General features: G+C 53.2%; 97 protein-coding genes and 5 pseudogenes (1 of these 102 running past the window's edge). 29 read left to right on the plus strand and 73 right to left on the minus strand.

From position 1 onward, the window contains the following. Window positions 1-45: 45 nt before the first annotated feature. The 10 genes from ACFSW5_RS20705 to ACFSW5_RS20750 all read right to left on the minus strand — a co-directional run bounded on the left by ACFSW5_RS20705 (window position 46) and on the right by ACFSW5_RS20750 (window position 13,016). Window positions 46-603, minus strand: coding sequence for an AAA family ATPase (locus tag ACFSW5_RS20705; RefSeq protein ID WP_379277364.1), 558 nt, complete (start codon window positions 601-603; stop codon window positions 46-48). 31 nt (window positions 604-634) lie between these two features. Beyond that, window positions 635-1,354, minus strand: coding sequence for a hypothetical protein (locus ACFSW5_RS20710; protein WP_379277367.1), 720 nt, complete (start codon window positions 1,352-1,354; stop codon window positions 635-637). Window positions 1,355-1,415: 61 nt separating this feature from the next. Further along, window positions 1,416-2,807, minus strand: coding sequence for a hypothetical protein (locus tag ACFSW5_RS20715; RefSeq protein WP_379277369.1), 1,392 nt, complete (start codon window positions 2,805-2,807; stop codon window positions 1,416-1,418). A 49-nt stretch (window positions 2,808-2,856) separates the two neighbouring features. Then, on the minus strand, window positions 2,857-3,651 hold the full coding sequence (locus ACFSW5_RS20720) for an ABC transporter permease (protein ID WP_379277371.1): 795 nt from the start codon (window positions 3,649-3,651) through the stop codon (window positions 2,857-2,859). Window positions 3,652-3,668: 17 nt separating this feature from the next. Further along, the gene (locus ACFSW5_RS20725; RefSeq protein WP_379277373.1) at window positions 3,669-4,496 is read right to left on the minus strand and encodes an ABC transporter permease; all 828 of its coding nucleotides are present in this window, start codon (window positions 4,494-4,496) and stop codon (window positions 3,669-3,671) included. Further along, window positions 4,474-5,490 (minus strand): ABC transporter ATP-binding protein, encoded by a 1,017-nt coding sequence (locus ACFSW5_RS20730; protein WP_379277375.1) that lies wholly within the window; start codon window positions 5,488-5,490, stop codon window positions 4,474-4,476. Before ACFSW5_RS20730 ends, ACFSW5_RS20725 begins: the two co-directional genes overlap by 23 nt. A 351-nt stretch (window positions 5,491-5,841) precedes the next feature. Beyond that, on the minus strand, window positions 5,842-7,938 hold the full coding sequence (locus ACFSW5_RS20735; protein WP_379277378.1) for a glycoside hydrolase family 36 protein: 2,097 nt from the start codon (window positions 7,936-7,938) through the stop codon (window positions 5,842-5,844). 112 nt (window positions 7,939-8,050) lie between these two features. Next, entirely contained in the window at window positions 8,051-9,367 is a 1,317-nt protein-coding gene (locus ACFSW5_RS20740) for an extracellular solute-binding protein (RefSeq protein WP_379277381.1), read from the minus strand. Between the two features lie 138 nt (window positions 9,368-9,505). Next, window positions 9,506-11,179, minus strand: a complete 1,674-nt coding sequence (locus ACFSW5_RS20745) for a response regulator (protein WP_379277383.1) — start codon at window positions 11,177-11,179, stop codon at window positions 9,506-9,508. After that, window positions 11,157-13,016, minus strand: a complete 1,860-nt coding sequence (locus tag ACFSW5_RS20750; RefSeq protein ID WP_379277385.1) for a sensor histidine kinase — start codon at window positions 13,014-13,016, stop codon at window positions 11,157-11,159. Before ACFSW5_RS20750 ends, ACFSW5_RS20745 begins: the two co-directional genes overlap by 23 nt. A gap of 175 nt (window positions 13,017-13,191) precedes the next feature. On the opposite strand from ACFSW5_RS20750, the gene ACFSW5_RS20755 reads away from it, so the two are divergent. Continuing rightward, on the plus strand, window positions 13,192-14,082 hold the full coding sequence (locus ACFSW5_RS20755) for a carbohydrate ABC transporter permease (protein WP_379277388.1): 891 nt from the start codon (window positions 13,192-13,194) through the stop codon (window positions 14,080-14,082). Next, on the plus strand, window positions 14,082-14,918 hold the full coding sequence (locus ACFSW5_RS20760; protein ID WP_379277390.1) for a carbohydrate ABC transporter permease: 837 nt from the start codon (window positions 14,082-14,084) through the stop codon (window positions 14,916-14,918). Before ACFSW5_RS20755 ends, ACFSW5_RS20760 begins: the two co-directional genes overlap by 1 nt. A 901-nt stretch (window positions 14,919-15,819) precedes the next feature. On the opposite strand, the gene ACFSW5_RS20765 is transcribed toward ACFSW5_RS20760, so the two are convergent. The 5 genes from ACFSW5_RS20765 to ACFSW5_RS20785 form a co-directional block, all read right to left on the minus strand. Then, window positions 15,820-16,329: a hypothetical protein gene (locus ACFSW5_RS20765; RefSeq protein WP_379277392.1), complete on the minus strand. Its 510-nt coding sequence runs from the start codon at window positions 16,327-16,329 to the stop codon at window positions 15,820-15,822. Between the two features lie 121 nt (window positions 16,330-16,450). After that, entirely contained in the window at window positions 16,451-16,906 is a 456-nt protein-coding gene (locus ACFSW5_RS20770) for a GNAT family N-acetyltransferase (protein WP_379277395.1), read from the minus strand. A gap of 222 nt (window positions 16,907-17,128) precedes the next feature. Further along, entirely contained in the window at window positions 17,129-20,725 is a 3,597-nt protein-coding gene (locus tag ACFSW5_RS20775; protein ID WP_379277397.1) for a glycosyl hydrolase family 18 protein, read from the minus strand. 450 nt (window positions 20,726-21,175) lie between these two features. Next, window positions 21,176-22,648: an RICIN domain-containing protein gene (locus ACFSW5_RS20780; protein ID WP_379277399.1), complete on the minus strand. Its 1,473-nt coding sequence runs from the start codon at window positions 22,646-22,648 to the stop codon at window positions 21,176-21,178. A 188-nt stretch (window positions 22,649-22,836) separates the two neighbouring features. Beyond that, window positions 22,837-24,291, minus strand: a complete 1,455-nt coding sequence (locus tag ACFSW5_RS20785; RefSeq protein WP_379277401.1) for an esterase-like activity of phytase family protein — start codon at window positions 24,289-24,291, stop codon at window positions 22,837-22,839. A 255-nt stretch (window positions 24,292-24,546) separates the two neighbouring features. Here ACFSW5_RS20785 and ACFSW5_RS20790 point away from each other — a divergent pair, with 255 nt between their 5' ends. Next, the gene (locus tag ACFSW5_RS20790; protein ID WP_379277403.1) at window positions 24,547-25,704 is read left to right on the plus strand and encodes an RCC1 domain-containing protein; all 1,158 of its coding nucleotides are present in this window, start codon (window positions 24,547-24,549) and stop codon (window positions 25,702-25,704) included. A 73-nt stretch (window positions 25,705-25,777) separates the two neighbouring features. On the opposite strand, the gene ACFSW5_RS20795 is transcribed toward ACFSW5_RS20790, so the two are convergent. Continuing rightward, window positions 25,778-31,183 (minus strand): S-layer homology domain-containing protein, encoded by a 5,406-nt coding sequence (locus ACFSW5_RS20795; protein ID WP_379277405.1) that lies wholly within the window; start codon window positions 31,181-31,183, stop codon window positions 25,778-25,780. 228 nt (window positions 31,184-31,411) lie between these two features. On the opposite strand from ACFSW5_RS20795, the gene ACFSW5_RS20800 reads away from it, so the two are divergent. From ACFSW5_RS20800 to ACFSW5_RS20815, 4 genes are all read left to right on the plus strand, one after another. Further along, window positions 31,412-32,074 (plus strand): YitT family protein, encoded by a 663-nt coding sequence (locus ACFSW5_RS20800; RefSeq protein ID WP_379277407.1) that lies wholly within the window; start codon window positions 31,412-31,414, stop codon window positions 32,072-32,074. Between the two features lie 120 nt (window positions 32,075-32,194). After that, window positions 32,195-32,569 carry a hypothetical protein gene (locus tag ACFSW5_RS20805; protein ID WP_379277409.1) on the plus strand — a complete coding sequence of 125 codons (375 nt, stop codon included), beginning with the start codon at window positions 32,195-32,197 and terminating at the stop codon, window positions 32,567-32,569. A gap of 85 nt (window positions 32,570-32,654) precedes the next feature. Next, window positions 32,655-33,959 carry an MFS transporter gene (locus ACFSW5_RS20810; protein ID WP_379277412.1) on the plus strand — a complete coding sequence of 435 codons (1,305 nt, stop codon included), beginning with the start codon at window positions 32,655-32,657 and terminating at the stop codon, window positions 33,957-33,959. Between the two features lie 97 nt (window positions 33,960-34,056). After that, window positions 34,057-34,920 carry a phosphosulfolactate synthase gene (locus tag ACFSW5_RS20815; protein ID WP_379277817.1) on the plus strand — a complete coding sequence of 288 codons (864 nt, stop codon included), beginning with the start codon at window positions 34,057-34,059 and terminating at the stop codon, window positions 34,918-34,920. A gap of 81 nt (window positions 34,921-35,001) precedes the next feature. On the opposite strand, the gene ACFSW5_RS20820 is transcribed toward ACFSW5_RS20815, so the two are convergent. Further along, entirely contained in the window at window positions 35,002-35,181 is a 180-nt protein-coding gene (locus ACFSW5_RS20820) for a GapA-binding peptide SR1P (RefSeq protein ID WP_379277414.1), read from the minus strand. Between the two features lie 330 nt (window positions 35,182-35,511). Between ACFSW5_RS20820 and ACFSW5_RS20825 the strand changes: the two genes are divergently transcribed. After that, window positions 35,512-36,705, plus strand: coding sequence for an oxalate decarboxylase family bicupin (locus tag ACFSW5_RS20825; protein WP_379277416.1), 1,194 nt, complete (start codon window positions 35,512-35,514; stop codon window positions 36,703-36,705). A gap of 97 nt (window positions 36,706-36,802) precedes the next feature. On the opposite strand, the gene ACFSW5_RS20830 is transcribed toward ACFSW5_RS20825, so the two are convergent. The 7 genes from ACFSW5_RS20830 to ACFSW5_RS20860 all read right to left on the minus strand — a co-directional run bounded on the left by ACFSW5_RS20830 (window position 36,803) and on the right by ACFSW5_RS20860 (window position 44,965). Then, on the minus strand, window positions 36,803-37,663 hold the full coding sequence (locus ACFSW5_RS20830; protein ID WP_379277418.1) for a M15 family metallopeptidase: 861 nt from the start codon (window positions 37,661-37,663) through the stop codon (window positions 36,803-36,805). A 97-nt stretch (window positions 37,664-37,760) separates the two neighbouring features. Then, window positions 37,761-38,861 carry a sensor histidine kinase gene (locus ACFSW5_RS20835; RefSeq protein WP_379277420.1) on the minus strand — a complete coding sequence of 367 codons (1,101 nt, stop codon included), beginning with the start codon at window positions 38,859-38,861 and terminating at the stop codon, window positions 37,761-37,763. Next, the gene (locus ACFSW5_RS20840) at window positions 38,854-39,543 is read right to left on the minus strand and encodes a response regulator transcription factor (RefSeq protein WP_379277422.1); all 690 of its coding nucleotides are present in this window, start codon (window positions 39,541-39,543) and stop codon (window positions 38,854-38,856) included. The genes ACFSW5_RS20835 and ACFSW5_RS20840 overlap by 8 nt, the downstream gene beginning before the upstream one ends. Window positions 39,544-39,727: 184 nt before the next feature. Next, window positions 39,728-40,132 carry a VOC family protein gene (locus ACFSW5_RS20845; RefSeq protein ID WP_379277424.1) on the minus strand — a complete coding sequence of 135 codons (405 nt, stop codon included), beginning with the start codon at window positions 40,130-40,132 and terminating at the stop codon, window positions 39,728-39,730. Between the two features lie 174 nt (window positions 40,133-40,306). Beyond that, a complete protein-coding gene (gene cysI / locus ACFSW5_RS20850) occupies window positions 40,307-42,034 on the minus strand; it encodes an assimilatory sulfite reductase (NADPH) hemoprotein subunit (protein WP_379277426.1) in 1,728 nt (575 codons plus the stop codon). A 73-nt stretch (window positions 42,035-42,107) separates the two neighbouring features. After that, on the minus strand, window positions 42,108-43,967 hold the full coding sequence (locus tag ACFSW5_RS20855; RefSeq protein ID WP_379277821.1) for an assimilatory sulfite reductase (NADPH) flavoprotein subunit: 1,860 nt from the start codon (window positions 43,965-43,967) through the stop codon (window positions 42,108-42,110). Window positions 43,968-44,581: 614 nt separating this feature from the next. Beyond that, window positions 44,582-44,965 carry a MerR family transcriptional regulator gene (locus ACFSW5_RS20860; protein WP_379277429.1) on the minus strand — a complete coding sequence of 128 codons (384 nt, stop codon included), beginning with the start codon at window positions 44,963-44,965 and terminating at the stop codon, window positions 44,582-44,584. Window positions 44,966-45,121: 156 nt separating this feature from the next. On the opposite strand from ACFSW5_RS20860, the gene ACFSW5_RS20865 reads away from it, so the two are divergent. Further along, window positions 45,122-46,048, plus strand: a complete 927-nt coding sequence (locus tag ACFSW5_RS20865) for an aldo/keto reductase (protein WP_379277431.1) — start codon at window positions 45,122-45,124, stop codon at window positions 46,046-46,048. Window positions 46,049-46,106: 58 nt separating this feature from the next. On the opposite strand, the gene ACFSW5_RS20870 is transcribed toward ACFSW5_RS20865, so the two are convergent. After that, entirely contained in the window at window positions 46,107-46,385 is a 279-nt protein-coding gene (locus ACFSW5_RS20870) for a winged helix-turn-helix transcriptional regulator (RefSeq protein ID WP_379277823.1), read from the minus strand. Between the two features lie 101 nt (window positions 46,386-46,486). Between ACFSW5_RS20870 and ACFSW5_RS20875 the strand changes: the two genes are divergently transcribed. Next, window positions 46,487-46,681, plus strand: coding sequence for a GNAT family N-acetyltransferase (locus tag ACFSW5_RS20875; protein ID WP_379277433.1), 195 nt, complete (start codon window positions 46,487-46,489; stop codon window positions 46,679-46,681). Window positions 46,682-46,735: 54 nt separating this feature from the next. On the opposite strand, the gene fosB is transcribed toward ACFSW5_RS20875, so the two are convergent. From fosB to ACFSW5_RS20890, 3 genes are all read right to left on the minus strand, one after another. Then, complete coding sequence (fosB, locus tag ACFSW5_RS20880) at window positions 46,736-47,158, minus strand: metallothiol transferase FosB (protein WP_379277435.1); 423 nt, start codon at window positions 47,156-47,158, stop codon at window positions 46,736-46,738. A gap of 64 nt (window positions 47,159-47,222) precedes the next feature. After that, complete coding sequence (locus tag ACFSW5_RS20885) at window positions 47,223-50,957, minus strand: alpha-L-arabinofuranosidase C-terminal domain-containing protein (protein ID WP_379277437.1); 3,735 nt, start codon at window positions 50,955-50,957, stop codon at window positions 47,223-47,225. A 159-nt stretch (window positions 50,958-51,116) separates the two neighbouring features. Next, the gene (locus ACFSW5_RS20890) at window positions 51,117-51,614 is read right to left on the minus strand and encodes a VanZ family protein (RefSeq protein WP_379277439.1); all 498 of its coding nucleotides are present in this window, start codon (window positions 51,612-51,614) and stop codon (window positions 51,117-51,119) included. A gap of 256 nt (window positions 51,615-51,870) precedes the next feature. On the opposite strand from ACFSW5_RS20890, the gene ACFSW5_RS20895 reads away from it, so the two are divergent. Beyond that, window positions 51,871-52,851 carry a glycoside hydrolase family 43 protein gene (locus ACFSW5_RS20895; protein WP_379277441.1) on the plus strand — a complete coding sequence of 327 codons (981 nt, stop codon included), beginning with the start codon at window positions 51,871-51,873 and terminating at the stop codon, window positions 52,849-52,851. 121 nt (window positions 52,852-52,972) lie between these two features. Here the strand turns inward: ACFSW5_RS20895 and ACFSW5_RS20900 are convergent, their stop codons facing one another. Together ACFSW5_RS20900 and ACFSW5_RS20905 are read right to left on the minus strand one after the other, a co-directional pair. Beyond that, window positions 52,973-53,842 carry an RNA polymerase sigma-70 factor gene (locus tag ACFSW5_RS20900; RefSeq protein WP_379277443.1) on the minus strand — a complete coding sequence of 290 codons (870 nt, stop codon included), beginning with the start codon at window positions 53,840-53,842 and terminating at the stop codon, window positions 52,973-52,975. Then, window positions 53,839-55,119, minus strand: coding sequence for a phytoene desaturase family protein (locus tag ACFSW5_RS20905; protein WP_379277446.1), 1,281 nt, complete (start codon window positions 55,117-55,119; stop codon window positions 53,839-53,841). The genes ACFSW5_RS20900 and ACFSW5_RS20905 overlap by 4 nt, the downstream gene beginning before the upstream one ends. A 201-nt stretch (window positions 55,120-55,320) precedes the next feature. Between ACFSW5_RS20905 and ACFSW5_RS20910 the strand changes: the two genes are divergently transcribed. Further along, complete coding sequence (locus ACFSW5_RS20910) at window positions 55,321-55,734, plus strand: thiol-disulfide oxidoreductase DCC family protein (protein WP_379277448.1); 414 nt, start codon at window positions 55,321-55,323, stop codon at window positions 55,732-55,734. Window positions 55,735-55,812: 78 nt separating this feature from the next. After that, the gene (locus tag ACFSW5_RS20915; protein WP_379277450.1) at window positions 55,813-56,241 is read left to right on the plus strand and encodes a hypothetical protein; all 429 of its coding nucleotides are present in this window, start codon (window positions 55,813-55,815) and stop codon (window positions 56,239-56,241) included. A 210-nt stretch (window positions 56,242-56,451) separates the two neighbouring features. On the opposite strand, the gene pdxR is transcribed toward ACFSW5_RS20915, so the two are convergent. Then, entirely contained in the window at window positions 56,452-57,894 is a 1,443-nt protein-coding gene (pdxR, locus tag ACFSW5_RS20920; protein WP_379277453.1) for a MocR-like pyridoxine biosynthesis transcription factor PdxR, read from the minus strand. 130 nt (window positions 57,895-58,024) lie between these two features. On the opposite strand from pdxR, the gene ACFSW5_RS20925 reads away from it, so the two are divergent. Then, window positions 58,025-58,657: a LysE/ArgO family amino acid transporter gene (locus tag ACFSW5_RS20925; protein ID WP_379277455.1), complete on the plus strand. Its 633-nt coding sequence runs from the start codon at window positions 58,025-58,027 to the stop codon at window positions 58,655-58,657. Window positions 58,658-58,741: 84 nt separating this feature from the next. Here the strand turns inward: ACFSW5_RS20925 and ACFSW5_RS20930 are convergent, their stop codons facing one another. Then, on the minus strand, window positions 58,742-59,248 hold the full coding sequence (locus ACFSW5_RS20930) for a tellurite resistance TerB family protein (protein WP_379277458.1): 507 nt from the start codon (window positions 59,246-59,248) through the stop codon (window positions 58,742-58,744). Between the two features lie 190 nt (window positions 59,249-59,438). On the opposite strand from ACFSW5_RS20930, the gene ACFSW5_RS20935 reads away from it, so the two are divergent. The 3 genes from ACFSW5_RS20935 to ACFSW5_RS20945 are packed head-to-tail and all read left to right on the plus strand — an operon-like array spanning window position 59,439 to window position 61,305. Next, a complete protein-coding gene (locus tag ACFSW5_RS20935; RefSeq protein ID WP_379277461.1) occupies window positions 59,439-60,203 on the plus strand; it encodes a hypothetical protein in 765 nt (254 codons plus the stop codon). Window positions 60,204-60,206: 3 nt separating this feature from the next. Next, window positions 60,207-60,593 carry a GntR family transcriptional regulator gene (locus tag ACFSW5_RS20940; protein WP_379277463.1) on the plus strand — a complete coding sequence of 129 codons (387 nt, stop codon included), beginning with the start codon at window positions 60,207-60,209 and terminating at the stop codon, window positions 60,591-60,593. Between the two features lie 7 nt (window positions 60,594-60,600). After that, the gene (locus ACFSW5_RS20945; RefSeq protein ID WP_379277465.1) at window positions 60,601-61,305 is read left to right on the plus strand and encodes an ABC transporter ATP-binding protein; all 705 of its coding nucleotides are present in this window, start codon (window positions 60,601-60,603) and stop codon (window positions 61,303-61,305) included. 67 nt (window positions 61,306-61,372) lie between these two features. On the opposite strand, the gene ACFSW5_RS20950 is transcribed toward ACFSW5_RS20945, so the two are convergent. Beyond that, the gene (locus ACFSW5_RS20950; RefSeq protein ID WP_379277468.1) at window positions 61,373-62,776 is read right to left on the minus strand and encodes an MATE family efflux transporter; all 1,404 of its coding nucleotides are present in this window, start codon (window positions 62,774-62,776) and stop codon (window positions 61,373-61,375) included. Window positions 62,777-63,314: 538 nt separating this feature from the next. Between ACFSW5_RS20950 and ACFSW5_RS20955 the strand changes: the two genes are divergently transcribed. Continuing rightward, a complete protein-coding gene (locus ACFSW5_RS20955; RefSeq protein WP_379277470.1) occupies window positions 63,315-63,971 on the plus strand; it encodes a transcriptional regulator in 657 nt (218 codons plus the stop codon). A gap of 184 nt (window positions 63,972-64,155) precedes the next feature. Here the strand turns inward: ACFSW5_RS20955 and ACFSW5_RS20960 are convergent, their stop codons facing one another. The 6 genes from ACFSW5_RS20960 to ACFSW5_RS20985 form a co-directional block, all read right to left on the minus strand. After that, entirely contained in the window at window positions 64,156-64,419 is a 264-nt protein-coding gene (locus ACFSW5_RS20960) for an HPr family phosphocarrier protein (RefSeq protein WP_379277472.1), read from the minus strand. A 26-nt stretch (window positions 64,420-64,445) separates the two neighbouring features. Beyond that, window positions 64,446-66,170: a phosphoenolpyruvate--protein phosphotransferase gene (gene ptsP / locus ACFSW5_RS20965; protein WP_379277475.1), complete on the minus strand. Its 1,725-nt coding sequence runs from the start codon at window positions 66,168-66,170 to the stop codon at window positions 64,446-64,448. 26 nt (window positions 66,171-66,196) lie between these two features. Continuing rightward, on the minus strand, window positions 66,197-67,354 hold the full coding sequence (locus ACFSW5_RS20970; protein ID WP_379277477.1) for a mannitol-1-phosphate 5-dehydrogenase: 1,158 nt from the start codon (window positions 67,352-67,354) through the stop codon (window positions 66,197-66,199). Window position 67,355: 1 nt separating this feature from the next. Beyond that, complete coding sequence (locus ACFSW5_RS20975) at window positions 67,356-67,790, minus strand: PTS sugar transporter subunit IIA (RefSeq protein ID WP_379277479.1); 435 nt, start codon at window positions 67,788-67,790, stop codon at window positions 67,356-67,358. Then, complete coding sequence (locus ACFSW5_RS20980; RefSeq protein ID WP_379277481.1) at window positions 67,768-69,852, minus strand: BglG family transcription antiterminator; 2,085 nt, start codon at window positions 69,850-69,852, stop codon at window positions 67,768-67,770. The genes ACFSW5_RS20975 and ACFSW5_RS20980 overlap by 23 nt, the downstream gene beginning before the upstream one ends. Before the next feature lie 86 nt (window positions 69,853-69,938). Beyond that, window positions 69,939-71,378 carry a PTS mannitol transporter subunit IICB gene (locus ACFSW5_RS20985; RefSeq protein WP_379277484.1) on the minus strand — a complete coding sequence of 480 codons (1,440 nt, stop codon included), beginning with the start codon at window positions 71,376-71,378 and terminating at the stop codon, window positions 69,939-69,941. Between the two features lie 247 nt (window positions 71,379-71,625). On the opposite strand from ACFSW5_RS20985, the gene ACFSW5_RS20990 reads away from it, so the two are divergent. Together ACFSW5_RS20990 and ACFSW5_RS20995 are read left to right on the plus strand one after the other, a co-directional pair. Further along, window positions 71,626-72,408 carry a TetR/AcrR family transcriptional regulator gene (locus tag ACFSW5_RS20990; RefSeq protein ID WP_379277486.1) on the plus strand — a complete coding sequence of 261 codons (783 nt, stop codon included), beginning with the start codon at window positions 71,626-71,628 and terminating at the stop codon, window positions 72,406-72,408. Between the two features lie 120 nt (window positions 72,409-72,528). Further along, the gene (locus ACFSW5_RS20995) at window positions 72,529-73,473 is read left to right on the plus strand and encodes an alpha/beta fold hydrolase (RefSeq protein ID WP_379277489.1); all 945 of its coding nucleotides are present in this window, start codon (window positions 72,529-72,531) and stop codon (window positions 73,471-73,473) included. Here the strand turns inward: ACFSW5_RS20995 and ACFSW5_RS21000 are convergent. Continuing rightward, a pseudogene (locus tag ACFSW5_RS21000) lies at window positions 73,470-73,673 on the minus strand (VOC family protein); the annotation flags it as partial. The gene ACFSW5_RS20995 and the pseudogene ACFSW5_RS21000 sit on opposite strands and share 4 nt — an antisense overlap. Window positions 73,674-73,693: 20 nt before the next feature. Then, window positions 73,694-75,034, minus strand: coding sequence for an aminotransferase-like domain-containing protein (locus tag ACFSW5_RS21005; protein WP_379277492.1), 1,341 nt, complete (start codon window positions 75,032-75,034; stop codon window positions 73,694-73,696). An 87-nt stretch (window positions 75,035-75,121) separates the two neighbouring features. Here ACFSW5_RS21005 and ACFSW5_RS21010 point away from each other — a divergent pair, with 87 nt between their 5' ends. Further along, entirely contained in the window at window positions 75,122-76,159 is a 1,038-nt protein-coding gene (locus ACFSW5_RS21010; RefSeq protein WP_379277494.1) for a DMT family transporter, read from the plus strand. A gap of 52 nt (window positions 76,160-76,211) precedes the next feature. Continuing rightward, complete coding sequence (locus ACFSW5_RS21015; protein ID WP_379277497.1) at window positions 76,212-76,844, plus strand: nitroreductase family protein; 633 nt, start codon at window positions 76,212-76,214, stop codon at window positions 76,842-76,844. 191 nt (window positions 76,845-77,035) lie between these two features. Here ACFSW5_RS21015 and ACFSW5_RS21020 read toward each other — a convergent pair whose 3' ends face one another. The 4 genes and pseudogenes from ACFSW5_RS21020 to ACFSW5_RS21035 form a co-directional block, all read right to left on the minus strand. Then, a complete protein-coding gene (locus ACFSW5_RS21020) occupies window positions 77,036-77,959 on the minus strand; it encodes a helix-turn-helix transcriptional regulator (RefSeq protein WP_379277499.1) in 924 nt (307 codons plus the stop codon). A 96-nt stretch (window positions 77,960-78,055) separates the two neighbouring features. Continuing rightward, window positions 78,056-79,045, minus strand: coding sequence for an acyltransferase family protein (locus ACFSW5_RS21025; RefSeq protein WP_379277501.1), 990 nt, complete (start codon window positions 79,043-79,045; stop codon window positions 78,056-78,058). A gap of 213 nt (window positions 79,046-79,258) precedes the next feature. Continuing rightward, a pseudogene (locus tag ACFSW5_RS21030) lies at window positions 79,259-80,409 on the minus strand (MFS transporter). Window positions 80,410-80,454: 45 nt separating this feature from the next. Continuing rightward, window positions 80,455-81,000 carry a PadR family transcriptional regulator gene (locus ACFSW5_RS21035; protein WP_379277504.1) on the minus strand — a complete coding sequence of 182 codons (546 nt, stop codon included), beginning with the start codon at window positions 80,998-81,000 and terminating at the stop codon, window positions 80,455-80,457. Window positions 81,001-81,203: 203 nt separating this feature from the next. On the opposite strand from ACFSW5_RS21035, the pseudogene ACFSW5_RS21040 reads away from it, so the two are divergent. From ACFSW5_RS21040 to ACFSW5_RS21050, 3 genes and pseudogenes are all read left to right on the plus strand, one after another. Continuing rightward, a pseudogene (locus ACFSW5_RS21040) lies at window positions 81,204-81,332 on the plus strand (HTH domain-containing protein); the annotation flags it as partial. Window positions 81,333-81,339: 7 nt separating this feature from the next. Then, a complete protein-coding gene (locus tag ACFSW5_RS21045) occupies window positions 81,340-81,588 on the plus strand; it encodes an SDR family oxidoreductase (RefSeq protein ID WP_379277825.1) in 249 nt (82 codons plus the stop codon). A gap of 107 nt (window positions 81,589-81,695) precedes the next feature. Continuing rightward, on the plus strand, window positions 81,696-81,953 hold the full coding sequence (locus ACFSW5_RS21050) for a hypothetical protein (protein WP_379277506.1): 258 nt from the start codon (window positions 81,696-81,698) through the stop codon (window positions 81,951-81,953). Between the two features lie 99 nt (window positions 81,954-82,052). On the opposite strand, the gene gtfA is transcribed toward ACFSW5_RS21050, so the two are convergent. From gtfA to ACFSW5_RS21085, 7 genes are all read right to left on the minus strand, one after another. Beyond that, window positions 82,053-83,522, minus strand: coding sequence for a sucrose phosphorylase (gene gtfA, locus ACFSW5_RS21055; protein ID WP_379277511.1), 1,470 nt, complete (start codon window positions 83,520-83,522; stop codon window positions 82,053-82,055). A gap of 15 nt (window positions 83,523-83,537) precedes the next feature. After that, window positions 83,538-84,506 (minus strand): carbohydrate kinase family protein, encoded by a 969-nt coding sequence (locus tag ACFSW5_RS21060; RefSeq protein ID WP_379277827.1) that lies wholly within the window; start codon window positions 84,504-84,506, stop codon window positions 83,538-83,540. Window positions 84,507-84,523: 17 nt separating this feature from the next. After that, window positions 84,524-85,354 (minus strand): carbohydrate ABC transporter permease, encoded by an 831-nt coding sequence (locus tag ACFSW5_RS21065; RefSeq protein WP_379277514.1) that lies wholly within the window; start codon window positions 85,352-85,354, stop codon window positions 84,524-84,526. Beyond that, the gene (locus tag ACFSW5_RS21070) at window positions 85,354-86,235 is read right to left on the minus strand and encodes a carbohydrate ABC transporter permease (protein ID WP_379277517.1); all 882 of its coding nucleotides are present in this window, start codon (window positions 86,233-86,235) and stop codon (window positions 85,354-85,356) included. The genes ACFSW5_RS21065 and ACFSW5_RS21070 overlap by 1 nt, the downstream gene beginning before the upstream one ends. A gap of 116 nt (window positions 86,236-86,351) precedes the next feature. Further along, window positions 86,352-87,692 (minus strand): ABC transporter substrate-binding protein, encoded by a 1,341-nt coding sequence (locus ACFSW5_RS21075; RefSeq protein WP_379277520.1) that lies wholly within the window; start codon window positions 87,690-87,692, stop codon window positions 86,352-86,354. A gap of 139 nt (window positions 87,693-87,831) precedes the next feature. After that, the gene (locus ACFSW5_RS21080; RefSeq protein ID WP_379277522.1) at window positions 87,832-88,806 is read right to left on the minus strand and encodes a LacI family DNA-binding transcriptional regulator; all 975 of its coding nucleotides are present in this window, start codon (window positions 88,804-88,806) and stop codon (window positions 87,832-87,834) included. Between the two features lie 84 nt (window positions 88,807-88,890). After that, window positions 88,891-89,931: an AraC family transcriptional regulator gene (locus tag ACFSW5_RS21085; protein WP_379277525.1), complete on the minus strand. Its 1,041-nt coding sequence runs from the start codon at window positions 89,929-89,931 to the stop codon at window positions 88,891-88,893. A 191-nt stretch (window positions 89,932-90,122) separates the two neighbouring features. Here ACFSW5_RS21085 and ACFSW5_RS21090 point away from each other — a divergent pair, with 191 nt between their 5' ends. Then, window positions 90,123-90,698 carry an NAD(P)H-dependent oxidoreductase gene (locus tag ACFSW5_RS21090; protein WP_379277532.1) on the plus strand — a complete coding sequence of 192 codons (576 nt, stop codon included), beginning with the start codon at window positions 90,123-90,125 and terminating at the stop codon, window positions 90,696-90,698. Here the strand turns inward: ACFSW5_RS21090 and ACFSW5_RS21095 are convergent. Beyond that, window positions 90,695-91,879 carry an MFS transporter gene (locus tag ACFSW5_RS21095; protein ID WP_379277537.1) on the minus strand — a complete coding sequence of 395 codons (1,185 nt, stop codon included), beginning with the start codon at window positions 91,877-91,879 and terminating at the stop codon, window positions 90,695-90,697. The two genes, ACFSW5_RS21090 and ACFSW5_RS21095, sit on opposite strands and share 4 nt — an antisense overlap. 134 nt (window positions 91,880-92,013) lie before the next feature. Further along, window positions 92,014-92,595, minus strand: a complete 582-nt coding sequence (locus ACFSW5_RS21100) for a TetR/AcrR family transcriptional regulator (RefSeq protein ID WP_379277540.1) — start codon at window positions 92,593-92,595, stop codon at window positions 92,014-92,016. 273 nt (window positions 92,596-92,868) lie between these two features. On the opposite strand from ACFSW5_RS21100, the gene ACFSW5_RS21105 reads away from it, so the two are divergent. Then, window positions 92,869-93,240 carry a MerR family transcriptional regulator gene (locus ACFSW5_RS21105; RefSeq protein WP_379277542.1) on the plus strand — a complete coding sequence of 124 codons (372 nt, stop codon included), beginning with the start codon at window positions 92,869-92,871 and terminating at the stop codon, window positions 93,238-93,240. Window positions 93,241-93,247: 7 nt separating this feature from the next. On the opposite strand, the gene trxA is transcribed toward ACFSW5_RS21105, so the two are convergent. The 11 genes and pseudogenes from trxA to ACFSW5_RS21160 form a co-directional block, all read right to left on the minus strand. Continuing rightward, entirely contained in the window at window positions 93,248-93,562 is a 315-nt protein-coding gene (gene trxA / locus ACFSW5_RS21110; RefSeq protein ID WP_379277546.1) for a thioredoxin, read from the minus strand. A 258-nt stretch (window positions 93,563-93,820) separates the two neighbouring features. Next, window positions 93,821-95,638 carry a sugar-binding protein gene (locus tag ACFSW5_RS21115; protein WP_379277550.1) on the minus strand — a complete coding sequence of 606 codons (1,818 nt, stop codon included), beginning with the start codon at window positions 95,636-95,638 and terminating at the stop codon, window positions 93,821-93,823. A gap of 51 nt (window positions 95,639-95,689) precedes the next feature. Continuing rightward, window positions 95,690-95,788, minus strand: a pseudogene (locus ACFSW5_RS21120) (carbohydrate ABC transporter permease); the annotation flags it as partial. A 65-nt stretch (window positions 95,789-95,853) separates the two neighbouring features. Then, window positions 95,854-97,347 carry an alpha-N-arabinofuranosidase gene (locus ACFSW5_RS21125; RefSeq protein ID WP_379277553.1) on the minus strand — a complete coding sequence of 498 codons (1,494 nt, stop codon included), beginning with the start codon at window positions 97,345-97,347 and terminating at the stop codon, window positions 95,854-95,856. Window positions 97,348-97,377: 30 nt separating this feature from the next. Next, complete coding sequence (locus ACFSW5_RS21130; protein WP_379277555.1) at window positions 97,378-98,982, minus strand: response regulator transcription factor; 1,605 nt, start codon at window positions 98,980-98,982, stop codon at window positions 97,378-97,380. After that, a complete protein-coding gene (locus tag ACFSW5_RS21135; protein ID WP_379277558.1) occupies window positions 98,975-100,720 on the minus strand; it encodes a sensor histidine kinase in 1,746 nt (581 codons plus the stop codon). Before ACFSW5_RS21135 ends, ACFSW5_RS21130 begins: the two co-directional genes overlap by 8 nt. 68 nt (window positions 100,721-100,788) lie before the next feature. Continuing rightward, the gene (locus ACFSW5_RS21140) at window positions 100,789-101,667 is read right to left on the minus strand and encodes a carbohydrate ABC transporter permease (RefSeq protein WP_379277561.1); all 879 of its coding nucleotides are present in this window, start codon (window positions 101,665-101,667) and stop codon (window positions 100,789-100,791) included. Between the two features lie 15 nt (window positions 101,668-101,682). Next, the gene (locus ACFSW5_RS21145) at window positions 101,683-102,582 is read right to left on the minus strand and encodes an ABC transporter permease (protein WP_379277564.1); all 900 of its coding nucleotides are present in this window, start codon (window positions 102,580-102,582) and stop codon (window positions 101,683-101,685) included. Between the two features lie 73 nt (window positions 102,583-102,655). Beyond that, a complete protein-coding gene (locus tag ACFSW5_RS21150; protein WP_379277567.1) occupies window positions 102,656-104,395 on the minus strand; it encodes an extracellular solute-binding protein in 1,740 nt (579 codons plus the stop codon). Window positions 104,396-104,695: 300 nt separating this feature from the next. Further along, the gene (locus ACFSW5_RS21155; protein WP_379277575.1) at window positions 104,696-104,854 is read right to left on the minus strand and encodes a hypothetical protein; all 159 of its coding nucleotides are present in this window, start codon (window positions 104,852-104,854) and stop codon (window positions 104,696-104,698) included. Between the two features lie 113 nt (window positions 104,855-104,967). After that, window positions 104,968-105,066, minus strand: a pseudogene (locus ACFSW5_RS21160) (DNA-binding response regulator); the annotation flags it as partial. A 52-nt stretch (window positions 105,067-105,118) separates the two neighbouring features. Here ACFSW5_RS21160 and ACFSW5_RS21165 point away from each other — a divergent pair. Beyond that, window positions 105,119-106,273: an MFS transporter gene (locus ACFSW5_RS21165; RefSeq protein WP_379277829.1), complete on the plus strand. Its 1,155-nt coding sequence runs from the start codon at window positions 105,119-105,121 to the stop codon at window positions 106,271-106,273. 453 nt (window positions 106,274-106,726) lie between these two features. Here the strand turns inward: ACFSW5_RS21165 and ACFSW5_RS21170 are convergent, their stop codons facing one another. The 5 genes from ACFSW5_RS21170 to ACFSW5_RS21190 all read right to left on the minus strand — a co-directional run bounded on the left by ACFSW5_RS21170 (window position 106,727) and on the right by ACFSW5_RS21190 (window position 111,693). Continuing rightward, a complete protein-coding gene (locus ACFSW5_RS21170; RefSeq protein WP_379277832.1) occupies window positions 106,727-109,051 on the minus strand; it encodes an ABC transporter permease in 2,325 nt (774 codons plus the stop codon). Between the two features lie 2 nt (window positions 109,052-109,053). Further along, a complete protein-coding gene (locus ACFSW5_RS21175; RefSeq protein WP_379277577.1) occupies window positions 109,054-109,758 on the minus strand; it encodes an ABC transporter ATP-binding protein in 705 nt (234 codons plus the stop codon). 332 nt (window positions 109,759-110,090) lie between these two features. After that, window positions 110,091-110,510: a hypothetical protein gene (locus ACFSW5_RS21180; RefSeq protein ID WP_379277579.1), complete on the minus strand. Its 420-nt coding sequence runs from the start codon at window positions 110,508-110,510 to the stop codon at window positions 110,091-110,093. Next, window positions 110,494-110,967, minus strand: coding sequence for a MerR family transcriptional regulator (locus tag ACFSW5_RS21185; protein WP_379277582.1), 474 nt, complete (start codon window positions 110,965-110,967; stop codon window positions 110,494-110,496). The genes ACFSW5_RS21180 and ACFSW5_RS21185 overlap by 17 nt, the downstream gene beginning before the upstream one ends. Before the next feature lie 153 nt (window positions 110,968-111,120). Further along, the gene (locus ACFSW5_RS21190; RefSeq protein ID WP_379277585.1) at window positions 111,121-111,693 is read right to left on the minus strand and encodes a TetR/AcrR family transcriptional regulator; all 573 of its coding nucleotides are present in this window, start codon (window positions 111,691-111,693) and stop codon (window positions 111,121-111,123) included. Window positions 111,694-111,861: 168 nt separating this feature from the next. Here ACFSW5_RS21190 and ACFSW5_RS21195 point away from each other — a divergent pair, with 168 nt between their 5' ends. Further along, window positions 111,862-113,085 (plus strand): MFS transporter, encoded by a 1,224-nt coding sequence (locus ACFSW5_RS21195; RefSeq protein WP_379277587.1) that lies wholly within the window; start codon window positions 111,862-111,864, stop codon window positions 113,083-113,085. A 518-nt stretch (window positions 113,086-113,603) separates the two neighbouring features. Here the strand turns inward: ACFSW5_RS21195 and ACFSW5_RS21200 are convergent. The 3 genes from ACFSW5_RS21200 to ACFSW5_RS21210 all read right to left on the minus strand — a co-directional run. Further along, window positions 113,604-114,254 (minus strand): hypothetical protein, encoded by a 651-nt coding sequence (locus ACFSW5_RS21200; protein WP_379277589.1) that lies wholly within the window; start codon window positions 114,252-114,254, stop codon window positions 113,604-113,606. After that, window positions 114,251-114,742, minus strand: a complete 492-nt coding sequence (locus ACFSW5_RS21205; RefSeq protein WP_379277591.1) for a very short patch repair endonuclease — start codon at window positions 114,740-114,742, stop codon at window positions 114,251-114,253. Before ACFSW5_RS21205 ends, ACFSW5_RS21200 begins: the two co-directional genes overlap by 4 nt. A gap of 570 nt (window positions 114,743-115,312) precedes the next feature. Then, a protein-coding gene (locus ACFSW5_RS21210; RefSeq protein ID WP_379277594.1) for a NotI family restriction endonuclease crosses the window boundary here: on the minus strand, window positions 115,313-115,343 show its final stretch. Its footprint extends 797 nt past the window's final position; the window shows 31 of its 828 coding nt (coding positions 798-828); its start codon lies beyond the right edge, outside the window; its stop codon occupies window positions 115,313-115,315.

The following is a 115,343-nucleotide window of genomic DNA, read 5'->3' on the forward strand; positions in this document are numbered from 1 at the left end:
TCGACAAAAGTGTCTCTAAACCCTTGTGAGATAAGGATTTTTTGATTATTCAGCAAGCCCTAAATAAAGAACATTGTCATTGTTTTTTAACGAACGAAAATATTCGCAAATGCTTTCAACGAATTCTTTCGAATCTTCGCTAATAAAAACCTCGTCTCTTTCTTTTCTCGTTCCTTGGCTTCTTCTTCCCTCCAGTCTTTCGGTCACGACCTCGGGAGGCGGATTTAAAACGATCGTATACGGATTAAAACCGGAATTATTCACAATAAAATTCAGCTTTTCGCTGTTTTCCGAACTAAACCAGTTCAATTTTTTATAAGTATGGATGTAGGCTGCCGAATCGTAAATTCCCCGAGACGTTATAATCACTTTTTCGGGATTGCCCGCCGCCAATGAATTCGCGTGACTCGTTAAGTAAATTCGATGGTAAAGACGAATCAAGCATCTTTCAAAATTCGATAATTTTTTAATATTCGGAAATTCGGTCAAAAAATCGATATCAAAATCGTTTTCAAAAAAAATGTCGTGCTTCGCTTTCAGCTTGTTAATCAGCGTCGTTTTTCCCGAACCGTGCGGTCCTGAAACAAAAATCGGATAGTTCATTTCCATTCCCCCTATTATCGTCAACATACGATTAAGATAGCGCATTCAATATAGCCGTTTTTTCAACCTGAGGATTTGCCGGGCAACCCGATTTGGTTACAAACTCATATTTTCGTTCTCTTGACGGCTTCATAAACGCATTCGCGGATGAATAAATATCTTCGCCTACTTGCACCAGCTTGCCGATCAATAAATCTTCGTCTTCCAATATAGACTCGCGTTGCGATGAATATCCGTTATATTCGATTTCAAATTGGTATTGGAAACGGTCGTTGGCTTCGCAAATCGTGACGGCCAACGAATAAATTCTTCCGTCATGGTTATTCATCAGAAAGTCTTTAATCCGATTTTTGGTCATCGTGCCTACATATCGAACGTGGGGTTGTTCTAATATGTGCCGTATACGGTTCTTTTCGTATTGAAACGTTTCGACATTGGCATAAACGGGCATTCTTCCATATTCTAGAAGCTGGTGTTTTTTGATTTTCAACATCAGTTGTCCGTCATAGTTGAAAACCGAGTATTCGGTATTATTCTCGATATCCATAAAAAAGTGCGTGTTCATGGTGCTGACGGTTTGAACGGGATCAATAATATATTGTTCATTTCCATATAATGCGTTTTCGATTTCCGTCAAATAGTCTCGGAGTTCCAGATTTTTATGATGAAACTCAAACTTGATTTCATATTCATTCCCGGACAGCTCTCTCCCGGACTTCCTTTTTTGAGAAAAGCCTCTGTTGCCGATCATGGTCTCACCTCGCGCACGGAATGGTTTTAGTTTTTTTGTCAGGAACAAGAACGAATAAGCATCACCTCATTTCAGAGTCCGTTCCGGTTAGCTCCAATAAATAATGATTGCTGCTTACGGACCGCTCCGTTTTTTGTTCGACAAAAACAATCATTCTAAGCTTTCTAACACGATTTAAGGCCGGCATATCCTTTTCGTTTATTTTAAAAATAACGGTATAACCATGAGTGCCGGGTATATATTCATAAAGATGTTTGTCGATGTATTCAATTTTGGAACCGTGAAACGTCCTTCGGATACCGCCTGTATTGATATGGATAATATCTCCCCGAATCGAAAGACGAGTCTTTACTTCGACAATGACGAATAGATCTCGCTTCCATTTCATCGTTAGACGGATCTCCGGCGTGTTTCCGGATGAATTTTTTTCGATTCCCCGCAAAGGACTTTCTTTACTTTTGTTGGAGTAAGTGACGGCCGGAGCGTTCAAATCAATAACGGTCGGCTTTATAGGAAAAGATATTTTCTCTAATGAATCTACAGTCAATACATCGGTCGTCTCGTCCGGAGTAACCCATGTGTTGAAATTCCAATAGAAAAGCTGAGGATACCTCGAGTACCGCATCTCCGCATCCTTGAACAACGTCTCGCCCGTTAAATCGCGGATAAAATCGTTTGTAAATGAGACCGCGTCAAAAGCGTTGTATTTCGCCGTAAGCGCTTTAAATAATTCGCCGTTAAAGTTTTCGTTCTCTCTTAATTCTATAATTTCTATACATTCAATCAGCTTAATACAAGGCGTTTTGGCAAAGCCCACAATGTAATCGTTGAACAGATTAATGCATGAAATTAGGACCGAAAACGTCGCATTGGGAACGAAACAATATGGAAACTCCACGGCATGCTCCAAAATCTCCCCGAAATGGATTTGCCCGGAGTCATACATTTTCTCTTTCGTGACGATCTCGGAGTTTTCCGGATGTTCCCCGATATCGCTTGGATAAGCTCTAACGATGAAATATTTGTGCAAGTCAATTTCGATGGTGTCTTTGATTAACGTGGAGTATTCGTGGGCGTTAGGGGAAACGATTTCGAGAAATCCATTCTGGACCAGCTTTTCGATATATTTGCTCGGCTCTTCGACAAAGAGGTCGATATCGTTGCTTTTTCTAATGAGTCCTTCGTGCTTGATCAAATAATAGGTTGAAAATCCTTTAATGATCAAAGGTTTAACTCCCGTTTTGTTATAAAAGTCTTTTAGAAACCGTTCCTTGTCCTTATGCAGGTCAACGATGCGCTCGGAATCGTGTTTGAATCGAGCGGCCGTATCGGAGCTGTTTCCAAAGTGAAACAAATAGTTTTCTAAACGGTGTTTTCGTACAAATTGCGCATCTATTGCTCCGTCAATCGATAACCTCTCGAATATAGTTTGGAGTAATTGATATCTTTCCACGGAATCAGCCCCTATGTTTAGCATATTTAACCATTCAAAACGCGACGGGCTACCCTCCTGCTCCTTGGTACTTGTTTACGCCAAGCATCCAAATCCGGTATCCGGCCCAATAACAAAACGGACCTACCGCTGGAACAAGCCACATCGTCCATGCCGGCAGCAACGGCGTTTCATGTGACAATAAAAAGGCAACGGGATAAAAATTAATAAAGGCAAAAGGAATGACAAACGTTAAAACAATTTGAATCAATGTTCCGAATACGGGTAAAGGATAGGATATAAATTCTTTGATCCGGAAAAACAGCGTAAATAAAAAGCCCGTTCTAACCCAAACAAAGGACGTTGAGCCAATAATGCTCATGAATCCGGCTTGAATCATCGCGCCGCCGATAATGGCCGCTATCAAATAGAAAACCCGAGCCCATGTCCATTCGAGATCCAAAGACGATACGGCCCACAGCAAAACCGTGCACGATATGACGATATGCGCCAAATACCCAAGATTAAATCCTCTGCAAACCAGGTAAAGATAAGGATTTACAGGTTTGATTAACAACGAATCAAAAGTTCCGCTTTTGACCTGTTCCTCCAGTCCCCGCATTTGGACAAAAGAAAAAGAAGCCCCCAGCGCATAAGTAAATAACCCAATACTGTACAATAGCGCGATCTCCGGCCAAGTCCAGCCGGCAATGGCATTAAATTTGCGTATAAACAACCAAATAACGAGATAATCGCCAGCATAGCTAATAATCTGAGCAAAAGCCGCAAGGATGAAGTCGGCTCGGTAGATCATTTTTTCTTTCGTAAGCAGCGTTATTAGCTTGAAGAATAGTCCCCATGTCATATGATCAGCCTCTCATTTTATCCGCCCTGAACTATCAATCGCCGAATCGCCTTGCGCCATAGCCTATTAACGATTACAAGCAAGAGGGCTATCCATAACAATCCTTTGGCAAAAACAAGCGGCACTTCGGCCGCCGGGATCGTCCCCAGGTAAACGGCGGCCGGAAAGTATCCTAAATATTGAAAGGGCAACATCCCCGCTATAGCCTTCAACGAATCCGGGAAATACCATAAGGGCAAAAACGACCCGGAAAATATCGTCATTAAACCGCCCATCATCCAATTCAACGCGAAATGATTCAACAGCCAGAAAGCGATTAACGAGATCAGATACCCTAACAAAAACGAAATGGCGACAGCCATCCCCAAGGCCAGAATAAAAGCGCTTGCATGAAAGCCGGAAGAAGGCGGTACGATGCCGAAACAAAACCAGGCGAGGAGAACGGATGGAATAACCGTAAAAACGAATTGGTACAGCGCGTTTCCCAATCCGTTCGACAATAAAAAAAAGGGATAAGTCAAAGGCTTTACCAATTCGGACGCGATCGAGCCGGATTTGAGGCTTTCGTCGACCTTGCCGCTTACCCCATGCAGCAAAAGCGAAAACAACAGGGTATTGATGATGCTGTACGTCACCATCTGATCAGCGGCGATTCCGTCCGCTTGGCCGTTGCCAAGAACGGATTTCCAAATCTCGGATTGAATGAGAATGGCAACAAAGTTTCCAAAAAGCCGAAGCCAAACTTCGGAACGGTACGATAATTGATTTATAAACGCTTTCAATCCGAACATCACGTAAACCTTCAAACGCTTCGCCCCTCTTTCATCCCGTCTGACGTTCCGCAAGCTCATCCTCTGCAAGCCGACTGTAAAGCTTACGGATCACGGAATCGATATCCGCGCCCTCAACGGAAACGTCTTCAATCGGATATTGGGCTGCCACTCGGCTAATGAAATCAAATACGGACGAATGAGGGCTGTTATGCTCAAAGAGGAACGTCTTGCGCAATCCTTCGTCCTGAACCAAGACGGCTTCCGGCATCTCCAGCATGCCCGGCTCCTCTCGGAAATCGATAACGATCCGCCGTTCGTTTCCGAGCTTATGGCGAAGGCTTGCTACGGATCCGTCGTAAACCAAGCTCCCCTTATTTACGACGATCATTCGGTTACAGATTTCTTCGATATCTTTCATGTCGTGAGTAGTCAGAACGATCGAAACCTCTTTTTCGCGGTTTACGGTTCGCAGAAATTTCCGGATTTGATCCTTTGCCATGACATCCAATCCGATCGTAGGTTCATCCAGAAACAAGATTTGAGGTTCGTGCAGGAGGGACATCGCAATTTCAACCCGCATTCTTTGTCCCAAGCTTAATTGCCTGACCGGCTTATCCATAAACGATGACAAAGAAAGGAGCTCTTTGCAAAACTCCACATTTTCCCGATATTTCGCTTCCGGAAGCTTATAAACATATTTGTGCAATTCAAATGAATCCGTGACCGGCAGGTCCCACCACAATTGGCTCCTCTGCCCGAATACTACGCCGATGTGCCGGGCGTTCGTCTTCCTCTCCTTATGTGGGGTAACGCCGAATACTTTTATTTCGCCGAAGGTTGGCACTAATATGCCTGTCATCATTTTGATCATCGTCGATTTGCCAGCGCCGTTCGGCCCCAAGTAACCTACCGCTTCCCCCTTCGATATCGAAAAGGAAATATCGCGGACCGCCGTTTCCTCTATATACTGTCTCGTAAACAAACTTCTTATGGAACCGAGAACACCGGGAAACCGTTTATACTGTCGATACGTTTTCGTTACGCCGCTAACGGTAATAACATCCATTAAACCACTCCATAGTTTGCCATTTTGTTTTGATAATTGATTTACATATTTAACCTTTACATAAAAATAATACTTTTTTGACCAGCCGGAAAACTACCTCAAAAATTAGATCTAAATTCATATAAAAATTGGATATTATCCAATTTTTATATGAATTTACAAAGCGATGTTTCTCATCCTTTGCTTCGAAACCCGCCATCCTTATCTCCTGCCGGAAATAAACGCCTGCAGGACGTTTGCATCCTGACAAACAAAACGGAGCAATAGCTCATGGCCATTGCTCCGTTCTCATAAACACTATGCTGAACCGGCTATTAAGCCGGCCGTACAATACCCGTCGTTCGCAGGGGCTTACAGCTGCACTTCAAACAAGCGCGCCGTGCGCCGCTGCGGCAGGCGCACGGTCAGCGCCGAGCGGGCCGCGTCCCAGCCGCATTCGGCGCCAAGGCCGCCGGCCGGATAGGCGCAGCGCACGGACCGCGGCGCCGTGCCGTTCAGACCGCGGATCGGCAGCGCCGCCTCGTCCTCCTCCCCGTCCAGCCGCCATACCGCCACGTACAGGCGGCTGCCCGCACGCAGGCCGAGGCTCATCCAGCCGTCCTGCTGCTTCGGCAGACCGAGCGGCCAGAACGGCATCGATTGCGGGATATCGGCGCGGATCGACTTGTAATAATCGAGCGCCTCCTTCACCAGCTCCCGGCGGCGCGGACTCAGCTCGGCCAGATGGCCGCTTTGGTGTATACGCAGCAGAAGCGCATTCACCATGTTGAAGACGACCTCCTCGTCGTCCCCTTCGCGGAGCGGGTACGACCAGATCGCCGACTGCTCCGGCGTCAGCGCGGACGGCGAGCTGGCCGCAATGCCGGCGTACCGTACATAATCCTCCTGGTCGCTTGTCGACTGGATGCTGTGGCGGCTTAGCATCGCGTAGTCCATCCGCATGCCGCCGCTCGAGCAGTTCTCGATGACCAGGTCCGGATACCGCGCAAATACGCCGTCCAGCCAGGCCAGATAAGCCCGGTTATGCTGCAGCAGCCCGTCGCCGAAGCTGTCCGCGTCCGTCTCCGTGCCGATCCCGGCGTTGATGTTGTAGTCCATCTTGATATACCCGACGCCGTAATCTTCAACCAGACGCCGGATCACCCCGTCGGCGTGGGCAATGACCTTCGGGCTGCGGAAATCAAGCTGGTAACGGCTCCGGTCCTTCACCCGCTTCCCGTGCCGCATGAAGAACCAGCTGTCGTCCGTCTCCTTCAGCTTCGGGCTCTTCACGCCCATCACCTCAAGCTCCAGCCACAAGCCGGGAATCATCCCTTTGCCGCGGATATAGTCCAGCACGTATTTGATGCCTTCCGGGAACCGCTTGGACGAAGGCAGCCATTCCCCGACGCCGTCCCACCATTCGCCCGGCGCGTACCAGCCCGCGTCGATGCAGAAATATTCGCAGCCCGCCTCGGCGGCCGCATCGATCAAAGGCAGCAGCCGCTCCGTCGTCGGATTCCCCCAGAGGCAATTCATATAATCGTTAAAAATAATCCGAAGCAGCCGGTTGTCTTCGTTCGGACGGCGAATGACGCGCCTGTAGCCGGTCAATTGGCCGACAACCTCCTCGAAGCCGCCCTCCGCGGCTCCGATCGCCGCAGGAACCGAAACGAATTCCTCGCCGGGCTTAAGCTCCTTCCACCAATGGTTATCGTGCTCGGTCGGCCCGCTGACGAGCAGCGTCAGCCGGTCGTACTGGTCGATGATCTCCCAATGCCACGAGCCGTTATGCTCGATTTGCCAGATCAGGCTCGTTCCCGCTTCCCGGTTCTCCAGCACGGCCATCGGGATATGCTCGGCGGAAGACCAGGAGCCCGTATTGCTGCACGATATCCGTTTCGAGCTTCGGTCCTTCATATGGGAGAAGCCAAGCTCCGGCAGCGAATAATCCCGCCATTGCAGCTCGCTTTGCCAGCCGCTGTGCGGAATGAATACCCGCATCTTCTCGTCGCGGTCAAGCGAGCCTTCCTTGTCCAGCCCCGTCAACGCAAACGACGAGACGTATTCGACCTGCACCGCCTCCGGTCCTTCGTTGCGAAGCTGCGTCCAGCAGCGGACGACCTGCAAGCCGTCGTAAAACTGCAGATGGCTTACCGCCTTAAGCCCCGTCACGGGATCGGCCAGACCGATTTCAAGCTTGCGTCCCCATTCGTTCCGCACGTCGAGATAGCCTTCATAGACCATGCGGAGTCCCGGATAAGTCGCCCGGTGCGTCCGCCCGTGATATTCCTCGCGGTCTTCGCCCGTCAATTGAAGCTCCATAAGCCGGAAGCCGTGTCTTTGCTCCTCCGCAACGGCGCTTTCGTCAAACGGCCGCGGTCCAAAATGAAGCAGCCGCGCATCCCCGGCGTCCGTTATTTCCAGCGTCACATAAAGCCCGTTCTCCGCCACGTCGATTCTTCTCATCCCAATATCCCCTCTCTCTCCCTTTCAAAATAAAAGCCCGCTTGAACGCCCGTTACGGACGCCAAGCGAGCGGTACCGGTCGGGCCGGCCGGCTAAGCCGGCAGCCTTTCCGTTATTGTGCCGATCCGAACTGGATCCAAGCTTTTTGAATTTCGTCGATGGCTTGCTCTTTCGTTTTGCTGCCGCCGATGTAAGCTTGCATCAGCTCGCCGAATTTTTGATGGAACGTATCCAGCGAGTAGTTGACCGAAAGGTCGCCGGCCGGCTCCGTCTTCACAATCTCTTCCATTTGCTTCGGCATATCGAGCTCCGGCATTTTGGCATCCTTGATCGGCGGAATGACTTTCGCGACGTCGGAGAACCACGATTTGCCGTAGTCCGACGTGTACAGCCAGTTGAAGAACTCGATCGTTTCTTTCGCCACCGCCGAATCTTTGTTGATGCGCAGCGCCTGGTCCGGCCCTACGACGATCTTGCTTTGCTCCGCTTTTTCGCTGACCGGATAACCGGCGATGCCGATTTGAATGTCCGGCGTAATCTTCTTGATCGCTTCCTCGTCCCATGCGCCTTTGCCTGTCATGAACGCCGCTTTGCCAAGGGCGAAGTCGCTCACCTGCGCGTTGCTGTCGCGTTCCAGCGGCTTGTCGGTGCCGTGCTGAACCGTCATGTCGATGAATTTGAAGAAGTTGTCGTTCAGCGCCGGGTGATCGGCGAACGTCGTTTCGCCAGCGATAAACTTGTCGACCAGCTCCTTCGGCGTAATGCCTGCGTCTTCGGCAGCCGCGTTGATGAAGTTTTGGAAAATATGTTTCCATACCCACCATTCTTTATACGCGTTGGCAAACGGCGTAATGCCTTTGGCCTCGAGCTTGGCGACGGCGTCTTCCATTTGCGAGAGCGTCTTCGGCACTTCGGTAATGCCCGCTTCTTCCAGCAGCTTTTTGTTATACACCATCACCATCAGGTTGTTTTTGACCGGGAAGCCAAGCACCTTGCCGTCGGAGGACGTCATAGCCGATTTAACCGTATCGGTCATCGCCGCGGCAAGCGGCTCGTTCGTCAAATCCGCGCTGTATTCCGCAAACGTGTCGATGTCTCCTCCGGCCGTCGTTTGGAATACGTCGGGCGTACTGCCCGCGCCGATTCTCGATTTCAGCACCGTATTGTAGTCGGCTTGCATGATTTCCAGATTAATCGTAACGTTTGGCTTCACTTTTTTATATTCGGCGATATAAGCGTTGAATGCCTCCGTATACTCCGGCGAACCCGTAAACATGTTAATCGTAACTTTTTTGTCGCCGCCTCCGGCATCGGCGCCTCCGGCTTCGCCGCCGCTGTTCGCGTTATTGCCGCCGCAAGCCGCGAGCAGTCCGGATGCCATAACCAGGCTGAGCACGACCGAAGCTATCTTTTTCTTCGATTTCAACATGATGCTGCCCCTCTTTTCCGCTTAATGTATTTGCTTTCTCGTTGTCATTGTAATGAAAATGTAAGCGGATCAAAATGCAGTTATGTGGCATTTTTGGGGTAAAAAAGTGTAGTCTCGCCGGGCGGTCGCCCCCCGTTCTCATTTTTCCCCGCTTAACGCCTTGGACCGCTCCGCCCTGTATTCCGTCGGGGACAGATTAAAATAATTGCGGAAAGCTTTGCTGAAATAGTTTTTGTCCTTAAAGCCCAGCATTTCGGAAATCTCCTGGATTTTCAGCGCCGGATCGTCCAGCAGCGCCTTCGCTTTCTCCATCCGCACCTTCTGCACGTATTCGTGGATGCCGAACCCGAATTGCTGCTTGAACAGCTTCATCAAATATTCCCGGCTTAAATAATATTTCTCCGTGAACATCGAAATTTTGATGTCCTCGTAATAATGGCTGTCGATATACGCTTTAATGTCGCCGATGTTGAACGGTTTGGTCGCGGATGCCGCTTCGCTTACGGCCGAGCAATAGTCGTCCGCGATCCGGTTCAGCAGGGCGGCATAACTGTCAAAGCCGGCGTAATCGGACGGAACGACCGGTTCGCTCGACCCTTGGGCGCCGGCGAGCGGCAAGTCGATACGAGCCACGCCCAGCTCCAGCGCCAGATCGTTCAGCATAATGACGAACTCCCGCAGCATGCGATCGGCTTCCTCCAGGGTAAACTTGCCGGAGACGCTCCGCTGCCTCAGCACGTCGCCCACGATATGTTTAACCTGGCGGTAGTTCCCGCCTTCCATGCTGCTCCGAATGGCCGGGATAAAGCCGGTCAGGCTGTACGGCTTGCTTTCTTTCGCCGCGGACTCGCTCTCCTCCGGCATCTCCGCGGGCGTGGCCACCGTCCCCGAGCGCAAGCGAAGCAGGTCGAGCCCGGCCACGGCCGCCCTGGCGCTGTCGTAGGAATCCGCCAGCGACATGACGCCTTTGCCTACCGTGCCGAATCCGGCCACCGATTCGATCGCAAACAGCTCGAGCAGGGCGGACAACGCTTTACCCGTCTCGTGAAAAGCGTGAAAAGCCATCTCTTCCTTGCCGCCGGATTCCGCCCGCAGCACCGCAATCATCTCGCCCTCCCGCTTCGGATGGGCAAAGCTGAACGAACGGAGGCCCGGTCCTTCCATTTCGTTGAGCACGTTGGCCGCCGCATAATACAGCAGCTCCTTGTCCCGCTTGAACCGGCTTGCCGCCACCTTCTCCGCGTTCAGCATCCTTAAGACGGCAACGGCGTAATACCCGTCTTCCCGGTCGGCGCCGATCAAAGGCAATAACGTTTCGTTCGGCTGCTTCTTGAAGCTTCGCTCGATAATGGACCAATAAATTTTCTCCTTCAGCCTCGGAAGCGACAAATTCAGCGTGATCCGGTTATGAATGGATTCGCTTTCGCGCTTGCGCCTCTCCTCCAGCACGCCAAACGCCTTATTTAACGCCTGGTTCAAATCCTGCCGGTTGATCGGCTTGAGCAAATAATCGACGACCTTCGAGCGAATCGCTTGCCGCGTATACTCAAAATCGTTAAAGCCGCTTATGACGATGGCCGGCATATCGGGATAATTTTCCTGCAGCTTTTGCAAAAATTCCATTCCGTTCATCTCGGGCATCTTCATATCGACCATGACGAGATCGATATGGTGCTCCTTCAGCAAGGCGAGGCCCTGAAGCCCGTTATTTGCCTCCAATATGCGGTCGACCCGCAAATTTTTCCAGTCGCCCAGCAGCCGGATCGCCTCCCGGAGCGGTTCTTCATCGTCAATGATCAATACGTTGTACATCTTTTCCGTGTCCTCCCTGCGGTAATAACATTTCCATCCTCGTCCCCGATTTATCCGAATGAATGTGCAGGCTCGCTTTCTCGCCGTACAAGAGCCGAAGCCTCGTATGAAGGTTCAGCAAACCGACGTTGTCGGTTTCCCGGTCCTGCCAATCCTCTTCGAACGACAGAAGCACCTTCTTCAGCCGGTCCGGCTCAAATCCGGGGCCGTCGTCGGCAACCGTGATGACCGTATGCTCCCCGGCCAGCTTGGCGCCGATCGTAATCGTAACCGTGCTGGACACTTTCTCCAGCGCGTGCTTGATCGCGTTTTCCGCGAGCGTCTGCACGGACAGCTTCGGCAGCTCGACGTCCATCAGCGGCTCGTCCCATTCGTAGACGACCTGTAGACGTGCGCCGAACCTTGCCTTCTGCAGCGACATGTAACGCTCGATATGCTGCAGCTCCTCGCGGGCGAGCACGATGTCCCTGCCGCTGATGCAATAACGCAGCGTCAGCGCCAGCGCGTCGACCATGTCCGCGATGTCGTAACGCTCGTAACGGAGCGCTTTCGTCGATATCGCCTGTAGGGCGTTGTACAGAAAATGCGGATTGATTTCCGCTTCCAGCGCTTTCAGAATGGCGTTTTTTTCCGCAAGCTTCATCTTGTATCGTTCGGTGATCAGCTCGTTCGTCCGTTTCACCATCAAGTTGAAGTGATGCGACAAATACGCGATTTCGTCGCGTCCCTTCACCTCCGACTGCGCTTCAAAGTCTCCCGCGCTGAACCGTTTCATCTGCTTCTGCAGCTCGTTTAGCGGTCTCGTAATCGCTTTGGAATAAAAGAATACCGTTACGATGGCGATAAGCAAAAAGCCGATGCCCAGCGCCAGGGCGATATTGCGGTTCGTGGTGGCCGCCTCCCGGATTTGGCCGTACGGAATCGGTTTCACAAGTCTCCACCCTTCCGCTTCCTCCACGTCGTACACGACGAGGTATTTCCGATCCCCTTCGCCCCACGTAAAGTGCCCGCCGTCCTCCGAATCGAGCCTCTGAAGCATGCCTTCCTCCGCCGCTTGCCCGTAAAAACCGTAATCGTCGGCGTAGAACAGCCGGCCGTCCGGGCTGAAATACATCAGATGCTCCTCTCCATTGAGCGGCACGTCTCCGATCATCTGATCGAACATTTGGTTCGTGTAATAAAAAGAAAATACCGCTTGCGGCTTGCGGGTCACGATCGAGCGCATCACCCAATGATACGCCATGAAACCGGTATCCGGATCGACCGGATAACCGATTAGTTCCCCGCCGGCGGACGGTCCGGCAAGCGGTTGATACGATCGGTTTTTCGGGTTTTGCAGCGTTTCTTTGTACCACCCGTATCCTTCAAAGTCGGCGTCCAGCACTTTGCGGACGGTCACGTTGTAGTGTTCCTTCGTTACCGCGTAATACGAATGCTGGTCGATGACGTACATGTAGATCGCCGCCAGATCGTCGCGGGCATAGAACAGCCCTTTCAAATAGTCTTCCACGTACATGCGCGAGGAGTAATCCTCGTTCTGATGCAAAATCGCATACGTCAGCTCGTCGTAGCTGTTTTGCGGCAGCGAGAATTGCTCCATGTCGGACAAATAACTGTGCAAATTCCGGTTCACGAGCTTCAGATTGCTGGAAGCGCTTGAAATATTGCTCTGAATCGACTCGTTCTGGAGCATTTGATACGAAATCGCCGTAAGCAAGCCGACGACCAGCACGATAATGGACATAAAAAGCAGCAGCAGCTTGTTGACAAGCCGCCGCGAAACCGTTTTGGCCACATTGGAGAAAAGTTCCGCCGTTTTTTTGATCAGAAAATTCATGCTCCTCCTGTCGGGCATTCGTTCACGTTTTTACCCTTAACTGTTTTCTATAATCCATTTTGACGCCCGGGGGCCTCCATTATAATCACATTATAGTCAATTCGACAAGCTTGTGAAGGGCGGCTACGCTGCCGGCAGCTTGGCGACAGAAGCAATGAAACGGGGTGCACAGTACATGTTTAAGGCTATGGGGAGAAAATGGAGCGAACGGTTTGAGTTCGGCATTTTTACGATTCCGGTGCTGATTTGCATCGTAATCGCTTTTTATATTCCGTTTGCGATGACCATCGGCTATTCGATGACGGAATGGAACGGAATTTCGAAAGATCCGGCGTTTGTCGGCCTGGACAATTTCAAGCAAATTTTTGCGGGAGACTCCAATTTTGCGAATGCGGCCTGGTTTACGGTCAAGTTTGCCGTTTTGTACATTATTTTGGTGAACGCGATCGCCATTTTGCTGGCCGTCATTCTGGACATGGGGCTCAAAACGTCGACCTGGCTTAGGACGGCATTCTTTATTCCTTACATCTTGAGCCTTGTCATTGTCGGCTTCATCTGGAAATTCATCTTTATGCAAGGCTTTGAATCTTTGGCCGCCAGCACGGGCTGGGGCGTCTTCGACCTAAGCTGGCTCGGCGAGCCGGGGCTTGCGTTTATTTCGATTCTGGGCGTGTCCATCTGGCAGTCGGTCGGCTTCTACATGGTCATTTATATCGCGGGCCTGCAGTCGGTGCCGGGCGATCTGAAGGAAGCGGCCGTCGTGGACGGGGCCGGGCCGGTCCGCCGGTTTTTCAGCATTACGCTGCCGCTGCTTGCCCCGTCGATTACGATATCCGTCTTTATGGCGCTGACGAACTCGATCAAAGTGTTCGACGTGATCCTGTCCCTGACGGGCGGCGGCCCGGGAGGCACGACGTACAGCATCGCCTACGACATATACCGCGACACGTTCCAAAACAACTTGTACGGCTACGGCACGGCCAAAGCTCTCGTCTTATTCGTTGCGGTGCTGATCGTTACCGTTATTCAATTGACCATCTTCAAACGCAGGGAGGTTGAAGCCTGATGATTACAAAACCGAACAAAGCGGGGCGCTTCGCGCTCGAAGCGGTCATGTTCGTTCTGTCGCTCGTCTTTCTGTACCCGCTGTTTCTGGCGATCAACAATTCCTTGAAAAGCTTTGGCGAGGTGATGACGGACGTTATCGCCCTGCCGAAAAAACTCGCGTTCGAAAACTATTCGTACGTCTGGGAATTCATTAACTATCCGCGGCTGTTCCTGAACAATGCGGTCATTACGATACTCGGCCTTGCGGGCATCATTCTGTTCTCGTCCATCGCGGCTTACAAGCTGGCGCGGACGAAAAGCCGCCTGAGCGGACTGCTGTACATTCTGGTCATTATGCCGATGCTTATTCCGTTTCAATCGATTATGCTGACCGTGCTCCAAGTCGCGAAGGACCTCAATCTTTCCGAAAGCACATGGGGGCTTGGCATGCTGTACTGGGGCTTCGGCGCCCCGCTCGCCGTATTCATCTACCACGGCTTCGTCAAAGGCATTCCGAAGGAAATCGACGAAAGCGCGACGATCGACGGCGCATCCGGCTTCCGGCTGTTCTTCAGCGTCATCTTCCCGCTGCTGAAGTCGGTTACGACGACGGTCATCATCATCGACGTTATGTGGATCTGGAACGACTTCCTGCTGCCGCTCCTTATGGTCAACGGCTCGCCGGATACGAAGACGCTGACGCTTGCCGCGTATACGTTCGTCGGCCAATACACGTCGGATTGGCAATACGCGATGACGGCCATGGTTATGGCGGTGCTGCCGTCCATCATCGTCTTCATCTTCCTGCAGAAGTATATCGTCAAAGGCGTCGTTGCCGGCGCCGTGAAAGGCTGATCGCGCGCATTTCCGACGCGCGGAAGCCGGAACGCCCCGCTTGCCGTTGAGGCAGCGGGGCGTTTGTTTGTTCCCGAGCAGCGGGGACGCGGCGGGGGCCTGCCAAACCGGTGCCATGTGGTGTACTTTTGCACCACACGGTGCGCTTCGGCGTCACGATCGGCCCCATGTGGTGCACTTTTGCACCACGCGGGGCGCTTCGGCGTCATGATCGGCTGCATGTGGTGCACTTTTACACCACGAGGTGCGCTTCGGCGTCATGATCGGCTGCATGTGGTGCACTTTTACACCACGAGGTGCGCTTCGGCGTCATCATGATCGGCTGCATGTGGTGCACTTTTGCACCACGAGGTGCGCTTCGGCGTCATGATCGGCCCCATGTGGTGCACTTTTGCACCACGAGGTGCGCTTCGGCGTCACGATCGGCTGCATGTGGTGCACTTTTGCACCACGAGGTGCGCTTCGGCGTCATGATCGGCCCCATGTGGTGCACTTTTGCACCACGAGATGCGCTTCTGTGTCACGATCGGCCGCATGGGGTGCACTTCTGCACCACGCGGGGCGCTCCGACGCATATCCAGCCGCATGTATTATACTTTTGCGCTCACACGGAGGGCTTTGGGCCCGCACAATTTTGACCGTTAGTTGAGCTCCCCAAAAATAAGCATTCGCTTTTAGCAATTGCAACTTGCCTTTTACAGTTATTGCGCTGGAGTCGATCCCGCCCCCCGCTTTACTCCATCGCCGTCAGCGTAAGGCTCGAGACGGTCAAATCCGGGCCGTACTCCATAACGGCCGCAACGGCGAACTCCGCCGGCGACACGTTCCCTGCCACCATAGCCACGATCTTATTGTCCAGCAGCTCATAATCGACGAACGAATGGAAAGAGACTTTCTCAAATCAATATCCGGCATCGGATTTCTCGTACGACAGCTCTACCTTCTGAGAATCGTATTCGGCACTGACTCGAACTTTGCCGTCCGCCGCGGTAACGCTGCTGGTGACATGACTGTTGACATAACGCACAGGATCTTCCGCTTCAAGCTCGGTTAAATCTTCTAAAGATAAAACATGAAGCTCTTCGATATGTACCCCCGTTCCCGTACCCGTCGTCAATAGAATGACCGCTTCTTCCCGGTTGTCGCCGTTTACGTCCGCAATATGCACGGCAGGGGAATAGGCCGGGTTATCGACGTTCTGCCAGTCGAACGTTCTGGACAACGCTCCCGCTTTTACGGTGATGGTATCAAAGGAGCCTTTATCCAACTGAGTGGCGGTAACGCTTACATCGCCTTCGGTTATCGTTAATTCAAGAACACGCGGCTCTGCTTCGCCGATCGTCACCTCGGCTACGCTTTTAAAGCCGAACACGCCAATTAAGGCCATAAGAACCAATACCATCTTCGCCATCGTCCGTTCTCCTTTTTCAGGAATAGATTGACATCTACCCTTCCATAACGCAGCCGTTCCCGCAAATGTTTCAAAACAACCGGCGCCGGACACGAATGTCCGGCGCCGGGCGTATTCTCCCTTATAGCTCCTTCGTCATAAACACGCTGTTCGGATCGTCCCAGTAGTCCGCAAACGGCCCGCAGTAACGGAACCCGCAGCTTTCGTACAACTTCCGCGCCGGTTCGAATTCGGCCATCGAGCCCGTCTCCAGGCTCAGCCGGTCGTAGCCTCGCCGGGCTGCCTCCGCGATAATGTGCTCCAGCATCCGCCTCGCAACGCCTTTGCGCAAATGCGCCGAAGCGGTTCGCATCGATTTGACCTCTCCGTGCTTCGCATCCAGCTCCTTCAAAGCGCCGCAGCCAAGCAGCTCGTCGCCTTCCCATACGCTCCAGAACGTAACCTCCGGACTGCGCAAGCCGTCCAAATCCAATGCGTGCACGCTTTCGGGCGGAGAGCTTTCAAACATCGATTGAAGATGTTCTCCGATAAGCGCGATAATTTTGTCTCCGGTCAAGTCGTCTACCCTGATTTCCATGTTGTTCTTCCACTCCTTCTCGGCTATAAAAGACTGCAGCATCGCTTAACGCCCGTCGCAGCGTTAGTTCTCTCTTTCAATTCGACAGCAACCGCCGATTCCCTTTTAAGGCCGCATCCGCCTTAAGGCCGCACATCGTTTCCGTACATCGGAGCGGATCACCGTTCCGTCCCGTTCAACGGCAACAACCCGCCCTGCTCGAGGACGGGTTGTTATATGCGATCAATCCGTTAATCCAAGCGCTTCCAGCATCCGGACAACCGTTGCGGCTGCTTGCCCTTTCGTCACCGTGCCGCGGGGATCCAGCTTCGTCTCGCTTACGCCCCGCATGATGCCTTGCTCCGCCAATAGCGCCAGCGAAGGCTCCGCGTATCCGGCTATGGAAGCGCGGTCCGCGAAGCGGCTCAGCGCCGACGAATCGGCGGCTGCCTCGAAGCCGGCGTAACGCATGGCGTTCGCCACAATGACGGCCTGCTCCTGCCGCGTCAGCGTCCCGTCCGGATCAAAGGCCGTTTCGGTTTTGCCTTTTACAAGGCCCGCACGCCGTGCAGCCGCTATATCCGCGGCATATTCCGATTGCGGGGCTACGTCCGCAAACCCCGAATCGCCGGAGTCCGGCAATATGCCCAGCCCTCTAACGACGAAGGACGTGAACTCCGCCCGGGTAATGGCGCGGTTCAAGCCAAAAACGTCCGTCGCGTCGCCGAACGCAATCAGTCTCGCGGCCGCTTCCCGCACCTCGCGTTCCGCCCAGCTGCCGGCCGTGTCCCGGAAGCTGCCTCTGTTCGTCCCTACGACGGCGAACACGCTATTGCCCTTGCTCTTCAGAACGGCCGTCACCGTGCCGTCCGGACCTGCCTTAAACGAGGTCGGAACCGGGCGCAGCTCTTGCGTGACCGGGCTGTACACGACGCCTGCCGCCTGACCGGCATCGATATTGTCGACGGTTATCGTAAACGATAAGCTGAAATACGTGTCCGTTTCCCCGATTTCGTCGTATTGGCCGCCGGATCCGAGCTTCTCCAGCTTCGTTTCGAGCGGCTGCGCCAATAGCGGCCAACCGTTCGCTGCCGCGGCAGCGGCCGCGTCCCCGGAAGCCGGCGCGCGAAGCGTAATGCGGATATCGGCGGATAGGTCGATGACGTGAATCGGTATCGTATAGACGATACCGTCCGCCGTCACGGACAATGCGGCCTGCTCGCCTTTGGCCGCGATCGCTTCCACGATTTCGCGCGGCACGACGACCTCGGTATGATTCGTATCCCCGGCCTCTACGACAAATTCGGTAAAGGACGATGCCTCTATCGCTTCCGCCGCTCCCGTCAGCACTTCAACGGTTCTGACGCCGTCCCGCTCGCTTTCTTTCGCCGCCAGTATGTTGCCTTCTTCCGCCGGCGAAGAGCTTAAGCCGCCTCCCCCTCCCGATCCTCCTCCTGAACCGGAAGCAGCGGTCCGGACTTGTAATGCAGACGCAGCCGCGGATACGTCTTCGATCCGCTCTCCGACCTTCCGGACTGCCAGAACGCGAATCGAATAAGGGGTCGACGGCTGCAGCGAACCGAGCGTAAACCGCGTATCGGCCGTATAACCGGCATAACGGCTGCCTTCATACACTTCATAACCGGTTGCGCCGGCCGAAGCTTCCCAATTCAGGCCGATCGAGGCCGCTCCCGTATGGGACGCCTTCAACTCGCGGGGGATGGGCAGCGCATCCGCTTGGACTTTGCCGTCGATCGGGAGATCCTCCGCAAGCTGTCCGGACAACGTCCGGTTGCGGTCCCCGCTTGCTTCCCAGTTCATAATGCCGGCCAGATCAAGCGTCTTGACGAGCGAAGCGGCATATTTCATCGACGTTTGATCGTTATACGTTATATACGTTTTGGTCTCGGCATTGTACAAATAAGCGGTCTTGGTCGCTTCGTTCCAATAGCGGGCATAGCCGTTTTTGCCGATATAGCTGTTCTCCAGATCCGAGAAATCGAAGATGCCGGCCTCCCATGAGCCGAAGTCCGTCCCGCCGGCGCATGTCTCATATTCGCCCGGAGCCGGGCAATCTTTCCAGCCTTTGCCGTAATAAGGCACTCCCATAACCAGTTTGTACGCCGGCACGCCTCCGTCCAAATGCCCGAGCAACCCCCCGGCTACATGATTCCGGTGCGCCGATTCCGACGGGTTCCGGACATCGTAATAAAGCGGCGAGTTCGCATGAGCCAGCCGATCCCAGCTGCCGCTGTAATCGTAGGTCATAATGTTCACGAAATCGAGATATTCGACCGAATGGGCCAGATCGGCGTTAACGACGAAGTTGTCCCCTTGGCCGGAAGCGATCGTCTGCAAATAATATTTGCCGTCCTCCGCACCGGCCGCGTCAAGCGCTTCCCGCACCGTTCGGACAAGCCTCGTAAAGTTTTCCTTATCCTCCGGCAAATGCGCGTTATGCGTTTCCCCGCCTTCTACCGGATATTCCCAGTCGATATCGACGCCGTCCAGCCCATATTGGCGAAGGAAGGCCACAACCGAATTGGCGAAAGCGCGCCTTGTCACTTCCGCAGCCGCCATGTTGGAAAAGTTTTTTGACCAGGACCAGCCGCCGACCGATATGAGCGCCTTAAGGTGCGGATGCTCCTCTTTTAACTTAGCCAGCTTTTGAAAATGGTCCGGATCCGCCTCGGCGTCGCCGATGACGATTTCGCCGTCATGAACGTAACGGTCTTGAAGCGGCAAGCTTTCGTTCCGGCAAGGCGCGCTTCCCGTCCCGTACTTTTTCCAGCATAAATCCGCAAATGCGTAATTGACATGCGTTATTTGCGAAACCTCGATATCCTCAATCTGGAAATTTCTTGCGTATTTTGACCAAGAGGCATAATACGTCACGATGTTGTAATCGCCGCCTGGAACGACCGTAACCGGCTCGCTCGCCGGGGACTCCCACAATGCGTTGCGGGCGACGACTTCAAAGTCGTATTTCTTCCCTTCGGTCAGCCCTTCGGCCGTATAACGGGGTTCATTGCTTGTTCCGATCTTTCGGCCGTCACTGTAAATGTCGTAGCTCGTCGCGCCGGGCGTTCCCGCCCAGCCCAACGTAACGGCCGTTCGCGTCGCCGTTACGGCCTGCAAATCCCTCGGCGCTTCAAGTTCTCCCCAGACCAGACTCACGACGTTGCTGCCCGCCGATACGGCCGGAAGATGCTGGGCCGCAACCTGGAATTCATACGTCTCGCCGATAACCGTCTGGCCTTCCGGTATCGTAAACGTAAACGTATTCGAACCGTCCCAAACGCCGCCGCTCCAGCCTCCGTTGACATAAAAATCGTAGCCGTTCGCCCCGGGGCTGCCCGTCCAGCTGAACGACATGCTGTTATAGGTAACGTCCGTAACGGATAAATTCGCCGGCGGCGTTAGCGGAGCCGGTTCATATTCGTCTTGGCCTTCGTCCGTCGTAACGGTAATGCTTGTCGCCGGAGCGCCGATTAAATTGAGCTCCACGCTGACCGTATACGTTGCGCCGCCTTTCAAATTACGGATGGTAACCGGCTCGACGCCGGAAGCCCATAACCCGGAGCCCGCGCCGGAGTTGTCCTTGAACCGGACGTAATAGCCGGTCTCATAAGGATCGTAGCCGCTCACTTGATCCCATTCGACCGTTATGGAGTTGTAGGTTGTGCTTACAAGGCGCAGATTCGAAGGGGCGGGTATTTCCGAGGAAATAGCCGCTTCCGCCCGTACGGACGCGGCGTTAGCCAATGAGCCGAGCATAAGAAGCGAGCATATCAAACCGATAATTGCCTGATTAAACGAATTGCGGCATGAAGATTTCATCAAAGCCACCTCAACTTTACCGAATTTCGAATGGTCCCCTGCGGGCCGATGGTCCGAATTCTGGCTGATGGAACAAAAAGATGAAAATCTGGTTGCCCGAGTCTTCAACAAAGCCTCCTTCCGTTTAAAAGAATATAAGGTTATAAAGTTTATCATGGAGCAAAGGCAGGTTTTGGGATAGGGGTATATTTCCATCGAAAGAGGGGAATTTTACATCATCTTCACAACCGGAAAAGGCTTTGAATTTCAGGGGAAAAACGAAGAAAGTTTCTAGCCGCCTAGAAGAAAAAAAGGAAGAGAAGACCATTTATGCCTCTCTTCCCGCCGGATAGTTCTCTTAACGGCTGCGGCCGATCCTTCTTATTCGGAGCCGTCTGCTTCTCACCCTCCGTATCGGACTCATGAACTGACAGCCCGCCCTTGAGATTATCGGCTAGTTTCGTTTACCCGTCAGTTGGCTTCAACAATTTGCCATTGCTGGTTCAAGCCGCCGTTGTCGGTCCAGCCGATTACGTTCGCTCCGTCGCTAAGCGAGCTGGAGGAGACGTCGATCAGCTTGCCGGTCGCCCGGTTTTTCAACTTAAAAAATCCGCCGCCCGCGTCGACGAGCTGCCAATGCTGGCTTTGCCATCCGCCGTCCGTCCACTGCTCGATAACCGTCCCGTCCGCAGCCGATCCGTTCTCGGGTCCCAAAATAAGTCCGCTGTTGACGTTTTGAATTTTGTAATAACCGCTCCCCGCATCGATCAAGCGCCAACGTTCGCTATCCGCATTATTGTCGGTCCACTGTTCCGCGTCGGCTCCGGAGGATGTTGAGCTATCTCTTATATTCAGCGCTTTTTCGCTTCTGCGGTTAATAAGCTCGTACGAAGCGCTGCCGTTCACGGAGAATCCGACGCCGGACACGGTCCCCGCGGCCGCATCGATGTTCAGCTTCGGATACCAGGACATGGTCACGGTTGTCGACGTCGGGAAAGAAAGCGGCAGCCATACGTATTTCGATTCGTTTACCGGCCTTTCCCATGCCCCCGCCCAGCGGTCTCCCAAATAAAGATAAGAGGTCGAGGAAGCTCCTTCAACCGGGAGCACGTAAGTAGACTGGGATTCGTATGTCCGGGAATCCGCCAGATTCGAAAGCCCGCTCCATGGCCCGGCAATGCTGGAGGCTGTTGCGTATTTCGCCTGGTTGGGCGTCCATCCCGTCGCTCCAGACGTTATGAGGAAGTAGGTCGATCCGCGTTTGAACATGGCCGGGGCTTCCCGGTACGAGCCGGCCCACAGTGTGGTAACAAGCGAATCGATCCCAAGAAAATCGGGCGTCAGCTTGTAAATGTTAAGGTCCGCGTTGACGCGGGTCGCCGAGATGAGATATGCGGTCCCGTTGTCGTTAAACACCGTCATGTCCCGCGAGTCGTAGCCGAGCGGCCGGAAGCTGCCGTGGTACGTGTACGGCCCTTCGATGTCGTCCGCCGACGCGACGGCTACCCGGGCTTCGCCGTAATCGACGCCGTTCTCCTTATGTGCCCACAGCACGTATTTGCCCGTGGCCGCATTATGCAATATTTTCGGCCGTTCGATGTTGGCGGCGGCGAGCTCGGCGCTGGAAGACTTGGACAGCAAATTCGCCCGGAACTCCCAATTGACAAGATCGGTCGACCGGTAAAGCGATACGTAGTTCGTGCCGTCCCGGTTTTCGCCGACCCAATAATAGTAGCTGCCGACTTTGATCATTCCGCCCCCGTGGGCTTGAATCGGGTTCCCCGACGTATCCTTAAACTGCGTACCGTTCAGCAGGCTGACGGAAGCCGCGCTGCCCTTACCGCCAAACGACGCCAAACCCGATGCGGCGAGAAGCAGCAGCGACAAAAGCAAGCCGATCGACCTTATTGTACAACCGGTCCAATTTAATGACATCCGCGTCATCCCTCCGTTTTACCGAATGTTTTTAAACGCTTTCAAACAGCGGCACGGCACCTCCTCCCATCCTTATTGTTATGAGAGGCTAAGCGGCGTATGACCGTATTTTTTAGATATGGCGCACGAAGGCAAGTGTTACCGCCAATTTAAAATGAAAAGCGGCTCCCTCATCGTTAAGAGGAAGCCGCCGTCAACTATTCGATCGTATAGGCAAGCTTAAACGTCCAAAGCACGGTGCCGTTTTCTTCGGAATCGCTGCCGACGCCGAAGTCGTTATCGTTTATAATGGCGATCGTGTTCCCGTTAATAAGCGACAATCCTTCGATCTTTTCGTACGGGAACCCGAATTCGACCGCGTCGATCACCGTCCGCTTCGCGACCGGCATAATTCCGCTCTCCTTCAGGTCGGCCGCCGTCATTTGTTCCAGCGTTTTGCCGCCGGACGACGCGGTATCGTATTGGCCCAATACGTTTGCGGCCGTCGACAGGTCGGCTTCGTAAATCCGCTTCAGCTGCGCCTTGTCGCCGGCGTTTTTGTCGCGCTCGTCGATCAGCAGCGTATGCTCGTTTACGGCTACGAGATCGGAGATGACAATATCGCTTTGCTTCAGATCGTTGAATTGGGCAGCGTCCTCCGCCATATAAACGAATTCGGCGGCCGGCTCGAGCGTTTCGAGATTCAGCTTCAAAATCCGGAGCTGGCGGGAGTTGTCCGTCGACTTGTCGGGATTGCGAAGCGGGCTTTGCATCGCCATAAACATCCATTTGCCGTCCGGCGTAATGCCGACCGCTTCCGCGCCGCGGTTCGAGCGAAGGTTCATATAAGCGGCGGGAATCGCTTCCTTGACGGGTACGGCGGGGGAATCCACTTGAGACGCCCAGCCTTGCGGCACGATTCGCTGCAGAACCGTACCGTCGCGCTTCACTTGAAGAATGCTGGGGCCGTACTCCTCGCTAATCCAGAACGTATCGTCTTTGGCGTTGTAAGCGAGGCCTTCGATGTCGGCGCCGTAAGGGTCGTAGGCAAGCAGCTTCCCGGCGGATGCGTCGTAAGGCGTCTCGTCGCGGCCTTCAATGTTAGGCAGGCCCGTAATCCGCTCGGTTCCGGTAACCGGATCCGTTCCGTCCACTTTCAGCGGAATGGTCTCCAGAACGTTAATTTTTCCGTCCGCGATCTCAATTTTGTAGAGGGAAGGCGTATAGCTCTCCAGCGGGAAAGTGCGGCGGGTTTCGCCGTCGACCTCCACTTCTCCGTTCGGGCCGCGGTCGGCCGTCGAATAAAAGACGTTGTCCGGGTCTCCCGGAAGATGCGACAAGGAAGAGCCTACGCCCATCTTAATCCCTTCCGCAAGATCGTCTGCTTGAAGCGAGTATTGGCCGGTCAGCTCAGGCTTGTCCGTCAGCGATACGCTTCCCCGGAATTCGTCGTAATCGACATATTGGCCGGTCAGCTCGGCGATCTCCCGCAGCGGGAAGTATAGCCGATTGTCGATGTTGACCGGCGAATTCTCAAGCTGCACCTCTTCGCCGTTAACGGTTATTTCCGTCTTCGAATCCGTATTCCCCGTTACGGCCGCGGCGGATACGGCGCTTGCAACCGTTCCGAGCGCAACGACGGCAACGGCCGACATAAGCCACTTCTTTTTCATGTGCGAACCTAATCTCCTTCCGGAATAAACGATGTATGTATAGGTTTCTCTCCAATTGAAGCTTACCGCTCTCATATTATAGCCGTGTAAAAGCGCCATGAAGATATTGTAAAAAGCGAAGATCCTTAAGAGTTACGAACAAAGTACTATAGCCTGCCGGCAGCTGTCGTTGGTAAACTAAAAACAGTAGGCGCTTACTAAAAATGGCATTATCCAAGCTAACGCACGAACTCTATTTGCGGGAGGAACATGTTGATGAGGAAACGATATTCATTGATCGGAATCGTCTGTCTTCTTTTAGGCCTTTTTTCCAACACGGCGGTGGCGAAAAGTTCGGAAGGCATGATGGTGGCCGGGGGCGGTGGGCATTCTCTCCTGCTTCAGAAGGATGGAACCGTTTGGGCTTGGGGATGGAACAGCAGAGCCCAACTGGGGGACGGAACCAAGACGGACCGTACTTATCCCGTTCAGGTACAGGGCCTCGATTCGGTAGTCTCCATAGCGGCCGGCTGGACGCACAGCTTTGCGATCAAAAGCGACGGCACTTTGTGGAGCTGGGGCGGCAATATGTTCGGCCAGCTTGGCGACGGAACAACCTATGATCGCTTGATTCCCGTTCAAGTGAACGGTCTTCACTCGGTGGCAGCCGTTTCGGCGGGATATTCTCACAGTCTGGCAGTCAAGGACGATGGAACCGTTTGGGCGTGGGGAACGAATTATTACGGCCAACTTGGCGATGGAACAACTGAAAATCGAATCGTCCCCGTCCAAGTGCAGGGTCTCGATTCCGTAGTTGCCGTTGCCGCAGGCTCCGGCCATAGCTTGGCGGTCAGAAGCGACGGAACCGTCTGGGCATGGGGGGCCAACTGGTCGGGCCAGCTTGGCGACGGAAGCAATACGTCTTCCTCCGTTCCCGTCCAAGTATCCAATCTCGGTTCCGCCATCGCCGTCTCGGCGGGCAATACGTTTAGCGCAGCGCTCAAAAGCGACGGGACCGTTTGGGCTTGGGGAGCTAACGACATCGGCCAGCTCGGCAGCGGAACCACGACGCCATATCACAATACTCCCGTCAAGGTAGCGGGCCTCGGTTCCGTAATTGCGATTGCTGCAGGCAATGAGTATGGTTTGGCGCTTAAGAACGACGGAACCTTGTGGGGATGGGGATATAATGCTGCCGGTCAGCTTGGCGACGGTACCGCGACAAACAGAAATTCTCCCGTTCCGGTAACAGGTCTTGGTTCGGTAGTCGCCATATCTGCAGGCACCGGGCATGGTATGGCCGTTCAAAGCGACAGAAGCGTTTGGGTATGGGGAAGCAATTTCTACGGCCAGCTCGGCGACGGATTATTCGGCGACGGTTATAACCGTAACACCCCGTTCCAAGTATGCTCAACGAATAATTGCAAAAAGTGACGTTACACATTTCAAAGCAACAAACAAAAGGCGAAGCCCCTTCGGAACGGGGCCTCGCCTTTGTTTTTTCGTTTCAGGAAGGCTGCTTCGTCATAAGCATATAAACGACTTTCGCGCATTCCGCCCGGGTGGCGGGCTTAGCCGGAGCGAACAGACGGCCGCCTTGACCTTCCAGGAAACCAAGCGTCACCGCTTTGGCGATATACGCTTTGGCCCATTCGCTCATGGCATCTTGGTCGTCGAACGCTTCAAGGCTTCCTTCGGCCGCTTCGACGGCACCGTACTTCCACTCGTAAGCCTTCACCATAATAACCGCCATTTCCTCGCGGGTAATCGTCCGGCTTGGCTCGAACTTCCCGTTGCCGCTGCCTTCGATAATTCCGGCTTCCGTTAGGGCGCCGACGGCCTGCTCGTACCAGCTGCCCGCCGCGACGTCGGAATAACGTCCGCCTGCGCCTGCCCCTTCCATGCCGAACGCCCCGGCAATGAGCTTGGCGAATTCGGCCCTCGTCGTTTCTTTGCCCGGCAGGAAGCGCGTGTCGTCGACGCCGCTTACGACGCCCAGCTTCGCCAGCTCTTCAATATAGCCGTGAGCCCAATGCGACTGCGGAACGTCCGCAAAGCTTTTGCCGGCGCCGCCGCCGTTATTGCCGTTGCTTCCGTTGTTTCCGGTGTTGCCGATGCTGCCATTGTTGCCATTGTTTCCGTTATTGCCATTGTTGCCGTTGTTGCCGTTATTTCCGTTGTCGTTATCGTCCTCATCGTCGTCCTTATCGCCGCTGCCGGTATAGAAGCCCCAAATATCGGAGAGCGTGCTGCCGCTGTTGCCGTCTTCCGCAAGAACATACCACTCGTAGTACTCGTCCTCGTCCAGACCGTTCCACCGGAGGGAGGCTTCGGAGCCGCTCTCGGCCTTATCCACTGTGCCGATGAGCTGATCCGTATAAATGTTCGCCGCAAAATAATCCGTCGCGACGCGTTTATTCATCGCGCCCAGATCGATATCGAGATCAAACTCGTCTTTGCCAGGATATTCGGCCGGATCGTAATAATTATAATCGTCCCGGTACGGCGAATACGTCTTGACGTGAACCTGGTTGTTGTCGAGATCGAATTGCAGCAAGCGAATATAACCGGCTCCGCCTTCTTCCCCGCCTTGATAATCGGCCAGCATTTGGTACACTTTCCGGTCGGGAGAGCCGTCTCCGTTATCGTCGATCTCGTCGACGAGCGTCTCCGCATCGTGATAATGGCCGCTTAACGTCATGATGACGTTCGGGTTCGGCACGACGACGCGCTCGTAAATTTCGTCCGCGATCGGCGCACGGTTGCCCGAAACGAGCAAATATTCGTGAAAGGCCAATATCGCTTTGCGGTCCGGATGCTCGGATACGACCTTGTTCACCCAATCGATTTCCTGGTCGCCGATATTCCAGCCCATATATACGATAATAAAATCGTTGCCGCCGGCGGAAACGAGATCGTAATGGCCGCGGTTGTTTTGGTACGAACCGCCGTAAGTCGGCTGATGGCTGAACCGGTCCTCGCCGTAGTTCGCCCAATAATGCGTATAATCGCCCGACTGATGCGAAACGTCGTGGTTGCCGGCCAGCACGCCGTACGGAATGCCCGACTCGTCGAGTATGCGCATCGAAGCGTTCGCGTTGTTCCATTGATCTTGATCTTCCGCGTCGTCGACGATGTCGCCGGTATGAATGACGTATTTAATGTTATTTGTTTCTTCGTTGTCGACTACCCACTGCACATTGGTCGTATAAATCCAAGGAAAGCTTTCCGAATAGTATTGCGTATCCGACATCCATACGAACGTAAAATCGTACGGATCTTCGGACACCGGCTTCTCGTCCTGAACCATCACGCGGATTTTGCCGTCCGCATTGTAATCGCCTGCCGCTACCGCAGCGGAAAGCTCGAAATCTTCCGTTCCGGCGATTTGGTTATCCAGCATCGACCACTCCCCTTCGCCGGGGTTCCAGGCGTACAAGCTCACCTTACGGCCTTCGAGCGATTTGCCCTGCCATTTGATTTCCACCCGGTCCGTCGCCTTGACGGAAGGATCGAGATCGATCTCGAAACGATGATACGGGAATTGCTCCGTCGAATCGGTCGTCAAATATTCGCCGTCTATGGCGCCGATATCGCTATAGTCCTCGTCCGTCAACGCTTGCTCGTCCTCCGGCGCGAGCAGCTTCGGCGGCTCCGTATCGGATGCTCCTTTGTAAGCCACAAGCCCGTTCCGCTTCGCGCCGTCGTAATGGAAGCCCCGGTAGAAGGAGGCTTTGAAGAGATCGCCTTGCGGATCCGTCAGCCTGACTTTCAGCATCGGATTGTCGGAGACGTTCTTCTCCCCGTCCTGCGGAGCGACAAGCTGCGGTTTGACCGGATTTTCGCTAGGCACCTCGAAGCGCACGACCTTCTCCGACGCATTGCCCGCTTTGTCCACAGCCGTCACCGCAAAAGCGTGAGATCCTCCCGCCAGCTTGCCGGAAGAAGCGGCATAAGGCAATTCGATCGTTTGGCCGTCAAGCGTTGCCGTCACCGAATCTACGCCCGCCAGCTCGTCAACGATTTCGGCGTCAAGCGCAAACTCGCCGCGGTACGTTTCGCCGTCCTTCACGGAAGGCGTAATGACTGGCGCGGTATTGTCGACGATAACGGTTGCGGCCGTTGACGGGCCGTTCGTATCCTGCAGGCTGACGGTATGGGATCCGTCGGCCGTTGTCGTCGTGTTCCATTCGTATGCGACGGATTTCAGCTCTGCGGAAGTAAGCGTAAAGTTAAATTCCAAAGCTTCATGCATATTGCTGCCGTCGCCCATGGCCAGCACTTCCTCGCGGTCGGCGTAATCCGGATCGTAAATGACCGTGCCGTCCGCAAGCACAAGCCGAACGTTGCGAATCTTAAAGTCGTCTTTGTTTTCTTCCTCCCGGTCGTCGAACGGACCGGTTTTCGTTCCCGCCCGGATGGCGATCCGGTTGCCGCCTTCGTCCAGACGGCCGGCCTCGATCGGGTAAGTCAGCGTCGTCCAATTGTTAATCGGATCGAGGAACGTATATAAGATTTCGTCTCCCATCGTGACTGCGTTTTTAAAGTAATAGTTTACGCCCGTAGCTTCAAACGCGAAGTGAGCGTCCTGCTCCAAAGCGCGGTACGTGCCCGCGGCTTGCTCCCCGTCGATGGAAAGCGTCAGGTCCCCGGCGCCCGATCCATTCGAAGCTCCTTTGATGACGGTCGTTCCGCTGACGATATCGCCGTCCGCGACGTTCAACCGAATAGCCGCATCGTTCCTCCCGTTCTGAACGTTAACGCGGAACACGTCCGATTTCACCGTATTGGGTCCGTCGGAAGCTTCGTAGTAATAGTCGACATGCTTGCGTCCGATCAATTCGGCGGAATAAACGGTGTAATGATACATAGTGTCCGAATAATCTTCGTACAAATACCGCTTCGTATAGTCGGTATCGCGGTCCGTTTTATAGTAAAGAGCGACCGACTTGACGCCGGTGCCGTCTTTTACATCCGCCGTAATGCTCAGGTTGTCCAGCTCGTTCACTTCGGACTCCGTCCGATTGGCAATCACCGGAGCTTCCGTATCCGCTTGCGTTGCATTAAGCTTCTGAGGAACCTGCACGTCGTCGACGCTGCCCGGCGTGGCCGTCTTCTTGCCGAACACATATTCAAGCATCTCCGTAGAACCGTTTGCCGGATAACGATAGTTATAGCCTTTATTGACGTCGCTGGTAGGCGTTCCGTCTCCGTGTTTGGCAGCTCCGTCGTAATAGGCGACGGCTACGTCCTTATGCGTGTTCGTTCCGATCGCGACGCCGCGCTTGGAGCCGTTCGCCATGCCGTCGCTGTACATTTTGACGATGTTTTCGCCTTCGACGAGATTCGTGCCGAACGCTCGGTTGAAATCGGCTACCGTGCTTGCGGTATTGGCGCCGTTAATGATCCAAAAAACCATCGTTTTGCCGGACTCTATGATGATGTCTTCCTTGTCCGTAGGCCAAACGACGTCTGCGTCCGGACCGCTGTCCGTATAACGGTAATAGATTTTATAGTCCTTGAAATTGATCGGCTGATCGGTATTGTTGTATATTTCGATAAATTCGTACCCGTCCGAGCTTCCGATATTATCGCTGTTCGGAAGCAGCTCGGTCACCAGCATGGGAGGCACGCCCGCATCGTCCGACGGCGCGATGAGCTCTACGGAGAACGTCTCCGACTGAACCGGATTGCCGTCCCCGCCGGTAAATTCAATATAATAAGTAAGCCGGCCGGCCCCCGCAAGAGCCTCCTTCGGAACCGCAGCCGAATAAACTTCGCCGTCCGCCGTCATCGCGGCGGATGCATAAGCGTCGTTCAGATCCGTTTTGTAATAAACGGCGGCGCCTTGTCCGTCGGCGGCAATGACCGCGTTTACGGCGTAATCTTGATTATCGTACGCCATAATAGCCGGCGTATGCGCAATGGCAACGGGCGGCGCCGTCATGGCCACGTTGTAGATTTCCGTTTGAACGGGCTCCTTGTCGCCGTCTTGGGCTTGGATATAGTAATTGAGAAGCTTGCTGCCCGCCAAATCTTCCTTCGGAATAGCCGCTTCGTAGGTATCGCCCGTCACGCTTAACGGTATATCGGCATAACCGCCGCTTAAATCGGTCTTGTAATAGACCGAGGCCGTTACCGAGTCTTCGGCTCCGGCAATGACGGCCGATACGGAATAGTCCTCGCCGGTATCGGCTTTGCCAAGCGGAATCGTGCCGATCGTAAGCTCGCCGTCCCCGTCGAAAGGGATCAGCTGCGAGCGGTCGACCGCGCCCGGCGTCGCGTCCGCCGTACCCGGATTCGGCATCATCACCATCGAGGAAGAACCGGCGACGGGATGCCGGTACAAGATGCCCTTATCCTTGACGGTTTGCGCGTCGTTCTGGTAAGAGGCGCGTACGATTTCCGAACCGCTTCCGTCCCGGATGACGAATGTGCGCGGGGCGCTGTTGCTCATCCCTCCGGTTGGCTCCAGCTTAAATACATTTTCGTTTTCGAGGAGGGACGTGCCGTAATTCGCGTTAAAATCGTTAACGGTCAACGACGCATTGGCGTCATTGATAACCCAAAATACAAAGGCCTCTCCCGGCTCCAGCGACATATCGCCTTCATAGGAAGGCTTCCATGCGATCGTATTATACTCTCCGCCGGAAGAAATATATTCATAGTTGAGGCTGTAATCCTTCCAATTCACCGTTTCGTCCGAACGGTTATAAATCTCGATGAATTCATAACCGTCGCCCGACCCGACGTTCGTCGAATCCGGGACGAGCTCCGTAATGAGAAGCTTTGGCGCGTACGCGGACTTGTCCGCCGCGGCGTAGCCGATGCCGGCAGGCAGCGCGGCGCCCAGCAGCATGGAGCCTGCCACGGCCAGCGAGCACCATCTTCGAATCCTTTTCCCAACGTTCATCTCCGCTAATCTCTCCCTAATGTTATGTATAAATCTTTCAGAAGCTTACTCGTGCAATGTTAAGAAGAAGTCAAGCTTGCGATAAGAATTTGTAAATCCGTGCCATTACCGGCCCGGCAGCCAAGGAAGAAGGACACCAAGTGCGTCATTCCCCGGGGACAAGCCGCATACATTTAGAAAGAATAGCAGGGACAGGCTGCTACACCTTTCGAAATAGGGATGATCCTCTTGATAAAAAGCGGTTTTCGCCGGTTTAACGAATCGTTTATGCTGCGCTTGGCTGCCAAAGGCCCTTTCATTATCGCCGGTTCCGTCATCCAAGGCTTCGCAATGGGCGTATTTCTGTTCCCGCACTCCATCCCGTCCGGCGGCGGAGCCGGCCTGGCGGTGCTGCTGAACCATTGGCTCCATACGCCGATCAGCATCGGGCTGTGGCTGACGAATTTTTTGTTTCTTATGTCCGCGGTCCATTATCTCGGCAAAATGAGCGCCTTCGGCACGATTATGACCATAACGGTCACCTCGATATCGGTCAATTTTTTCGAGGAATATTTGAAATCTCCGTTCGTCAGCTGGTGGACCGATCTGCTTGTCGGGTCGATCATTTTGGGAACAGGCGTCTCCATCCTGCTTAAGCAAAGGGTTTCGAACGGCGGAATCGGCTTTGCCGCGCTTGCGATTTCCAAATATAAAAAAACCGATCCCGCCAAAATTTTATTTTGGCTGAACGGCGGCATCATCGTCGTTACGGCTTGCGTCATCGATTGGATGATTATTGTGCAGGCGATCATTTGCCAGTGGATATCGACAAGAATCGTCAGCTGGCTGTATCGTGCTTCCTTCCCTCGGAAACGGTTCTATACCGTAGCCTGGCGCAAGAAACAGGATTGACGGGCACCGCATAAGCGCATGCGGTAGACGCGATGCATATTTTGAGCCACTACGGCGCATCATACTGCTGGCAGCGTAACGAAGATTGCCGAACGACTGCGAAGAATCGAGGGATCCGCGATGGCCGAAAAAAACATTCTTGCCTACTTTAAAAGTCCTGAGCAAGCGAAAAAGGCGCTGGAGCAAATCAAACCGTTAAAGCTCGTTGACAGCTCGATCGACCGGTTCGACGGTTATCCGGGCGACGGGTTGGAGCATATCGAAAATCCGGTTACAAGCGATTTCCCCGGCTTGGGCTACTTGACGCTTGGCGGCGATTTCTCGGACCGCGACGCCGGCATTCTAGCCGCAACGAGCGTCAGCGCCAGCGGAATGAGTTCCGGCGGCAAGGATAACGAGGTGTCGGGGCGCGATATTCTTTTGACCATCGTCATCGAAGAAGAGGACTTCGACAAAGCGATGGCGATCGTCCAGAAAGAAGGCGCATTAGTCTAAAGGCATGAGACGGGATGTTCCGGCACTGGAATGTCTCTTTTTTTCTTATGGCCGACAATCCCGAGCAAGAGGAGCCCGCATACGAATGGAAAAAACAAAATCACGAAAACTGGACATAAGCTTTAAAAGCGATTTGGACATTAAGGATTTAAGCCAAAATCAGGCAAAAGAAAAAGATTCAACAAAGGCCGGCGGATCCAAAGGCCGGGTGTGGGAATATATCGCGCTGGCCACGATTCCGATCGTGCTCGTCTTCGGCAACTCGATGCTTGTGCCGGTGCTCCCGGTTATGCAGCGGGAACTTGGCATCAGCAAGCTGCAAAGCAGCCTGATCATTACGATTTTTTCGTTAGCCGCCGGACTGTTTATTCCGATTATCGGCTACTTGTCCGACCGTTACGGCCGGAAGATCATCATCATACCGGCGTTAATCGTGTACGGGGGCGGCGGAATATTGGCCGGCTTCGGCGCGATATGGGACTCTTATCCGGTCATTATCGCCGCGAGAGCGATTCAAGGCATTGCCGCATCGGGAACGGCCCCGATTGCGATGGCGCTTGTAGGGGATTCGTATAAAGGCGGAGAAGAAAGCAAAGCGCTTGGCTTGATCGAAGCCTCCAACGGGGTAGGGAAGGTGCTCAGCCCGATTATCGGCTCCTTGCTCGTTTTAATCGTATGGTATGCGTCCTTTTTCGCTTTTCCCGTTTTTTGCGCCTTGTCGCTTGTTGCCGTCATCTTCCTGATCCGCGAGCCGAAGCACGGCCAGAAGCAGGATTTGAAGCCTTATATTCAAAAAATCGGACAACTGTTCAAACAGAAGGGCTCCTGGCTTATCACCTCGTTTTTCGCGGGTGCGCTCGGGCTGTTTATTTTGTTCGGCGTTCTTTTTTACCTGTCCAATATTTTGGAGGATAAGCCTTACAATATCGATGGAGTCGTCAAAGGGCTCGTTTTGGCCATCCCGCTGCTTGCGATGGTCATCACTTCCTATACGACGGGAAGCATCATCAAGAAAAAAGGGACATTGATACGGTGGCTGATCAACATCGGATTGTTAGCCATGACCGTTTCGCTTGCGGCTACCATCTTTTTCTTCAAAAACATTTACGTTTTTATCGGCCTGCTGACGGTCAGCAGCATCGGAACGGGTCTGCTTCTTCCTTGTCTCAACACGATCATTACCGGATCCGTGCAAAAAAGCGAACGCGGCATGATTACGTCTCTGTACAACAGCCTTCGCTTTCTGGGCGTCGCGGCCGGTCCGCCTTTATTCGGCTGGTTGATGGATCAATCCGATCGAATGGTGTTTATTACCGTATCCGTATTGTCCTTGATCACGCTCGGATTCGTCTTTTTCCTGATCAAGCCTCCGCCCAAATTGGCGGAATAAGAAAGGTGAACAGGCTGGACTGGGCACCGCCGAGGCGGAAGCGCATATGTTATCTTGTCATTCCAATATGAAGAACGACAAGGAGAGATCATACCGGATGAAAGCTTCCCTTCGCAGGGCCTGGCCGGCCGAACTTACCGATCCGAGCGGTTGCCGCAACGATTCCGAGCATGGCTCCGACCCTATCAGAGCGTTTCAGGCCGATCGCGGCCATACGATGGTTATCGATAAAGGACTTGGACGAAACGCGTTTACAGATCTGATCGAAATGGCTTCCGGGTATATCGATTGCATCAAGCTCGGGTTCGGGACCGCCCCTCTTTACCGGACGGAGCTGCTGCTGCATAAGATCCAATTGGCGACACGGCACGGCATTACGGTGATGCCGGGAGGAACGCTCCTTGAGACGGCCGTGCAGCAAGACGTCGTGCCGGCTTTTTTCGAAACGATTTGCAATCTCGGATTTAACGCTGTCGAAGTCTCCGACGGTACGATCGAGCTTACGCGGAGGAAACGGACGGAGCTGATTCGGGAGGGCGTGAAGCAAGGTCTTCGCGTGTATACCGAATACGGAAAAAAACTGTCCGGATCGATACTCGACGCCAAGCTGCTGGCCCAGACAATGGAGGCGGATCTGGCCGCCGGGGCGAGCCTTGTGACCGTTGAAGCCCGCGAGTCGGGCATGGGCGTCGGGCTTTTTGACGAAAAAGGAGAATGCCGGAAAGATATTTTGGATGCCGTCGTCCAGTTTGTGCCGGATACGAACCGGTTAATGTGGGAAGCTCCGCTAAAGCATCAGCAAGTGATGTTTTTGCGCAAGTTCGGTCCGGGGGTGCATTTGGGCAATATCCAACCGGGGGATGCGCTGGCACTTGAAACGATGCGGCGCGGACTTCGCCAGGACACCTTTGATTTTGGAGTGTCCCAAACGCATGCAAAACCGAATCTGTACATGATTTAATGCCGTTCTTCTTTCATCATGCGCAAAAAAGGAACCTGTGCGGAATAGGTTCCTTTTTGCTTTCGTATAATAGACATTGTCTCAGGCATCTTCCGCAGAAGCGGTTCGATGTTCCGAATCGCGGCGGCGGTCGCGGCATTCCGGATTGTCGCAAACGCCGTAATAAGTAACCACTTTGTTCGTCGAGAACGTGTCGACCATGCTTTCGCAATGTTTGCAAACGATTACGCCCCAGTGCTGCGATACTTCGGAATGTAACATGCCTCGCTCATCCTTTCCAATTCGCGTATAGTCCATTCGGTAACCTCGGCCTGCCGCTGTCTTCTCCGGTTGGATAAAGCCTCCATTTCTAATCTTTAATATACAGCAAAAAGGAGCTCGATTCAATATTTAAGACGCATTTAATTTTCGAAAACCTTTAATTATGATGAATTATATAAACTATTAATACATCATATATAAAGACTCGCATCTTCCTCCCGATTTCGCCGCAACGTTACATAATGGACCGGCCTCGCCACATATTTTAAGAAGAAGACAATCTTACGATAATATTTCCGATTTTCAGTAATGGAAAGGAGTGACCAATCCATGAAGCCGGCGGATCATGAAAGCGAACAACCGTTAAATGTGCCGCAGCCGATTCGGGGCGACGGCCTTGGCGCGCCGGACTACGGCCCCCGCAACATATGGAGAGACCGTGAAAACCCGAACATGCTTGTTCCACCGGCAACCGACTCCGGATTGATGCCGAATTTGAAGATGTCCTTTTCCGATACGCATATGCAGCTCAATCAAGGAGGATGGTCGCGGGAAATTACGGTGCGCGACCTGCCGGTCGCGACAACGCTTGCCGGCGTCAATATGTCTCTGATGCCGGGCGGGGTACGCGAAATGCATTGGCATCGGCAGGCGGAGTGGGCGTACGTTATTTGGGGCAATGCGCGGATTACGGCCGTCGATCAAGACGGGCGCAACTTTATTGCGGACGTAGGGCCCGGCGACATTTGGTATTTCCCTCCGGGGGTGCCGCATTCGATTCAAGGGTTGACGGACGGCTGCGAATTTGTGCTCGTATTCGACGACGGCCATTTCACCGATCTGAATACGCTCTCGATCTCCGATTGGCTGGCGCATACGCCGCGGAGCGTGCTCGCCGCCAACTTCGGCGTGCCCGAGAACGCCTTCGATTATATTCCGAACGACCAGGTCTACATGTATCAGGACGAACTTCCGGGGCCGCTCGACAGCGCCGCCGTCCCTTCGCCGTACGGAACGGTGCCCCTTACGTTCAAGCACCGTCTGCTGGCCCAGCCGCCGATCCGGACGTCGGGAGGCAGCGTCCGCATCGCGGATTCGTCCAATTTTCCGGTCGCCAAAAACATTGCCGCGGCGCTCGTCGAGATCGAACCGGGCGGCCTGCGCGAGCTGCACTGGCATCCGAACAACGACGAATGGCAATATTATCTGGCGGGACAAGGACAAATGACCGTCTTCGCCGGCAGCGGCACGGCCCGAACGTTCGACGTCCGTGCGGGGGACGTCGGCTACGTGCCGTCCGCAAGCGGCCATTATATTCAGAACACGGGGAATGAAACGTTATGGCTTCTCGAAATGTTCCGAAGCGACAAATACGCCGACATCTCGCTGAACCAGTGGATGGCGCTGACGCCCAAAGACGTCGTGCGCGACAATCTTCATATCGGGCCGGATATTCTGCAATCGCTGCGCAAGGAGAAATGGCATGTCGTCAAAGCCCCGGGGAGCGACGGCTATTGGAAGTGACAGCGCCGGCAGGATAAAAAACGGCAAAAACCTCGTTTCGGGACTTGCCGACTGCGAGGTTTTTTGCCGTTTTCATGGCCGATAGAAGCGGTTTCGCCTAAGCCGGGGGCAGCTTGACGGTTACGATCACGCCGTCCCGGTTGTCGCCGGACAATTCGTATTCGCCGCTGCCGCTTGCCGGCACAGCGACATCCGCCCCCTCTTCCGGAACCGGATAATGCGTTATGGTGTAAACGTCGTCCCCGATCGTAACGCGAATCGACCGTTCTTTTTTCAAATAATCCAAATATTCCTCGAGCACCATGTTTTTGTTCTTCATCACGAAGCTGTGCGGCAGCCCGACATAACGGAAATGCCACGGCTCGTATTCGATGCCGGTCACGTCCGTCTTGTCCTTCGGATAACGCAGGACGAAGCCGTATTTCCACGCGTTATCCTGCAGCCATCGCCCTTCCGGCGCGTTCTCCATGGCGGCCAAGGAAGATCCGATATCCAGCGACAGACCCGCGTTATGCTCGCTGTAGCCGGCAGGCAGCGCATAGCTGCCGCCCTTCTCCGCATAAAGCTCCCTCTGCTCGTCCATATCGCGGAACCCGCTGTTGATCATAAAATGATGAACGCCGTCCGCCTCGGCGGCTTTGGTCATGGCGGCAAACTTGACGGCCAAGCTTTCCGATAGCCGGATCGATCCGTCCAGCAGCCCTATGCCGGGAATCCGTTCCATATGTCCGGCCAGCTTGACGATATCGTTAGGCATGGCCGATTCCTCGATCGGATATTTCCGGTTAACCAATATCAAGTTCCCTTCATGCACTTGGCTCGGCGACACGCGCACCGCCGCGTAACCGACGCCTAAAGTCCGGGCGCCGGCTTCCGCGGCGTTCGCTTCGATCGTTCCCGCAGCATCCGAAGCCGACTCGCAGCCCGCAATAAACAAAAACAACAACATTGCAGCCATTCTCACGCTCTTCTCTCTCCCTTGCTTCCTGCTATAGGCAAGGATACAAAGAAAAGTTTAAAGAGAAACGAGCCCAAAGTTAAAATTTCTCTTAAAATTAGGACCCGGATTTCGGAAGCCGCACCTCGAACACGGTCCGGATGGCGTCGCTGTCCGCCGTAATCGCGCCTTGATGGCGCTCGACGATATTTTTGGCGATAAACAGCCCGAGCCCCGTGCTTCCCGCTTGATGGGAACGGGCTTTGTCCCCGGTATAAAACATGTCGAACAAGAAAGGAAGCTGATCGGGCGCAATCGTATGACCGTAGTTGATCACCTGAACAACGGCCGTATCGCCGTCCATCCGGCAATTGACGTCTACATAAGTGCCGTCGCTGCCGTACCTGGCCGCGTTCGTAAACAGGTTCTCGAAGACGCGCGCCAGCAGCTCGCCGTCCGCCGCGATGTGCAAATGCGGCTCCAAATCCAGCCGAACCTCAAGCCCCGCGTTGTCGAACACCGGGAACAGCTCCTCGCTCAGCTGCGTCAGCAGCTCGCTCAGATCAAGCGGCTTCCGGTCGATCGGCAAATGGCCGTTGTTCAGCTTCGTCGTTTCGAACAGTTGATCGATCAGCTTCTCCAGCCGTTTGGACTTCGTATAGGCAATCGACGTATAATGGCGCGCCTGTTCCTTCGTCAAACTGTCGTCTTTCAAAATAAAATCCAAGTAGCCGAGAACGGAAGTAAGCGGCGTCCGCAAGTCGTGCGCGAGATTAAGAACCAGCTGGTCCTTGCTGCTTTCGGCGAACTCCCCTTTCTCTACCGCTTCCTTCAGCTGCTTGCTGGCGCGGTTAATATCGTCGGCGATGCTTTCGAATTCGTCGTTGGACGAAATCGAGACGTAGCCGTCGAATTTCCCAACCGCCAGCCGGTGAATGCCGGCCGATATTTCGCGGAAGTATCCCGTATACCGCATCGTCAGCAGGAAAAAAAACAGGATCGCGAGCGGCACGAACAAAAGCAGGAAAAAATAAATATCTCCGATGCTGTTCATGAAATGCCGCAGACGGGCCAGCGGGTCCTCGGCCAGAACGTTGTCGCGGTAATAGATCTGCAGCCCTTTATAGATCAGGTAGGTAACTCCTCCCGACAAAAGCATGCTGAGCCCGAACAAGCCGAGCATGCTGGAGCGGAAGCTTCTTCGTTTCCGTTTAGCCATTGAACGTATACCCTACTCCCCATACCGTCTTGATGAACTTGTTCTTGTCGTCGCCAAGCTTCTTGCGAAGCGTCCGGATATGAACCATCACCGTATTCCCGCTTTCGAAATAAGCCTCTCCCCATACCTGCTGGAACAGATGCTCCGCGCTGAACACCCTTTTCGGATGGCTCATGAGCAAATATAAAATATCGAATTCCTTTGGCGTCAGCTCGACTTCCTTGCCGTACAGCAGCAGCGTCCGCGAATCCGGGTCGATGACGAGCCCGCCCGCCTCAATCGCCGACTTCCGTCCTTCGTCCTGCCGGCTATTCAGCCGCGCGCGCCGAAGCTGGGCGTTTACTCTCGCCACCAGCTCCATCGGGTTAAACGGCTTTGTGACGTAATCGTCCGCGCCGATGACCAGTCCCGCGATTTTGTCCATATCCGACGTCTTGGCGCTTAGAAAAATGATCGGAATCGAATGGTTTTCCCGCACGAGGCGGGTCGCTTCATGGCCGTCCAGCCCGGGCATCATAATGTCCAGTATCGCAAGGTCGATCGCCGTCGACTGAATCGCCTGCACCGCCTGCCTGCCGTCAAACGCTTTAATCGTGCGGTATCCTTCCTTCTCCATATGCAAAGCGACCAAGTCGACAATTTCCGGCTCGTCGTCGGCAATCAAAATCGTAATGCGCTTCATCTATACCTCTCCCGTTCAATCGTTAAACATAATCTCTATAACAGCTTACTTGCCTGTCAAGAAAAAAGCAAAACCCCCTTCATCGTAAAGTTCGACGAACGGGGGTGCCGATGCAAGATGCAAATTTCTTTCACTGCCAGTCCTGCGGTTCAGAATCGGAAGGTAAAGCGGAGCAAGGCCGGATTCAAGCGCTTTCATCCATGTACATAACTTCCCACAGATGCCCGTCCGGGTCCTGAAAGCTCCAGCCGTACATGAAGCCGTGATCCTGCGGGTCGCTGTACCGGCTTCCTCCGGCCGCAAGCGCTTTATTGACAAGCTCGTCGACGTCCTGGCGGCTGTTTGCGGAGATGCACAGAATCGTCTCCGTGTACCGGCCGGCGTCGGCGATTTTTTTGGTCGTAAAAGTCTGGAACCGTTCTTCTTCCAGCAGCATGACATAAATGCGGTCGCCCAAAATCATGCAAGTCCCCTGCTCGTCCGTAAACAGCGGATCGAATATAAATCCGAGCTCCCTGAAAAAAGCGACCGATTTCTTCAAGTTTTTTACAGGTAAATTAACCACAATGTTTTTCGTCGTCCATGCCATTTCCAGTCACCTCGAACGTTTAGGTTTAGGATTGTGCATTAGGCGCGCGCGTGCTTTTCTTGAAGCGCACAACGGTAAGTTTCGCCGCGTCAGGGGCTGTTTCCTTTTTCTTCTAAAGAAAAAACCGGCCCGCAATAACGGGGCCGGCGTATGCGGAGCGGTACGCTCCGGTTATTAATCGTGGAAGTGGCGGCCGTCCGTTACCGGCTTCACATAGCCGGCGCGGATGACGAAATCGCCGAAATGTTCGCCTTTGTTCCGCTCGGCGGCGTACTGTTGGATAATCGGCTTCAGCGTATCGATAATCTCCTCTTCGCCAATGTTCTCGCGGTACAGCTTGCTCAGGCGGTCACCTGCGAAGCCGGCGCCCATGTACAGATTGTATTTGCCCGGCGACTTGCCGATAAACGCGATTTCGCCAAGCGCAGGACGCGCGCAGCCGTTCGGGCAGCCCGTCATCCGGATGTTGATCTCTTCGTCGCGCAAGCCGGCTTCCTCCAGAATCGGCTCCAGCTTGTCGAGCAGCGTCGGCAAGTACCGTTCCGCCTCGGCCATCGCAAGCCCGCATGTCGGGAGCGCGACGCAGGACAACGCGCTGCGGCGGAGCGCCGAATAGTTCGAACCTTCGGCAATGCCGTATTCCTTCAGCAAAGCGTTGATTTTCGTCTTTTTCTGGCTCGTGACGTTTGCGATCATCAGGTTCTGGTTGGCCGTCAGACGGAAGTCGCCCGTATGGATTTTGGCGATTTCGCGCAAGGCCGTTTTCAGCTTATAGCTTTCGGTATCTTTAATGCGGCCGGCCTGGACGTACAACGTCAAATTCCATTTGCCGTCCTTGCCCTTAATCCAGCCGTAACGGTCGCCGGTATGCTCGAACTTGAATTCGCGCGCCGGCGCAAGCTGCCAGCCGAGACGGTCGTGGAGCTCCTCCACGAACCATTCGAGGCCGTGGCGGTCGATCGTATATTTGAAACGGGCGTTTTTGCGCACGGAGCGGTTGCCGTAATCGCGCTGGATCGTGACGGTTTTCTCCGCGACGTCGAGCACTTGATCCGGCGTAACGAAGCCGATGACCCGGGCAAGCTGCGGGTATGTCGCCGTGTCGCCGTGCGTCATGCCCATGCCGCCGCCGACGCAAACGTTAAAGCCGGCCAGCTTGCCGTTCTCCACGATCGCGATATAACCGAGGTCCTGCGAATATACGTCGACGTCGTTGGACGGCGGAACCGCAATGCCGATCTTGAATTTGCGCGGCAGATAGACCGGACCGTAAATCGGCTCGACCTCGCCGCCGTTTTGCTCCGAGCTGTCCACGACTTTTTCGCCGTCCAGCCATATTTCGTGGTACGCCGGCGTTTTGGGCGCCAGATGGGTCGTCAGCTGCTGCGCCCAATAATGAACCTCGCTGTGAATTTCCGATTGGTACGGATTCGGGTTGCACATGACGTTGCGGCTTACGTCGCCGCAAGCGGCCAGCGTCGTCAGCAGGGCGTCGTTGATTTCCCGGATCGTCTTTTTCAAATTCCATTTCAGAACGCCGTGCAGCTGGAACGCCTGGCGCGTCGTCAAGCGGATGCTGCCGCTGCCGTACTTCTCGGCCAGTTCGTCCATAACGAGCCATTGCTCCGGCGTCGCCACGCCGCCCGGCGTAACGACCCGCAGCATAAATTGATAATATGGCTCCAGCTTCTGCTTCTGCCGCTCGTTGCGGTAATCACGGTCGTCCTGCATATAGCTGCCGTGGAACTTCAGCAGCCGGTTATCCAGCTCCGGCAGCCCGCCGGTAATCCGGTTGGCGAGCGATTCGGTCAACGAGCCGCGCAAATAGTTGCTCTCCCTCTTCAAATGCTCGACGTCGCTAGGCGGTCCGCCGATGGGCTCCACTTTCTGTTTGTTTGCCATTTCCGTTCAGCTCCTTTACGCGCATGAAAGCTCATGCATTGCAAATCTAGAGAAAACGCGGCAAGCCGCGTCCTTAATATACGTCCCGTTGATAACGCCCCTGCTCCTGCAGACGCGCCACGTAAGCGGCAGCCTCCTCCGGCGACAGGCCGCCGTAACGGCCGACGATGTCGAGCAGCGCGGCGTGCACGTCGTGCGCCATATGCTTCTCGTCGCCGCATACATAAACATGGGCGCCTTCCTGCAGCCACTTGTACAGCTCTTCGCCGTTTTCAAGCATCCGATGCTGTACATACACCTTCTCTTCCGTATCGCGCGAGAACGCGACGTCCAGCTTCGTCAATACGCCGTCCTTCAGCATGCGCTGCCAGTCGGTCTGGTACAGGAAGTCGGTCACGAAATGACGGTCTCCGTAGAACAGCCACGTTTTGCCCGCGGCCCCAAGCTCCTCGCGCTCTTCGAGGAAAGCCCGGAACGGCGCTACACCGGTGCCCGGCCCGACCATGATGACCGGCGTTTCCGGATCGGCCGGCAGCTTGAAGTTCGAGTTATGCTGAATGAAGACCGGCACCTTGTCGCCCGGCTCCAGCCGTTCGGAAGCATAAACGGAGCATACGCCCTTCCGCTCGCGGCCGTGAGCCTCGTATTCGACCTTGCGGATCGTCAGATGCACCTCGTCGGGGTGCGCGTTCAAGCTGCTGGCGATGGAATAAAGGCGCGGCGGCATTTTGCGCAGCAGCGCGGGCACGTCGCCGGCGGCCAGGTTCCAGGGCTCGTAATCGCGAAGCAGATCGAGCAGATCGCGGCCGTTCGCGTACGCCTTCAGCTCATCCTTGTTCTCCGGCTTCAGCAGCTCGGCAAGCTTGCCGTTGCGGGAGAAAGCGGCCGCTTTTTCCAGCAGCGGCTTGGTCAGCACGGTAATTTCGTAATGGCGGAGAAGCGCTTCGCGAAGCGGCGACTTCTCCCCGTCTTTGCCGGTCGCGACAGGCTCGTCGGGATTCCAGCCCATAAACGCGATAATTTCATCCACCAGCGCCGGGTCGTTCTGCGGGTATACGCCAAGCGCGTCGCCCGGGGCATAGGTCAAGCCCGAGCCTTCAAGCGACAGCTCCAAGTGCCTCGTTTCGCGGTCGGACCCTCTGCCGTTCAAATTGATGTTTTCCAGCACTTCGGCCATAAACGGATTGGAACGGGAATATTCCGACTCGGCCGGAGCGGATGCTGCGGATGCAGCCGCCGCCGCTGCCGGAGCCGCGGACGGTGCGGCCGCCTGGCCTACCGCCTTCTCGACAGCCGCAATCCAGCCCGCAGCCGCGTCTTCGAAATCGACGTCGCAGTCGACGCGGTCGACGATCCGCTCGGCGCCAAGCTCGGCCAGCCTAGCGTCGAAGTCTTGGCCCGTCTTGCAGAAAAACTCGTACGACGTGTCGCCGAGCGCCAGCACGGCAAATTTCGTTCCGTCCAGCTTCGGCGCGCGTTTGCTGTGCAGAAATTCGTGGAACGTCAGCGCGTTGTCCGGCGGATCGCCTTCGCCGTGCGTGCTGACGACGATAAACAGGTAGCCGGCTTTCTTCAGATTGTTCGTTTTATATTGGCTCATGGCCGATAGAGTAACGTCAAACCCTTGGCCTTTCAGCTTGTCGGCCAGACGTCCCGCCAGCCGCTGGGCGTTGCCGGTCTGCGATCCGAACAAAACCGTCGCTTCGCGCGGTCCTTGCGGCGCAGCCGGTACAGCCGCGGGGGCGGACACCGGCGCTTCAAGCACGGCGCCGGTCGCAAGCTCGGATGCCGCGGCGGATGTATTCCCCGCCCGGTAAAAAGCCAAATATCCGCTCAACCATTGCAGTTGAGCTTCCGTCAACGTAGGCAGCAGCTTGTTGATAAGCTCCGCCTGCTCGCTAGTAAACGGACTGTTCGTCACATGAAGTTGCAACTGATCCACCTCGCATCAATCTTTAAAATCCGAGTACGTTACTTTGTTTTTATTCTTTATTAATACTATCGCAGTCTTATGTATCGTTCAATGCGTCGGTCGATATTTGTCTATAAATAATTTTTTTAAAGTTTTAACATCTTCTTATAAATAGGGCGTAATCGAAAAACGTTCTCATTTAGAGGCTTGTACATGTAAATTATAGGGAGGAAAACAGGTTATTATCCAGCGGTGCGAGGTTTATCCGGCTCGATGAAGTCGGATACGGTTGGAGGCATACGGAAACCGGTCCGGACATTAGCTGCGGTTTGAATGGAACCATAGCTGCAAAAGTGCAGTTAATAAGCAACAAATATTCTCAGTCAATCCAAATAACCGCAATTATACAGTTAACAGCCTGCCTTTTTGCCCGATCCATGGCTGTGCGGGGGGTATAACTGCATTTTCGCAGTAAAAGCTTCATTTCAGGCGGGAAATAGAAAATTTAACTGTATTTTCGCAATTAACATGCTGCTTTAACCGTCATTGTATCGAATTTGGTTCACCATCGGAAACGATGAAGCAACCGCTGTTCAAGGTCCCGACTTGAGATGCGGCCGGGCGCACAAGAACCTTTAGGCCCGCTCCAAGCCGGCGAATTTATCTTTGTACATTTGCGGCAAATGCTTGATTTTATAATCGATCGTCTCCAGGCTTCTTTGCGTATCCCGCATATGCTGCTCGACCTTCTCCTTATGGCGGTGCAAAATATCGAGCCCCCTCCGGACGAACGTCTCGTAATCGTTGCAGCTGGCGGCCAATTCGCGAATATCTTTGATCGGCATGCCGGTCGTTTTGAGGCAGCTGATCAAATCGAGCCAGGCGATATCGTAATCGTGGAAGACGCGGGCCCCGTTCTCCCGGTCGATAAAAGGCAGAAGACCTTCCTTGTCGTAATAGCGAATGGTGTGTATCGACAGATTCGTCTTTTGGGCCGCTTCCTTAATCGTGTATCCCACCGGTTCATCTCTCCTCGGTCACAGGCTTGCAATAAGCGCTTAATGAGGTTACTCCAAGCCAAAAAGTTTGTCAAATCGAAATTTCGGGGCTTGACCTCGAGTTAACTCTATCCCTTAAGGTGAAAAAGTACAACGAACAAGGAGGATGGTTTCGTCGTGAAATACATTGAAATCGCAAACACCGATCTGAAAGCTTCCAACATCGTGATGGGCAACATGCGCCTGAAGCAGCTGTCGCTCGCCGAAGCCGAGACGCTGATCCGCACGGCGATGGAGGAAGGCATTAACTTCTTCGACCACGCCGATATTTACGGCCCTTCGTACGGCGAATGCGAAGCTCATTTTGCCGAAGCGGTGCAAATGAACCCGAGCCTCCGGGAGCAGATGATTTTGCAAAGCAAATGCGGCATCCGCAAAGGGTTCTTCGATTTTTCCAAAGAACATATTCTCGAGTCGACCGACGGCATTCTGAAACGGCTCAAAACCGACTATCTGGACGTTCTGCTGCTGCATCGCCCCGATACGCTGATGGAGCCTTCCGAAATCGCGGAAGCGTTCGACATTTTGCATAAGAGCGGCAAAGTCCGTTACTTCGGGGTATCGAACCATACGCCGACGCAAGTCGAGCTGCTGCAAAAATATATCCCGCATAAGCTGATCGTCAACCAGCTTCAGCTTAGCGTCGCCCATTCGCCGATCATCGATTCCAGTATCGCGTTCAACATGAACGTCGATCAATCGATCAACCGCGACAGCGGCATTCTCGAATACAGCCGCTTGAAGGAGATGACGATCCAGGCTTGGTCTCCGTTCCAGAAAGGATTTTTTGAAGGGCCGTTCCTCGGCGATCTGGACAGCTACCCCGAGCTGAACCAAACGATCGACGAAATCGCGGCCAAATACGGCGTAACGAACACCTCCGTCGCGGTCGCGTGGATTACGCGCCACCCGGCGAACATGCAGGTCGTGCTCGGCACGATGAACGTGCAGCGGCTGAAAGACTCGTGCGTCGGCTCCGAGCTTCCGCTTACGCGCGAAGAATGGTACCGCATTTACCGGACCGCCGGCCATATTATTCCTTAACCTTATCTCCGGAAAACGGCAGCCTCGCGGCACGATCGCGAAGCCGCCGTTTTATCTTTCAGCGGATGTTCCCGGAGGAAACGAGCAAGGTTTTACGCCCTAAACATGCAGAAGAACCGGCCTTAAAATGCCGGTTCTTCGCATTTTGGTGGCTTTCTCCCCAGGCGCACATGACTTCCGCTACAGGGGTCAACGTTTTGCCGTATTCGCTTAATGAATATTCAACTTTTGGAGGAACGGCCGGGTAGACCGTTTTTTCAATTATTCTTTCATGTTCCAAGTCCCGAAGATGCTGCGTCAGCATTTTTTGAGAAACATCCGGTATCCCGTTATCTATATATGCCGATGAACGATTATTCCAACGAAACGATCATTTCCATTCATCGGCATGATCCGGGCGAATGACATCGGCGAAACGACTTCCGTCATTCATAATTTTTGCGTATTGCCCGCCTTCAGGGCAAAGGCTACGGCCGGGCAATACTGACGGCTGCGATCGAGCTGCTCCCGGAGCGGCAACGGGCGAATATCCGGCTAAGCGTCGTCACTGACAACGCGAAGGCGGTCCGGCTGTATCAAAGCGTCGGCTTTGAGAATTCTTCCGAGTATCGCTACTACCTCCGCGATCAATAAACCGCCAAACGCGGCAAATCGTCTCTTACGGAGAGGTTCCTTCATTTATAAAGGTTATTCGTAAAACGTCATATGGCTTTTCTCTTGCCTGTAATAGTTAAGCCGGTCTTGCAAAGCGCCCGTATGAAGCTCGAACTTGTGGCCGTCCGGATCCGTGAAATAAATCGACTTTTTATCCCTCGCATCCCTTTCGCGGCCCGGCAAAAGATTGACCTCCAGCGCCTTCAGTTTCTCGAGCCACGCGTCAAACTCGTTCTCTTCAATCGAAAAAGCGATATGCGTATAGGATTGAAGAATCTCGCTGCGGGGAATGTCCTTCTCCTCGTTCAAAGCAAGCCACATGCCGCTTAGATCGAAATAAGCCGTCGTTCTGCCTCGAACGAGCAGCTTGGCGCCAAGCGCCCGTTCATAAAAAGCGACCGAAGCATCCAAATCGGATACCGAAAACAACAAATGATTTAGTCCCGTTATTTTCATTCGTCTCACCTTTACATTATATATACGAAAAAAAGAGGAGGTCGCCCTCCTCTTCATCCTAAACTTATTTCAGTTCCAGCACCAGCACGTTCACCGAATGGGCCGGCAAATGAATAACCGTTCCGCCGACGTCCACTTTGACCGCCGTTTGCACCGGCCGGATTTTCTCGTCGTTCTTTTTGTTGACGTTAGGCACATGAACCAAGGAAGCGTCGCCCGTCAGCACGTTCAGCAAACCTTCCGACGCGGCATTCAGATGACTCAGCTCCAGATTGACCGATTTCTCCACGGCGTCGGCGTTTACAAGCTTCACGTAGAGACGCTTGTCGTCCTTCGTTACGGAATGGTAAATCTCGCGGTTGTACGCTTCCAGCTTGTAATCAAGCGTTTTGCTTACGAACGGGCCGTCCGTGTAGGAGCAAATCAGCCGGTCGCCCGCGGAACCGCCGTAGTTGACCGTAATCGTATAATCCCGATCGTCCGCCAGCTCTTCGAAGCTGCAGGCGCGCATATTGCCGGCTGCCGTGCTCGACGAATAATCGCCCAGCCTGTAAGCTTCGACGCCTTGCTTGAACACCTTCACGCCGGTTGCGTCGCCGCCGTAGCCGATCGCGTATTCGATGACATCCTTGCTCTCCGGCGAAATGTCGGTCAGCCCCGCTCCGACGTAAAAACCGTCCGCTCCCGAGCCTTTCCGCGCAACGACTTCAACCGTATAGTTCGTCCATTCGTCGTTCAGCAAATAGAGCCCGTTCAAGCCGCTTTCCTGCGCTTTCAGGACAAGTCCTTTCCCCGGCTCGACCGTATAGCCGGCCGATCCCGGTATGATCTGCCAAGCCGGATCCAGCTCCTTCGTAAAATCCTGCTCGAACAGCACGCGGCCGTCCGCATTCGAGGTGACCTTCACCCGCTTGACCGTCACTTCGGCCCGGCCCGCCGCGATTTCGATGCCGCCGTGCGGAATCAGCTCCGTCCGTTTGCCGTTCCGGTACGTCGTAAACGAGGTGCGAAGCCCTTTCGTGCCGATGTACCGCGAGAACAGCTGCTGCACGTAATAGTTCGGCGTGAACCATACCGTCTCGTCGTCGAACCAGATGCAATCCGGCGTCCAGCGGTATTGGCCGTCCGTCAGCACCTTGTTGAACAGCGGCGCGGTAGCGGCGAGGCGAACGACGTCCGCGTTGTTCTCGAAGCTTGTCATGATCGCCGCTTCGGCGACCGCGCCGGCAAGCGTGTTTTTGTCCGTGGAGGCGTATTCGCCGACGAACACTTTCGAGGTCAGCTTCTCGTCGAGGCTGCCGTCTTCCTTGTAAGCTCTGAAATAATAATTGTAACGGTCCGCGTTCTCCAGCAAATATTCGTTGGAGCGGTAATAGTGCTCGTCCGCGATCGTGTCCATATAGTTCGGCTGCTTGCCGTACCATGTCACCGTCTCTTCGAAGCTCGTCTTGCCGTCCGTAAACCGGATCGTCTCCGAGCCTGTCATGCCGCCGCTCAGAAACTTCCAGCCTTGCTGGTACGCATCGTCGTCCGCCTGCGCGCCGACGGTCGATATTATATGCAGCTCGTAGCCCGGATAGTTGCGCGCCATATGCTCGTCGATCGCCGCCTTGAACACCTCGAAGTTCGCGTAAAACTCCGTCCCCCAGTTCTCGTTGCCGACGCCGAGGTAACGGAGGTCGAACGGCGCTTCGTGTCCCATGCTTTTCCGCAGGGCGGCCCATTCGTTGCCTTCAAAGTCGGTGCTGATCGCAAAGTCGATCAAGTCCGTAAAGTTGCGGATGTAATAATCCCGAAGCGCGCCGCCGGCCGGATTCGCGTAATCCGAGCGGGCCTGGCACAATACGCCGCACGCCATAACCGGCAGCGGGGTCGCGTTCAAGTCTTCCGCCAGCTGGAAATACTCCATATAGCCGAGGCCCATCGTCATCATGTAGCCCCAGACGTTGTAGTTTTCCTTCCGCAGCTCGACGGCGCGGACCGATTCCTTCCAGTCGTATACGTTCTCCCAAACATGCGACCCTTCCGAAATGCAGCCGCCCGGAAAACGGAGAAACTTCGGATGCAAATCGACGAGCGCGTTCACGAGGTCCTTGCGCAACCGGTAGTTCGGGTTTCCTTTATAGTTGGCATGCGCGGTGGCGGAACGATCTTCTTCCGACGCCCCCCATACGTCCTCGGGCATTAGCGACACCATGTCGACGGAAATTTCGCCGTTAAAACGAAGCGCCAGCTGGCCGAAGGCCGTTTCGGTTCCGGTCAGCGCGATTTTGGAATCGACGCCGTATTTCCGCCACGTACCGCCGGCTTCGACGGATACGATCGCGCCGTCGCTGATCGCGCGGCCTTTCTCATCCAGCAGCTGCAGCTCGATCGTGCCTGCCCGCTCCGCTTTCGCCCATACCGTAAAGTCGTAACGCTCCCCTTTCCGGATCGCCATGGAGCAGCGTTCGTTCGTATCGGCGTAACCGCGGTTATAGATCGTCGCCCCGTCCGCCGCCGTGACGTAATACGAGTTGACGTCCTTGTCCTCGATGCCGAAAAACTCGTTAAGCCCGCCGGCGTTCCGCACCGTCAGCTTGTCCGTATCGCCGTGCCAGGCGTAAAGCGGATTGCGGTTGCGGCCCGTCGAGACGCCGCATTCGCCGCATACGTGGGAGTAGCTGTCGAACTCGAACGCCTCGAACGAGCGGTTCTGCACAAGCTCGGCGTAAATGCCGCCGTCCGCCGCATTGTTGATGTCTTCGTAGAACAGCCCGTACATCACTTCGCTAATATCGACGACTTCCTTGCTGCCGTCAATCGCAATCGTATACGCCGGCAGGCCTTCCGGCAGCACCGACACGATAAAGCTTTTGTCCAGGCTTGCGCCGCCTTTCTTCAGCGTGGCGGTCAGCGTTACGCCCTGCGGCTCCCGGAGTCCCTTGTTCACGATCCCGGCGCTCGAAAGCGCGGCTTCGTCGCTCGATCTCCACTCCACCGTCACTTTGCCGCCCATCAGCGTCCGCGGGAGAGCAATGTCCTTCGTCACGATCGAAGTCGGGAACGACAAATATTTGTTGCGGGCGAGCGCGACGATCTGCTCGTCGGTAAGCGACTCGCACATGACCTCAATAATTTCGTCCTGCGTAAGCCCCGCTTTATAGACGCGGAAGTCGGACAAGGAGCCGGCGAAATCGGCGTCCGCCTCGAATTGCGACCTTCCGATGTAATTCAGCCCGCTGCCCGCAGCTTCTGCGAACGAAGCGAACCAGGCCCACAGCTTCGCATAAGCGCCGCTGGACGTCTGGCTGATCGAGCCGTCCGCGACCACTTCGCCGTTGGCATAAACGACCGGCCCGGCGCTGCTCAGCTTGCCGCCTTCCGTTCCTTTAACCGAAATCGCGACATGGATCCATTCTCCCGCCGGGAACGTTTTGCCCGGATCGACGACAAGCTCCTCTCCCGCGAAGCAGGAGCCGCGCAAGTTACGCGTAAGGAACAGGTACGGTCCGGACTGTCCTGCGCCAAAATCGAATACGCGCTCCCATACGCTGGCCGGCCGGCCGCCGTAAACCCAAGCGGCGACGGTGATGCCCGTCTCGTCGCTGACGCCTCGCAGCAAATCCGAAGGCAGCCCGATATAGGAAGTTCCGTTCTTGCCGCCGTTCAGCGTAACCGCCGGCCGGCCGCCCACGTTCCGAACCGTCGGGGGCACGCTTCCCGCCGCGGTTCCGTGCCTGCCGTTGCCGGAGCTGTCCAGCCCGACCTCGTCCGGATTGTCAAACTTATAAAAACCAAGCAAATGCTCTTTCAACATCGGTTCGATCGTCTCCTGTCCGTAAAATAACGTATTGTCGCATGAAGTTCCTCTAGCGGCTTTTATCAGAATAGCATATTTGCTAATTAATTAATATATCAGTTAACGACAAAAAATCAACAAAAAAATAAAAGTCCCGCCAGGGACTTCATTTCTCATTTAATGTTTATGCAGAACGGTGCGCATCGGAAGAAGCGACCGGGCAATCTGATACAGCCAATACCCCGTTAATCCGCCGAACGCATTCAGGACCAAATCGTCGGCATCGAACGTTCCCATCGAAAGCACGGCTTGGGATATCTCGAGCGACAAACTGAACCCAAATGCCATTAATAAACTTACGAATAGATTCGGCACCAGTATTGCCGCCATCGTTCCAAAAGGAACAAACAAAGCAATATTGCCGAATAAATTAACCATGTTATGGAAGGTGGGACGTTGAAGGCTGTCCGAAATCGTACGAAAAGGAACAAGGTTTCCATGCAAAAGTCCCGCAACCGCCCGAGACGGATGAGCCGCCGACTTGGAGAACTGCTCCCATACAAACGTGACGCTTACCTCTCCGAATTTAAACAAAATAATTTTGATCAATAGATACAAATAAAAAAGAAATAAAGCCGAAACCACGGCAACGGCCGGCTTGGATCCGATCTTCATTCCGCTCCTCCTTCCTCAAACCCTAGATGCTGAATCGGTATCTACGATATCGAAAACTTCTTAAGAAGAAACATGGCGATTCGTAAAATTTTTCTTAAAAATTTCGATAAACCTAAAATTTATAGGGTAAAAACATAATATATGTAGGTGTCGGAGCACGTAGCCGTTTTGGTACAATACAATAGACCCTACTCTATTCAAAGATAAAATTGAAACCATTTACATGCGGCAAGGACTATTCTTAGGAGGAATCGGCATGGCAAAACGGAACGAACCTTTGGTGACCCATATTTACACCGCAGACCCTTCCGCCCACGTATTCGAGGGCAAAATCTACATTTATCCTTCTCACGATCTCGATCATGAAAGGGTTTCCAACGACAACGGCGACCAATACGATATGGAAGATTATCATATATTGTCCATGGAAGATCCGGACTCGCCTTGCGTCGATCACGGCGAAGCGCTTCACGTGCGCGACGTGCCGTGGGCGACTGCGCAAATGTGGGCGCCGGACGCCGCTTATAAGAACAATACGTACTACTTGTATTTCCCGGCACGAGACAAGGACGGCATCTTCCGGTTAGGCGTCGCGACAAGCGCTTCCCCTGCCGGACCGTTCAAGCCGGAGCCGAATTATATTCCGGGCAGCTTCAGCATCGACCCCGCCGTCTTTACCGACGACGACGGCAAATCGTATATTTATTTCGGCGGCTTATGGGGAGGCCAGCTCGAGAAATGGCAAACCGGCGAGTTCAAGCCGGATGCGGAAGGACCGGCGGCCGATGCGCCGGCGCTTGGGCCGCGAGTCGCCGAATTAAGCGACGACATGCTTTCGTTCAAAACGGAACCGCAGCAAATCTCGATCGTCGACGAAGACGGAAACCCGATTCTCGCCGGCGACGAGGACAGAAGATATTTCGAAGGACCGTGGGTGCATAAATATAACGGCAACTATTACTTGTCGTATTCGACGGGCACGACGCATCAAATCGTATACGGCATAAGTAAAAACCCGCAAGGGCCTTACGTTTACAAGGGAGTCATTCTGACGCCGGTCATCGGCTGGACGACGCATCATTCCATCGTTCAGTTCAAGGACAAATGGTATCTGTTCTACCATGACAGCTCCTTGTCCGGAGGAGCGGACAATAAGCGCAGCGTGAAATTTACCGAGCTTACCTACAACGAAGACGGCACGATTCAAACGATCGATCCGTACCCGGACCGGAAGTAACATCCGGTTGTCTGATGAACAAGCAAACCGGATGAACATAAATAATGGCCCCGTCCTGGCATAGGACGGGGCCGTTTAATATTTGCTAGGACCGCGCTTCCCGGGGCGGCCGCCGCATCCGCTATTGCAAATGCCGGAGTTTATCCGGATTGGCCACCGTATAAATGGCCTCGATCCGATTCCGTTTAAAGGCAAACGAATGGATATACTGCACCCCTTCCCCGGTTACAATCCGAATTCCCGGCCACCCGTTAACGGTAACGAAAGCAAGACTGAAGTTTCCTTCATACCTTTTAAGCAGATTGTTCAGCAAGGCGACCACTTTTTGAACGCCGACAACCGGAATTCGAGCCGCCTGCACTTTACCTCCGCCGTCGGAGAGGAACACGACATTTTCGCTCAGCAGCTCCAGCAGCTTGCCGGAGTTGCCTTCCATCAGCGATTGGACGAATTGCTTGATTTGCGCTTCCGCAACCGCGACCGCCGGCGTCTCGTCCGGCTCGAAGCGGATGCTTTGCTGGGCCCGGCGAAAAATTTGGCGGCAGTTGGCGCTGCTTTTCCCGACCGTCTCCGCAATCTCGTCGTAAGAGTACCCGAAAATTTCGCGCAGCAAAAATACCGCCCTCTCCACCGCATTCAGCTGCTGAAGCAGCAGCAAGTATGCCGTCGAGATCGATTCGCGCCGCAAATAGGCGTCCGACGGATCGTGCTCCGGCAGCCCTTCCTTCAGCAACGGCTCCGGGAGCCATGGCCCGACGTACAGCTCCCGCTTGCGGGATGAGGAACGAAGCAAGTCCAGGCAGCGGTTCGTGGCGACTTTATACAGAAAGGCCCTGACATTATGGACCGAATCCGGATCCGCAAGCCGGTCATAGGCAAGGAACGTTTCCTGCACGATATCCTCGGCGTCCATAACGCTGCCCAGCATCCGGTAAGCAAGCGAAAATAAAGGCTTTCGATAAGTCCTGTACAAGGACTCCGTATCCGTCATAAGGCGGCCTCTTTCATCTGTTCGATCTTGGGGATCGTCCGGACGGCCCGCTTGGCGCTCGCCGTCGCCGCGTCGACCAATAATTCCCCGTGCGAAGCCCAATCTCCTGCCACGTACAGCCCTTTAATTTCCGGTACGGCGGGACCGGGGCACTCCTCGCGGCGAATATGGACAAAATCGTGGCAAACCGTTATTTTCGGCAAAAACTGCTTGACGACCAGTTCGTCTCTCCAGCCCGGCTGGACCAAGTCAAGCGTATGCTCGAGATCCTGCAAATCCTGCTTCGCGTCGGTCTCCTTGCTTTGGTATTTGATGAGGCATACGACCTGCTCCCCGTTGTCGCTTAAACGGGCCGCCCGCGACTGATTCGTCAGAAAAACCGGCCGGTCGATGCCGTACACGAACTGCCGCTTCGGCTCCGGCAGCTTCCGCAGCGCGACGTCCAGGCATGCCGCCGTCACTTCGATCGCTTGCGCGTTCCAACGGGCGAGGGCCGTTGCTTCCGCATTCGGGACCAGCCTGCAAAGCGCGGCCGGCGGGGCGGTTGCAATGACATTCTCGGCTTCGATTACCGTACCGTCTTCGCAGCGGACCTGCCGTACGGCTCCGTCTTCGTGCTCGATCGATACCGCCTTGCAATTGGTCAGCAGCCGTACCCCGTGCTTCGAGGCTAGCTCACGCAGTTCATCGGCCATAGTTCCCCAGCCGCGGTCCAAATACAACACGCCCCGCAGGGCGGCTTGAAACTGCTTCAATACCGGACCGGCCGCCTGCAGATCGGGCGCCGCGGCGTAGCTTGCCGTGCGAAGCAAGGAATAGAAAATATTCCGCAGCATCGGATCGTGCACATTTCCTTCTATCCATTCCCGAAGGCTGATGCGGTCGTACCGGCTTGTATCGAGCTTCGTCAACTTCGCGAGCCATCCGGCAAGCTCCATCTTTCCTTTCCAGGTCAGGAGCGGAGTCGCCATCAACGAACCCGCCCCCGTTGGCAGCACGCTGCATTTGTCTTTCCATATCCCGTGGGCGTCAATCGACGGCTTGCTGCCCTTAAGACTCAACCCCAGTTCGCGGAACGTGTCGTAAGCATCTCCGAAATAGAGGGCATGCCCGCCCATATTAAACGTTACGCCTTGCTTGACGGTAGACATGGCGCGGCCGCCGAACCGCCCTTGCTTGTCGATCAGTATCGTGCGTTTGCCCGCTTTGGCCGCATAGACCGCAGCCGTTAAACCGGCGATCCCCCCGCCTACAACCGCTACATCGTATTTCGTCATCCGAACCTTCCCCTTTCGTTTTTTGGTACACGTATGACGGGAAAGGAAGCCGGTCTGTGACAACAAATCGCAAAAAAAATTTCAGATCGTCCGATAACCGAAGCCGAAAGCTATCTCATAACCAAAATTTAAACTCGCGATACCTTCCCTTTAACCTTCGCCGGTTATGATCATTGTGAAGGTGAGGAGGGGATGCCGACCATGACAGACGATCAGCGACATTTTGTCATACTCTTCGATGGCGTTTGCAACTTTTGCAACGGCAGCGTGCAGTTTATCATTCGGCGCGATCGCAAAGGACGATTCCGTTTCGCTTCGCTGCAATCGAGCGCGGGCAAACAATTGTTGGCCCGTCATCGCATACGGGAACAAGCTGATTCCATCGTTTTAATTGAAAACGGGAGTTGCTTTACGGAATCTACGGCCGTTTTGCGCATTGCCGGGCGAATGAGCGGGATCTGGAAAATCGCCGCCATACTGCTGGTTATTCCGAAACCGATTCGCGATTGTCTGTACCGCTATTTTGCGAGAAACCGATACCGCTGGTTCGGAAAGCAGGAAGCCTGCATGATACCGGCCGAGGAAACAAGAAAAAGATTTTTAAGCGTGGATTAAGCAGAAACGATCTTCTCAGCCCAAGTCTTAAGGAAGAAACTGTTTCGGCGGGAAATATAAAAAAAGGAGAATGAAAGCTTGTTCAAACGAGTATTTGCCCAATCTATACCTGCGACGTTTCGATTGTTTCTGGCGGCCAATTTTTTGATTTACGGGGCCGCGAAGCTTGCTTTTGGCCAATTCGGCGTACCAACGGCGGAAATCAGCGCCCTCAGAGGAGAGGGCTTTACGCTGGCTTGGACCTTCTTCGGATTTTCTTCCTGGTACGAGATTTTTATCGGTTTGGGGGAGGTTGCCGCCGGTTTGCTTATCTTGATTCCCAGAACCAGCACGGTAGGAGCGATGATTTATTTCCCTATAGCGGTCAATGTGATGATGGTAAATTATTGCTTCAATATCGGGGTGCAGGATTTAAGCACCGTCCTGACCGTAATGTGCCTCGTCTTGTTATGGCTGGATCGAAGAAAGCTCCTCCCCCTTCTTGCAAGGAAGGAGGTTCGGCAATGACCCCTTTTGTCATTCAGATGCTGATCGTTTTTTTCTGTGTAACGACTGTTTATTATGTTGTGAAGGAAATGAGAATCCATAGAAAAAGAAAATAAGCCAAATACCGGTACCGATACGACATCTGCCGGTATTCGACCTTCTTGGCGCATCTACCGCGTATCGAGCGGTTGCCGCTGCCGTGTCGAGATCCGTGAAAAGTACGCAACAGACTTAGCCGCTCCGAATGAGATGGCTAAGCCGCTTAAGCCCCCGCTCCAGCTGATCGAAAGAAGCATAGGCGTAAGAGAGGCGCAAGTGGCATCCGTCGCTGCGGTCGTATACATATCCCGGGTTCAGAAGAAGCCCTTCGGCGAGCGCTTGGGCGAACAAGCGCTGCACGGAAACCGGCTTCGTCAAGCGTAGCCAAACATAAAATCCCCCGCGCGGCTTATTCCAGTCCGCGATGTCCCGGAAATGACGCTCCAGTATCGCGAGCGTGAAGTCCCTCCTGCGCTTCAGCTCGTCGCGAACGCGGGACAGATGAACCTCATACCGCCCGCCGGACAGCCATTCCGCGACGGCATGCTGCGACAGCGAGCTGGAGCCGTAGTCGGTCTGCATCTTAATGTCGGCCAGCCGCTCGATTGCCGGCTCCGGTCCTGCGATCCATCCGATGCGAAGCCCCGGGCCAAGCGTCTTGGATACCGTCCCCATATAAAGGACGAGACCTTGCTCGTCCCGCGCCTTCAGCGGCTTGGGCGGCGGCTCGTCAAGCCACAGCTCCCCGTAGGCGTCGTCTTCGACGACCGGCAGCCTCTCCAGCGCGCATGCCCGCAGCAGTTCCTCCCTCCGTCTTTCCGACATTAAGACGCCGGTCGGATTATGGAAAGACGGATTCGTATACAGAATCGCCGCGTTATGCCGGCGTTTCAACCCGCTTATCGATTCGGCGACGACGCCTTCGCCGTCCATCGGAAGGCCGGCGAAACGGATGCCCGCCGATTGAAAGACGTGCAAGGAATTTAAGTAAGTCGGGTTTTCGGTCAGCAGGGCGGAACCGCGTTCGAGCAGCCCGAGAGAGATGAGCTGCAGCCCTTGGAGCGCGCCGGAGACAATCAAGATCGAGGCGGGAGAAGCTTCGATCCCTTTCGTCCGCAAGTAGGCGCTCACGCTTTCCCTTAAATAAAGGAGGCCTTTCGGCTCCGGGTAACCCAAAGTCAGCCGCTCCGCCATGAAGCCGCTGAACGCTTCTTTCATTTGTTCGGAAGGAAGCAAATCCGGCGACAGCTCGCCCGTGCCGAGCCGGACGACGGCCGGATTCGCTTCGGCTTTGTTGATTTGCTGAATCGTCGCAAGGTTGGGCCGGTAAGCCCCGGATTCGGCGTATCGGTTCCAGTCGGGAGGCGGAGCGGAGGCAAGCAGGCTCCACGTATTGTTGGCCACGAACGTGCCTTGGCCGACTCTTGATTCGATCCACCCTTCGGCTGCAAGCTCGCCTAACGCGTAGACGACCGTGCTGCGGTTAACGCCAAGCTTGGCGGCGAGCTCCCGCTGTACCGGAATTTTCATGCCGACCGGCCATTCGCCGGCCGCGATCCTCCCCTTCATCCATTCGTAAATTTGCCGATGCAAAGGGATATTCGAACGTTTGTCCGGCCTCCATTCGTACGTCATCCTTTAACCTTCCCGTCGCTTAGTTTGCTGTTGCCAGTATACCAAATTGGTTGGGTCGCTTGCCAACCAATTGGATGAAGACGAAAGATGCCTTCTTGTATACAATGGGAAAAAAAGTCGGAGGCACGTTATGTGGGAAGCTATTCTGCACGGGTTCGTCTTGGCGCTGGGACTTATCCTTCCGCTAGGCGCGCAAAACGCATTCGTGTTTAATCAAGGCGCGGCGCACGGCCGTTTCGCGAAGGCCGCTCCGGTTATCGTCGCCGCGTCGGTATGCGATACGCTGCTCGTATCGCTTTCGGTTTTAGGGATATCGGTCGTCGTTTTGGAGCATGCCTGGATCCAAACGGCGCTTTACGGGGCCGGCGTCTGTTTTTTGACGTATATGGGGTTCGCGGCATGGAGAAGCAAGCCGACTTCCGATAACGGGGAAGCCGCGCAGCCGAAATCGCTTGGAACAAGGAAACAAGTCGCCTTTGCCGTTTCCGTCTCGCTGCTTAACCCGCACGCCATTCTGGACACGGCCGGGGTCATCGGCACGAGCTCGCTCCATTACGAAGGTTCGGAGAAGACCGCATTCGCGATGGCTTGCATCCTCGTATCCTGGCTTTGGTTCGCGGGGCTCGGGATTGCCGGAATGACGGCCGGGAAGCTTGATCCGTCGGGCAAGCTTCAATCGGTTTTGCAGTCCGTATCCGCCATCGTCATATGGGGATGCGCGGTTTATTTAGGGTACGGCTTCGTCCGGTCGCTGGCGGGCTGACAGCCGCTTGCGAACCTAGCCCCGCCGCGGCGGGGCCTAACGCAATAAAAACGCCACCGCTTTTGCGGTGACGTTTTTTTGTTTTTATAGGCCGAGACTAACTTCGTAACCCGGCTGGTTTTTCGGATGGCTCTGATTGATAAATACGGAACGGTCGTTTTTCAGGACGATAACCTCAAAGAACGGCTTAAAGCGCTCTTCCGATACGCCGAAAGCGTTCATGAACTTCGCGAACAGCTCCTGTTCCTGGCGCTCCGGCTCGCCGTCGGCAAGCGAGGAATCCACCAGGTTGACGAGAATGCACATTTTTTGCGCGTCGGTCAAGGTTGGAGCCGCCTCACGCAAAAACGAATCGATGGAATTCGAACGTACATACTTCAAAGCGCGGTCGAGAAGCGCCCGGTTGTTGGCTCCGACGCCGATGACGCCGTTTCTCGATTCGCCGCCGAGCACTGCGAGCAGTTGGCCGATCTCTTCATTGTCCATTTCGCCGTCCGATTGCATCATATAAAGCAGCGAAGCGGCAAACGCAAAATGCGGCGTCATGCCTTCCGTTCCTCTATCGCCTTTAAACATATCAAACAAACCCATGCTTAATTCCTCCCGTATGTAAATAAGTTCCCGGCCTCCGGCCAGGTTCTTTATACTTACGGACATGCCCGCCGGGCGGTTTCAATTCCGCTCGGAAAATAAATCGTTCGATCGCCGTTGATATCGCTCAGTGTATTATTGTACTATTTCATTAGTACACTACTACACAAATACAAAAGGAGAATGGAGAATGAATGTTTATTTGAGGCTTCTCGGGAAAGATTTAAAACTGATGAGAGGCTGGATGCTTGGCGGCATCGCCATTATGGCCGCCGTTTCGCTTCTTGGCGGATGGCTCGCTTACCGGCAGCCGGTCGGCGCCGTTAGCTTCTTGATGACCTTCCCGTTGTTTCTTCATCTTTTTTATATTCCCGTTTTCTTATGGATCAGCTTGTCGCGGGAATGGAAAGATACGCCGGCCATGTGGCTCCAGCTTCCCCGTTCGGGCTGGAGGCTGCTCGCTGCGAAATTGGTTAGCTCGGTCATCGGCTTTGTTCTTTCCTACGCCGTTGCGTTTGCGCTTTTTTACGGCATTTCCGCGATGGAAATAAACCGATTCGCGGGGCCGCCGTTTGCGGCGGATTTTGATCCGATCGTCTACGTCGAATATATGCAGCGGTCTTTTATCGGCGTTTTTCTTCTCGTGATCTACACGAGCTTGAACCTCGGGGTATGGACGATCCTGTTCAAGGTTTCCGTTCAAGCCGTCAAAAGAACGCTGCGCCGGTTCAGCTGGCTTGCGATGTTTGTCGTGTTCGCCCTTCTATTCTGGGGATATGTCGCGCTATCCGAAACAGCGGCTTACTCGGCTCTGACGGACTGGGGCGCTTTTACCGGGGACTCGGTCTGGGCGTATCTCGAATTAAAAGCGGGCGAATTTATATTGGATCTGCCGATTATGGCCTTATTCTTCTATCTCGCGGGATGGTTAATGGACAGGAAAGTCGAGGTGTAACCAATGGGAGACGAATTTAACGCTTCGCAGCCGATTTATCAGCAGATCGTTGCGAAGATATGCCGTCAAATCATTCGAAAAGAAATCAAGCCGGGCGAAAAGCTGCCCTCCGTGCGGGAAATGGCGCTCCACTCAGGCGTCAATCCCAATACCGTTCAACGCGTTTATGCCGAGCTCGAGCGCATGAACATCGTGGAGGCGCGCCGGGGTCAAGGCTCGTTCGTAACGGAAAATACCGGGGAGTTGGAAAACTTGCGCATGCAATTAAAAATGGAGTATATCGAGCAATTCGTGAAAAACATGACGGAAATGGGATTTACGTATGCCGAAATCGTCGAAGGCATTCAAAACCAATTCAAGCCGGCCGAGACGCAGGCGGAACAGGAGTGAGACACCGATGAGCGAAACGATTCTGAAGTTCGAACGGGTATCCAAAACATACGGGAGAAAAATGGCGCTGCACGAAACCAGCTTCGAATTGCCCGCAGGCAAAATCATCGGCCTGATCGGCACGAACGGAAGCGGCAAGTCGACGACGCTGAAGCTGATGGCCGGGCTGCTCCGCCCGAGCGGCGGGTCGGTTGCCGTGAACGGCCGGACCGTGAAAGGCCGCATTCCGGAGCTCGTCTCTTTTTTGCCGGACGGCGATTATTTGTATCCATTTTACACGGTGAAGCAGACGATTCGGTTGTTCGGCGGCGTATACCGCGATTTTGACCAAATCAAAGCGCTGGAAATGATGTCGTTTCTGGAACTGAACGGCGATCAGCCCGTCAAAGGCTTGTCGAAGGGCAACATGGCCCGCTTCAAAATGCTGCTGGCTTTGTCCCGGCAAGTGCCGCTTATTCTGATGGACGAACCGTTGTCCGGCCTTGACCCTCTCGTACGCGGCTCAATTATTAAAAGCTTGATCTCCTTCATCGATATGGATAACCAAACCGTCGTGTTGTCGACCCATGAAGTCGCCGAAATCGAGCCGCTGCTCGATATGGCCATGCTCATTCACGACGGCAGGCTCCGGTCGATCCGGGAAGTCGAGGAAATCCGTTCGTCCGATCGCATGAATCTGGTGGAATGGATGGAAGCGGCCGTCTCCCGTTAAACGAAGCCGTTCTGCGCCGCGACGATAGGTCCGCCTTGGCGTACGCCCAAAGCGCTTATCGTTGCGGCTATATGAGCTTATGCCGGTACCACTTGTCTCCTTTGTATCTCCACGCGAATACGATCCCGCGTACGCCCCATTCCAGCACCATGGCCAGCCATACGCCCCAAATGCCCCACTGCAGCGTAATGCCGAGAATGTAGCCGAGAACGATGCGGAACAGCCACATCGACAGTAAGGACGCCACCGAGGTAAACTTCGAGTCCCCGGCCGCCCGCAGCGCCGACGGCAGAACAAAGCTTAACGACCACAATATCGGCTGGGATATCGAAAGCAGCACGATCAGCGAAAAGATCGAAGGCACAATCTCTTCCGGCGGCGCGTACAGCGCGGCGAGCTGCGGGAACAACGGCAGCAATATCGCCGTAATCAGGATAAACAACACAGTCGACAGCCATAGAAACGACTTGATGAATTTCCGCGCGTCCTGAATGTCGTTCCGGCCGATGCATTGCCCGACCACCGTCACGATAGCCGTACTAAGCGACGCTCCGCCGATCTGGAACAGCATGGAGAGCGATCCCGCGATCGCATTGACGGTAATCGCCATCGTCCCAAGCTGAACGATAAACGTCTGGGTAAGCAGCTTGCCTCCGTTGAAAAACATTTGCTCCGCCGCAAACGGAAGGCCGATGAACATAATTTTTTTCAGGAGCGAATACTGAAGCCGCAGCATCTCTTTGAACTTAAACCGGAGCGTATGGTTATATTTCAGCAAATAGACGATGGATACCGCCATGCCGAGCACGCGCGCCGCAATCAACGAAACGGACAAGCCGACGACGCCCATGTCCGCGAGCTTAATCAACACGAGATTAAACAAGAAGTAAGCGACGTTTAAAATAAGCGACAAAACGAGGCAGGCCTTCGTTTCGGCTACGCCTCTCAGTACGCCGGCAATCGCCTGATAGATCGCCATAAACGGATAAGAGATACAGCTTGCGATCAGAAAGATTTCGGCATTATGAAGCACATCCGCTTCCGCGCTGCCGAACAGCAAGCTTAGCGTGGCCGAGTGGAACGCGATAACGAGCAAGCTGATCCCAACCGATACGATCGCGACGGCCGATATCGCCTGCGCCGCGGCCTTCGAAGCCAACTCCGGGTTGCCGCTGCCTTTATATTGGGCCACGATCACCGTGCCGCCGGTCGCGATCGCGACAAACACGTTAACGATGAACATATTGATCGAATCGACCATGCTCACCGCGCTGACGGCCGCAACCCCGGAGGAGCTGATCATCGCCGTGTTCAAGAACGCCATAAGCACGATGAAAGCCGAATCTACGAATATCGGAACAATTATGGCGAATATTTGCTTGTAATCCATCGTATTGCCGGAAAAATATTTGTTTAATGCAACTATCGCTTTCTGGCGGGTCTTCGTCTGGAACGCTTCCACGCGCGTCATCACATCTTTTCCTGTATGTAGTGTGGAGCCGGGTGCCGCGATACTTCGGATTAAACTGACCGATTCGATTCTATTATAAGAGAGAAGTATGCGGTTGCATATCTTTTTAAGCGAATACCGGGACGGCTTTTTGCGGTTACGAACTCAGTTGACGTTATTGAACCTAAATTTTACGGTTTCAGATTTTAACGAACTCCAACGGCGTTATTGCCGCTAAAATCGTCATTCCCTGCCGGATTTCAGCCAAATAGCGTTAATGGAGTTCCTTAGCGCGATAGAAGCATGTTTTTCCATAAAATAAGCACTATTAGGTTCGTTAGCGCTCCGGCAAAACAACCCGCCGGAAGCCTTTCCCCCAATTGCTCCAGACTCTCGTAAATGATATTTGAAAAATCTATATTTCTCGTTATACTAACCTTATAAAACGGTAAAACGGCCGTGAAGCACACGCCGCTTTGACATGATCCGCGATTTTTCCGGGTATCGTGTCGGAGCGGCTTTTTTTATGAGCCTATTTTGAATAAAGGAGCGATCGGAAATGAACTCGAGGTTCGACGAGGCTTATGAGCAATGGATGAGAGATATGATTGCGCAAGAGAAAAATCAAAGAAGGCGCGAATTGCTCGATAAAGGGCTTGGCCACGGCACCATTCAATTTCTGCGTTTAGTTTGGTTTCCTGCGGTCAAAAACTTTAATCATCTGTATCCCGAATGGGAATTGCAACATTTCAACAACGGCTACCGGTACTTGGATTTGGCTTACATGCCCGGCGGGCATGTCAAAGGCGGCATCGAGATTCAAGGTTTCGGACCGCATGCCCGGGACTTGGACGTAAGGCGCTTTAAAGACTTATGCTGGCGGCATTGCCTGTTGGCGCTGGATGATTGGATTTTTTTGCCTATTGCCTATTTGGCGATTACGGAAGAACCGAAACGCTGCCAGCAGCTTGTCCTCTCTTTTATAGGAAAATTCATCGCATCCGACGCGCCTAAACATTTAACCTGGCTTGAAGCCGAGACGATCCGCTATGCAAGACGACTGCTCCGCCCCTTCGCTCCAAAAGAGCTGGCCGCCCATCTGCGCATTACGGATCAGCATGCAAGGCGTGTTCTGCGCAAATTAGCCGAAATTCAGCTTCTGGATGTGGCAAGCGGGAATCAACGTTACCGCAGGTACTGCTTGCGAACCCCATAATGCCCGTTACTTTCAATTCGCCAGAAAAGGCCGTTCCAAAAAGGCTATTCCTCCTCCCTTCCCTCTCCGTCGCATCGCATGAAAAATCCCCTTCCGGCGATACCGGAAGGGGATTGCGGACGCATGCCCGTAAACGGGCTGCCGTTATATCATGGTTCGAATCGTCGGCTGAACAACCGCCGCTTTATTCCTCGTAAATCTTCGTAAGCAGCGCCCCAAGCTCTTGAAGCGCTTCTTCCTCTCTTTCCCCGTCAACCTCCAGCGTTACCTCGTCTCCCTTCGCAAGGCCAAGGGCGAGCACGCCAAGCGAGCTTTTGCCGTTAATCTTTTTCGTTCCCTTGATCAGGTTGACCTTGCATGGAAACTGCGTCGCGGCCTGGACGAATATTTTAGTCGGCCGTGCGTGGAAACCGGACGGATGAATAACCGTGTAAGTCTGGGATAACATGTTCAAAACTCCTTTTATTTCGAAAGTTAATCTTTGTTCAAGGCGGCGTGCACAAGTTTCTTGACTTCCTCCTGCGTACCGAGCGCCAACGCTTCTTCCGCCAGCCCGGCCCACTGCTGCTTGGACAGCTCTCCGACCAGCTCGCGGGCTTGCAGGACGGAGCCGGCGCTCATGCTGAATTCGTCGAGCCCCATGCCGAGCAGCAGCGGGATGGCGGTAAGGTCGCCGGCCATCTCGCCGCACATTCCCGCCCACTTGCCGGCTTTGTGCGCCGCTTGAATCACCATGCGGACAAGCCGCAGAATGGAAGGATGGTACGGCTGATACAGGTACGACACCGATTCGTTCATCCGGTCCGCCGCCATCGTATATTGGATCAGATCATTCGTTCCGATGCTGAAGAAGTCCGCTTCTCTCGCCAAATAATCGGCGTTCAGCGCGGCGGCCGGAATCTCGATCATGATGCCGACCTCGATGGAGTCGGATACCGGAATTCCTTCCGCCTCCAGCTTCGCCCGCTCCTCCGCCAGAATGCGCTTCGCTTCGAGAAGCTCGCTCATGACCGCAATCATCGGGAACATGATATTGAGCTTGCCGGCCGTGCTGGCGCGAAGCAGGGCGCGCAATTGGGTGCGGAACAAGTCCTCGCGCTTCAAGCTGAGCCGGAGGGCGCGGAGGCCCAGGAACGGATTGCTTTCCTTCGGCAATTCCAGGTATGGCAGCTCCTTGTCGCCGCCGATATCCATCGTGCGGATGACGACGCGCTTGCCGCCCAGCTTCTCAAGCACATGCTTGTAGATCTGGTACTGCTCTTCCTCCGTCGGAATCGAGCTGCGTCCCATGTACAAAAATTCGGTACGGAACAAGCCGATGCCGTCGGCGCCGTTCTCCAGCACTTTGGCCAAATCTTCGACGCTGCCGATATTGGCCGCCAGCTCCAGCCGCTCGCCGTCCGCCGTCACGGATGGCAGCGAGGCCAGCAGCTTCAGCTTCGCCTTGCGCTCCTCATAAGCGGCCTTCTTCTCGCGGTAGGTCTCCAGCTCCCGCTCCGAAGGATCGACGATCAGCTTTCCTTCCGTCGCGTCCAGAATGACGACCGTGCCGGTCTCGACATCCGCGAGCCCGGAGCCCGCCCCGACGACGGCAGGCAGCTCCAGCGAGCGCGCCATGATCGCGGAATGCGAGGTGCGGCTCCCGATCTCCGTCACGAAGCCGCGCACGTAGCCGAGATCGAGCTGCGCCGTATCCGACGGGGTCAAATCCTCCGCGATGACGATCGCTTCCTCCGTCAAGCCGGATAACCCGGCATAAGGCTTGCCGCGAAGATGGCTCATTACCCGCCCCGATACGTCCTTCACGTCGGCGGCCCGCTCGCGCAGCATTTCGCTGTCCATCTCGCGCAGCATCTCCACCACTTCGGCCGTCACTTCATAAAGCGCGTATTCGGCGTTTGCCTGCTCGCCGGCGATTTTGTCCAGCACCGCGTCGACCAGATCGGGATCCTCCAGCAGCATCAGATGCGACTCGAAAATTTCCGCCTTCTGCGGGCCGAGCCGCTTCTCCGTCAGCTGGCGGATTTGCTCGATCTCGCCTTGCGCCGCCCGGACGGCTTCCCGGAATCGGGAAGCCTCCGCTTCGGCGTCGGCGGCTTTGGTATTCGCCGGCGTATCATGTTCTGCGGCCGCGAACCGGAATGCCTTGGCGATGGCAATACCGGGAGAAGCCGCGATACCGGAATGTAGCGTTGCCATGATGTATCCTCTCCCTTTTCCGTTAATTAAGCGCGCGATGCCGCAATCTGCCGCTCGTAATGGCCGATCACGAGGCGGAACACGGGATGCTCCCTCGGTATCGACGTATATTTCTCGACCGCAGCTTCGATCCCGCCGCTCGCGATATCCTGCTGCAGCTGAACGGCTTCCGGATCCTCCGGCACGTCGAACAGCAAGGCTGCTGCCATTACCTTCGCCAGCCGGTCCGGCTCGATTCCAAGCTCGTAAGCCTGCAGAGCCGGCTTCACGAGACGGTCGTTCGGCGACAGCTTGCGGATCGGCGAACGGCCTACGCGCGTGACCTCGTCCGTTAAGTGAGGATTGCGGAAGCGTCCGATAATTTTATCGATATAACGTTCATGCTCCGCCCGATCGAAGCCGTACCGCTCTACGAGAACCTTCCCCGTCTCGCTCAGCACGCCTCTCACTTCGCCCGCCACCTCGTCGTCGCCCATCGCCTGTTGAATCGTTTCGTAGCCCTTCAGACGTCCGATATAAGCGGCGGCGCAATGTCCGGTGTTGACCGTAAACAGCTTCCGTTCGATATAAGGGATCAGATCGTGCACGTAATGAACCCCTTCGATCGGCTTATAGCCGGGGAACATGGAGGAAGAGTCAACGACCCATTCGTAGAAAGGCTCGACCGTTACGGCAAGCGGATCGTCGTGATGCTGGATCGGCACGATCCGGTCGACGGCCGCGTCGGGAAAGGCTGCGAGCTCGGCCGCTTTCGCCTTTGACGCCTCATCCAGATGGGAGAACACTTGCTCCTTCAGCTGCGTGCTGCCTCCGATCGTATTCTCGCAGGCGATGACATGCAGCTTGCCGCCCGAAGCCGCTATGCGCTTCTCGATGCCGCGCGCGATCCCCGGCGCGATATGCTTCAGAATGTTGACGCCGACCGCCGTCGTGACAAGGTCGGCCTCCGCTACGGCGGCGGCGACGGCATCCGGATCCGTTCCGTCGATAGCCGTCACGCCCCGTACATGAAGCTGCTTTTTCTCGTCATCCGCCAAAGTCACGACGTATTCGCCGCGCTCCCGCAGCGCCGAAACGAGCGTCTGGTTCACGTCGGAGAATACGACCTCGTAGCCGGCCTGCGAGAGGAGCAGCCCGATAAAGCCGCGCCCGATGTTGCCCGCTCCAAAATGTACGGCCTTCATCCTATTCCATCTCGCTTTCAAAAATGTCGATCAGTTCCTCCGGCGTCGAAGCCTTCAGAATCCGCTCCAGATTGTCGTCGTCCGAACAAACCATCGCCACGCTCGTCAAAATGTCCAGATGGTCGTCGCCGACTGCGGCGATGCCGATCACGACGTTGGCGATATTGCCTTCGCCGAAGTCGACGCCTTCCGGCAGCTGGATAATCGACAGGCCTGTCGACTTGATATAGCGTTTCGCTTCATTCGTGCCGTGCGGAATGGCGAGTCCACCGCCCATGTAGGTCGAAAGGGAGTTTTCGCGCTCGAGCATGCTGTCGACATAGCTCGGCTCGACATGTCCCGCGGCAACGAGCAGCTCGCCCGCCATGCGAATGACTTCTTCTTTATTTTTGCCCGTTACGTTCAGCTTCACTTTATCTTTGGATAGAATTGCCATTAGTCGTCCACTCGCTTTCCATTTTCGTTCTGAAGAAAATTTTCAAATGATGAATCAGTAAATTTTGTATCGCCTTCTCGTCGCCGTTCTCGAGGGTGTCGATCATCTTAGGGTCCAGCAGCATCGCGCTGATTTCGCTCAGCACCTCGAGCGCTTCCTTCCCCAGCTTCCGCGGAGCAAGCATGAGAAGAAACTGGGAGAGCCGCGTCGGCGGGTCGGTACCCATAACGACCGGCGTCTCCAACCGATAAAGCGTCAGGGAGGGGCGAACGACGTTCTCGCTCCGGGTATGAAACAAAGCGAGGTCCGTGTCCGGTATGATCTGGCTGCCGTGCCGCTCCCGCTCGATCAGCAGATCCCTCACGAGGAGGAAGCCGCCGTCAAGTACGCCCGCTTCCTCTTCGTGCCGGCATGCTTGCCCCAGAACGGCGGGCAGCCCGTCCGCCTCGCCCCGGAGCTTTACGACTTTGAACTGCTCCGCAATGCGTAAAATTTCGTTTAAGGATACTTTTAGGCTCAGCAGCTTGTTGTATTCGTTCGTCCCCTCGCCTTTCCCATCCGCCCGAAGGCGCTGACGCCGGGATGGCATGCCGTCCCGGATGAACGAGCGGAGCCGTTCCGTATCCGCAGGCATTAGAAGCGGACTGACCTTAATATATTGCGCCGGGTCGATGGGAAGGTCGATCGTCGAGATGATCAGGTCGTAGCTGTCCTTCGGGATTCTCGACGCCTCGTACCAGGAAGCGCGGTCCACGATTTCGACCTGCGGCATCTCCTTTTGCAGCCGGATCTGAAGCAGCTTGGACGAGCCGATTCCGCTGGTGCAGACGAGTATCGCCCGGACATGCCGAATCTGCTGCTTCATTCGCTCAAGCGACGCTCCGAAATGCATGACGAGGAAGCCGATTTCCTCGTCCGGCACTTGAAGCCCGGCAAAAGCGGAATCCGCGGCGTCGCGGACAACCCGGAACAAGGAGCCGTAATCCTTCCGAATCTGGGCCAGCAGCGGGTTCCGTATGCGCTGGTTGTCCCGAAGCCTCTGGAGCGAGATCTTCAGATGGGAGAACAGCCCGTCCCGCAAGGAACGATCCTCGCCGAGCTCCGTGCCGAGCGCTTGCTCCACTTGCCCGATTAAGGATCGGACCGCCTCGGCCAGCGCCAGATCGTCGCTTGGAAGAATCGCCTCGTCCTCCAGCAGCCGCTTCTCTAGAAGCCGCATAATATAGCCCGCTTCGCCCGGATTGAACGGCACGCCGGTCCGCTCCGACAATTGCTCCGTCAACCGGAGCGCCGCATCCCATTGTGCGGAAGGAGCATCCTCCGGCTCCGTCCCTTCGCCGATCCGCTTCCCCGACTTGATCCGCCTGACGGCGATCGACAGCCGGATCAGCAGATCGGTGTAAGACTGCTCGCTAAGCCTGCCGGCCCAGTGCTCCTCCCACGTCCATAAAGCCGTCTCGACGTCCGCCATCTCCGCCTTGCCGGCCATCTCGAACAGCTTCCGGTCCAGCCGGTGGAGCGGCTGCTCGAAGCGGCTGACCGTCAGCTGGTCATCGTCCAGCCTTAGCTTGATCAGCTGCCGGATCGCCTCCCGCAGCCGTTCCTCCGGGCCCGACAGCTCCACCCCGTAGCCTCTTTTGCGAATAAGGGACAATCCGAACCTGCGGACCCATCCCGCAAGCTCATCCAGATCGCCTGCGACGGTCGGAACCGTCACCTTTACGTTAATCGCCAGCGTAAATAATTTGACCGGCTCCTCGCTTTCAAGCAGAAGGCAAAGCGTATAAAGCTGGCGCTCGTCGGGCGTAAACTCGATGTCCTCCGAGACGAACACTTTGCCGCGCAGCTCCTCGAGCTTTACGTCCGTTCCTTCCAGCCTGATGCCGGTGCCGGACTTCTTAATCAGTCGGATTTCTTGCGCCTCCAGCAGTTCGGAGACGGCGTCCAATTCCCGGTGTACCGTTCTGGAGCTGACTCCTATGGCGGTCGCAATCTCCGCAGCCGTAAGTGCGCGCTCGCTCTGAAGCAGCAGCTCCAGAATTTGGCGCGCTCTGCTTGACATATGCATGGAATTGCTCCCAAACGACAGAATGCCGCTAACGCTGACAGCGTTCGCCAGCGTTAGCAGTTCTTAAGGTAAAATTAGAGTTAGGTTAGCCGCTTCACGAGCTCGTCATACTCGGGGCTCTTCAAGAAATTGTCAATCGAGATATGCTCAGCTTTCGGCGCTTTCAGCTTCGCCCGGTCCGTCAGCGATTTGTGCGTGACGACGATATCCGCGTCCTCCGGAATATCGCTGATCGCCGTATTGGTGACCGTTACGTTCAAGCCGGCCGCTTGCATTTTCTTGCGAAGCACCGAAGCGCCCATTGCGCTGGAGCCCATGCCCGCGTCGCAGGAGAAGACGATCTTGCGCACTTCCTCTTTGCTCTTGTGCGCGGATGCCGCTGCATCGGTGACGGCCGCCTGAGCTGCAGCCGCTCCGCCCGCAGCCTTCATCTCTTTCATCCGCGATGCCGCCTGCTCGAGATCGCCTTCCTCTTCCGTTTTCTTCGACGTTTTCAGAAGCAGCGCCGCTACCGCGAACGAGACGACCGTTGCCGCCACGATCCCGCTCAGCGCCGGAAGCAGTCCGCCCTTCGGCGCCATCGCGACAAAAGCGAAGATGCTGCCTGGCGACGGAGGAGCTACAAGGCCCGCGCCCGTCAGCGAGAACGTAAACGTCCCGGCTACGCCGCCGGCGATTGCCGCCAGGATAAGGCGGGGATTCATCAGGATGTACGGGAAGTAAATCTCGTGAATGCCCCCGAAAAAATGGATGATCGCCGCGCCCGAAGCGGATTGTCTGGCGGTGCCGCGTCCGACGAGCATGTAAGCGAGCAGAACGCCGAGGCCTGCTCCGGGATTCGACTCCAGCATGAACAGAATCGACTGTCCCGTTCGGGACGCTTCCTCCAGCGCGATCGGGCTGAGAACGCCGTGGTTGATCGCATTGTTCAGGAACAGAATCTTGGCCGGCTCGATCAAAATGTTCGCCAGCGGAATCAGATTGTTGTTCACGAGGAATTCTACGCCGGACGACAGCCATTTGGTCAGCTGCTCGATGAGCGGACCGATGCCGGAATAGGAAATCAAGGTCAAGATTGCTCCGATAATGCCGAGGGAGAAGTTATTGACCAGCATTTCGAAGCCGGATTTGATTTTTCCCTCGATCATTCGGTCGAACTGCTTCAGTACCCATGCGGCGAGCGGACCGCAGATCATGGCCCCGAGGAACATCGGAATATCCGTCCCGACGATAATCCCCATCGTCATCAACGCGCCGATAACGCCGCCGCGCTGCTTGTGAACCATCGTTCCGCCCGTATAGCCGATCAGCAACGGCAGCATATATTTAATGATCGGGTCGACCAATTTGGCCATATATTCGTTCGGCAGCCATCCGGTCGGGATGAACAATGCCGTAATGATCCCCCACGCGATAAACGCGCCGATGTTCGGCATGACCATGCCGCTGAGGAATCGGCCGAATTTCTGGACGACCACGCGAATGCCGCCGATTGAAGAATGTTGTTGTTCTTCTGCCACGTCAGTTCCTCCTATGTTGATCTTGTATCGAAATGAAAACGCTTCGACAGTAGCTATCATAAATCGTAGTCGCGGGAGAGACAACAAAAGAAAAACCCGATTTTGTCATGCTTATTGTTGACATGATTTAAAAAATACTTCGCAAGAGATATTCGCAAGAGGAAACGATTGACAACCCGCCCCGTTCGAAATAATATAAAAACATACTCAAAAGAATGTAAATATCACTTCGCAATGGGAGACGACAATGAGATCCTCCGAAAATATTTTAAAAGCCGTCGACGCATTGGCCGAACGCCTGCCCCGCGACAAAATTACGTTTGCCGAAATTGCCAAGGAAGCGAACGTGCATTGGACAACGGTTCAAAGGCATTTCGGCGGAAAAGCAGCGTTGAAAGCGTACCTTTTACGGCATCACCTTCAGCCTGGCGCGGACACGAAGTCCAAAATCCTCATTTCCGCCCGCCGCGTATTTGCAAGACACGGTTATGACGGCGCTACGCTTGATCTGGTCGCCCATGACGCCGGTCTGACAAAAGGGGCCGTCTATTGGCACTTTTCAAGCAAAAGCGATTTGTTTCTCGCCCTGTGCGAACAAAGCTTGAGCAAGCTGATGCGCGAACTTCCGAAGCAAGCGCAGCAGGCGGCGGCTTCGCCCAACCCGTTAGAAGCGCTGCAGCTATTGCTTGAATCGGAGTTCCAATCCTGCGAGAAAGAATCGGGCGAGCGCCCGCTGCTGTTCTTCGAGTTTGTCGCCAACAGCCGCGAACCCGAAGTTCGGCACAAGCTTTCCGAAGCGTTCACCGCCTTGTTGCTCGGCACTGCGGACGTCATGAAAGATTTGCAGCGCCAAGGACTCGTCCATGAACGGCCGGATCCGCATGCGTTATCCGTCGTACTTCACTCTCTGATCAACGGGATTGTGCTCATGTGGCTGCTGGCGCCGGATCAAGTTTCCTTCAAAACGCTCTCCCAACAATGTTCCCAAATTCTGTGGCACGGTATTCGCCCGCACAACAGGATCGATTAGCGCCCGTATCCATACGGGTTTTTCAACGGCTGAGACATACCTATGAGTATGTAAATATCGCAAATCTATTTAACCCAGGTTTTGAACATCCACGTAAACGTGCGAAGGAGCGGATTGAACATGTGGACGTTTGTCATCTTTTTTCTTATTGTGCTATTGGTTGGATGGTTGTGGTATAACCGGTACCGGGTTAAACAAGCACAATTCAAATATCCCCCGGCCGGGCAATTCGTGTCTGCCGAAGGCATTCGCCTGCATTATATAAGCAAAGGTACCGGAAAGCCGATCGTTTTTTTGCACGGGGGCGTGCTGACCGGGCGGGACTTCGAGCGGGTATTGGAGCTTGCGGCCGAGGAAGGGTATCGGGCGATAGCGTTCGACCGCCCCGGATACGGCTATAGCGAACGGCCCCGGAACGAAGCGGCAACCCCGTTCGTTCAAGCGCGGCTCCTCCACGCCGCTTTGGCAGAGCTCGGGATCCGGAAACCGATTCTGGTCGGACATTCGTGGAGCGGCGCGTTGGTTCTGTCGTACGCCTTGCTTTATCCGGGGGAGATGGACGGAATCATCACATTGGGCGCGGCGATGTACAAGGAAGGGTATCCGGCGGAGCACGGCGACCCTCTCTCCAAGCTCGCAACGTCGCCGATCGTTGGGGATCTTCTGCTTCATACGCTGCTGCGAAGCCCGATTGCCACTTTCATGACGGACCGGATGCTGGAGGCGACCTTTGCCCCGGAACCGGTTCCTCCCGGCTATCGGGAGGAGGCTCACGCGTTGTGGCTGCGGCCGGGTCAGTTTAAAGCGAACCGGGAGGATGTGTTGTCCTTCGTCCCCGCCGTCGAAGAAATGAGCGGCCGATACAACGAAATCGGCGTCCCGGCCGTCATTGCGGTCGGAAGCGAAGATCCGTTCGGCACTCTTGAACAGGCATATCGGCTAAAAGAACAACTCAAGCACGCCGAGCTCATCGTTATGCCCGAGGTCGCCCATATGATCCCGCAAAACCATCCGGAGCGGGTCATGGAAGCCGTCAATCGATTGGCAAAGCTGCGAGCTTCTTAATCTTCGAACGTCCATGCCGGATTCCAGACGATTTCCCGCAGATGCCCGTCCGGATCCTGAAAGCGGCCGGAATATCCTCCCCAGAACGTGTCATGGGCGGGGTCCGTGATAACGGCTCCCGCCTCAAGCGCTTGCGCCATAATCCGGTCCACTTCCTCCTTGCTTCCGACGTTATGGCCGATCGTCATTTCGGTTGCGCTTCGTAAATGTTAAAAAGCCGTCAGTACGGCAGCTTCGTTTCCCTTCTTACTTCTTCGACGATCGCCTTTACTCCTTCCTCGATCCGTTCAGGCCGCGCACGCGAAACGCTAAGCCGCAAAAACTTCTCCTTATCCCGATAATCGGATAAATAAAAAGATTTTCCCGGCACGACAATAACATCCCTTGCCGCGAGCCGTTTCGTCAAACGCTCCAAGTTGACCTTCTGCGGCAGCTTCAGCTGCAAGTAAAACCCCGAATCGACGCGCGACGCTTCGATTAATTCCGGATCGCTGAACTTTAGCAAAGCCTCGTTCAAAGCGCGAATCCGGGCGGCGTATTGATCGCGTATTTTCCGCTTATGGCGCTCGTACATTCCGTTTTTAATATAAACATCCAGCGCCGCTTGGGACAATAACGAAGTATCGGCATATCTTCTATACCTTCGGAACGTCTCCAGCAATTGCTCCGGCAGAACGGCGACGCCGAGGCGCAAGCCCGGAAAGATAATCTTCGAGAAGCTTTTTAAATAAACGACATGCGACGTTCTGTCATAGGCATAAATGGGGTCAAAACCCCGCTCTTCGCCTAAATCGGCCATATAATCGTCCTCTACGACGTAAACGTCGTATTTGCCGGCCAGCTTCGCCACCGCTTTCCTCTGCTCGGCGCTTAGCGAAGTGCCAAGCGGATTATGGAATCTCGACATCGTATAAAAAAACTTGATCTCCCCGCCTTTGAATTTCTCCTCCAGCATTTCAAGATCAAGGCCAGCCGCCGTACGTGGGATGCCGCAAACCGGCAAGCCCTCCTCCTCCAGAAACCGCAAATAAATATCGTAAGTCGGCTGTTCGACCAAAATAACCGATTTTCCGTTCGGAAACGGCATCTTCGCCAACAGTTCCAGCGCCTGCTGCACCCCTGAGGTCACAACGATCGACTCCGCTTTGGCAAACACTTGACCGCTCTCCAAATGGGAAACGAGCGTATGGCGCAGCTTATCCAGACTCTTTGTAGTAAACAGCTGATGCTTGTAAGTATCGATCGCCTTGATCAAGCAATGCCGGAAATCCATATACGGAAAGACGCTTGAATCGGGCGACGGAGAAGAAAAATCGATCGGTTCGCTCTCCTTGTCGTCAAATTTCTGGCCGGTCTTCTCCACGACGTAATAGCCGCTTTGCGATATCGGGTAGATCGCGTGGCGTTTTTCTAATTCGGCGTAAGCCCGTACGATCGTCGCCGTGCTGCAGCCGTAAAGCTTCGCCGCGCCGCGGACGGAAGGAAGCTTTTGTCCCGGGCGGTACTGCCCGTCGTTTATTTTTTGCTCCATATCCGACAGGATGGATAAATATTTTTTCATGCCGCGCCTCCTTGTTCCGATGCCGCTCTCTCCCGTCATTCTAGCCGACCCGTCCAACTGTATCAATACAGTTTAACGAATCTCGCATTGTTTCGGTTCTTAATTCGCATTACGATTCAGTCAGCGGGTATCGTTCGCGAACAAACTCCCCGATATTCCGTGAAAGGAGGGTTTCGGATTAACCATAATAGATTATCGCTTGCCTATCTATGCGCGGCGCTTAACGCGGCAATCATCGGCTTTTCGTTTCTGTTTGTCAAAATCGCGCTTGAATACGCAAGCCCTATCGATACGTTAACCTACCGTTTTGCCGTTTCGTTTGCAGCGATGACGTTTCCGGTCATCTTCCGCCGCATTCGGCTGAACTATCGCGGCAAACCGCTTCTGACGGCGCTGCTCCTCGCCATGATGTACCCGCTTGCGTTTTTTGCGTTTCAAACGTACGGGCTTCGCTTTGCGACTTCTTCCGAAGGAGGCATTTTGTTTGCTTTTGCCCCCGTATTGACGATGCTGCTGGCGGCCATTTTTTTGAAGGAAACGACGACCTTACTGCAGCGCTTATCCATCGGCCTGTCGGTCATCGGCGTTATTTTCATCTTCTTGATGAAAGGCAGCGGCTTCGAACTATCGAGCATGACGGGGATTTTCCTCTTGTTCCTGTCCTGCCTTTCCATAGCCGGCTACAACGTCTTGGCCCGCTCGATTCTACGAACCTATCGCCCGATGGAAATCAGCTATTTGATGCTCGGAATCGGCTTCATCGCCTTTTTGGCCGTATCGTTGTCCGGTCACGCGGCCGCCGGGACGTTTGACCGCCTGCTGGCGCCGCTCGCCGAAGTCAGGTTCATGATGTCGATTCTGTACCTTGGCGTCATGTCCTCGCTTGTGACGTCGCTGGCCGCCAACTACGCCTTGTCCAAAATGGAAGCATCCAGAATGAGCGTGTTCTCCAATTTGTCGACCGTTGTGTCGATCGTTGCCGGGGCGGTTGTCATGGGGGAACCGATCGAGGCGTACCACATTGTCGGCTCGGCGTTGATTATTGCGGGTGTGCTTGGCACCAATTATTTCGCAGCGAGAAACACAAAGCCGCGGCCGCTGCAGTCCGAAAGCGCGGATGCTTGAACGTCGGGCTTGATTTTCGATTTTTAAAATTTAATAGAGGAGCTGACTGCAAGTGTCATCCGTTGCGTCAACCGATTGCTTTACCGTTATCCGGGAACGTCATTCCGTCAAACATTTTGATCCTTCGCATCAACTGAGCGAGCAAGCCGTCCAAGAGCTTCTCGAGATAGCTTCCGGCGCGCCGTCGGCTTGGAATCTTCAGCATTGGAAGTTTCTTGCCATAGCCGACCGGCCGGTTAAGCAGAAACTGCTGCCGATCGCAAACGGACAAAAGCAAGTCGTCGAAGCATCCGTCGTCGTTGCCGTGCTTGGAGACCTGCAGGCCAATCGGAACGCCGAAGCGGTTTTCGAGCCCGACGTCCAAAGCGGCCGTCTGCCGGAGGAAGTGAAATCGGCTCTAGTCGACCAGATTGAACAAGCGTACGCCGGCAATCCCGCTTATGCGCGCGACGAAGCGATACGCAACGCGTCGCTGGCCGCCATGCAGCTGATGCTTGCGGCGAAGGCCAAAGGCCTCGATTCGTGCCCGATGGGCGGGTATAATCCGGACAAGCTCGCTCAGGAATTCCGCATTCCGGAGCGATACGTCCCGGTCCTTCTGGTCGCGATCGGCAAAGCCGCCGCCCCCGCCCGTCCGTCTATGCGGTTTCCGGTAGAGCAGGTAATGGTTTGGAATGAATTTTGAGGCCGCGGCCGTTTACGGAAAAACAAAAAGGTCCCCCTATAGCTCTAGGGCGACCTTTTTGTGCTTGATAAGCTCTTTAAAACGGCCCGTTCTATGAGAGCTCCAGCCATCGCTCCATCGGCTCGTCCAGCCTGACCTGCAGCTCTTCCCGCTTCTTCCAAGCGGCTTCGAGCTTCGCCGTATCGGAAGGCTTACCGCCTGTCCGCATATTTTTTCAGCATATTTTCGAGCATGTTCCTGAGCTGGCCTCTCCATTCCTCGGGACCTTCGATCTCGGCCTCTTCCCCGAAGCTTGCGACTACCGGGAACAACCATTTCGATTCCTCCGGCGAGCTTAAGTGCAGCGTAATCGTTAGCGATCCGTCCGGATGATGCGTCTTTTCCGAGTCGTGGAAATAATCGAGAGCTCTTGCGAGCGATCTTGGGGAGAATCGAATCCTGACGGCAACCGGGTCCGCCGGTTCAGGCCGGTTGAACGCCTCTCCCGATTGTACCGGCATCGCATGCTGCCGATGGAACGTATCCGGCAACGCTTGAAGCCGATCCATGCGGGATAACCTGAATTCCCGGTAATCGCTTCGCGTTCTGCAATAGCCGTACAAATACCAGGTTCGGTTTTTGTACATCAGGCATACCGGCTCGACGGTGCGGCAGGTCCTTTCGCCTTTCAAGCCGATATATTCCATATAGACCGGTTTGCGCGACTTGATGGCCGACTTTAACAAACGCAGCGATCCTTGAGGCGTCCATCGGCTTTCGATGTCCAGGATCATGCCCGGCCCCGCACCCTCCGTACGGATCGTCTGCAGCTTGCGGGCGGTGTCCATCGTTTGCTCGTCCATGAACACCTTGGATAAGCTGTTCAGCATCGTCAGGAGCGTCTCGATATCGAACGAATTGAGCAGGCTTTTGTCCAATTTGTACGTCTCCATGATCCCGTACCCGCCGTTCACCCCCTGATAAGAAACGACAGGAATGCCCGCCGCGCATATGGCGTCGATGTCCCGGTAAATCGTCCGCTGCGACACCTGGTATTTCTCCGCCAATTCGGAAGCTGAAATCACTTCATGGTTCAATAACATGTAGATCATGGAGATAAGCCGTTCGATCTTCACTCAAATTCCCCCGAGTTCCCGTTTCCAATTGTTCTTCTTCGCCGCAACGGAAATTCCTCCGATGATACGTTCATGCGACAGGATATCACAACAAGCCTATAACGGCGAGCTTTTCTTTTTGTACAAAAAAGATAAATCCGGTTTGAATACGACCCGGCACACTGTCTCGACCCATTTCATAGAAAAGATAAAGGTCATGGCTGCGGCAAACAGAACGAGAAGCAGTTGATCCGCCCATGTGTGGATATGCCGGAAAATGTCTTGATGCTCCATAATGAGGAGCACAAAACCGTGCAGCAAAAAGGGATACATCGTCCGAATGCCGGGTTCGCTGATCGTTGTCCGCCTCGTTGGAATTAAAGAGAGAACGCCAATGGACAGCATGACCGATACGGCTGCAATTCCGATCCTGTAGATGCCCGCATACCATTCCGTGCTGCCCAGCTTGGCATAGGTGTAGCTGCCCCAAAGCCATTCACAATTGAGGCGCTGGCCATAGAGGAACAGAAAACCCAATGTGAGGATCATGATAAGCGCAGACGCGATCTTGACCGGCCGTTTAAATAAATAGCCGAAGTATTCCCTTTTCATATAATAACCGGCCAGGAAAAACGGAAAGAAGTTGATCGCCCGGAGCGCCGACAGCGTGTATCCCAGCGTTGAGACGTAGCCGGCGAGAACCGCAAGGCAGCTTGCGAACAGGATCGGATACCTTAATTTCGCGAAATACGGCAGGGCGATTTTCCATATCACGACCGCAAGCAGATACCAGGTTACCCAATAGGGCAAAAAGAACGTGAATTGCAGGCTTGACCGGCCGTTCAAATAATAATCCAGCAGCGTGTACAGCGATTCAAAAACGACATACAAAACAAGATACGGGGCAAGCTTCCCCGATTTCTTGGAAAAGTACCCCGTAATAAAAACAAAAAGCGGAATATGAAAAAAGTAAATGAAATTGTACAAGGCTTTCGCGGACTCGCTTGTTGAATAAAGGGGTTCGAGCGCATGCCCGATGACCACGAGCGCAATTAAGACAAACTTCACATTGTCGAAATAATGATCGCGTTGATGAACCTCTGGCATTGCGTAAATCCCTCCCGTTGGTTTTATCAAGCTTACTTCATACGCTAACAAACCAACGGGGGAACCACATCCTTGATAATCCGCGAAATTGCCGCCTTATCCCGTCTCTGACTGTCACAGGGAAGCTGACCGGACGTATTTGCAAACTTCCTCCGCCATGATTCCGTATCCTTTGCCATGGAAGCTCTTTCCCATCCCAACTCAGCTTCGGCGTCAACCCGCGGCAACTTGCTTCTTCAACAAACGACGGCTGACAAACGCGAGGAAAATCAAACCCGATACGACCACGATCCCGCGCATACGATAAACAGCGTCTCGTACCCGGTATACTGGGAAACCAAGCCGAGAACGATCGATCCCAGCCCGATGCCGAGATCAAACGCCGTCATAAAAGAAGCGCTGGCAACGCCTCGTTTGTCGGGAGGAGCCAGACTCAAGTTCGCCGCTTGGAGCGCCGGCTGGGCGGAACCGAAGCCGATCCCGTACAGGACGGCCGCGGCGACGACGCCGGCCAGATTGTGCGAGAGGCTTAATACGACTAAGGCCAATACGGTTACCGCAAGCCCCGGCAAGATGACATAAACTTCGCCGAACCTGTCGGACAGCTTGCCGGCAATCGGCCGTGCCAGCGTCAGAGCTAACGCGTAGACCAAAAAGAACGTTCCCGAATTCACTTGAATGGAAGCCCCGAACAACGGCACGAACGTCGTGATCCCGCCGTATGCGACGGCCAGGAAAAAAAGCGCCGTCGTCAGCGGCAAGACGGACTTTTCGAATAATACGATTGTTTTGGCGGAGGATTTGGGGTGTTCCGGGATACGGGTAAAGAAGACGAGCAAAAACGCGGCCAAAGAAAAACCCGTCGCGAGCCAAAACAAGGTATGAAACCTGCCTTCGCCCATCACCCATAATCCCAGCATCGGCCCAATCGCCATCGCAACCGTCATCGCCATGCCGAACCACCCCATGCCTTCGCCGCGGCGCGAGGCCGGTATAATGTCCGCGATCGAGGTGCTGACCGCCGTCGTCGAGAACGCCCAGCCGGCGCCGTGCAGCACGCGAAGCGCAAGCAAGAGGGCAATCGTGCTTGCCCAATTGTAAAGTGCCATCGACAAGATAAATAACAGAAGCCCCCAGATCATGAACGGCCTTCTGCCGTAACGGTCCAGCAATCCCCCCACGACCGGCCGCAATACGACCGCGGTCAGCGTAAATACCCCCGCGACAAGCCCGACTTGCGACTCCGTGCCTCCCATGTTTGTAATGAATAAAGGCATAGTGGGCAGGAGCAAATAAAACCCCGTAAATAAGACCAGCATCCCGAACGTCATGAAAATAAACGGCTTCGTCCATAATTTCTCCATATCGTCCTCCCATGGCTCATAGGAAAGCTGAAAGCTCGCCGATATTCAGTCCCGCTTCACCCGCTCAATCTCTTGTTTGATCCACTCCATTTCGGTCTCTCCCAGCAGCTTGCGGTGTTCGAACACGCGCAGCAGCTGGATGCGCTGCTTCTCCGGCTCCGGTTTAAACGTTTGCAAATGAAATTCGAATTGCTTTACGTGCTTCAGATTTTGCTCCAAGAGATGCAAATATTGGTTCAGGCAAGCCAAACGCACTTCTTTATCGACATATTGAAAATAAACCATCTTAAAGCGCAGCGTATTTTGCGTATCGGCATCCATGGGCGGATCGAACGGCTCCGCCATCAACGACTGGAATCGTTCGCGCCCCGAACGGGTTATTTCGTAAATTTTTTTCGTCCTTCCTCCTTTCGTCTCCTCTTCCTCCCGCAAGTTAATCCATCCGTTCTCCGTCATGCGCGCGAGAAGCGGGTATAACGTCCCCGAGCTGATCTTCCTCCCCGTCCCGACGGCGTTTTTAAGAACATCCTGGAGCATGTAGCCGTGCTTCTCGCCCGTCATCAACTCGCCCAAAACAAACAATTCGTACAATTCCCGTACCTCGATTCCAACTCGAATTTATGTCGATTCGATATATATTATATGTCGAAGCGATATAAAGATGCAACGCATTTCTTCCCATTCGTCAAAAAAGAAAAAACTGTTTTATAATCCTGACATACAACATGTCATAATGCGTGCGCTATCCTTTATTCCGGATGCGCCGTCCAGTTCGAGATGGGAGGGGCAAAAAGATGAGGCTCGATCGCTTGCTCGGTATTACGACGGAACTATTGTCGAGAAGAAGAGTGACGGCAGCGGCGTTGGCTGCCCGATTCGAGGTGTCTATTCGTACCATTTACCGCGATATCGATTTGATTAATACAGAGAATGACCATTTTAGTGACCGGCGCGACGAGTACCGTCGGAAGGCATGTCGTAAAGCAGCTTGTGCAGAAAGGAGTACGGGTAAGAGCGGTATCTCGCAATCCGGCGATAGCGAATTTGCCGGAAGACGTCGAGGTCGTGCAAGGAGACCTGAACGAGCCGGAGTCGCTTCAACCGCTTTCAACCATATTCGCGCAGGGAAGCCGTCCGGATAATCGGCGAAGAAATCGGCAAGGACATTATTTTCGATGAGCTTACGGAGGATGAAGCCAGGCACAATTGGAGGGAGCAAGGTTACGAAGAAGAAGATATTGAATTTTTTATCCTGATGGGCAAAAATCCGCCCAAGAACAACGGTTTTGCTGACCACGCAATACTTGGAGGAAGCGGACCGTTTGGCGGACCGGATCGCCGTGATCGACAAGGGGATAATCGTTGCGGAAGGGACGCCGTCACAATTAAAGTCGTCTATTGGCGGAAAGACGTTGACGATCCGATTGTCGGAACGGGCGGATCCGGGCATCATCAACCGTCTGTTGGCCGATTACCGTCTAACCGCTTTTATCGCCAATCGGATAGCGAGTTTTCGAGTTCGAAACTTATACTTGCTGATGTGATGAGGAAAGGACTGGCCCTTTCTGAACCGTAACCCGAAAGATAGACACTTTGAAAAAAAGTGCTTGTCTTTCGGGTTTTTGTGTTGAAATAAAAACTCGTTATACCAAATATTGAGCAAGCTGCCCGTCGTCATCGACGTATTCGATAACGGACCGGTTTGTGTTCAAATCGATATGCAAGCTGCAGCTTCGGCCGCCTTTCCGCCAGCTCAACCGAATTTCGTCCTTGGCGCTTTCTTCCACCGCGAACGCACCGTTGAACGCCTCGTATTCGTTGCGGAATCGGATCAGCTTCAGCAGCCGCTTGACGACGTCCTTGCGCAATGACAGCTCGATCTCCTCCAGCGTGAAGTTGTGCCGGTTGATCTCGCGGCCTTCACCCGTATGCTCGGCCCGCTCACGGTCGTTCTCTCCGGCCAGCAGACCGACGTAATAAACCTGAGGCACCCCGGGCGCGAAAAATTGGATGGCCCGGGCCGCCAAATACGCGTCGTCGTCGCAGCCGAGAACCGAATAATAAGAGCAGCGGATCTGGTGAACGTCGAAGCCGTCCTCCGCCTTATGCTCGTCCGAGAGGATCAGGCTCAGGTTCGAGCCTCTCTCGAGACAGACGTCTACAAGCTTCCGCGCTTCCTTCGTATCGATCAGACCGTCCAAATCCGGCTTCACGGGGATCCCGTCGTGGCAATCCAGCATCGTGAACTGTTTGTGCGGCCGGGTTTTCAAATATTGGAGAAGAGCTTCGCCGTTTTTGTTGACGAGCGTATCCAGGATACGGTACGGCAAAATAAAATCATAAATCCAGCAGCCGTATTCGGCCAGCTTGTATTGAATCGAATAATGGGAATGAACCTCGGGCAGCAGCTCAATGTCGAGCGAATCCGCCAGCTCTTTCACCCAGTCCAGGAACGCATAAATGTCCGGCTCGACGAAGAAGCAGCTGGTCCCCAGCTTCTTGATCACGTAGCCGACAGCGTCCAGCCTGACGATCTTGACGTTGTTCTTTTTAAAGTTCAAGAAAAACTCGGTCAGCAGCTGCTTGACCTTCTCCGAATGAACGTCCAGGTCGATCTGCTCGGAAGGATCCGTCTTGCCGAACGTCGTCCATACCTTCTCTTCTTCGCCGGTTTGTTCGATCGTGAACGTCGAATAGGGCACGGGCCGGCGCAGAAACATTTTGTCGATGTCCGCTTGAATCGGCTTCCCGTCCTCCCAAAGCTTGTCCAGCGTAAGGAACAGATCCGCGTATTCGGACTGTCGTCCTTTCCGAAGGAAATCCTGGAAGTAGTCGGACTGCCTGGAAATGTGATTCACCATCAAATCGACCAGAACGTCGAAGTTCTCCCCGATTTCCCGGATGTCGTCCCACGTTCCGAAGCTGGGCTCGATCTGCAAGTAAGTTAACGGGGCGAACCCCCGATCTCCCGATGAAGGAAACGGGGGAAGGATGTGAACCCCGCCTTTGAAAATATCGCGAAAGTAAGCTTCGAGCACTTGCCGAAGCGCCTTCAGGTCTCCGCCCATCGAGTCCGGATACGTGATCAGCTGCACTTGGTTTTTGACGGCCATTTTTTTTGAATCCTCCTATAATCCGTACATTTCCTTGATCGCTTCGAGCGTCGGCAAATCGGCGACCGCTCCGGTATATTTCAGCTTATAAGCGCTGACGGCAAAGCCGAGGTTCAGCGCTTCCCGAATCGTGTATCCTTTCACGGCGGCCGCGTAGAAACCGGACCAGAACGCATCTCCCGCTCCTGTCGTATCCACGACTTCCGCCGCGAACGTGTCGAAGACGCATGTTTCTTTTCCGTTCGAAGCGATCGCGCCGTCCTTGCCCAAAGTGAGGACGACCAATTTGGCGCCCAGCTCGAGAAATTTTTCGACTTGGCGCTCGGGCGTGTCCTTGCCGAACAATCTTTCCGAGTCGTCCTCGGAAGGCTTGACGATATCCGTCTTGCCGATCATGGACTTGACGTACGCGGTCCCTTCTTCTCCCCGCTGCCAGATCATCGGGTGGTAGTTGGGGTCGAAGCCCACCAAAATCCCGTGCTCCCTTGCCGTTTCCACCAAACGTTCGATCGTCTGGCGGGCAGGCGCTAACGAGATCGGCCAGCAAGAAAAATGGACGACTTTGGATTGCAGCAGCGCTTGCTCCAGCTTGGAAGTGTACTCCAAGCGATAATCCGCTCCCCGATAGAAGATCGGGACCGGCGTCGCGGTGCTTTTGGTGACGACAACCATGCTTGTGGAATGGTCGACCGATTGCACGCAATCCGTGTCGATGCCGGCTTCCCGCAGCCGTTCGATCAAATACTTCCCGAATCCGTCCTCCCCGACCGAAGCCGCGACAAGCGGACGAATTCCCAATTTTTTGGCGTTCATTGCGATATTGGAGGGAGAGCCTCCAAAAAACTTGCGGTATTCGGAGCTTTCGTGATTCTCGCCGTAATCCGAGGAGATCATGTCGATCAGAAGCTCTCCGACCGTCAAAACATCGTTTCGTTGATTCCGCCAAGCGATTTTTTCATCGAACCCAAGCAGCGGATAGGTCATTGCGTCCACCTCGTTCGTCATTTCACCGATCCCTGCATGACGCCTTCAATAATATATTTTTGAGCAAACAAATAAACGGCGATGACCGGCGCGATCGACAAGAGCAGCGAAGCCATCAACGGGCCGTAATCGGAAGTGTAGGTTCCGCTGAAATAAAAGGTCGAAAGAGGCAGCGTCCTCTGCACCGCTTCGATCAGCACGAGCGAAGGCAGCAGAAAATCGTTCCAGATCCACAGCACGTTCAGGATCGCGATCGTCACCGTCGTCGGCACAAGCACGGGAAGCACGATTTTGAAAAACGTCTGTCTGCGGTTGCAGCCGTCGATGAGCGCGGCTTCCTCGAGCTCCGCCGGAATGCTTTTGATAAAGCCGTGGTAAATAAAGACCGCCAAAGAGCTTCCGAATCCAAGATACAAGTAAATAAGTGCCGGCTTGCTGTTCAGCAGTCCAAGCGCGTCGCCGTAAATTTTGACGAGCGGGATCATAATCGCCTGGAACGGGATGATCATCGAAGCAACCATAATAAAGAACGTATATCGATTGAACCGGCTGTCATTGCGGACGAAATAGTGAGCCGTCATGGACGCGCATACCGCGATGATCGTGACGCTGCATACGGTGACGATAAGGCTGTTCGCAAAGGCGTGAACGTATTCCATTTTCTCGAAGGCGGTTTGAAAGTTGGTCCACTTCCATTCGGCCGGCAGCGAGAACGGAGCCGACGTAATCTCATTGTTGGCCTTCAGCGAATTGAGCACGATCAGGACGAAAGGCGCGACGAACAGCAGCGTCACGACGGAAAGCGCAGCCGCGCCGAGCCATTTCAATGCGGTTTTGTACAGCGGCATCACGCTTCCACCTCCATTTTCTTGCTGAAGTACACTTGAAGGAGCGTGATCGCCGCAACGATCAGAAACAGCACGAACGCTTCGGCCTGACCGGCCCCGTATTCCCGGGACAAGAACGCTTTCTCGTAAATGAACAGCGAGACGAGCTGGGTGCTGTCGAAAGGTCCGCCCTTCGTCAGCGAGACGTTGACGTCATAGACGAGGAAAGCCCGTTGCAGCGACAGGAAAATACATACGCTGAAGGAGGGCATCATAAGCGGCAGCACGATGCTGCGCAGCCTCCGCCAGCCGGTCGCGCCGTCAAGCGAAGCCGCCTCAAGCAAATCTTTCGGCACGTTCATGAGGCCCGCGATGTAGATGACCATCATATAGCCGGCGTATTGCCATACCGTTACGATAATGAGAGCCCATAGCGCTTTGTCGGGCTCGGCCAGCCACGAGCCTTCCAGCAGCGGAATCCCCAGCTTGCCGCCGACATTCACAAGCACGTAGCTGAAGATGAAATTCCAGATGAGACCGAGAATAATGCCGCCGACGAGATTCGGAAGAAAAAATCCGGTTCGGAACAGGTTGGACTTGCGGCGCCTCGTCAATACGTACGCAAGGGCAAAGGCGACGGCGTTGATCAGCACAACCGAGAACAGCACATATTTCAGCGTCATGGCGAATGAGGTCCAGAAATAGGAATCTTGCCATACCGTGACGTAATTATCGAAGCCGACATAATCGTAGGAGGTCGCGATGCCGTCCCAGTTCGTGAACGTCAAGTAAATGCCGTACAGGAACGGAGCGGCGACAACCGTCAGAAACGCAAACAAGGTCGGACCTGTAAAAAGAAGCCGAGTTCGCAGCCGATCCGCTCTTCCTTTTTCCGCAATCATGGCACATCCCTCTTCCTTCGTTCAATGCTTTTCAGGAAGGAGAGAGCGAAGGCGACAGCACCGTATTCGTGCTATTTCCAAGCCCTCCCCTTTTTTTGTTAATCCGGGTTTTCGGGTTATTTCACGGTTTTCCAATAATCCTCGATTTCTTCGGCAAGTTTCGCGCGGTCTCCGGCGTTCGCCATATACTTCTGCATCGAAGCGCCTACTTTGCTCCAGTGGTCCGCAGGCATCGATGTCATGCCGACGACCGTCGCGCCATTGCTCATATAGCTCTTGACCGACTTGGCGAGCGGATCCTGAGGCTCCAGCGTGATGTTCTTGAACGCCGGAATGATGTTGGCTTTATTCACCAGGAAGTCTTGACCGTTCTGTTCGTAGACGAGCCATTCCAGGAACTTCTTGGCGGCCGCTTGCTGCTCCGGCGTCGATTTCTCCTTGTCGATGGTCAGGCGCTTCGTGACGGCCGTCGCGATCTGCGTATTTCCGTAGTCGGCGGCATTGTCGCTGATCGGCACCGGCAGGAAGCCGTATTCGCCCGTCGCGTCGAAGCTTTTGATGTTCGGCCAAGCCCAGTTGCCCATGAACCATAGTCCGACGTCGCCTTTAGCCAGGTACTCCGGACCTTTCTCATACGGAGGAGAGAGCGGGTTGTCCTTGGTGATGTTGTATTCCTTCATCAGATCGAACGTATCGATCAGGCCGTTGAACACCGTATTGCTTGCAAGGTCGACGGATCCCGCTTTCAGATCCGAAATGAATTTCTCCACTTGGGCGTAATCGCTCGATTGGTCCGCGTACAAGAAGTTCATGTAATGCGCCCCGAGCGACCAGTCCATCGGAGAGACGTGGATCGCTTTTTTGCCGCTCGCTTCGATTTTATCGAACAGCGCTTTCAGATCGCTTCTTGTCTGGATCGTCGCCGGATCGAAGCTGCCGCCGACGGCCGCGTCAAGCACCTTCTTGTTGTAGACGAGCGAGAAGCCTTCTACCGCAAACGGGAAGTCCAGCACTGTGCCGTCCGCTTTCGTCAGGCTGTTGTCGATGGCGTCCGCAACCCACTTTTCGCCGGACAAGTCGAGAATGCGGTCCTTGAATTTCGGGACGTCGGCCGGATCCAGCATGAGAATCGTCGCCGGATTTCCCGCCGCGTACATCTGCGACGCTTTCTCGAACGGGGATTGTCCGCTGGACGTGCTCAGAATTTCCACCGTCACGCCCGGATAATCGTTGCTGAACGTCTTTGCCGCTTCTTCCAGCTGCGCTTGAATTTCGCCTTTCGAGTTCAGAAACGTGATCTTCGCCTTCAAGTCCGAGGACGTTGCCGAAGGAGAAGCGCTTTCAGCCGCCTGCGATGCGGACGGCGATTCCGGCGTCTTGTTCCCGCCGCCGCCGCACGCGGTAACGGCCATGACCAAAGCAAGCATGAGACCTAACCAGCCAAACTTTCTTTTCATCCTGACTACCCCCACTCGATTATGTTGTTACCGTTTTCATGGATTCGATTATATATGTCAAACGTTTTCATGTCAATCGTTTGACATATAAAAAAAATTTAAAAGCCTGCGCTTGGTTCGCAGGCTTTTTCAAGCATGTTCATGTCGTTTCCCTCTCCACCAGCTCGATCGGAAATACGTTCTCCATTTCGTACGGCTCGCCGTCCATCTGTTTCCGGATCAGCTCTACCGCCGTTCGCCCCATTTCCGCGATCGGCTGCCGGATCGTCGTAATGCCCGGGCTGGCCCAGGATGCCATCCGGACATCGTCGTACCCGACGATCCGAATATCGCCGGGCACTTGCTTGCCGAGCTTGCGGCACCACTTCAGGACGAAAGCGGCGATGATGTCGCTCGTTGCAAATACGCCGTCGATATCCGGATGATGCTCGAACAGCTCGGCGATAATGCGGTCATACTCCGACTGATCGAATACGTTCATGTCGGTTTGCAGCGTCGTAAACCAGACCCCGCTCTCCTGTGCGGTCCGCTCGAACGCATACGTTCGCCGATTCGCAAGCATGTCCAGCCGGAGGTTGCCGCAAATATGGGCCAACTTGCGGCAGCCTTTGGCGATGAGCAGCCGGGCCGCCCGTTCTCCGCCCCGCTCATTGTCCGAAGCGACAAACGGAATCCCGTCGATCCGACGGTCCAGCGTGACGATCGGATTGTTCAAGTTCCGGTAATCTTCAATTTCCAGCGTATGGCTTCCCATGATAATCCCGTCCACGCGATGGCGCCTCATCATTTCGATATATTCCCGCTCTTTGTCCGGATCGCGATGCGAGTTGCAGAGCAGCAGCTTGCAGCCGTATTGATAGGCGTGGAACTCTACGGCATTGGCGAACTCCGCAAAAAAAGGATGCGAAATTTCGGGTACGATAAGACCGATCAGATTCGATTGCTTGCGCAGCAAGGAACGGGCGATTTCATTGGGTTGATACTGAAGCTCCTGCATCGCGCGATAAACGTTTTGCCTCGTCTTCTCGCTAATATACCCTCTATTGTTTAACACCCGGGATACCGTCGTTACGGATACGCCCGCCCGTTCCGCCACGTCATTGATCGTCGACATAAATTCCTATTTCCCCTCGTTAATTGTTCCGAATGAAAGTATCGGTCACTCTTTATTTGACTGCACATCTTCTTCCTATTTATCTTACCCCGGCGAAAGGGAGGAATAAAGTCTCTTTTGCATGGCGCCCGCCCGATATTCCCCCGGCGTTAACCCCGTCCATTTTTTGAAGGCGGCTTGAAAAGCGCTGGGCTCCGAATAATGCAGAAGGTAAGCAATCTCTCCGATGGCATGCTCCCGTTTGTTCAAATATTCCATCGCCAATTCCTTGCGGACTTTGGCCGACAGAAGATTATACGAAGTATTCTCTTCCTTTAGTTTCGCTTGCAGGGATCTCGTGCTCATGTTAAAAGCTTCGGCGGTCTGCTGTACCGTAGGAAAAGAAGCCGGCATCGATTGAAGGATCCACCGAAACACCCGGTCGGAAAATTCCGTTCCGCCGAGCAGCCGGCTTCTAATTTGTTCAGCGATCGATTCAAAAGATTTCCGCAATCCGGGATCCGAATACAGGATCGGATCATGCAGCACTTCCTTGCCGAGCCGAATATAATTGTCCTTGCCGCCAAATCGCGGCTCAACTCCAAATACATCCAAGTAAGGGCCGAGATCTGCAGGACCGGCATGCGCGAATCGAATCTCCCGCACGGCAACGGCCCGATTGCTCATGCGGACGATCAAATGGTACAACGAGCTTATCATATCTTCCATGCAATGCCGCGAAATCCGGGAAGAGTCGGGATAATAAAACCGGAGACAAACGTCCTCTCCAAGCTCCTCCCAATCGAGATTGTAGCCGCTGCAAAGAATAACGTGATACCTCCGGTACGCTTGCAGCGCATCGGCGATAGTTGCGGAATGCAGCATCACATAACCGAGAATCCCCATATCCGCGATATCCGTCAGCCGTCCCTGGTTTAACCCGAAGTAGTCGTCGTCTGTATATTGGGCAGCTTCGTTCATTAACCGCATCAGCTCCGTTTCATGAATACGGGCTTCCGCATCCTGCAGAAGACTGGCGTCGAAGGATACGCGCTCGCAGAAACGTTCAAAGTCGAATCCTTTTTGAACGATCGTTTTCATAATGGGGTAGATCATGGAAACGGCAAAATCCCGTGCATTACTCAAACGGTCGGCCTCCCTTTTGCGTAAAATCATAAGATTTATACGTACCGTATCATATACCTGCCGCATGAATTTTTTTATGCTACGTATAGAGCTGCTTCCCATCATATCACAAATGACGCCGATAGAGCTCAAGCGGCCGCAATGGAGCAGCCGATATCGATTCGATTATCAAAGGGAGGATTCCGAAAAATATGAACATTCTTGTCATCATGGGGCATCCGGATCCGGAGAGCTATTGCTCCGCTTTATCCCGGGCTTATATAGACGGCGCCGCACAACAAGCGGCGCAGATTCGGACGATTGATTTAAGCCGAATTTCGTTCGATCCGAACTTGAAATACGGGTACCGGAAAAGAACCGAACTCGAAGACGATCTCGTAAAAGCGCAGGAGCTTATCTCCTGGGCCAATCATCTTGTCATTGTTTACCCGACTTGGTGGGGCACGATGCCGGCTGTTCTGAAAGGATTTTTCGACCGCGTTTTTTTGCCCGGATTTGCCTATAAGTATCGGGACAATTCGCCCCTGTGGGATAAGCTGCTGACCGGCAAAACCGCGCATTTGATCGTCACCATGGACACTCCTTCGTGGTATAACCGCTTGATATACAAGCAAGCCGGCCATCTCGTGATGAAACGAAACATCCTCAAGTTTTGCGGGATTAAGCCGGTCCGCGTAACCGAATTCGACGGAGTCAGCTCATCATCGGACGAGCGGCGCGCGCAATGGCTGGAGAAAGCGAAACGGCTCGGCGCCAAGCTGGCTTAACGGCTTTTAGCTTCTTGTGTTGGAGCAGTAAGCCTAGATTGCGGTGCACCGCTCCTTCGGAAGAAGGGCAGCAAGGTCATCAGTCCAAAAACCGCCAATAACGCGCCGATCCATAAAGGGGATATGAGACCATATCCTGCGTCGATCGTTAGTCCTCCGGCAGCGGAACCGACAACGACGCCTAAGCTGATGACGGATCCGTGTACGGTGGTCACGAGCGATCCCGTGCCGGCGACCCGCGTAATGCGGGTTGCCATTGCGGGATTCATCGGCACGCCTGCCAAGCCGGTCAATATAACGGCGATGATGGCGATTGCGCCAATGTCGGCGAATAGCCCGAATAAGACCAGCGCGAGCGTCAGCATAAGAAGCCCGATCGTTAGAACAGGCATCATGTAACGGTCGGAAAGCCTGCCGGTAACGATATTTCCGATAATCGTCGCCACACCGTAGACGGCCAAGAGAAGCGGAACCGTCTTCGCGGAGAATCCTGAGAGGTCGGTTAGAATCGGCGTAAAGTAACTGAATGCGGCAAAAGTGGCGCCGATAATCAGCATGCTGGTTGCGTACGCAAACCAAAGACTGCGGTTCCTGAAAGCTCCGAGCTCGTTTCGAATAAGTACAGTTTCCGGCTTCGGCGACGAAGGAATAACCCATTGCCCCAATACCCCCGCCAACAGAACCATGACGACAACCGCCCAGAAGCTTGCGCGCCATCCGAAATACTGGTCGAACAACATGGCCATCGGCAGTCCGATTGCGGTAGCGACCATTAATCCTCCAAGGACGATGGAAGCCGCCCGCCCGTGCGACTCCGGGCGGACCAAGCTGAAACAGATGCCAAGCGCAACGCCGAAGCAGGCGGAAGAAGAAATGCCGGTAACGATGCGGGCAAGCATCATCACCTCATAGTTGGGGGCTAATGCGCCAAGCGTCTGTCCGGCAAGGAAGACGAAGGAAAGCGTCATGAAGGCTTGCTTGCGGGGCATCTTAAGCAATCCGACCGTCAACATCGGACCGCCGACAATCATTCCTGCGGAGTAAGCCGATACAAGGTATCCGATTGCCGCAACCGAGACACCGAATTCCGCCGATAACGACTGCATTAATCCGGAAACCATAAATTCGGATGTGGTTTGGGAGAAAATCATGAAACCCAGCACATAAATAGCGAATGGCATACCGATAACAACTCCTCTTTCATTCATATTTTAACAATCGGTACAAAATTAATTGTGTAATGATTAGTACAAAATTGCGCGCAAGACGCCCAAGCAATAATGTCGGTTATTACTGCTTGGCGCCAATTTCACGGTTAGAGTGCGGCCAGCGTTCCTTCGACCACGTCCAGCAAAGCATCGCGGTCCTGCTCGACTTTACTGAGAACGCGCAATCCGTAATAGCTGCTTCTATAAAATCTGGCCAATTCCAATGCGGAACGTTTAGAAGAAATTTCTCCCGAGCGTTGGCCAAGAGCCATAACGTGGCATAACGCTTGCTCCAGCCGGGCGAAATGATGCGCAACCAAACGCGCGACTTCCGGGTCCTTCCCCCCGCGCTCGATAGCGGCGTTAATGGCCAGACATCCTCTTCGGTCCGGATCGTTCATATCGATATCGATAACCGACTCCATTAACGCGCGCAGCCGGTCTTTAATCGGACCCGGACGCTCCAAAATCTCCATATTGGCTTGATGGCCCAATTCAAAATACCGCTGCAACGCTTGCTTATATAAATTGTGCTTACTGCCGAAAGCATTGTACAAACTTCCGCGCCCAAGCCCGGTTTGCTTGCATAAATCCTCCGTCGAGCATTCTTCAAAGCCTTTGACCCAAAAAACGTCCATAGCCGAATCCAGTACCGCCGTATCTTTGAATTCGCGCGGCCTTCCGCTCATGCCTATCACCCTTTCCTCGATATATGTATTTGAATGATTAGTACAATATTACACGCATGCGGTCTGCATAATATTGGCATCCCCGCCATTTCTCATTCTATTCATTTTGTATCAACCTGTCAATAATGAACCGAATCCCTTTTGCATGCCCCGTCCGCGCTGGATGAACCCTGTTCTCATCGATATCTGCGATGGCGCGCAAATAATTTGACCCTCACATTAATGTGAGGGTTTATAATGAAAAAGTATACGACGTGAAGGAGACGCTTCGACATGAGAATCGGAGAACTGTCCGCGCGTACGGGGGTTAGCATTCGTTCGCTGCGTTATTACGAGCAGCAGGGCTTGCTCGCTCCCGTCCGGCATCGGAACGGCTACCGGGAATATTCGCCGCTCGCGGAAGAGCAGGTGCAAACGATAAAGTTTTATCTGGGTCTTGGACTATCGACGGAGCAAATCGCGGGATTTCTGCATTGCGTCCTTAAGAACAAGGAAGCGTTCTGCAGCGAAGTGCTCCCCGTTTACCGGCAAAAGCTTGCGGAAATCGACGATCAAATCCGGCTCCTGCAACATATCAAGACGAATTTGGAGGATCGCATCGCCTCAATCTTGAACGAACGGCGAATCGACGGAACGGAAGGATAACGGTTAGTTACAAATGGCGGCCGACGAGATTTTTTAACTCGTTTTTAGACTTGAAGCCAACGTATTTGTCGACGGGTTGACCGTTCTTGAACACGATGAGCGCCGGGAGGCTCATAACCTTATAACGGCTAGGGGCTTCCGGCTCGTCGTCCACGTTCAGCTTCACGATCTTCAAGTTCGGCAATTCCGCATCCAGCTCTTCCAGAATCGGCGCGATCGTCTTGCACGGCGGACACCAGTTGGCCCAGAAGTCGACAAGCACCGTCTCGCCTTCTTCGACCGCAGCATTGAAACTCGCGTCCGTTATAGTTCCAATGGGCATCTTTAATCTCTCCTTTATTTAACCGTGTGGAGTCATCATAACCCCTAACACCGGTGTCAGGGTCAAGAGATTATTTTCATTCAAGCCAAACAAAAGGCTGGCCCGAAGGCCAACCATTTGCGTTTGCGAAGTCGTTACTCTTGCGGCAGCATGTGGATGCGATCAATGAAACTTAGCGGCTTCATCCACAGCATTCGGCTGCAACGACTCGTTGGCAAGCCGCAGAGCCATCTATCACCCTCGACAACTCCGTTCCGGTTACTCTTCGTTTGCAAATAGATCCGGCACGATGTCGTAAATATACTGGTTCACCCAATTCCAAGCATGGGTGCCTCCATCGGCTACGATGAAGTAAAGATTTCCTTTTGTCGTATCCGATGAATAAATGAAGACATCCGTTAATTCCTTCATCGCATCGATCTGAGGCTTCAAGTTCGGATACGCGATATCCAAGTTGCCTGTGGCGCTGAAAATGTAGTAATCCTGCGGCGCATAACCGGAATCTCTTGCAACATTTGCAAGGTATTCCGCCGTTTCGTCCGGCATAGTACCGCCGCCTCTCTGACCCATTACCCAGCTATCGCCGCTGAGCGGCACGTAATACTTGAAATAGTCAAGGGCATTTACAAAAGTGTACCACGTCGTGACGGAACCCATGGAGAACCCGCCGAATGCACGATGCGCTCTAGACGCTTCCAAATCATCCAAACTTGCGGAATCGGCGTAGGTATTGTACGTAGTCTCGACTAATGGAACAATGTCGTTGATCAATTCCTCGTGAAATAAAGCGGGTTCGTTTTTTCCGCCATAGAATGTAGGCGTCACCACAATAAGCGGCTCGATGTCGCCGTTTGCAATCATATTATCCAAAATTTTCTTCAGTTCTTTGCTCTGGCCGGGTCCGCCGAAGATGAGATCCTCGTTCTCGCCGCCGCCATGCATGAGATAGAGAACATTATATTTCTTATTCGTATCGGAGGCGTCATAACCGTACGGAACATAAACATGCAGTTTCTTATCGTCCGTACCGTTATTTCCATTAGGTGTTTTGTACGCTAAGGTTTCAATCGTCCCCGGTTTATCGCTCTCCATTCGGTATTCGTCCGGAACCGCCTTGAAATATTTCTCGTTTGCCGCTTCTTCCGTCATTTCTAACTTGCCAATGGCATCCTTTAAAGCAGCGTATTGCTCATCGATTTGGGTTTGAGTGACCTCGTCGCTTATGAGGATACTTTCGGTGGTCGTAACGATCGCATCCATTACGATATTTGCATTTTTGTAAAGCGTGAAGTCCATCTTCTGCGTACTCTTGATCAAATTGATGAGATCATATGGATTCCGTCCGCTGACTGCAGGCTTGGTCTTGCCGGCAAGTAAAATTTCACCGAATTTCGACGTGTCGTTCCATGCGCCGCCAGTAGAATCGAATACATTAAGGCCACCGATTCGTTCGCTTCCTTCGGCGTCATTAATCTGCAATTCGATGCCAAGCACCTTTGCATTTTCCGGCACCGACTTGAGTGCAATTCTTGCTTCGACGACATATCCGTCTTCCGTTACTTTCGCGGACGTGTAAATCCGCTCGGGCTTTCCGTTGTCCACAGTCAGAGCATTTTCGTAGTTTACGCGAAGATGCACATCATCTACGCCATATTCTTGTGTCTTGTCATTGTTCTCGTCTAAAAATATTTCCAACGAATCTTGCATGTGCGGCGTTCCGGATTGTACGGATAAGTTTTTATCTTTGACTTCTGCAAGGATATACAGCGCACGCTCATCCCATAACGCTTTAAAAGTTGCGGAAGTGCCGCTATTGCCCGAGATGTATTTCGGTGAAACCGGTTGCGCCTTGTCCCATACGGCGTCTGCTTTCCCGTCAATGACAGGCGAGCCGAAGTAGGCAACCATTCTACCTTGGGAATCGAATCCGTTCTTATCTACAGGTACTTTTCCAGAACCGTTGGCCGCAGCTGCAGAGACGTTAGGCCACATACCTTGCAAAGACGCAAACGCTAGCGATACAACGACGAACAACATCATGACGGGGTGCAGAAGCAACCTTTTCCCTTGTTTCATAAAAAATGCTCCTCCTCGTAATTTAGCGATTTCCTAACGAGTATCCTTTTTTTACCCCTTAACGCTGCCAAGCTGCATGCCGTGAACGAAATACTTCTGCAAGAACGGGTATGTGACGAGGGTCGGAACGGAAGCGATGGTCGTAATACTTAAGGATTTCGTATAGCCGGCGCTTCTTGTCGGCACTGGCTTTCCTTCGCTTCACGAACCGACGCTTAGATTTCCAGCACGACGACCGACATCGGAGGCAATGTAACGCTAAGCCGATTTTGTATTCGAACGAAATCCCGAAACGGTTTAGGCGCGACCGCGTCCGGGGACGTGAACGTATTATGCGCATTGCGTTGCGCGGCGGTTAAGATTCTTCCCGACACGCGGGGATCGTCGTTCGTCACTCCGTTCAGTTCGATATCCAGCGTAACCGGGGCGGTATCGTCCAGATGGCAGAAGCTTACGTGGACGGTACCCGAGGCGTTCCTCGTGGCCGAAACGGTGACGCGTCGAATCGACTCCCCGTTTCGCTCGAATTCGCCCGCTTCGACATCAAGGGAGAGACGTTTCGCATCCTGATGTACTTTGAACATTTCGAACACGTGGTACGTCGGCGTAAGCACCATCTTCTCGCCCTCGGTTAGCACCATCGCCTGGAGCACGTTCACGGTTTGCGCGATGTTCGCCATCTGGACGCGGTCGCAGTGATCATGGAAGGAGTGAAGCGTGACGCCCGCTACGAGCGCGTCCCGGAGCGTATTTTGCTGATACAGGAATCCCGGATTCGTACCCGGCTCGACGTCGAACCACGTCCCCCACTCGTCGATGATGAGGCCGACGCGCTTCCCGGGATCGTATTTGTCCATGATCGCGCCGTGGTTTCGAAGCAATTCTTCCATAAAGAGCGCCTTCTTCATCGTGAGGAACCATTCGTCCTGCGTAAACTCGGTGGCCGATCCTTTTTCCGCCCATGTGCCCGGAATCGTATAATAGTGAAGGCTGAGACCGTCCATATACGCGCCGGCTTGCTGCATCAACACTTCGGTCCATTCGTAGCGGGCATCCGGGGCGCCGCCGGAGATTTTATAGATTTTGTTCTCCCCGTAATTTCGCACGTACGTTTGGTATTGACGGTACAAATCCGCGTAATACTCCGGGCGCATATTGCCGCCGCAGCCCCAATTCTCGTTGCCTACGCCGAAGTAGGTAAGCTTCCACGGTTCGCTGCGCCCGTTACGCCTCCGAAGATCCGCCATCGGCGACTCGCCGTCGAACGTCATATATTCGACCCATTCGGACATTTCGCGCACCGTACCGCTGCCTACGTTCCCGCAAATATACGGCTCGCATCCCAGCAGCTCGCAGAGCATCATAAATTCGTGCGTGCCGAAATGGTTATTCTCGACGACGCCGCCCCAATGCGTATTGACCATTCGTTTCCGTTCTTCCCGCGGACCGATGCCGTCCATCCAATGATATTCGTCGGCAAAGCAGCCGCCGGGCCAACGAAGGACGGGAATCGACAGCGCCCGCAGCGCTTCCAGAACATCGTTGCGGATCCCGTTCGTGTTCGGAATCGCAGATTGCTCTCCTACCCATATTCCCTCATAGATGCAGCGACCTAGGTGTTCCGCGAAATGCCCGTATATATTTCGATTGACGATGCCTGTCTCTACGTCCGCGCAAAGCGAACCTTTCAGCACGTTGCCGTTTGTCATCCGTTTCACCGCTCCTTATTTTCCGTTTTCTCAAGTGCGTATGCCGTCGCGATAATCTTGCGGCGTTAAGCCGGTCCATTTTTTAAAAAAGCGGGTGAAGGAATGCGCCGCTTCGTATCCCACCTTCGCTCCCACTTCCGAAATTTTCAGTTCGCCTTTCCGGAGCATCTCTTTCGCCGCCGCGAGTCTCGTTTCTTCGATATATTCGGATAAGTTCACGCCTCGCTCCAGCTTAAACAGCCGGGACAAATACGAGGGGTTAAAATGGATCACTTCCGCCAAACGAACGAGGGAAAGATCCTCGCCGATATGCTCTTCGACGTATGCGCAGATTTTATCGATCGCCGCGGCCGCTCGGTTCTGCTCTCCGCTCTGCCGCAACGAGAAGATCGCCGCCGCCGTATCCCGCAAGTACGCGAAACGTTCGCTCCACGACGGATAGAGCTCCGCCTGCATTAGCCCTTCCGCACTGACCTTCTCCCGCAGCTCCCAACGATTCACATACGAGAACAGCAGCAGCGCGATCGTATAATACAACTCCGTCAAGTAAGCGGCTCCTGCTCTTCCCGTGCGAACGGGTTCCGCCAGCTCGTCGAATACTTCGAGGAATTCCTCTTTCCTGCCGCTCTCCAAGAGCACCGTTAAAGCTTCGGCCTTATCCCGGGGAGACCGTTCCCGAAGCGAAGGAAAAGGATCCGATTCTTTCAAGAGCACTCTCTGAATCATGCGCGTCCCGTCACCGGCTCGGTAATGCTGCCGTTCCCTCAATTTCTCGTAAACGGAAGAAATTCGGTCCCATGCCGCCGGCTCATCCGCGAGGGCCACCGTTACCGTCGTCTCCAACGAATCCAGACAAGCTTGCTGAACGAGCTCGAACATCCCCTCCAGGTAACGGACCGTCTCTTCGTGCGTACGGGAAGAGATCGGCTGCACAAGCCAGACGAGGTCGTCGTACCTGTCGATGAAACCGACGCACGTTGCCTGCCCGGCAAAGAACGAATCGGACAGCATCTTAACGGTGAGCGCCCGATCCTGTCTGTAAGCATGCGACGGTTTCCCGTCCGTGTGCGTCAAGGAAGCTAGCGCGACTAACACGGGCGCCTCGTGATCGAGCCGAACGTTTAGCCTTCGGAAGTCTTCCCTCACCGTCTCGTCTTTCGGAGCGTCGAACAAAAAATTCCGGAAATAATTGCTCTGCGCCAACGTCTCGATCGTATCTCGATGCGCTCTGGATTGCTGAAGAAGATCGTGTATTTGCAATTCGTCCTCGACTTCCTTGACGGACTGCTTCACCGCATCGATGACCTTCGGGTAGCCTTCGCTCTTCAGCAAATATTTCACGCCGGGGTGCTGAATCGCCTGGTACACGTACTCGAAGTCGTTAAAGCCGGTAAGAAAGACCACTTTGCAGCGCGGCCAGCTTCGCCGAATCGCTTCCATAAGCGCCAAACCGTCCATCCCCGGCATCGAAATGTCGGACAATACGATATCGAACCGGGTACGATTCAGCCATTGCAGCGCTTCCTGCCCCGAATACGCTTTATAAATATCCAGCTCAAGGTCGAGTTTACTAAACACTTCGAACAGACCGTCCGTAATGATTTGCTCGTCGTCGACGATCAATAACCTATACATCGACTTCTCCCCTTCTTCTTGGCAGACGGAGCGTGGCCTTAAGACCTCCGAGTTCGCTTCGGGACACGTGCAACCCGCCGCTTCCGCCGAACGTCATGCGAACCCTGCGGTGGATGTTGATCATCCCCGTCGTCTCACCCCTGTCGTCCCCGTCCTGTAAAGAATGCGAGATCAACGCCAGTTTCTCTTCCGTAAGCTCGTCGCCGTTGTCCTCCACGACGATTCGAATTTCCTCTTCGTCCGTCTCGAAACGCACGACGATGCAACCGTTTTGCGCTTTCCGTTCCAAGCTGTGTTCGAAAGCGTTCTCAATGATCGGTTGTACGATCAGCCTGGGCACCATCAACGTTTCGAACTCCTCCGGCATCGATTCGAACGAAACGCTGATTCTTCGGGAAAACCGAAGGTCTTGAATTTCCGTATACATGCGCGCATGACGAACTTCTTGCTTCAAGGTGATTTCGTCCGAGGCGTTGCGCGTCACGAATTGAAAGTAGCTTCCGAGCAGCGTGGTGAATTGTTCGACCCGCTCCACGTCGCCCGTCTTCGCCATGGTGTTGAGGATAAAGAAGCTGTTATACAAAAAATGCGGATTGATCTGAGATTGCAGTTGTTTGAGTTCGGCGCGCTGCGCCATGATTTTCTGTTTGTACGCTTGGTCGATCAACGAACGCAAATTCGCCACCATTTGATTGAACCGGCCGTATAGATAACCGAACTCGTCCTTCGACTCGTGGGCGAGGAAAATGTTCAAATCGCCGTTTTCCATTCGGCGGAAACTTTTGACGAGCGTCAGCAGCGGCCTGTGAATGAACTTGTACGTAGACAACGCGTACACGGCGATCATCGACAGCGCAAGAATCGAAAACAGCCATGCCCAAGTATAGAACCGTTCCATCGGTTCCTGAACGACCCATTCCGGAATGAAACGATACATCGTAAAATCCAGCTTCGGGGAGTTGGCGCGAACAAGATAATATTTGTCCCCCGCGAGCGTTACGGTTTGCGAATCGGAGGCCGGCGCTAGCTCGGCCTGATGCAGTTCACTTCCCGCGAGCGCCCCCGTACCGCTTGTAAGCACGACCCCGCTGCTTTCGGGCATCAGCATCGTCCCGCTGCCGTCATATGTGTCGAAATGGCGGAGCGCTTCCCGCAATTTCTGATTGTCGAGCTCGATTTCGACGGTGAACAGCGGTTCCCGGTCCCTCATTCCGCTTTGCTTGGCCGCGCTTAGAAATAAACTCCCGTTCCATTCGATGACCTGGGACCCTCGGCCGAATTCGGAGCGAATGTTGTAATAGCGCTCCGAATCGAACGGCATCGCACCGTTCGACACGGACACCGACCGTTCGATCGTCGCGATATGCACGCTTACGTTTTTGATATACATACTGCTGCTCTGGATCGTAAACAAACGCTTCACGAGAGAGTTGATATGATCCATCCGATCGATCGTACCCATCGTCTGCCACGTCAAGGCTAATTCGTTCAAATCCTCGTCCTCGAGCAGACTATATTGCAGCAGCTTCATGCGTTCGATTTCATTCTCGAGATCGGTCAAGTAAAATTCGATTTGCGAGACCGCCGTCTTCGAGATATCCTCGCGCGCGGTTTCCACCAACCAGTTATATAGGTACACGCCGAGCGCCAACACCGACAGCATAATGAGAAGAAACGTAACGATCAAGCGAAGAAAGATCGTATTTCGCAGCGAAAAGACTTGACGATTGAGCAACATCTTAGCCCCCGAGGTTTTCTTCCATTATAGCTTGAAATCGCTTAACTTGGCATTCTCGGTTTCGCCGGCTATCCTTTCACGCTGCCGAGCACAATGCCCTTAACGAAATACTTTTGTAGAAAAGGGTACGCCATAATAATCGGAAGGGAGCCTAAGAAAATTTGCGAAGCCTTCAAGGTCCGATCGGAAATGAGCGCCAAGTTTAACATATCGTCTCGGGACATATTCGACAGATTTTGTTGAATGACAATCGTCTGGATATAACTTTGCAGGGGGTAATTGGCCGGGTCGCCCATCATAAGCAGCCCGTCGAACCAGTTGTTCCAATGCTCGACCATCGAGAACAGCGCCAGCGTAGCGAGCGCCGGCTTCGAGATCGGAACGTAGATCCGCCATAGCGTCGTCCAGTGGCTCGCGCCGTCGATGAGAGCGGCCTCCTCGAGCTCCTTCGGCACTTCCCTGAAGAAGTTCAACAGCAAGACGACGCTGAACACAGGTACGGCCGTGGGCAGAACGAGCGCCCAGATCGTATCGAGCAGGCCCAACTCTTTAACGGTAATGTACCAAGGAATCAGTCCGCCGTTGAACAGCATCGTGAGGAAGAACGCCCATGCGTACACGAGGCGAAATTTAAGGGCATGCGACTCTTTCGACAACGGGTAAGCGACCATAATCGTTAACAATAAGTTTAACGGCGTGCCGATCGCGATCCGTTTGAGCGACACTACCATGGATTGCCAAAACTCGGAGCGACTCGCCGCATACTCGTAAGACGCAAGCGTAAAATCGACCGGCCATAGCTTGACATATCCGGCCGACGCCGCGGCGCTCGAACTGAAGGACACGGCGATGATATGAATCAGCGGAAGGATGCATAACAATGAAACGAGAATCAGAAACGTCGTATTGACGACGGGGAAGCATTCGAACCGTCTTGGTCGCTCCACTCTTCCCTCTCCTCTCTAGAAAATTCGGTATTTCGCAAACTTGTAGGCGAAGAAATAAGAAGTCGAAATCAGGATCAACGAAACCACCGACTTAAAAAATCCGACCGCCGTCGCGACGCCGTACTGCGCGTCCAGCAAGCCGATCCGATAGACGAACGTATCCAAGATATCTCCGCTTTCGTATACTTGAGGGCTATATAGGTTGAACACTTGATCGAACCCTGCGTTCAACAGCTGCCCGAGGCTCAGCACCGAGAGCAGAACAATGACCATTCGCATGCCCGGAACCGTGATATGCCATATTTTATGCCAACGGTTCGCGCCGTCGATCGTAGCGGCTTCGTACAGCCCCGGGTCGATGCTTGTAATCGCCGCCAAATATACGATCGTCCCGTATCCGAAGTTTTTCCAAACGTCGGAGACGATGAGCGTACCCGGAAACCAATCGTTATCGCCGAGGAAAAAAACTTGCGGAAGACCGATCGCCGTCAGAAATCCGTTCACGATCCCGCCGGAAGGCGATAAAATGTCGATCAGAATGCCCCCGAGGACGACCCACGACAGAAAATACGGCAAATAAATCGTCGTTTGTACCGCTCGCTTCACGAACTCGTTCTTCAATTCGTTAAGCAGCACCGAGAATACGATCGGGACGATCAAGCCGAGAATCAGCTTCAGGCTTGCAATAAACAACGTGTTCCATAACACTTGCCCGAAGTTCGGCAAGTGCATGACGTACTCGAAATTGTCCCATCCGATCCATTTCTGATCCCCGAACAGTCCTTTGGCTGGAATAAACTTCTGAAACGCGATCATGATCCCGGCCATCGGAATGTACGAGAAGAGCACAATGAGCAGCAAGCCAGGCAAAATCATCACATGCAGCGGCAGCTCTCTCCTTATTTTCGTACCCACTCGAATCCCTCCGTCGCTAAGAAGTAAAGACAGCAGAGGAGGGAATCTTCATTCCGTCCTCTGCCCGCCGCCGTTATTTCGTCGCAGCGTACCATTCGTTCACTTCTTGCGTAATTTGGTCGCCGCCGAGCTGCTTCCAATCTTCGACGAATTTATCGAACGTTTCGATCGGTTCGCCGAGGATGATCTTCACGAACACTTCGTTTTGCAGCTTCTTGAGCGTCGCGTCTCGTTCGACCATCGTTGGCGTCGGGGCGCCGACGAACTTCTCCATCAGGAACTGATTATTCTTGTCATACTGGTCGACGACTCCCTCGGAGCCTTGTTCGCCGTAAATGCGTTCCCAGCCCCACAGCGCAAAGCCTTCCTCGGAACCCGATGCGAACATTTCCAACTTCTCTTGGATCGTCTTCGCCTCGCCCTTCAGCGTCGACGTATCGCCGGCTTTGCGAGCCGCGTCGATCGCGCGGAACGCTTCCACGTTCTTCTTGAGCGGATATGGCGTTACCGGAGACAACTGCCACACGCTCTCCGCTTCCGGCGGCGCGAAATATTTATTGAACTCCTCCGTCTCGCCCCAGTTTTTCTCAAGGTGCATGTTGAACAACTTAATAAGCGCTTCGGGATGTTCGGCGCCTTTCTTCACGGCCCAGAAACGAGTCGTGCTAAATTTAAGCGGCACCTTAGGCAGCTCTCCGGATTCCGAGACGATCGGGAACGCTTGCCATTGCGCGTTCGGATCGTTGTTTCGGTTCAGCTGGAGCGGCCAGATCGAGTTCCATTGTTCGCCGTATTCCATGCCGATCTTCCCGGCGGAAATTTGCTCCGATACTTTGCCTCCGTCCTTGATACCGAATTCCTGGTCGATTTCGCCGTTTTTGGCCATGTCTTGAAGCGCCTGCAGCGCCTTCCGTACTTCCGGCTGAATGCTGCCGTACACCAGGTTGCCGGATTCGTCCTCGACCCAGATGTTCGGGTAAGCATTGTAGCCGGCCATGAAGCCTTCCAGCCCCATCGCGCCGCCCCAAAGGTCTTTGGTCACCCCGAGTCCGAACGTATCCTTCTGCCCGTTGCCGTCCGGATCGTTCTCCGCGAACGCCTTCGAAATCGCCAGCACGTCGGACATCGTTTTCGGCGGCTGTAAGCCGAGCTTCTCGAGCCAATCCGTGCGAATCCAGAGGAACTGTGCCCGCTCGATCGAAGATTCGACCTGAGGAATCGCCATGAGCTTTCCGTCGAGCGTAACCGCGTCGAACGGACTGGAGCCTTCTTGCGTCAACACTTCTTTCGTCATCGGGGAGGCGTATTTCTCGTAGATGGCTCCCAATTCTTCGATCTGGTCGGAATCGGCCAGCTGTTTCAATTGTGTTGCGTTCACCGGAATGAAGTCCGGCAGATCGCCCGATGCCAACGTTACGTTGATTTTCTGCAAATATTGATCCGAAGTCGGACTGCCCTTCACGACCCAGTCGTATACGATCTTGATGCCGAGTTCTTCTTCATAGAGACGGGACCAACGATTATCCTCGAGCGTCTCGTCTTTCAATACGCCGAGTACGTTATTCTCTACAACGTCGCTAACGTCTCGAACGAACGACACTTCAATCGGAGGGTCGTATTTGCCGAAAGGCCCGTCGTTCGCGGCCGCCGCACCGGCGTCTCCGCTGCTGCTCTCGCCTTGGTTGTTCGCCGTCGGGCTTTGTTCCCCTGCCGTAGTTCCGCTCCCCCCCGAGCAGGCCGAGAGCACGACCGAAGTTAACAGCAGGACGGAAAGTCCGCGCATCAACTTCGTCCAAGTCAATGTGTTGTTCATCGTTCATCCCCCTTTTTTAGTTGCTTTCGCTTGATTACGCTTTCATTATGGAGCGTATAGACGGCACAAACAACGTACATATCTTTACTTCCTTACCCGATGTTTACGGAAATGAAAGCGCTGCACTTTTTGGAATGACGGTTCGATTCGCATGATGATAGCGTTTTATCGAACGAGTCTTGGATTTCACTTGAGAATGGAGATGCGTAAGATGAGAAAGCAAGGAATCCTTATCTTCCGTTTGATTCGCCAAATCCGCATTTTGTTCAGATGTGCTTTTAAAAACTCAAAGCTTTTGCATCAGGACTTCTTATATGCCAAGTGCTGATCGATCGGCAGTTTGATGATCATCCTCAGGCCCTCTAACCGCCGGATAACATGGCGTTCCGGCAAACAAGGCAATGCGGGCAAGAGCGAGAGCGCCTTTTCGCGCTTTTCCCGGTCTTGCCCGTTTTCCATGCCACTCTCCTTCGCAATCGCAAGAAGATGGGAAGTGACGCCTACATACTCACGGAAGGAGCGGATCCTTTCCTGCTCGAACCGGCAGAACGGCAGTAAAATTGAATATCCATTTATTGATGCTTAAGATAAAAGATAGCAAGCTGTGTTCGATCGCGAAACTGAAGTTTTTCAAGCAGTGTGGTTACATAATTTCGCACGGTACCTTCGCTCGACAAATACGGCCGCAGGAAGATTTTTCTCTATGGGATCGGCTTGTTTACTTTGTCTTCGCTAGGGGCGGGTCTCGCCCCCAATGCCGACATACTTATCGTGATGCGCGGAATTCAAGGGGGCGGCGCAGCCCTCATGGTTCCGCAAGTATTATCGGTCATTCAAGTGAACTTTCACGGAAAAACTCGAGGGGTCGCGCTTGGAGCATACGCCGCCGTCGGAGGGTTTGCGTCAACGATATCACAGCTGCTTGGCGGGTGGTTAATCACAGGGAATTTCCTCGATTTGGGCTGGCGAATGATTTACCTGATCAATCTGCCGATCGGCATTGCTGCGTTTGCGGTCGCCAGCTTCGCGGTGGATGAAAGCGCATCGGCGGAAGCCAAGGGCAAACGATTGGATACCGTCGGTACCATACTCGTTACTCTTGCTTTGCTTGCATTCAGCATTCCTTTAACATTTGGGAACGATTTGGGCTGGCCTGTCTGGTCGTTGACGAGCTTACTGCTCACTCCTGTGCTCATTTGGTACTTTGTACGTTATGAACAAAAAATAACGACACATCCCTTAACCTCTCCGTTGGTCAAATTGTCGCTTTTTAAGCAAAGGTCATTTTCGCTAGGGAATTTACTGGTGCTGCTATTTTACAGCGGCAACGCCGCTCTCTTCCTCGCCTTGCCGTTGCTGCTGCAAAACGGGCTCGGCGTAACGGCCTTTGAATCGGGGGTCATCTTCACTCCCCTTGCGCTAGGATTTGCGTTCATGTCGCTGACAGGCGGAAGATTGGCTGAGAAATACGGAAGGAAGACGCTTACGGCCGGCGTTCTTTTGCTGGGGTTGAGTTATCTGTTGTTCATTGCCCCCGGAACTTTCCTCGATCAAGCTATGTCGGGGTATGAACTGATGCCCGCTTCATTGCTGGCCGGATTGGCTATGGGTCTTCTTTCTGCTCCGATCAACTATGTCGCTCTTCGGCACGTTCAAGAGGAAGAAGCAGGGTCCGCATCCGGCATCTTATCCGCCAATTTGGAGATCGCTTATGCTATTGGAACGGTGTTGGCTGGAATGATCTTCCACAGAGTCTCCTCCGGCACCCTCTTCACGTCGTCGGCTTTCCTGGGCGCCTTCAATAATACGATCGCGCTTAACGGCTTGTACGCTGTACTGATGCTTGCCGTCCTTCGGCAGCTCCGTAAGATGTCGTAATCCGAACCTTTGTTCTGGAATCAAAACGAAAGAACAAATGACTTTTATAAATTATGGGGTCTATGAGCATGGGAGAAAATTAAAAATAATATCCGTCTCGATGAAGAGGAGCGACGAGCGACTTCAAGGATGGCCGAAATTTTGATCCAGTTTAAGGGGGCGCGAAAATATGTTATCTGCATGCCCCTCCACAATTTCAACGCATTCAGTTGTTCGTCTGGCGAATCCATGCCGGCTGCTGCATTAGTAATGAGACAGCCCTATAATAAACTTTCATATCGACAAAGATCCCACCCGATGCCGGGAGGGATCTTCGTCGTTGTATGCAAAACTTACTGCACCTGTAATTGCGCTTCATTAAACAATAGGTCGAAAGATTTTGTTTCTCTTAGTTGAAGACTCCATTCCTTCATCCTGTATCGAAAGGCAGGAGGCAAACCCCTTAGCCGTACATTATTCAATACTTTTTAACGATTCAATCATATTGATTTTGGTTACTTTCCTCCGAAGCAATAAGTTTGAGAAAATGGTGAGCCCGAATGCAAGAATAACAGCTATCAGCATGACCAACGGACTTAATCGATCCGGGATTTGCTGATGAGAGCTTGACAATGCCTCGACCACCAGGTCATACATATAGCCGCTGACCGGTAACGCTACAAGTACGGCAAAGGCGGTGAGTATGATGTTTTCAAAGAAGATCAGACGGTTTATTTTATGCTTGGGATAGCCTAACACCTTCAGTGTCGCCAGCTCACGGTTTCTTTCATAAATGTTTATGGACGATATCGTATAGATCGCGCCAAAGGAAAGAACGACGGCGCTAATGATAAACATGATAAAAAGAAAACTGTTTTGCCTCAATATATATTGAGCCGATTCCTTTAAATCGTTGTTATCGGCGATTGTATCTACCCGTTCATCTTGTTCGAAGAAATGACGAACGCTTGCAAGGTTTGCAACGCTGCCCGCCTCCACTAGAAGCGAAGTTGGATTGTAGTCGATGCCCAAGCTCTCCAGATACGTTTTCGTGCCATAAAACGACGGATTCGAATACTGGTTGGTTATTTCTAAAACCCTCATATTGACCGTTTTGTTAGCGAATTCTAACCCGGCGAACTTGATTTGAATGATATCCCCTTCCGCAATCTTATATTTGTCGGCATACGATTTGGGTACCAGCACACCATTGTCTTCCAAAGCGACCCGATTGTCGTTTTCGTCGAAGAAAGCAATGAGATTGTTTTCTTTCTCTGTTACAACTAACGTCGCATTTTCGTTTTCGTCACCCTTGATGAATTCCACGGGAAAGACGGATAAATCGTAACTGCTTATAATGCCGGCAGGCAGTTTTAAGGCACCCGGAATTGTTCCGCTCGTATAATCGACTCTTATATCGTAGGTATACACCTCTTCAATCTGGTCAGCTACCTTTTGTAAGGACGTTTGAGTGCCAAAAGCCGTGATCAACAACACCGTGCTCACCACAACGCCAACGGAGCTCGCTAACGCTTTTTGTTTATTTAGAAATATATTTCTTAAAATGAGTTTATAGCTGTAGGGAATACGATTCCAGATCCCTGGAAGTTGCTCGATGAGCAGCTTCTTCATCTTCTTGGTCGGCTTAGGACGCATCGCCTGAGCTGCGCGTTCTCGAAGTATCGCTATACTGCTCAAGTAACAAGCCAGAATACCGAAAGCACTCGAGAACAGAATGGGTGGAATGACAGAGAATAAGGATAAGGAGAAAGTAATGTCAGGCAGCGAATAAGATCTTGCATTCGACGCCTTAACGAATGGAATAAATACATTTGCGGCAATGACACAACCTAGAATGGAGCCTGCAATGCCTACGAGCACCGGGTATCCCATGTAATGAAGCATGATGTTCCTGTTTTTGATACCAAGCGCCTTCATGATGCCTACTTGATTTCTTTGAGAATCAATCATCCGCGACATGGTAAGGAATAGTATAATCGCTTCGATGATAAAGAGAAGCAGCGGGATCACCCTGCTCATCAACCTGTTATTATAGATCGTTTGCTGCAGCTGGGAATAATTGAATGTACGTTCTTTGCTAATTTGGTCGACATAAGCGAGCTTCTTGGATTGCGCTTCGATAGTTTGACCCAATTGGTCGATCTGGAAGCCTTCTTCGGCATCGATCAAAATTTCATTATAGTAAAAGCCGCCTGCGATGCGAGGTATGCCCGCTTCAGCCACATACGCGAATCCGGAGCTTTTATGGTCTTGGGTTTCGTTCTTTTTGGCATATTCCACATTTTCCCCCAAGCCGCTAACGGTGAACGTCACATTTCGGTCATTCACGTTTATTATCGTTCGATCGCCGACTTGATACTGATGCTCTTTGGCATAATGGGAATCTAACAAGATTTCATCCTTTCGTGACGGAAGACTGCCCTCTATCACCGTAGGCGTATTGATTTGATTGTTTTCAGGGATCGAATGGATTTTTAAGCTGGCTTTCGTATCTTCAAAAGCTTGCGTCGCATCAAAGGTGTACCGTCCTTCGATTTTGTCAATACCTTCGATTTCGCTTAATCCCGCCACGTCCTGCTTCGAAATTCGGCTGTAATAGACATTCAAGTCGCTTAAATTATGCTCTTTAAAGTAAACCTTCGAATAGGCGCTGAGATTATCGCTTAACGTGACAAGCCCCGCATAGAAAAAAGCGCCCACTGCAATAACGAGCACAAAGGCGATAAATTGCCCGATCGATTGCTTGATATCCCTCAACAATTTTATAAATAATTTCATGATCACCACTCGATCCCTTCCACACTTTGTTTGTTCTGATTCATCGTAACGCTTTCGATCTTTCCGCTTTTCACCTTAATGATTTTATCCGCCATAGGAGCAATCGCAGAGTTATGTGTAACCAGCACAACGCACTTCTTCGTTTCCTTGTTCAAATCTTGAAGCAGCTTTAAGACGGTCTTCCCTGTAACGTAATCCAAAGCCCCGGTCGGTTCATCGCATAATAAAAGCAACGGGTTTTTGGCAACGGCTCTTGCGATCGCAACGCGCTGCTGTTCTCCTCCGGAGAGCTGGGAAGGAAAATTCCTGATCCGGTTCTTTAACCCAACCTTATATAAAATATCTCTGGCATCCAGATGGTTTGTACATACTTCAGCGGCAAACTCAACATTTTCCAGCGCATTTAAATTTGGAATTAAATTATAGAATTGAAACACAAAGCCAACCTTTTCACCGCGATATTCGGTTAATTTTTTTTCGTTGAGCCTTGTGATGTCTTGACCGCCCACAAACACTTGGCCTGAAGTCGCCTTATCCATGCCTCCAATAATATTGAGAATCGTACTTTTACCTGCACCGCTAGCGCCAAGAACAACGACGAATTCTCCTTCCGATATGGAAAAATCAACGCCGTCAAGCGCCTTGATCGGCACTTCTCCCACTCTGTATTCCTTTGTTACTTTTTTGAATTCGATGAGCTTGTTCACATGCTCCACTCCTCATAAGTTTTTTCAAATAAGATTCTTCACAAAAATATCTATTAATTGGTAATTCAATTGTATAGACTCGGAACCTGGGGCACATCCACCTCCAGCATTTCCTTTTACTGGACCAAAGTCGGGTTAAAGCAAAAAGCACCCCCGGATCCCGTTAGGGAAGGAAGTGCTGTTCAAGAAATAAACCCTATAAGATGGTATGGGCTTCGCCCCTTTAACACAAAAGCCGACCCTGATTAAGGATCGGCTTTTGTGTAATGGAGCCAAGGTCGCCCTGGTAATAAACACGAATTTCCAAATTCGGAAACTCTCACTGTGGCGGCTCACTTCCGTCTTGTTATTAATTCATTCTTTGTGCCTCGTATGATGAGAGCGACATAGATTACAATGGCAACAGAATCGATTAACGTATCCATAAGTGCCGAAACATCATGAAATGCCGTTACGCCAACAATGACCATCAGCCGGATAATTAGAATCGACACGATCATCCGTGCGGCAAATCGGATTTTTGATTGATCGCTTTGCAAAGACATGAATAGGAATGCGAATCCGAAGACCAGGTTTTCCGACGTGATGATATGCCAGACGTACGTGAATACAATTCGGGTATCCATGGATTGCGAATTGCTTTCGAGGGTCGCCAGCAAGCCAGTTTGCCCGTTCCATGCGTGCGTGGCGGCAAATAGAAGCGCAAGAAGCCCTGCAATCAGATAATAATAATTCCTAACCCTTAAGTTCATTACACCCCTCCTCGCATATTCCCGGTTTAATCATTCGGATTTCCCGGTAAGTGTCGCGAACGATCTCTGCCAACCTTCGGTCACTTTCATGATTAAAGTCCCTTAGCGTTTCGGTTGCTGCGCTCAGCAGCCGGCTGACCTTTTCCAAATGGGCAATCTTCTTACGCGTTTCCGCATTCTTGGCATCGAGGAACGCCGCAACCTCTTCGCAGTATGCGGGGGATATATTTTCCATCCTGTGGAAACCAAACTTTCCCCTGATTTCATCTAAAGAAAAGTCGGCATACTGCATGATTTGAATATTCATCAAGTCGATGAGGTCGTCCTTCGAATACATTCGGTACCGATTGTCTTCCCTGGACGGCGATACAATACCGATCCGATCGTAGTACCGAAGAGTATCCTTCGATATCCCAAGCATCCGCGAAACCTCTTGTATAGAATATAAGTTTTTCATGAGTTCAAAATATCATTTGAGTTCACTCCAATGTCAAGTAAAAAAATGCCGCCACGAATATGGCGGCATTTTTTTATCGTATGGAGCCGAGGGGAATGTCCGAATCTCGATTGAACGGCTGACGAAGCTTACTCGGCGAGGACTTTTAGCGGCTCAACGTATACCTTTAAAAACATGAGTTACTAATTGCTCTACATAGTTTTTATCAATCGGATCCCCCGTAACAAGTAAGCGGTAGAAAATCGGACCGTAAATGAGATCCGTGCATAAAGCGATATCGAGATTGTTCTCCAGCTCTCCACGCTGAAGCCCCCGATTCATAATATTACGTACCTCAAGCCGGCGAGGCTGAACATAGCGGACCCGAAATGCCTCGGCCAATGCAGAATCAACCTGCCCCTCTCCTATAATCTCCAGAAGAATGGACCCCTCACGGCTTATCATAAACAGGGCCATATTCGTAGCATGTTCCAGAATATCTTGAAACACCGAACCTGTATCCGGCACAGGCAATCTTGCAGCCGCAGCAGATAGAAAACCGTCCATCACCACTGCAGCCTTGTTTGGCCACCATTTATAGATCGTAGCTTTGCTTACCTGGGCACGCTCAGCGATTTTCTCTACCGTAACAGCTCCAAAGCCGCTTTCCAACAATAATTCGTAAGAAGCGGAAAGGATGGAGCTTTGGGTTTCCATATTGCGCGGACGCCCTCTTTTTCCCTGCACATGAATCCTCCTTTGTCAAAATCCGCTTACTCCAAATAAACGATACGTTTAGTATACAAAATAAATCATTTGATAAAAAGTCTATTTACAAAACGATACGTACAGTATATTATTTCTAATAAGATTTACGAAACTGAACGTTTAGTTTTTATTTGGAGGAGGATATTTATGGTTAGTGAACAAGGTAAACAAGACAACCGTATATCAAGTTGGATGATGTTTCTGTTGGCAGCCGCGTGCGGACTTATCGCTGCCAATCTTTATTATGCTCAGCCCCTTGTAGGACCTATCCGCATTGCAACTGGCCTCACTGCCGCAACGGCGGGATTCATTGTTACAGTGACCCAAATCGGTTATGTAGCCGGGCTGCTGTTCATCGTACCGCTAAGCGACGTCATTGAAAACCGGCGTCTCACGGTTATCATGCTTATAGTTGCGGCTGGCGCACTGTTAACTGCCGGATTCGCACCCAATGCACCGTTGTTCCTTATCGCATCTTTATTCATTGGCATTGCATCGGTAGCAGCCCAGATTCTGGTCCCATTCGCAGCCTATTTAGCGTCCGAAGATCAGCGCGGCCGCGTAGTCGGCAATGTTATGAGCGGCCTCCTGCTCGGTATTATGTTCGCCCGGCCGTTGGCAAGCTTCGTAACCAGTTTTTGGGGTTGGAGAGCTATATTTATTTTGTCTGCAATCGTTATTTCTTTATTGACCGCCCTGCTATCATTTGCACTTCCGGTTCGTAAGCCATTTCCACCAGTACGCTACGAACAATTAATTCTTTCTTTAGGCGCTATTTTGCGACAAACTCCCTCGTTACGGCGTCGCGCTCTGTATCAAGCTTGTTTGTTTGGTGCTTTCAGTTTATTTTGGACTGTTGTTCCTTTACATTTAGCGGATCGTTTCGGAATGTCCCAAATAGGTATTGCATGGTTTGCGCTAGTTGGTGTAAGTGGGGCGATAGCTGCACCGATTGCCGGAAGATTAGCGGATAAAGGCTGGAGTAAAGGGTTAACGGGAATAGCCATGATTGTAGCCGTATTGTCTTTTTTGCTCATCCATCTGTTCCAAGGTTCTTCAACGTTTGCTCTGATTCTTCTCTTTATTTCCGCCATTACGCTTGACATGGCCGTATCGGGGAATCTTGTGATTAGTCAACGTACGATTTATTCATTGGGAAGTGAAGCGAGAGGACGCCTGAATGGACTTTTCATGGCCATATTCTTCGTAGGCGGAGCCATCGGTTCATCTTTGGGAGGCTGGTCTTATACCCAGGGAGGCTGGGGCCTCACATCTCTTATTGGAACGATCTTGCCGCTCTTGGCATTGGGTTACTTTCTCACCGAAAAAAGAACAACTGAACGGATTGAACATACAAGTCAGGGTAGTTGAATTAGATCCTAGGGGGATGTCCGAATCTCGATTGAATGGCTGACGAAGCTTACTCGGCGAGGACTTTTAGCGGTAGATTCAGACGCCGTGCTCGTCCGCTGAAGCATATTCGAAGAAGCTTACCCATTCGCTCCCTGCGCGCGGACTGAACCCCGGGGATATCGAAATTTTGATTTAAATATGCATGGATGTAATCTCGATGATGCAGAGCCTAGTCGTAAATTTCGATGCCGTGCTCCTTCGCTGTCGCTCCGTCCGCGCGGTCCGCCCCCTGGGCAATCCATAACATAAAAAATGCCACCACGAATGCGGTGACATTTTTTATGTTATGGAGCCAAGGGGGATCGAACCCCTGACCTCATCGCTGCCAGTGTGGTATGCACGGTATCCTGGTATGAACCGAAGTATCCGAAAGCCTACTCCAATGCGGGTTTTCGGACTTCGGTTTGTTTTTCCATATCCTTGAATTTCCGTTAATAATCTAGGGTTCGTGAGCATGAATGTGATCACAGAAATGACTATGCCAGTTTGGTATCATTTGGACTATCATCAATATTCGGTTCAACTTGTTTTGGAATAGGAGGGTGTTCATAGAACTGCTCAATAGGAGGCCGTTGTTTAATGAGTCCATCTATTTTATCTTCAATTCTGTCCATTTGCTGATTTGTTTGATGATCACTAATCAATGTGTATAAAATCATTATAATTTCAATCCATCTGAAGACTACTTCCCAGTACTTATCAGTTTCAACTTCATTTTCGTTGATGATTTCCGAAACATCGGTAGGACGCGGTGCAACTGTTATTCTCGATGGCAAATCAGCATTCCCGTACTTCGTTATGTGCTCATCTAGCAACCTTAATAATTCTTTGTGAAAATCAAAATTAAGGGTGTTGCCAGCAAACAATAATGGTCCCGCAACTAATTGCGCCGAAAGCTTTGGTGCGATCTTGGAGATATTAGGATATTCACTTTCTATATGTTTGGCAAGCCGTTCCTGCGCTTCACTAAGCTTAACGACCGCCTCCATAAATCCTTCAGGCATCTTAATGTTCAACCTTAGCTTACTCATTTTTTGTTCAAGTTCTCGAATAGACTGATTAATATCTTCTACTGGTTTGTTCGAATCAATAGCGCTTTTCAATATAATTCGCAGGTCTTGTGTCATGTATCCGTCTCCTTCGGAAATTTCTTTACCTGGATATGCCTCTCAATGCTTTGTATAACTCCTTCAAAGTCTTCCTTTACTTCATGATCCCATATCCTGATTACTGACCAGCCTTTTTGTTCATAGTAGATGGATACCTTTTGATCCCTGGCACGGTTCCGTTCTATCTTATTAAACCAGTAATCATAATTACTTTTAGGTATTCGGTAATGCAACTCACAACCGTGCCAAAAGCATGAATCCAAGAAGATAACTATTTTGTACTTCTTAATCGCAATATCTGGTTTTCCGAATAAACCTTTCACATTCTTTCTAAACCGATAGCCGCGCCGCCATAACTCCTTTGAAACACGATCCTCTAACTGAGTGCCTTTTGATCGGATTGCACTCATGTTCTTACTTCTCACTTCTTTAGAAATCCTATCTGCCAACGTCATCACCCGTCCCATTAAAGGTAACGCAGGCATCAGAGATGTCAGCATGGACATACCAATGGCTACTTTCAAATTTTATCCAATAAACTGGACATAATACCGTTGATGAAGCTCAGAATCAGAATTGAAATGAGGGACTGTACCCTCAATAGTTCTTCTCCAGATTGCGTCATATTCAGCAGCCGTAGCGAATCTGAATGTCATTACAGTACCCTGTTTAGTAATGAAGACAATCCTGTCATCGCTCGCTTCAACTATGTTACCTTCAAACATTCTGCCTCGATTAGTATCAAAAAACGCGATACTATCTGAATGCCCGTTTCGGCTTATGTTCACTCCAATAGCCAACAATGAATTTCGCTGATCATCAAGATCGACAAAATACAGTGTCGTTCAGTCATATTTCTGCTCCGTTGCCACCTCTCCGCATTTCTCGCATTCAACAGTACAATTCCGCTCATACTCAACCTTCCCATTCCCAGTTAATCCAACTGGATACTGTTCAACATCCTTAACTATCATGACTCCGCCACAAGAGCAAATAAACATGAACTTCACCTCTTCGAAATATCAAATTCATTGCCTATTCAAATATAGACCCCAATGAAGGGGTCTACAAATCAATTACAACTGCCGCTTTATCGCCGCGACAAAA

Source organism: Paenibacillus thailandensis, from assembly GCF_042685365.1.
In the GTDB taxonomy this organism is placed as follows: Bacteria; Bacillota; Bacilli; order Paenibacillales; family Paenibacillaceae; genus Paenibacillus_AP; species Paenibacillus_AP thailandensis.

What these genes read in the sequence shown, in the direction of transcription:
- ACFSW5_RS20900 (WP_379277443.1), bottom strand. Translation starts at nt 53,842, where the DNA reads ATGACGGATACGGAGTCCTTGTACAGGACTTATCGAAAGCCTTTATTT.
- ACFSW5_RS20805 (WP_379277409.1), top strand. Translation starts at nt 32,195, where the DNA reads ATGGCCGAAAAAAACATTCTTGCCTACTTTAAAAGTCCTGAGCAAGCG.
- ptsP (WP_379277475.1), bottom strand. Translation starts at nt 66,170, where the DNA reads ATGGCAACGCTACATTCCGGTATCGCGGCTTCTCCCGGTATTGCCATC.
- ACFSW5_RS21130 (WP_379277555.1), bottom strand. Translation starts at nt 98,982, where the DNA reads ATGTATAGGTTATTGATCGTCGACGACGAGCAAATCATTACGGACGGT.
- trxA (WP_379277546.1), bottom strand. Translation starts at nt 93,562, where the DNA reads ATGCCCATTGGAACTATAACGGACGCGAGTTTCAATGCTGCGGTCGAA.
- ACFSW5_RS21125 (WP_379277553.1), bottom strand. Translation starts at nt 97,347, where the DNA reads ATGACAAACGGCAACGTGCTGAAAGGTTCGCTTTGCGCGGACGTAGAG.
- ACFSW5_RS20935 (WP_379277461.1), top strand. Translation starts at nt 59,439, where the DNA reads ATGAATGTTTATTTGAGGCTTCTCGGGAAAGATTTAAAACTGATGAGA.
- ACFSW5_RS20770 (WP_379277395.1), bottom strand. Translation starts at nt 16,906, where the DNA reads ATGGAAATCAGGGTAGACGACTTGACCGGAGACAAAATTATCGCGCTT.
- ACFSW5_RS21105 (WP_379277542.1), top strand. Translation starts at nt 92,869, where the DNA reads ATGAGAATCGGAGAACTGTCCGCGCGTACGGGGGTTAGCATTCGTTCG.
- ACFSW5_RS21060 (WP_379277827.1), bottom strand. Translation starts at nt 84,506, where the DNA reads ATGACCTATCCGCTGCTTGGGTTCGATGAAAAAATCGCTTGGCGGAAT.
- ACFSW5_RS20905 (WP_379277446.1), bottom strand. Translation starts at nt 55,119, where the DNA reads ATGACGAAATACGATGTAGCGGTTGTAGGCGGGGGGATCGCCGGTTTA.
- ACFSW5_RS21195 (WP_379277587.1), top strand. Translation starts at nt 111,862, where the DNA reads ATGGTTAGTGAACAAGGTAAACAAGACAACCGTATATCAAGTTGGATG.
- ACFSW5_RS20835 (WP_379277420.1), bottom strand. Translation starts at nt 38,861, where the DNA reads ATGGCTAAACGGAAACGAAGAAGCTTCCGCTCCAGCATGCTCGGCTTG.
- ACFSW5_RS20795 (WP_379277405.1), bottom strand. Translation starts at nt 31,183, where the DNA reads ATGAACGTTGGGAAAAGGATTCGAAGATGGTGCTCGCTGGCCGTGGCA.
- ACFSW5_RS20820 (WP_379277414.1), bottom strand. Translation starts at nt 35,181, where the DNA reads ATGTTACATTCCGAAGTATCGCAGCACTGGGGCGTAATCGTTTGCAAA.
- ACFSW5_RS20705 (WP_379277364.1), bottom strand. Translation starts at nt 603, where the DNA reads ATGAACTATCCGATTTTTGTTTCAGGACCGCACGGTTCGGGAAAAACG.
- ACFSW5_RS20885 (WP_379277437.1), bottom strand. Translation starts at nt 50,957, where the DNA reads ATGTTGAAAGAGCATTTGCTTGGTTTTTATAAGTTTGACAATCCGGAC.
- ACFSW5_RS20845 (WP_379277424.1), bottom strand. Translation starts at nt 40,132, where the DNA reads ATGGCATGGACGACGAAAAACATTGTGGTTAATTTACCTGTAAAAAAC.
- ACFSW5_RS21205 (WP_379277591.1), bottom strand. Translation starts at nt 114,742, where the DNA reads ATGTCCATGCTGACATCTCTGATGCCTGCGTTACCTTTAATGGGACGG.
- ACFSW5_RS20980 (WP_379277481.1), bottom strand. Translation starts at nt 69,852, where the DNA reads ATGTCAAGCAGAGCGCGCCAAATTCTGGAGCTGCTGCTTCAGAGCGAG.
- ACFSW5_RS20995 (WP_379277489.1), top strand. Translation starts at nt 72,529, where the DNA reads ATGTGGACGTTTGTCATCTTTTTTCTTATTGTGCTATTGGTTGGATGG.
- ACFSW5_RS20950 (WP_379277468.1), bottom strand. Translation starts at nt 62,776, where the DNA reads ATGACGCGCGTGGAAGCGTTCCAGACGAAGACCCGCCAGAAAGCGATA.
- ACFSW5_RS21095 (WP_379277537.1), bottom strand. Translation starts at nt 91,879, where the DNA reads ATGCCATTCGCTATTTATGTGCTGGGTTTCATGATTTTCTCCCAAACC.
- ACFSW5_RS20830 (WP_379277418.1), bottom strand. Translation starts at nt 37,663, where the DNA reads ATGGCTGCAATGTTGTTGTTTTTGTTTATTGCGGGCTGCGAGTCGGCT.
- ACFSW5_RS21115 (WP_379277550.1), bottom strand. Translation starts at nt 95,638, where the DNA reads ATGAAACAAGGGAAAAGGTTGCTTCTGCACCCCGTCATGATGTTGTTC.
- ACFSW5_RS21025 (WP_379277501.1), bottom strand. Translation starts at nt 79,045, where the DNA reads ATGCCAGAGGTTCATCAACGCGATCATTATTTCGACAATGTGAAGTTT.
- ACFSW5_RS20940 (WP_379277463.1), top strand. Translation starts at nt 60,207, where the DNA reads ATGGGAGACGAATTTAACGCTTCGCAGCCGATTTATCAGCAGATCGTT.
- ACFSW5_RS21090 (WP_379277532.1), top strand. Translation starts at nt 90,123, where the DNA reads ATGAACATTCTTGTCATCATGGGGCATCCGGATCCGGAGAGCTATTGC.
- ACFSW5_RS20945 (WP_379277465.1), top strand. Translation starts at nt 60,601, where the DNA reads ATGAGCGAAACGATTCTGAAGTTCGAACGGGTATCCAAAACATACGGG.
- ACFSW5_RS21005 (WP_379277492.1), bottom strand. Translation starts at nt 75,034, where the DNA reads ATGAAAAAATATTTATCCATCCTGTCGGATATGGAGCAAAAAATAAAC.
- ACFSW5_RS20925 (WP_379277455.1), top strand. Translation starts at nt 58,025, where the DNA reads ATGTGGGAAGCTATTCTGCACGGGTTCGTCTTGGCGCTGGGACTTATC.
- ACFSW5_RS20910 (WP_379277448.1), top strand. Translation starts at nt 55,321, where the DNA reads ATGACAGACGATCAGCGACATTTTGTCATACTCTTCGATGGCGTTTGC.
- ACFSW5_RS21155 (WP_379277575.1), bottom strand. Translation starts at nt 104,854, where the DNA reads ATGGAAAACGGGCAAGACCGGGAAAAGCGCGAAAAGGCGCTCTCGCTC.
- ACFSW5_RS20825 (WP_379277416.1), top strand. Translation starts at nt 35,512, where the DNA reads ATGAAGCCGGCGGATCATGAAAGCGAACAACCGTTAAATGTGCCGCAG.
- ACFSW5_RS20960 (WP_379277472.1), bottom strand. Translation starts at nt 64,419, where the DNA reads ATGTTATCCCAGACTTACACGGTTATTCATCCGTCCGGTTTCCACGCA.
- ACFSW5_RS21100 (WP_379277540.1), bottom strand. Translation starts at nt 92,595, where the DNA reads ATGAGCGGAAGGCCGCGCGAATTCAAAGATACGGCGGTACTGGATTCG.
- fosB (WP_379277435.1), bottom strand. Translation starts at nt 47,158, where the DNA reads ATGAAAATAACGGGACTAAATCATTTGTTGTTTTCGGTATCCGATTTG.
- ACFSW5_RS21065 (WP_379277514.1), bottom strand. Translation starts at nt 85,354, where the DNA reads ATGCCGCTGTACAAAACCGCATTGAAATGGCTCGGCGCGGCTGCGCTT.
- ACFSW5_RS20840 (WP_379277422.1), bottom strand. Translation starts at nt 39,543, where the DNA reads ATGAAGCGCATTACGATTTTGATTGCCGACGACGAGCCGGAAATTGTC.
- ACFSW5_RS20765 (WP_379277392.1), bottom strand. Translation starts at nt 16,329, where the DNA reads ATGGCGAAGATGGTATTGGTTCTTATGGCCTTAATTGGCGTGTTCGGC.
- ACFSW5_RS20975 (WP_379277479.1), bottom strand. Translation starts at nt 67,790, where the DNA reads ATGGCAATTCTATCCAAAGATAAAGTGAAGCTGAACGTAACGGGCAAA.
- ACFSW5_RS21180 (WP_379277579.1), bottom strand. Translation starts at nt 110,510, where the DNA reads ATGAACTTAAGGGTTAGGAATTATTATTATCTGATTGCAGGGCTTCTT.
- ACFSW5_RS20760 (WP_379277390.1), top strand. Translation starts at nt 14,082, where the DNA reads ATGATTACAAAACCGAACAAAGCGGGGCGCTTCGCGCTCGAAGCGGTC.
- ACFSW5_RS20730 (WP_379277375.1), bottom strand. Translation starts at nt 5,490, where the DNA reads ATGGATGTTATTACCGTTAGCGGCGTAACGAAAACGTATCGACAGTAT.
- ACFSW5_RS20930 (WP_379277458.1), bottom strand. Translation starts at nt 59,248, where the DNA reads ATGGGTTTGTTTGATATGTTTAAAGGCGATAGAGGAACGGAAGGCATG.
- ACFSW5_RS21080 (WP_379277522.1), bottom strand. Translation starts at nt 88,806, where the DNA reads ATGTCGACGATCAATGACGTGGCGGAACGGGCGGGCGTATCCGTAACG.
- pdxR (WP_379277453.1), bottom strand. Translation starts at nt 57,894, where the DNA reads ATGACGTACGAATGGAGGCCGGACAAACGTTCGAATATCCCTTTGCAT.
- ACFSW5_RS20740 (WP_379277381.1), bottom strand. Translation starts at nt 9,367, where the DNA reads ATGTTGAAATCGAAGAAAAAGATAGCTTCGGTCGTGCTCAGCCTGGTT.
- ACFSW5_RS21170 (WP_379277832.1), bottom strand. Translation starts at nt 109,051, where the DNA reads ATGAAATTATTTATAAAATTGTTGAGGGATATCAAGCAATCGATCGGG.
- ACFSW5_RS20815 (WP_379277817.1), top strand. Translation starts at nt 34,057, where the DNA reads ATGAAAGCTTCCCTTCGCAGGGCCTGGCCGGCCGAACTTACCGATCCG.
- gtfA (WP_379277511.1), bottom strand. Translation starts at nt 83,522, where the DNA reads ATGGCCGTCAAAAACCAAGTGCAGCTGATCACGTATCCGGACTCGATG.
- ACFSW5_RS20720 (WP_379277371.1), bottom strand. Translation starts at nt 3,651, where the DNA reads ATGACATGGGGACTATTCTTCAAGCTAATAACGCTGCTTACGAAAGAA.
- ACFSW5_RS20710 (WP_379277367.1), bottom strand. Translation starts at nt 1,354, where the DNA reads ATGATCGGCAACAGAGGCTTTTCTCAAAAAAGGAAGTCCGGGAGAGAG.
- ACFSW5_RS21150 (WP_379277567.1), bottom strand. Translation starts at nt 104,395, where the DNA reads ATGAACAACACATTGACTTGGACGAAGTTGATGCGCGGACTTTCCGTC.
- ACFSW5_RS21135 (WP_379277558.1), bottom strand. Translation starts at nt 100,720, where the DNA reads ATGTTGCTCAATCGTCAAGTCTTTTCGCTGCGAAATACGATCTTTCTT.
- ACFSW5_RS20775 (WP_379277397.1), bottom strand. Translation starts at nt 20,725, where the DNA reads ATGAAATCTTCATGCCGCAATTCGTTTAATCAGGCAATTATCGGTTTG.
- ACFSW5_RS20990 (WP_379277486.1), top strand. Translation starts at nt 71,626, where the DNA reads ATGAGATCCTCCGAAAATATTTTAAAAGCCGTCGACGCATTGGCCGAA.
- ACFSW5_RS21075 (WP_379277520.1), bottom strand. Translation starts at nt 87,692, where the DNA reads ATGAAAAGAAAGTTTGGCTGGTTAGGTCTCATGCTTGCTTTGGTCATG.
- ACFSW5_RS21200 (WP_379277589.1), bottom strand. Translation starts at nt 114,254, where the DNA reads ATGACACAAGACCTGCGAATTATATTGAAAAGCGCTATTGATTCGAAC.
- ACFSW5_RS20790 (WP_379277403.1), top strand. Translation starts at nt 24,547, where the DNA reads ATGAGGAAACGATATTCATTGATCGGAATCGTCTGTCTTCTTTTAGGC.
- ACFSW5_RS21185 (WP_379277582.1), bottom strand. Translation starts at nt 110,967, where the DNA reads ATGAAAAACTTATATTCTATACAAGAGGTTTCGCGGATGCTTGGGATA.
- ACFSW5_RS20970 (WP_379277477.1), bottom strand. Translation starts at nt 67,354, where the DNA reads ATGAAGGCCGTACATTTTGGAGCGGGCAACATCGGGCGCGGCTTTATC.
- ACFSW5_RS20780 (WP_379277399.1), bottom strand. Translation starts at nt 22,648, where the DNA reads ATGACGCGGATGTCATTAAATTGGACCGGTTGTACAATAAGGTCGATC.
- ACFSW5_RS20890 (WP_379277439.1), bottom strand. Translation starts at nt 51,614, where the DNA reads ATGAAGATCGGATCCAAGCCGGCCGTTGCCGTGGTTTCGGCTTTATTT.
- ACFSW5_RS21070 (WP_379277517.1), bottom strand. Translation starts at nt 86,235, where the DNA reads ATGATTGCGGAAAAAGGAAGAGCGGATCGGCTGCGAACTCGGCTTCTT.
- ACFSW5_RS20755 (WP_379277388.1), top strand. Translation starts at nt 13,192, where the DNA reads ATGTTTAAGGCTATGGGGAGAAAATGGAGCGAACGGTTTGAGTTCGGC.
- cysI (WP_379277426.1), bottom strand. Translation starts at nt 42,034, where the DNA reads ATGGCAAACAAACAGAAAGTGGAGCCCATCGGCGGACCGCCTAGCGAC.
- ACFSW5_RS21045 (WP_379277825.1), top strand. Translation starts at nt 81,340, where the DNA reads ATGACCATTTTAGTGACCGGCGCGACGAGTACCGTCGGAAGGCATGTC.
- ACFSW5_RS20735 (WP_379277378.1), bottom strand. Translation starts at nt 7,938, where the DNA reads ATGAGAAGAATCGACGTGGCGGAGAACGGGCTTTATGTGACGCTGGAA.
- ACFSW5_RS20895 (WP_379277441.1), top strand. Translation starts at nt 51,871, where the DNA reads ATGGCAAAACGGAACGAACCTTTGGTGACCCATATTTACACCGCAGAC.
- ACFSW5_RS20745 (WP_379277383.1), bottom strand. Translation starts at nt 11,179, where the DNA reads ATGTACAACGTATTGATCATTGACGATGAAGAACCGCTCCGGGAGGCG.
- ACFSW5_RS20785 (WP_379277401.1), bottom strand. Translation starts at nt 24,291, where the DNA reads ATGAAAAAGAAGTGGCTTATGTCGGCCGTTGCCGTCGTTGCGCTCGGA.
- ACFSW5_RS20750 (WP_379277385.1), bottom strand. Translation starts at nt 13,016, where the DNA reads ATGAATTTTCTGATCAAAAAAACGGCGGAACTTTTCTCCAATGTGGCC.
- ACFSW5_RS20810 (WP_379277412.1), top strand. Translation starts at nt 32,655, where the DNA reads ATGGAAAAAACAAAATCACGAAAACTGGACATAAGCTTTAAAAGCGAT.
- ACFSW5_RS20955 (WP_379277470.1), top strand. Translation starts at nt 63,315, where the DNA reads ATGAACTCGAGGTTCGACGAGGCTTATGAGCAATGGATGAGAGATATG.